Source organism: Bacteroidota bacterium (assembly GCA_018266835.1).
Classification (GTDB): Bacteria; Bacteroidota; Ignavibacteria; order Tepidaquicellales; family Tepidaquicellaceae; genus JAFDZO01.
Genome location: JAFDZP010000006.1, coordinates 57,672 through 173,014, shown reverse-complemented (window position 1 = coordinate 173,014; position 115,343 = coordinate 57,672). Strand labels below are relative to the sequence as shown.

The following is a 115,343-nucleotide window of genomic DNA, read 5'->3' as shown; positions in this document are numbered from 1 at the left end:
ATTAGATGAAATCCTTACCGAGCAGTTAAGGAAAATTAATAGAATTAGTCACAAAGGTAATGAATACCTTTTCAGCGAGAGTAATATTATAGGGGCTGTAGATGCTTTAAAAAACTTTCCATTAAAAGATGGGCTAATAAGAACTAACGAAAATATTTATGACCTTCTTACTTTGGGAAAAAGCTTTGAACAAATTATTGAAGGGGACAGAAAAAGTTTTGACATAAAGTATATTGACTGGGAAAATATTGAGAATAATGTTTTTCATGTAACGGATGAATTTGACGTTCAAAGAGAAGGCGGCGAGAAAACATATCGCCCGGATATAGTATTATTTATTAATGGTATTCCTTTAGTAGTAATGGAATGTAAAAGACCTGATATAAAAGATTCTTTAAATGAAGCAATATCACAGAACTTAAGGAATCAGCATGAAGACGGCATTCAAAAACTTTATGCGTATTCACAGATACTTTTTGCCTTCTCTACAAATGAAGGAAAGTATGCAACTACCGGCACATCAAAGGAATTCTGGGCAAAGTGGAAAGAGCATTTTAGAAATGAGGATGAGAAAGATAATTATGAAAATTTAGTTTCAGAGATTAAAAATAGAAAGCTTTCAGAAGAGAATAAAAATAAATTGTACTCATCTTCCTATAAATATTCTAAGGATTATTTTGATTCGTTTGAATCGGAAGAAGTAATGATTAATGAGCAGGACAGATTATTATATAGTCTTTGCCGTCCCGACAGACTACTGGATATAATTTTTAAGTTTATCATATTCGATAGCGGAGAAAAGAAAATTGCAAGATATCAGCAATTCTTTACAGTTGAGAATTTAATTCAAAGAATAAGATTTAAAGAGAATGGTAAAAGAAGAGGTGGAATTGTATGGCATACGCAGGGAAGCGGAAAGTCTATTACAATGGTTATGCTTGCTAAAGCGATAGCTCTTGAGAAAACAATTTTAGAACCAAGAATTATTCTGGTTACAGATAGAGTTGACTTAGATGACCAGATATATAAAACGTTCAAGAATTGCGGAAAAAAACTTATAAAAGCAAAATCCGGCAGACATTTAATGAATCTTATCAATGATGATACGAAGGATATTATTACGACTATAATTGATAAATTTGAAGCCGCCGGAAACATAAGAGAATTTTCAAATCCTTCATCTGAAATATTTGTACTTATAGATGAAGCTCATAGAAGTCAGTATGGATTTAGTAATACACAAATGATGAAAGTTCTTCCAAACGGATGTTTTATAGGATTCACGGGAACTCCAATAAAAAGGAATGAGAGAGATACCATTGGAAAGTTTGGAGGACTGATACAGCCAACATACACTATAGATAAAGCAGTAGAAGATAAAGCTGTTGTGCCATTGCTTTATGAAGGGAGACACATTGTTCAGGAGGTAGATCAAAAGCCAATTGATACATATTTTGATTTAGTTTGTAAATCTTTAACTGATGAACTAAAAGCAGATTTAAAAAAGAAATTTGCTTCTGCTGACCATATAAACGAAGCAGATCAAAAAATATATAGAATCGCGTGGGACATAAGTATTCATTTCAGAAATGAATGGCAAGGAACAGCATTTAAGGGGCAGCTAGCAACATCGTCAAAAAATGCTGCTATGAAATATAAAAAATATCTTGATGAAATTGGTATTGTCAGCAGTGAAGTTTTAATTTCGCCACCAGACGACAGAGAAGGATATGAAGATATTGATAATGAGCCTGATGATAAAGTTAAATCATTCTGGAAAAACATGATGAGTAGATTTGGCGATGAAAAAAAATATAACGAACAAATTATTAACGCTTTTAAGAAGGATGAGAAACCTGAAATTATCATAGTTGTAGATAAGCTTTTGACGGGATTTGATGCTCCAAGAAATGTTGTTTTATATATTGCTAAGAATTTAAAAGACCATAAGCTTCTCCAAGCTATTGCAAGAGTGAATAGATTGTACGAAGGAAAGGACTTCGGCTATATTATCGATTATTATGGAATCTTAGGAAATTTAGATTTAGCTCTTTCAGAGTATAAAGCACTTGCAGGATTTGAAGAGGATGATTTAGAAAATACTCTTATCAGTATAAATGTAGAGATTGAAAAATTACCGGAGCTGCATTCACAGGTCTGGGATATTTTTAAGACAATTAAGAATAAAAAAGATTTAGAAGAATACGAGCAGTATCTTGCCGATGATTTTATAAGAGAAAAATTTTATGGACGATTAACAAAATTTGCTAAAACTCTGAAGATAGCCCTTTCAAATCTTTCGTTCATTGAAAAGACATCAACTGAAAATATTAATTTGTATAGGAATGATGCCAAGATGTTTTTAAGCCTAAGAGCATCGGTTCAAAAAAGATATTCGGACAAAATTGATTACAAACAATATGAAGCTCAAATTCAAAGATTGATAGATACACATATAACATCTAATGAAGTAATTCAAATAACTGAGTCTGTGAATATTTTTGAAACTGATAGATTTCAAGAAGAAGTGGAAAAAGTTACAGGTACAGCATACAAGGCAGATATGATAGCTTCAAGGACACAAAAGGCAATAAGTGAAAAGATGGAAGAGGATCCTGCCTTTTATAAGAAATTTTCTCAATTACTTCAAGAAGTGATAGAGGAATTTAGACAAAAAAGAATAACTGATGCAGAATATTTATCCAGAGTCAAGGACTTGATGAATTCTGTGTTAAATAGAGTTGGTGATGAGTTGCCTGAAATACTTGATGGCAGGGATATTGCTAAGGCCTTCTATGGAATATGCGTTGAAGTGTTTGAAAAATTTGAATCAGACGGAATTGAAGTTAGTCAATTGTCTGCTGAATGTGCAATTCAAATTGACAAAATAATTAAGAATAATGTCGTTGTTGATTGGCATGACAATAATATTGTAAAGAATAAAATGCGCCAAGATATTGATGATTATTTATATGCGGTGAATGATAAGTATCAAATAGGTCTTTCAATAAATGAACAAGATGAGATAATAGAAAAATCTATCGAAATTGCAAAACATAGATACTGAGATGGCTTCCAATAATGATCTAAATTTTTCGTTGCAATTTGGAAGCAAGAAAATTGAGTACACGGTTGAATTTAAAAACCGCAAAACTCTTGGAATAATTGTCACCCCAGAGCAATGCGTGAAAGTTTATGCGCCCCCGAAATCTTCACTTGAAAAAATCCATAAGATTGTTCAGAAAAAAATATCATGGATAATTAAAAGTTTAGACTATTACGAATCACTGTTACCTAAATTTCCATCTCGGAAATTTATAAGTGGAGAATCTTATTATTATCTGGGAAGACATTGTAGACTCAAAGTAAACAAGTCTAATTTAGAAGATGTCCGCTTGAATGGAAACATTATCAATGTATTTACTAAATACAAAACAAACTCAAAGGTTGTAAATGTTCTAATTAAGAATTGGTATGAAACATCTTCTAAGAAAAAATTCAACGAACGGCTGGAAATTAATTTTCAAATGTTTAGTAAATTAGTTTTGTCTAAGCCCAGACTTTCTGTTAAGTTAATGCATACCAGATGGGGTAGCTGTAATACAAAGGATAAATTAATTCTCAATCAATTACTTATTAAAATGCCTACTCGGTGTATAGACTATGTGATAATTCATGAACTATGTCACTTACTTTACCGTAATCATGATCGCCGATTTTATAATCTATTAAATTCAATGTTGCCTGAATGGAGAGATAGAAAAAAAGAATTGGAGAAAAGTATTTATAAATTGTAGTTTCCTTTACTATCTTATCTAGATCCATTAAGGCACAGCTATCTGTAATTCATTTCTATCCTAAATTAGGATCCCTATTCATCACTTGATATAATTTTTTTATTAATGGTCAGTATCAATTTGACCAACAACAAAATACAACATTTATAAACTAGCCAGTCCCTCGCGCGAGCCAAGTAACTCCTCGGCCGGTTAATAACCTCGAACAAACTTCATATTTAAATTATTTTTGAATACCTCCCAAAAACCTCATTCCAAAATTTTTATTTACCTCACGGTGACTGATGGTCAGTAACAACGACATATTTTGAACGACAAGTGTCAAACGTTAATTTTGTTTAGCAAGTATTTACTGGGATTTAACAGTTTTTGACATTCACAGAGGGTCAGTATTTTTGGATCCATAAACTTGTTGGTTAAATTGTCAAATACTATTAAATGCTCATGAAGAGGTTTCCTCCGATAATTAAAATTATATTGACTAATGAAAACGAGAAAAAAATTAAAGTTCTTTAAAATGAGAATGGAAATTCTCAAAGACGAGTCTCTAGGACCAGTCTACTATGAAATCTCAAAAAAGGAATTTGATCAGCTGGAAAAAGAAATGATCAAAGCCCACCAGTTCGGTGACGACATTTCAAGAGATTTAAAAGAAAGAAATAAACTAAACAGGATGCTCAGCAGCGAGGAACCGTATGAAGTTGAGTACTACGATTTCTTTGACAAATACAAGGAGGTACTTTAATGAAGCTGACTAAGAATAGAGCAGATCGAATGGAAGAGTTCATGAAACTGTGCGATACGCAGTTCCACCCAAGCTTTGACACCATGAAGGTCAAAAGTTATTTTACTAAATGGCTGTATGGATATTTGAAGCAAAGATGCATGGAATATAAAAAGGATACGATTGTGTCTGATGCTTTTGAGATCAACCTGCTTGGTGTAAGCAAACTCGCCAATCTCAGCCGGAACACAACTAAAAAGTCATTCCGTGAACTGATAAAGCTCGGACTGATAATGATAGTAAAGGATGACGACAGATACCCGAATGAATGTTACAAAATTACAGTAGTCAATGATAAGTACATCAGCGAATGGAACAGATACGAAGAAACATTTAACTTCAAATTCAGCTGACAACTAACTAACAGGGTGGGCATACAAAAGTGCCCGCTCTTTTTTATTGAAAACAATTAATTTTGCATATGAGTGGATTTATAGGAAAAGACAAGTTTCATAATTTTAGATTATGGACAAAAGACTCAGAGATTATCCGAACTGCCGATTGGCTGCGAAGATCTTTAAACCTGGGAAATAGATTAACAAAAGAAAAAACTGAGTTCATTGTAAATCTGATGATAAATCTTAAAATATCTTCACGCAATAATAATCCCTTGCTGATTTCAAGAGCACAGACTTTTTACAATGGCGTGCCTGGAGAGAACATACCTGATTACCAAACCTATACAATTGTAACTAAAACTCTAGATGCTCTGAAGACAAATGGATATGTAACTGAAAGACCTGCCATATTAAACAGACTAAGAACGGGATATTTTGCTACTGAAAAGATGTTCAACCTAATTTCTCATTTGGAGTATAAAACTGTTGAGGTACAAAGACCCAAAACATTCATAATTTTGAGGAAAGAAAAAAACGGTGAGAAAGTAGACGTAAAATATAAACCATATTTGTTCAAAGAAAAGCTTCACAAAGATATGGAATTATATAACGATTTAAGAGAATCCACAAAAATATCTTTTGAGAAGCTACCAGCAAGCTTGTTCAATGCATACAAGAGTACCATTCAAGATTTTGCCATTGAGGATGTAAATAAACTTATACCTATAAATTCCGAGTATAAGATTAATTTAAAAACAACTTATATGGTAAGAATATATAATGATAAACCAACCATCGCGGGCCGGTTTTAATGGGGATTGGAAAGTACACTGAGAAATGAGCTTCGAGCAGAGTTGTATATCAATGGGAAACCAACTATCGAGCTTGACTATAAATCATTACATCCAAAAATGCTATATGATTTGAGACAAATTAAACTACCTTCAAATTTTGATCCATATGAAGTAAGAGCAAATCTTACAAAAGATCAAAGAAGCGCATATAAAAGATTATTTCTGGTTATGATTAATGCTAAGGATAAGAATGGCGCAATTAATGCTTTTGGAGATAAGATAAGGGATGATGAAGATTTATTTAATACTGTTGGTGATAACAAATTTAAAACCAGACTGCAAATGGTTGATGAATTAATTGCCCACAACAAGCAGATAGAAGAAGACTTATTTACCGAGAAATGCCATGAACTGACAAATCATGATTCTAATATGGCGCATGAAATATTAATGTCCTTTGCAAAACGCGGCATTCTAGTCTTATGCATACATGATTCATTTGTTATAGACGAACAATATGAAGATGAGCTAAGAATGAAAATGGAGGAAGTTTACAAAGGGAAATTTGGCAACTTACCGATAATTGAGAAGAAATGATTTTCTAGCGTCCACGGTTTTTGTCCAAGATCATGGACATTTTTTTATGGATGGGCGGGATACGTAAATATATTTACCAACTTAAATCCTTCTTAAATCCAACCTGGAAGTTTACTATTTAATTACGACTATAATTATTGCAAAAATTGGTGAAGTAAGAAATTACATCTCAGAACCTGTGTAGATTTAATATTAAATGGCTTTAGATTTACATATAAGACAAGATTTAAGAATAAGACTCTATATCCTACCTGCCTAAATCAGATCGAGGCTCAGAATGGCTTTAAACCTGTATTTTAAGTAGGCATTATTTATTAAGTACTAATTATTTACTAAAGAATGGAATTGGAAGATTTTGAAAATAAAAAATATCGCCTTTGTTTGTTCAGTCTTACTTCAATTGCGCTGTTACTTCTTATATCTAGGTAATAGGTATGTAAGATCTATATTGTTTATTACTATTATTCTCCTTTATTATATACCTTAGTTATCATTCTAAGCATATTTACTGGTATATTAGGTGATTATCTCTGAATTATTTTTAAAAACATCTTATACTAAACAGAATTAGCATTTTTGAGCTTTAAAAAATAAAAAAACCTGAAGGTGGAAAATAGAGTAAAATCGTTCTAATTAGCAAGATATTTTTTAGTTCAAGTGCTTGATAATTTTGTCCACAATCCTGGACAAAACTCCCGCAACAGTTGGTCATTATTAAATGGTTCCTAAATTTAGGGTAAAGCAAAATTACCTACAAAAATAATATTCAGATTGTTACATTGATTCAAATAATTTTAACTATCGAGTAAAAAAGAAATTCACATATAAAGTTTAACGTAACTTTAACTGAGTTCGCCCATCAAAACTGGTAATTTTAAACAAGCTGAACGAAGTATAAGGTCACGCCTCAATATGGGGTGTGCTTTATATTAGCTAGCTTGTGGGCATACCAGTGCCTGATGGGTAGCGACATATAAGGTCGCCCCTTTTTTGTTTTATAAACCTAATCTTACTCCTATGAAAAAAACATTTTCTGTTTTACTAATTGTTATTGTCTATTCATTTATCTTTTCATCTCTTCAAGCTCAAACTCAAACATTTAAAGAATTTGCTAATGATTTCATTGATAATGGAACTAGTAGCCTATCTGGATTTGAAGCATACTGCGAAAGTAAAGTTAGCACTACAAATGACCAAGGAAATCCCACTAAAGAAAAACCCACAACAGCATATAATTATTTGAAATACTTCTTCGAGTTCAAAAAATTTAAGATAAAAAAGAATAGAATAGAATTATCAGATGGGGAATATAAAATAAGTATATACTTTAGGGAGAATTCAGATGGAGAATGGAAGCTTTATAAGTATGATGCAATTCTTTAAATGTCAAAAATCCGGTATAATATTACTGAGAAAATATCTTCTCGATAAATTAAAATTGTTATGAAAAAAATATTTTTTACATCTATTGTTTTATTTTGTCTATTCTCTGCTTGTTCGGGTTCAATGGTAAATAAGGATTTTGAAAATTTTGCCAGTGAATTTGTTTCAAATGGAATACATAGTTATGAGGGATTTGGATTGTATTGTGAAAGTAGAATTGAAACTACAGTCACAATAAATAACCAAGTTAATAAAGCTTATGAAGATCCTTCTGTAGCTTTTCCATATTTGCAAAACAGTTTTTTTAGTTTCCATAATTACACAGTTAACCAGTATAGTAAAGAAATACAGTTTAAAGGTGTGGCTTACAAAAAATCTACTGCAATACTTTACTTTAGAAGAGATGATTCTGCTAAATGGAAATTATACAGATATGAATGTTATTGACGAGATATTTTCAAATTTAAAAAATATTTATGAAAGCTAATTATAAAAAGAAAATTCTAGTTTTATTTATGTTTGCCTTCGTTGTGTGTTATTCGAATTATACAACAGCCCAAACAGACCGATGGACTTTATTCTCAGTTACAACAGGCAACGATTTCTATTATTACGATTCTCAAACTATTACAAAAAACGAGGAAGAGAATTTTTATCATGTCTGGATAAAAGTTGAAAATGCAAGCACGCCTATGGAATTTAAAAGTAAAAAAGTGGAATCGAGACTAATGGAGATATATATAAGCTGTGTTGAAAAAGAATTTGTGAGGGTAAAATTGATTTACCTTTATAGAACAGGAGATCAGGAAACTATAAGTTCAGAACACATTACAGAATCTATAAAGCCTGAAACCGTTTATGAAGAACTTTTTAAAAAATTATGTAAATAAACTTTAACAATATGATTAAATCAAAATTAGTTTTACATTTATTAATTCTTTTAATACCGTTAATGATATTTGATGGGTGCATTACAATGAGGAATAAAAATAATACCTCGCCAGATGATGATAATTTTTTTATAATGGGAAATTCGTGGGTGGATATTACTTCAAACGACAGAATGGAGATAATAAAAGAATACCGAGAAGGTGATAAAATAAAAGAAATTGGATATGATACAAAATCTATTGCAAAATTTATTTATCAAGATAATACATTAGGAGCTTGGGTTCAGGAATACAATGAAAGCTCAAAGAGTGTTAATCTATCGTTTTATCTCTACAGAATAGACTGTGTTGAAAATAAATATGATATCCTTGAAACAATAGTATACAATGCAAAAGAATCAAAATGGAAGTCGGAATATTCGCACTCTTATGACAAATCAAAAATGGAGGATATTCAGCCTTTATCGATTGCAGAAACCTTAAAGGAAAAATTATGCAAATATTAAAGAAATGTCTTCTTTTTCTACCCCTTTTATTTGTTATATATTCTTCTGCTGCTGGGCAAAGTGATAGGTGGATATATGTGGGTACAGCTAATCATCATAATGTAACCATTTACTACGATTCAGAAGGAATTAACCGATATACTGAAAACTCAAGGAGCGGTACTACAGAAAATATAATTGAAGTTTGGATTAAATATGTTTATGCAAAACCTTGTATTGACTACACTAATCGAGAACAGAAGTTTCAGTCATTTTCATTTATAGAATTCAGAGAACTGGTTTCATTTAATGAAACTAACAAAAAAATATTCACACCTAAGGACTATGAATTCGTTGGTGATAAGGGAAATCATTTTACATGGGAGTCGCGCCCAACCTGGTTGTATTATGTTACAAATAGAATTTATCCTTTTACGATATATGAAAAAGTATTTGAATTCGTAAAAGAGCGCTAATCATATATAGAAATCGTAGGAAATTTAGATTATTTTAATGATAATTTATTTTCCTGCGATTTAATATTTGAGTACTAATTTTTTTAAAAAGCATTTAATTTTGAGAAAGTCCAATTTAAACATCGAACAATGAAATGCAATTATATAAAAATTGATGATGAAAAGGAGTTTCCACCTTTTATTAGCATTCCCGTTTGGCGACCGAGATCTAAACTTCCCAAAATAATTTGGACAAAAAGTGAAACCAAACTAGTAAAATTATTTGATTCTTTATGCCAAAAAGAAATTATTAATTTTGTAGATGAAAATTTTCCCATTAGTAATTTTTTTGTGATAGATAAAATTCCGACTAAAAATAAAACTTTGAATCAGGAGTTCAAAATCAGATGGCGGGCTAAAATAAGTCATTTAATTTATTTTTTTAAATATGCTTTAGGAAAAGGATATTTTAAATTTGATGAAACATTAATGTTTAATTACATTAGGATGATTTTTTTTAGAAATTCGGGTGGCAGTTATAGCATAAATGAATTAAAGAAAGCATATAATAATTTGATAGAAAATTATGGTGAAATTGATGTAACAAGGTCAATTATATCTTTTAAAAAAAATAAAAAAACAAAACGAAAAGATACAAATATTTATGTAATTTTAGAAACTCTTCTTGATACCGCATCTACAGATAGCTACCTAATTTTGGATTAATTCTCTTAACAAAACACACCTCACTGCATTTCCATTTCTCAACTTTATTAAAATCCATTTCGGCTTAATTCAATTTTTTTACAAATTTATTCTACCAACTTACTTATTTTCAATATATTAACTTTTCAAAAAAAGTAAGGATAGCTTTCTTTGAAATTCATAAATTTTCTAAGCATTTTTATTATAGAAATTTTCAAAAGATGTTTCGAAAATTTCTAACCTTGCCATTTGCAAGGAATTTTTTAATAAATCAAAAAAATAATTATGGAAAAAATAATTATGAACACAATTGATGAGGCTTTGTCAATAAAAACAAAGAAAGCCAAAGAAGAAATCGAAAACGATAAATCTTCAGATAAAGAGCTATTGCTAGAAATACAATCAGCTAAAGGTGATACTGAAATCGCTTTGAAAATAGCTCAAGATTTACATTGCTCCAACATTGCAATAAGAACTCATGCAGATGGGGAAATGGATACAGCAGGTACAATACTTGCTGCCATTGGAGAGCCGGGTCACAGAAAAGCAAAGCCAGGTGCAAAATTCAGATGCACTGATGGGGAGCCTTATGATAAGGATGCAAAACTAGATGACTTGGATTCAAAAGATCAAGCCGTTTATGATGCATTATCCGAATTAACAGGGAAACCCAAAAAAATCCTAGAGAAAATTTTGAGCGCAGAAGAAATCTCTTCAACCTCTGCTATCAGGTGCGGTATTATTGATGAAACAGACGGATTCAAATCTAAATACAAAAATAAAATTGAGCCTAAGAAAGGAAGCTCAAACACAAATACTGAAAATTTGAATGACACCAAAGATGAAAATCAGAATGTGGAAACTTCAAATTCAGATCAATCTCAACAACCTACTAAGCGTGGAAGAAGAATAAAAAACTAATCTCGCCATGCAAATCATCAGGAGGGATTATTACCCTCCTGATTTATTTTATAATGAATATATGAGTACTATAAACCAAAAAATAATATACTCTCCTACTTCAATATTACAGGAATCTTTAAATAATCCTGATCTAAATCGACCGATATTAGAATTTATCGATAATTCTCTCGATTCAGCGGAAGATTATTTCGATCATGCCTCAAATTCTTATTCAAAGCCGATCGAAATACGAATTAGTAAAACGAAGTTAAAGTCCAGAAGTGGAAATATTACAATTCAGGATAATTGCTCCGGGTTTAAAAAAGATTTTAATAAACCTTTTGTAATTTTCAAATCGGACAAGCGCAACGATCCCAAGACAAATGGGATGTATGGCAGCGGAATGTTCTCCTTTTTTTCTATTTGTAATAATCTGAAAGTTAAAACGAAAACTGAAAAGTCAAATTACTACTACAGTTTTGATATAAATAAGAAGATTTTTAAGGACTCTCAAAAAGGCGGTCCCTGAATTTTCAATCGATAAAATCCTGGCTACTGTAGATGATTGTTCCAGCGGCACAACAATTACTCTTTCGGGATTTTTACATAATTCATACGATGACATTGAATTAGAAATATTACAGTCCGCCATTGAAAAACATTTTGACGCATTACTTAACAGGAGTAACATAAAAATAACTTTATGTGAAGGGAATAAAACACTAGTATGCAAACCATTCAATTATTCCCTTTACTGTAAGGACCCATTTATAAGAGAGATAGCAACATTATATGAGACTCTCTCAAAGAAGCAAAAAACAAAAAGGTACTTCGATATTAGTAAAACACCTGTAAAAGTATTCCTGATAGCTTCTAAGGACACGGATTTTTACAGAGAACCTTTTTTCGTGTTTAAAGGAAGAAGAGTAATCGAGGTTTCAAAAGTAGATCAGTTCAGAACATTAAAAAAATCTGCAATATGGTCTAGAGTAACAGGTTATATTGATGTAACGGATGTACTTATACCAAATTCAACTCGAAAGGATTTTCAAACTGGTAAATACACTAAAGCACTTTTTAATAAATTAATTGATATTGAGAGTGATATCGAAGAGTATATTAAAAAAAAGACCAGTTTAAATCATTCGACTAAATTAAAAAATCTCGAAGATAAAGTGAATAATGTGTTGCAAAAATACTTCGAGAGTAAAGTAGCCGGAGTAAATCCGGATGGAGAGATAAGGGGTACAACTGTATATACCATCAATGGTTATAACGTTCTTTCAAGCAATAAGTCATCTGTTCAAAAACAGCAAAAGCGAATTACAATAAAAGGTAAGAACAAGCAACATAACCCCAGGTTACGAAATAAGAAAGTAACAGTTAAGTTTCCATCTTCGAATTCAGAAGAATCATTATTAAATGCTACCTTAAAGTTTTTCATTGATGATAAACAGGAACCGGTAAAAAATATACAAGGAGAACCACTCCGCTCGGTTATACGCGATTCGTCAATAATTCTTTATCGAAAGCATGATGAATTTCAAAAAAGATTACCTGAAAACTCAAAGGGAAGCTATACAATAAATATAAAACTACTTCATTATATATCAATGGAGATATCAACTCACTTAACGAAAATTTCTTTAACAGAAGAAGAAAAAAGTGGTGAAATAAATAATGTTTTAACCTCCTTCGCTTCGGACGTTTATGAACTTGAAGAAGCAATGAAATCACTTGAAGGTGAAAAAATTTAAGCGTTCAAGGAAATAACAACTGAAAGTAAATTTTTTTAAATATTTTAATTTTTCTAAACTATAAAAAAAGCATAGGGATTTATAAGTCATACATAGGCTATGGCGTAAAAGAAAACATTGTTTGTTTGTACAAAGATCTTGGACCTGTAATTTTATAAAAAAATTGATATACCCTAAACAATGGTATAATATTATAGAAGGAAATTGTCAATAACATACCCGCAAAATATTGTTCATAATTTTTCTCACTTAACTAATTCGACTGAGGATATGCGTTTATTATCGATCAATGAAGCTAGAAGACTTCTTGGAATCAGATACCAAGCAGTTGTCGAGCTTATTGAGAGAGGTGAAATAGAGTTTATACAAGTGAACAATAGAAGAAAGATACCTTTAATAAAGCTACGAAGTTTTATCAACCGTTCTAGTAAAACTTTGAGAGACAAACGCAGTATTGTAAAGTCTTATGAGACTTCTTCAATTAAAAGCAACCTTAAAAACATAATTAGAAAACACAAAAGGAGTTAAAATAATATGGCTTCTCTATACAAGAAGAGGGGATTTTACTTTATAGATTTTTGGGTAGGTAATAAAAGAAAAACTATAAACACCCAATTAAAGATAACTTCCAGAAATCTTAAAAAAGTAGAAAAAATAAAGGCTGATATCGAAAAAGAAGTCGAAATCAAAAAAACTGAAATCAAAGAACGTAGCTATGAGCAATCTGCAGGATATCTCGATGAAAATAAGGAACAACTAACAATATCTGAGCATATTGAAAAATATCGAATCAAGCTTTCAATTAGGTCGAAGTCTCACCAAGAAGTATTTGAGTATGCAATGGCAAGATTTCAAGATATTGTTCCAGGAGACTTTTCTCCTAAGGAAGTTACCCCTGAACACATTATCAGATATATTAAACTTCATATGAATATAGTTAGTAATGCTACTCTCATAACTTATTTGAATTATTTAAAAGCTTTCTTCAATTATCTAGTTGATGAAGACTATATTTTAAAAACACCGATAAGAACAAAAGATTTACCAAAGAGAGCAAGAAAAGCCATTACCACTTTTCCAAAGGAAATGTTGTATGCACTACTTGAAGAATCGCTTCGAAGAGATTATACTTTTTATTGTATTTTAAAGATGCTTGGCTTCACTGCTATTAGACCAATTGATTTGTTGAATTTGAAAGTAGGTGATTTAGATTTCGATAAGAATTCAATATTGGTTCGAATGTCAAAAGTCAGTAACGAAATAAAATTTCCATTATATGATGAATTAAAAGAATTTTTATTCATAGAAATGAAGGAGGTTGTTTCAAAAAGTAAGGAGGAATATTTATTCCCCGGTTATTCTGTTGCGAGAGTTGGAAGAAAATTCCGAAGAATAAAACTCAAGCTTGGTATTTTAGATAAACATAAGTATACTTTGAGAACTTTTAGAAAAACATTTGCTACTCTATATGCAAAAACATTACATATTCAGGATGTCGCAAACCTGTTAGGGCACGATGATATTGAGACTACAAAAGAGTTTTATACCGATGTAATTACTGAAGATTTGCGTAATAAATTGAATCAAAAAAAATGAAAGTGTTTGAAAAGTGTTCTCAACTGCTGACAAACTGCTGACAAACTGCTGACAAGTGAGCGTCTTTAAAAAGAAGAAGCCCGATAAGTATTTAATTTATCGGGCTTTTATATTCGTGGAGAATAGCGGGGTCGAACCGCTGACCTCTTGCATGCCATGCAAGCGCTCTACCAGCTGAGCTAATTCCCCTTCGCATTGCAAAATAAAAATTCAACGGCGGAAATACAATTCATTAAACTAAAATTTATAAAAAATTATTGTAAATTATTTAGAGCAATGAAAAGATTCGGGATATAATGAAAAAGATTTGATGGTTTCTTCTGACGTTCCTTTAAGAAAATCTACATTAGTAAAAGAGTATTTTACTAAATCATAATTAATTGAAGCTGAATAATCACTTAATGCTGTGTTAATATTTCCTTCAATATCAGAACTTAAATCAAAAATCTTCGCATTGCTCGTGCAGCTAAAATCTAAATCTTTAAATTCAATATTTTTAATTTTGGAAGATTCTTTGGTTCTGAAATATATTTTTGAATTTGATAAATCGTAAATAATACTCCATTGAGTCCATCCTTGCTGTGAGATTTTATCCAATACATCGAATGAAAAGTCCACAGGATTCTGATTTACTTTACTGTTGTAAGATTTTATCAGTTTACATGTTCTTGCAAATCTGTTTAGCGAAGATTGATTCGAAACCAATTCTTCATTACCGCCGAAATCTTTATACTTACCTATATAATCAAGGGATGAACTATAAAAATCATTTGCCAGTACTTTAAACTTTAAATCTGAGTTCATATGGTAAACCATTTTCCCCCCGATAAACTCTATTGTAGCTGAGTTTCCGTTTTTATCTGCTATCAAATAATGAATTGGGACACTGCTTTTGCTGATTCTTATTTTCGAATCAGAATCTATCACTTCTTGTACAGAAGAAAAATTATCCAGCTGATATTGAATCCATAAAAGTGTATTTACTGCGGGACGGGAATCCGGTTCGGGATATTCTGTTCCATCCATCCACATAAGTTCTATCACAAGTCCTGCCTCATTCATTCCTCCCATGGGATACTCTCTTCCGAATTGATTAAAAGTAACGCTGCCAAATTCGGAGTTCCACTTTATCGAGTTGCCATTTTTATCTTTCGGAGATTCTTTGGCCAGTCCGTTTTTATTTAGAATTAATAATCCTTTACCTATTTGAAAATCGTAATTCCTTCCGAATATCTTTGTATCTCCATCATTAATAAAAAAAGTTGTGCATGGGAAAATATAAGAGGGAAGTGATACACACAAAATAAAAACAAATAATTTCTTCATTTACAAAGATAACATTTTACTTTAATAAAATCATTTTAAGTGTCTGATTAAAATTTTCATTTTCCAATCTGCAAAAATATATTCCGGCGGGAAGATGTAATGCATTCCATGTAAATTCGTATTGCCCTCTTGTTATTATTTTATCATTTATTACTTCTACTTCTCTGCCATTTATATCAACTATGGTAATCTTTGTAATACCATTTGCTGCTATATTAAATTTTATTTTAGTTGTGGGATTAAATGGATTTGGATAATTCTGTAGCAAAGCAAATTTTTCAGGAACAGTTCCCGATACCTGCCTTATTCCAACGCCGCCTCTAATAGTTTTGAATATTGCGCCCTGCTGACCGACGGCCCACCCAGTAGTTTCATTAGCAAAACATACACTGTATAAATCGTTAACATAGTTTATCGGCTGACTCAGCCAAGTTAGTCCGCCGTCTGTAGTTCTTAGTACTTTTCCTGTTCCTACTGCAGTGCCTGTATTCTCATTTGAAAAAAATACGGAGTATAAATCATTTATAGCTCCCGATGAAATTGAAGTCCAGTTTAAACCTGAATTTGTTGTCCTTAAAATTTTTCCTCCTATACCTGTGACTATTCCCGTACTTTCATTTGTAAAATAAACTGCCCTTAAGTCATTTGTGACAGTAGAAACCTGTGAAGTCCAATTAACTCCATTGTTTGTAGTTCTTAAAATTGTGCCTCCAAAGCCTGAAGCATAAGCAGTTGCAGAATTAGTATAACATACTTCCGTTAATTCTACCGTAACGTTACTTGTCTGAACATTCCAGTTTGCTCCTCCGTTAGTTGTGCTCGCGACAAGTCCGTTTTGTCCGCATGCAGTTCCTGTAAGTTCATTGTAAAAATTTATATTCACAAATGCATTTGCCGTAGTGATTGTCTGGTCACTCCAGTTTGCTCCGCCGTTAGTTGTTTTCAGTATCAACCCCGATTCTCCTGCGGCATAACCTGTATTTGCGTTAACAAATTTTATTGAACGGATAAACTTTGTTGTTCCGGTGGGTACAGTAACCCAGTTAGTTCCTCCGTTGGTTGTTTTCAAAATCAGTCCGTTAACTCCGCAGACATAACCTGTATTTATATCCGTAATTGATACTCCCAAAAGAGTCTGAGTTCCTACGCCGCTTAATTGCTGAATCCATGCGGATTGAGAGTAACATTTATTAAAAACAAAAAGAGAAAGAACTAAAAATGAAAATATTTTTTGCATAAAAATTGGTTTTATTCTTATACAAAAGTATAAAATGGCAGAAATTAAAATTTACTCAAAATTGATTTTTTCGGAATGAATTTTTACGGTAAGCACTGGGAGAAATTTTATATCTCTGTGTGAAAAGCTGGCTGAAAGAGCTGTGATGCTCAAACCCGACTAACGTTGATATTTCTGAAATGCTTCTTTGATTTTGAGAGAGTAATTTTCTTGACTCCTCTAATCTTATTCGTGTGAGATATTGATGAGGAGTTATTTTAAAATACTTTCTGAATTCCCTCAACGTGTGATGCTCACACATACAGGCAGTTTTAGCAAGCTGTGATAACTTTATATTTTCATTGTAGCAGGATTCTATATAATCTTTGACTAGATATAATCTCCGGAATAATTCCAGTTTAGTGGATTTTTTTACAGGATGACTTTTACTTATTTCAGTATTTAATTTGTTTTGAGTTTTCAAAAGATAATCAAATAAAAAATGAATTTGCTCATCAATATAATCTTGATTCTGGGATAATTTTGCTGGAGCAGTTTGAATATTTTTTAACAGTTTCAAAATCCTGCTGTCTTTCTTGTATAATGTTTGAATAAACTCAAACGAATTTGAATCAGAACTTTCATGAATATTGTTCTCTAATAATTTTCCCTGTGAAATTTTGTTCGTTGCAAATGCTTCTCTTACAAATGCAGGATGAAAAAATATTGAAAATGAATGAGTAAAAGAATAAGCAGTTATATCGGATTCAATTTTACTTTCATATTCATTAAATGCATTCAGCAGTAAAAAATTGTTTTCCGTAACTCTGTATCTGCAGTTCTTCGTTCTGTAATGTTCCTCGCCTTTGAAAACCGTTTTAATAGTTAAAGTAGATTCGTGAGGAGGATAATGAATGCTGGAAGCTGCAGCATCAATTATTACGTTGGAAGTCCTGTATGTCTGTATATACTGCTCCATATTAAAATTCTGCGCGCTGTAATCAGGGAATGTGGAATAATATGCAAGCTTCATAAATGTTCCTACGTTCGGAATTGGAAAATGTTAATGTTACTACAAACAAAAAAGCCCGGGAATTTTCCGGGCTTCTTTAATATAAAATATGCTAAATATTTACGCTCTGTTCTCTACGCTCTCTGCAATCACAGTATCATAGGATACGTAAGGACAGGCAGCGTAATGACCTTCTTTTTTTAATTCAAGCGGCGGAACTGCCAGCGCGCAGTCAGCATGTGCAATTGGGCAGCGAGTTCTGAATGAACAGCCGCTCGGCTTATTGATAGGATTCGGAACATCACCCTTTAAAATTATTCTTTCTTTTTTCTTTCTATCGGGGTTTGGCAATGGAACAGCTGATAGCAATGCCTTGCTATAAGGATGAACGGGGTTATGATAAATATCTTTACCGTTTCCAATCTCAACAATGCTGCCAAGATACATAACTGCTATACGTGAGCTGATGTGTTCAACAACTGATAAATCGTGAGCAACAAATAATAAACTTAAGTCGAACTCTGACTGCAGCTCCTGCATAAGATTAATTACCTGCGCCTGAATAGAAACGTCAAGAGCAGATACAGGTTCATCAGCAACAATAATTCTGGGGTTGGTAGCGAGTGAGCGGGCAATACCAATTCTCTGTCTTTGTCCGCCTGAAAACTCGTGAGGGTAGCGTTTGGACTGCTCGGGCTGTAAGCCGACTTTCTCCATAAGCCATGCGACTTTCTCCATTCTCTCTGCTTTATTCATTTTTGTATGATAAAGCATCGGTTCTTCAATTATCTGGCCGACTGACATTCTTGCGTTGAGCGAAGAATACGGGTCTTGAAAAATCATCTGAATAAGTCCGCGGTATTCTCTCATTTCATTTCTGTTCAGCTTCAGTAAATCTATCTCACCATTATCTGTTCTTAGCCATACTTCTCCTTCAATTTCAACATCGGGTGAGGAGAATTTCAGGATGTTGATAACAGCTTTTCCGATTGTAGATTTTCCGCAGCCGGATTCTCCTACAAGTCCTAATGTCTCTCCGCGTTTAAGCTCAAGCGATACACCGTCAACAGCTTTTACTTCGGCAACTTTTTTAAGGAATAAGCCGCCGTGTATAGGGAATTTTACTTTTAAATTTTTTATCTCAAGAATATTTTCAGCTTTCATTAAATCATGTTAAATGAAAAATTATTTTTTGTATTTATTTTTGTATTAATACAAATGACATCTTACTTTTTGTCCGGGTCTTATTTCTTTAAGCTCGGGTTCTGTCTGCCAGCAGATATCCATTACCTCTGTGCATCTAGTGCAGAACTTACATCCCTTCGGAAGCTCAAGAATATGCGGGATGATTCCGGGAATTGCCTGCAAGTGCTCCTGAGGATTATCAGGGTCAGGCAGTGATGAAAGCAAACCTTTTGTATATGGGTGAGCAGGATTTTTAAACAGCTGATGAACTTCAGCTTCTTCCTGAACTTTACCTCCGTACATTACAATTACTCTGTTACATGTTTCAGCAACTACTCCAAGGTTGTGAGTGATTAATAAAATCGCTGCTTCTTTTCTTTCATTCTTCAGTCTTAACATAAGGTCAAGTATCTGTGCCTGGATTGTAACATCAAGCGCAGTGGTTGGTTCATCTGCAATCAGCAGGGAAGGGTTACAGGCAAGCGCCATTGCAATCATAACTCTCTGTCTCATACCGCCGCTGAACTGATGCGGGTAATCTTTCATTCTTTTTTCCGGAGCAGCAATTCCGACAAGTTCAAGCATCTGAGCGCCTTTATTAAATGCCTGCTCTTTTGTTACGTCTTCATGCTGTAAAATAATTTCCATTATCTGGTCGCCTATCTTCATAACAGGATTAAGAGATGTCATCGGCTCCTGAAATATCATAGCAATTTCTTTCCCGCGATATTTTTTCATTTCATCGTAGGTAAGCTTCAGTAAGTCCGTTCCTTTGAAATTAATTTCACCGGCGACAATTTTTCCGGGAGGGTCGGGTATCAGTCTGGAAATTGAATAAGCCGTTACGGATTTCCCCGAGCCTGACTCACCTACAATTCCCAATACTTCGCCTTCATATATATCAAATGAAACTCCGTCAACTGCTTTCGCAGCTACTTTGCCCTTCATCTTTTTATCTTTTCTGTAAAGCTCATTAAGATTTGCATCGTGGCTGAAGTCTCCGGCTTTAATAGCTTTATCCGTTGCTTCTACGAAGAAATATGTTTTGAGGTCTTTTACTTCTACAAGTTTATTTGCCATTTATTGACTAAAATTAAGCTAAACTTTTTTTGTTAAATTTTTTACGTTTCTTGCAGGTCTTGGACGGGGAATTTTTCTTCCCTGCATTTCTGCAGTTTCAATCCATTCCTCTGCAATTATTTCAATATTTTTTAAAGCTTCTTCGTAAGTTTTTCCATCCGACATGCATCCTGCCAGTTCAGGCATTTCTGCTATATAAGAGTTATCGTCCTCGCTCCAAAAAATATTTACTTTATATTTTAAATCCATTCTGATTGAAAAAAATTATTTCAATCTTGAATATACTTTCGGATCGAATGCTTCTCTTATTGCTTCTCCTATGAATGTGATGCATAAAAGAGTAAGGAACATAGCAAGTAACGGAGTCATGATAAGCCACCATTTTTCTATGCTTTCAAGTCCCTGACCCATAAGCTCACCCCAGCTTGGTGTGGGAGGCGGAAGTCCGAATCCTAAAAAGTCCAGCGATACCAATGAGAAAATATTTGCAACGATTGTAAACGGAGCGTATGATATCAATGGTGTTAATGAGTTAGGCAGAATGTGCCTGAACATAATCTTATTGTTATTTGCGCCCATCGATACTGCGGCAGATACGTAATCTCTTGCCTTTTCTCTTAAAAATTCTCCACGGATGTAGTAAGTCATACCAATCCATCCGAACAGAGTAAGAATAATTATAAGCAGGAAGAAGTTCGGCTGCAATATTGAGCTGACTATAATAATAACGTATAAGAATGGAAGTGTTGACCATATCTCAATGAATCTCTGAATCACAATATCAGTCTTGCCGCCAAAGTAACCGCTGACTGCGCCGACTACTATACCTATAAAGAAACTGAATGCCGTTACAATTAATGAGAATGATAAACCAATACGGAATCCGTATACAAGCCGCACAAAAACATCACGCCCTCTGTTATCCGTACCGGCCCAGTGTTTACCGTCAGGTTTGGTAGGAGGGTTTTCAGTCATTTCATCGAGGAGATTTTCATTTGGTCCGTAGGGATATATAGGCAGCCATACCCAGTTGCCTTTATCTTCAGCTTTGAATTGCTCTTTTAATAATCTGTAGTTTGCTTCGCCCTGAATATTCGTCTGACCAAGGTCAGAACCTAAATGAAATTTAAAAACAGGGAAGTAATAATCTCCGTTATATTTTACCATCAGTGCATCTCTTCCCGCAAAAATAGGAAGGATGAATGAGAGCGCGAACAGAAATGTTATTATTAAAAATGAATAATAACCGCGCTTAAGGGTTTTGAATTTTTTCCATCGCTTCTTGAAGATGGAAGTAGAAACCTTGTTTCCTTTTTGTTCTTCGGATTGGATTTCTTCTGCAGTGATTTCAGTCATATTATGAAACTCAAAAAAATTTTAGAATTAATTGAATCTGATTCTCGGGTCAACCATTGCATATATCATATCGGAAAGAATATTGCCGATAAGCAATAGCAATGTAGAAATAACAAGTATTCCCATCACAACGGGATAATCTCTTTGCACGATAGATGTGTAACCGAGAAGTCCCATTCCGTTAATGTTGAATACTTTTTCAATTAAAAAGCTGCCTGCAAGAACCAATGAAATAAAATGACCAAGTCCTGTTGCAATCGGAATCATGGAATTTCTAAGAGCATGTCCGAATATAACTCTTTTCTCGGAGATACCTTTTGAAAAAGCTGTTCTGATATAATCCTGCCCTAAATTATCTATTACCGTATTCTTTGTTAGAATTGTAAGAGTTGCAAAGCTGCCAATCATGTAAGCTAATACGGGGAGAAATGTATGCCGCAGCTGGTCCCATATCTTAGAACTAAAAGACAAATCATCCCATGAGTCTGAACGAAATCCGCCAAGCGGAAATACGCTCCAGAAGCTTCCACCGCCGAATAACACTAGCATCAATGCGCCGAATGCAAAACCGGGAATTGAGTAGCCGATGAATACCAGCGAAGACGATATAAAGTCGAAGACGGAGCCGTTCTTAACTGCCTTATAAACCCCGAGGGGAACGCAGACAAGGTAGGTGAGAATGAATCCTATCAGTCCGAAATATATCGAGACGGGAAATCTTGATTTTATTACATCCCAAACAGGCTCGGAGTAAACATAAGACCTGCCCAGATCGAATTTTAATAAGTGAGTAACCCAGATAATATACCTTTCGTGAATCGGTTTATCAAAACCATAGAATTTTTTTAATTCATCGATTGCAGACTGAGGAATATTCTGAGTCGAACCGGAATTTGAACCGGACTCACTTCCTTTCTGACCGCCCATACGAATTTTCATGATTTCCATTTCGAGGGGACCGCCGGGAACAATCTGAAGGATTAAAAAGGTAATTAATGTAATTCCAAAAAAGGTAGGAATGATAAGTAAAAATCTTCGGATAAAATAAAAGGTCATATAAGATTATATGATTTATAAAGCCTGCCGGAATTAACCGGCAGGCTTTGAGATAATAAATTTTATTTGGTGTAGAAGTCACTGAGTTTTAATACATCGCTCTTTCCTTCGGTAATCCAGAATTTGTTCTCTGTTTCTTCTGTAGGAATTTTCTTTGAGTTGTCTTTCTTTGCTTCATCATAAGCTGCTGCTTTTGCCGGGTCAAACCACCAGATCTGGAAGATAGGTGTATCTGTTCCGCCGTAGAAGTCATCGCCTTTTGCAAGTATCCATTTCGGCATTCCGAATTTATTCTGCCATGATAATCTTTGATACTGGGCTGTCCAGAAATATCCGTATGGGTACATATTATATAAAATTTTATCAATTTCCTGTACCATAGGAATTCTCTCTTTTTTGTTGAAGTTAACTGTGTATTGTTTTACAAGCTCGTCAACTCTCTCGCTTTTGTATCCCGGCCAGTTTGTGCTGTTCGGGTCATCGGCTGTTTTACTTACAACGTTGAAGTCAAGTGAAGGAGGATTTTGTCCGCCCCAGTTGGCAATAATCATTGTGAAGTTTCTTTCGTTACCAATCTTGAAGTTTGTTGTTCCGTCAACTTCTTTAAGGTCAAGCTTTATACCTGCTTTTTTGAAATCTTCCTGAAGGATTGTTAAATATCTTTCCTGTGATTTGTTTGAGAATGGAAGCTCAAGCGCAAGCACTTTACCGTTCTTTGTTCTGTAACCTTCGGAATTTTTATCTTTGAATCCTGCTTCTTCGATTAATTTTATTGCTCCGTCTAAATCATATTTGAATGTTTCATTTGTCGGGTTTGCATAAGGTGTTCCGCCGAAGAATGAATTAATTCTTTTGTATGCGTTGAAGAAAAGTCTTTCATTCCATTTATCAAAATCGATAAGCTTGTTAACAGCTTCTCTCATTTTAATATCATTGAACGGTTCTTTTCTCATATTGAGAGCAAGTCCTGACTGGCCTTCAGGTTTTTGATTGAAGATCTTTCTTTTTTGAACTAAGCCTCTTTTTACATCATCAAAGTCACTTTTTTCTGCCCACCATGAAGCTCTGTTATATGAGTAAACATCTATATCGCCTTTTTTGAACTTTTCAAATTCAAGGTTGTCATCCTGTATAACATCTGTTTTGAAAACGTCGAAGTTGTTCATACCAACTGCCCAGTTTTCTTTTTCTGCCCAGTAGTCTGAACGTCTTCTCATTATAATTGTTCTGCCTTTTTCAACGTCTTCTTTTTTGATGTAATAAGGTCCGCTTCCGGGAATCGGGTCGTAGTTATATTTTTCTAAGAATTCTTTACCCTTCATCATGTTACCTTTATCATCCTGTAAGTAATGAGCAGGAAGAACTTTTATACCTGCAGCTACGTCAAAATAAATCCAGCCGAGTTTCTTAGCTTTTACTGATACGATGTACATTGATTCCTTTACAGGCATTTCAAAGTTTTCTTTATAGAATTCATCGCCGCCTGTTAAGAGCTCCGGATCAAGCATCATTTTCCATGTTGCAAGGTAATCATCTGCTGTTACAGGTTTTCCGTCAGCCCATCTTGCATTCGGGTTGATACGGAATGTGAACTTCATTTTGTCATCAGAGATTTTCCAGTGAGTTGCAAGTAACGGAGCATAGTCCTCTGTTACAGGGTCCTGCTGTAAAAGTCTTTCATACATCATGTTCTGAGCCATACGTGTATAGTAAGAATTTTCATCTTTACCGATTGGTCTTAAGGTAGCAGGGAAGTCAGGGATTGACCATGAAATGCTGCCGCCTTTAGTTGCCTTCGGATCTCCGTACCCGATAAGTTTTGTGTAGGTCGTCCATCCTTCGCCCGTGAATCCGTTACCGCCCTGTTCAGCGGATACAGATGGGTCTGCCCCCGGAGGAGTATCAAATTTTTTGATTGAGATAGGTTTGGTGTCAACGGTTTTCGATTTTGGTTTATCATTTCCGCAAGAATATAAAATCATCGAGCATAATGCCAAAACAACAAATGTGGATAAAACGAGAGAGAATTTCGTTGTGTAACGCTTTCCTGCCATATTAAATTATATTTAAATTTTAGGGTTAGAATGATTGTAAATTAATATATTAAACCTTTTTTAAAATATATAGGAAATATGAAGGGTGAAGTTTTTTTGCCCTATACATGGTAATAGGAAACATTTGATTTATAGCTGTCGTTGGTCTCCTGACCAACGGCTATAGTGTTATGCGATTGATACCGCCCCCTCAGTCCCCCTCCTTATAAAGGAGGGGGAAGTATGTGTCAATTTTTAATAAATAATTTTTCCCTATACCTACTAATAGGGAACATTTGATTTCCTTCCTTTTATAAATACAGTATATTTGTTTGAAGTAAAAAGTAACCACCCCCCCCCCTTCCCCCCTCCTTAGAAAAAGGAGGGGGTTGTTGAGCTAAGTGAAGAGTAATTCCAAAATTTTTGTAAGTTATTTTGTGTAGAACTGAGCTTCTGAGTACAAGTGTTTCCCCATCCTTTACAAGGAGAGCTTGTCCCGACAAAGTTGGGAGGGATTAACGGGGTGGTTAAAATTTATTCTTATTGTAGCTGTTGCTCAAAAGACCAACAACGGCGGAAATTCAAGAATTGACCTGACAGTTCGCCAAGGCGAACTGTCAGGTCAGGCGAACAAAATCCGTCAAAAACCCGTCAAAATTTTGAAATAAAATATGCAATGCCGAAGGTTCGCCTCGGCGAATTGTTTTTACAATACGGGAGAATACAAAATGCGACTTTTTTGCGACTATTTACATAAGCTTCCCCCTCCTTTAGAAGGAGGGGGACTGAGGGGGCGGTATAAAAATGTGACAATAATGTTACAATGGTATTTTGAGCAGATATGAAATCAACGAAGAAAACAAAATGCGACTATTTTGCGACTATTTAGAGAAGTCTTATTAGAAATTTTTGGCCTTCCCAAACAGGGGTTTGGGAAGGAGGAGAGAAACCCGACTATTACACAAACTTCCCCCCTCCTTTAGAAGGAGGGGGACTGAGGGGGCGGTATCAAAACTACACCTCTCAGGATTAACGTTACAATAATATTACTTTCCGTTGCGATGCTCCCGTCAAAATCGGGACCAGTTCAGCATCGCAACTATGAGATGTTTGTTTCCCCCTCCTTTACAAGGAGGGGGATTAAGGGGGTGGTTTAAGTATTTAAAATTTATACTTACAACCGTTGTTGGTCAGGAGACCAACAATGGCGGAAGAAAATGCGACTTTTTTGCGACTATTTACAAATAATGAAATGGTCAACTGGTGAAATTGTGAAATGAAAACACGACTATTTCCCGAATTTTTACAAAAAGTGAAATAGACAAATGGAGATAGGGTGAAATACTCACAACTCACAACTGAGAAAGCTTTTCTATCATCCATCCCTTATGCGGGAAATAATCTTCCTTATCTATAAGGAACTGTATCTCATCTTTCTTTGAAGTATCGGCAGAGGTTTTAAGCTTTAGCAGCTTTGCATATAACCTCACAAAGATTGAAAATATAGCTCTGTCTGATGAAGTCAGCAGCGGTGACTTTACCGTATGCTTGTATGTATTTACCAATGCAAAGGCATTTTCAAAATAAGACAGCTCATAGTAAATAGTAAGCAGCATGCCTTTAATTGTGAGCTCATAAAAAATATCGACGGGCTTGGTCTTTATAATAATTTCCATTGCCTTAACGAAGTCCTTCTTAAGATAATAAAATCTAGCAAGCGCGTATTCGTAAAAGCTCTCTCTGTTTACAGGGGAGAGGTCGTTCTTATATTTATGGATAAGATTTTCCGCCATCTCGTAATCTTCCAGACGGCTTGCCATGCTTACTAGATTTGTATAAATGGTATACGAAAGATACTTGCTTCCGAAGACTTTGTTTTCAACCTGATGAAGCTGAACATTAAGACATTCTTTCAGATATTCAACGTTTTTTGTCTCGATATATTTTTTAAAGATGAAGTTAGTAAGGTAGATATACGTATTAAATTTTTCATTAGAATCCATGTCAGCACCTTCTTCAAGGAATAATTTTTTTGCTTTGTAGTATGCATTAAAATCCGAATTCAAAAACATCTTGAGAAGATTCATATAAATCATAATGGCAGGGAATTTTGAAAAGTCATACATCTGCGCAAACTCCATTACAATTTTAATAGAGCTCATATCGTACTCAACTTCAACTGCTGACTGTTCATTTAAAATGAGAACATAGTTTCTCAGAAGCTTTGAGAAATAAAAATATGTCAGGTTCTCATTGGCTATTTGAACTGAGTCGATATATTGATACTGGTCTTCAGATTTTCTCTGCTGAGTTTTAGTATTCTCCAATGAAAATTTATCATAGAAATAATTTTCATCCAGAAATTTTGCTTCTGCTAATTTTGCTTCACAGTTTTTTATGTGCCGCTCTTCAAACTTGGGAAGATTTCTTTTGTAAGAATCTTTAGCAAGCAGCAGTGAGCTTTCAAATTCGTTCTTCCTGAAATTTTTATAGGCAAGGTAAGACTCGGCAAGTTTCAGTATAGCTGATAGATTTACTCTTACATTTGTATCATTATATTTTTTGCCGGGATAAATTTTTTCGAAGAGATTTTCCTTATTGAATTCTGTCTGTTCAAAATCAGGGAAATATTTCTTCATAAACTCAAAACAAAGAACGACGGGCTTATGAGTATTGAAGAATTCCGATTTGATAAAACTTTCGAATTCAGAGAATTCTTCTTTAGAGAGTGTTTTAATTAAATCAATTGCAGAAGAGTTAATCATAAAATTGGGGTTTGGTCTAACAATTTTCAGAATAAAATATTGAAAATCAACACAAAATTAAAGTTTTCTTTAAAATCATAAAAATTTCATATAACAAACAAGCATATTTTTATTTGTTTGGAGAAGCTATTACTCATAATTTTGATTAAAATTAACTAATGACACAATTAACTGTAGTAACTCAAAATGAAGTTTCGATAATAGGTGAAAATCCTTTTTTTATGAATGACGTTCGGGAAAATCAATCCCTCAAAAAAGAGGTCATAAAGAAAGAGCTTCAAAAAAAAGAATTTCAGCACAAGACACTGGAAAGTAAAAACCGCTCTGTGAATATAATAAGTTCATCAGGGATTTGAAAAATCCTGCTGCCCCTCCGCAGCAGGATTAATTTAGAAATGAATAATATTTAAACATAAACTCCATGGCAAAATTTAATTATTCAGTTTCATTAGACGAACAAGGCAGGGTAATAAAGAAAGTCCGGCTGATAAAATATAACTCGAAGATATTAGCTTTTAATATAAACAAGCCCGAAGGTCAGACTTTCTTTAGCAGCAAGGATGAATTTCTGGAAAGTGTAAAAGACTGTGACCCTGCAATATTTGAAGACTTAACCGGTGAGAATATCTTATCGGTATATGAAACACAAAGTTTAGAACTTCCAAAAGTTGCCAATGCATTATCGCATCATATCATTCCGGAAAAGCGGAGCCAATTACGGTTTGAATGATTGCTCGATACTTTCTCCGCCCGCTAGTCCCCCTTACGGGCGGTGAAGTTCGGAAAAGATATTAAAATACAAGTGTTATTCCATGTTCCCGCTAAAAACACGGAATAATTTCCTCTGCAGTTCTTCTGCTACAAATCACATCATAACTGCCTGCAGTTGTGCGCAAACGCCAATGCGCAGCAGGCAGTTTCTTAATATGGAAGAGGAAGCAAGAGTTTTCTGCACATTGCAGTAAGAAACCTAATATACTCCTCATGAATAGAACATTTTTAATGTTATTCGTATTCATGGTGGGCTTATTCATTCCTGTCAAATTTTCTGAAGCCCAGCCAAACAAATCTAATCAAAATACAGGTCCGGTAAGTTGGCCGCCATGCGGTCAGGCGTCAGGACCAAACTGGAATGTACTTCCTAATGCAACCGGATTATATACTTCCGGAATAACTGATCAGGAATATGTAACTGTAAAGGGATTTTTAAATTATGGAAGCAAATTATTAGTTTATGGTAGATTTGAATATGCTATGAACAATGGAGTAATAGTCCCAAATACAAAGCACGTAGCCTTATGGGACGGCGTAAAATTTGAAGCGTTAATTAATGAAAGTCTTAACTGGCAATTAAGCGCCTGTGCTTTCTGTGCGTGTTTTTATAATGGGAGTTTATATATTGGCGGTTCTAATGAAAATTTAGCCAGGATAAATTCAGGACATTGGGATTATTTAAGCGGATGGAACGGAAACTACGGTATCAATATAAATTATGGATTACATGGTAGGTGCAGTGCAGGAAGTGAGACAGGTGAAATCATTGCTTTAGAAGTATTCCAGAATAAACTATTTGTGGGTGGAACATTTTTAAAATTTGGAGATAACAGACCTTCAGGTATTCTTACAGATGTTCATGGAATAATTTGTATTGATGCTTCAGGAGCTTTCCAGATTTTAACTACTTACGGTGCAGATGCTTATGTTTCAAGTGCCGGAGATTGCGCAGGTGTTTATGCAATGAAAACTTTTAACGGAGAATTATATATTGGCGGAAGATTTTTAAAATTTAACAATATTAACTCTAATTTATATATTAAGTATAACGGGAGTTCCTGGACACCTTCCAATTTTACAAGTGTTTCCGGTAAATCTCCGGTAATTTTAGATTTTATGATTAAGGCGGGAGTACTTTACATGGCGGGGGAATTCAGGACTCTATATTCTCCTACCAGTTATGTTAATCACATTGCTTATTTAGGGACAGGTGGAAATTGGATTTCTGTTCAAAGTAATAATTCAAGTTTAACTTACGGAGTAGATAAGTTAAGTATGATTAATAGAATACTTGATTACAATGGAGATATTATTGCAATTGGACCAATATATGATATTGGAACGATCCATGGATACAATGGAATTGCGAGGCTATCTGCTTGTGACTGCAGTTCTTTGCCTGTCTGGTATAAATTAAATACTTATGGAGTTTACAATACTTTAAAGCCAAATGCTTCGGTAAGCGATGCCTTGGCTTCATTTCAAGGTTTTTTATATGTAGGAGGTTCATTTACTCAGGATATTACCGGTACGCCGGGGGATCATATGATGTATTGGAGAAAATGTAACTAATATTATAATAATTGTCCGTTTCGATAAGAAACGGACAATCACGGTTTTCATGGGTAAAATTAGTTCTGCGAATTAATTATCACTATTGATTTTTATTCATATAATAATTAGGTTTTGTATAACTAATAGGTGCATTCACCAAATTATTTAAACCGGATTTCCAACTGTCCGGTTCAAAAAACTTAATTATTATTTATGAAAAAATTACTATTAATTCTGGCAGTAGTATCTTTTCTATTTTCGGATTTGGCATATTCACAAGGTTGGGTAGCACAAACGTCGGGAGTAGGAGCGGTATCACTAAGCAGTGTAAATTTTCTATCTGCAACTACCGGTCTTGCTGTAGGTTCAAACGGTACTATTATTAAGACAACTAACGGTGGTACAAACTGGGTTACTAAAACAAGTCTCACAGCAAATGCATTAACATGTGTTCGATTTGCTTCGGCAACTAATGCTGTTGCTGTAGGTCAGTTTGGTATTATCTTATTGTCAACCAATGCAGGTGAAACCTGGACCAGCCAAACAACCGGTACAAACTTAACTCATGTAAATTTTCCGAGCGCATTAATAGGTTACGCTGTAGGTGCAGCAGGTACTATTCTTAAAACAACTAATGGCGGTGCTAACTGGACTGCATTAACAAGCGGTACAACTGTAAATCTTACATCTGCATTTTTTACAACTGATTTGGAAGGTTATGTTACGGGAGCTACAGGAACAATAAGAAAAACAACTAACGGTGGAACTAACTGGACTGCTTTGACATCTGGTGTGACCGGTACATTGAATTCGGTTTCATTTGTATCAACTACTTTAGGATGGGTTTGCGGAGCAGCAGGAACTATGCTGAATACACTAAATGGCGGTACAAATTGGACTACACAATCACTTGGTACAGTAACTGCAAATATTACTTCGGTAAACTTTTTAAACCCAAGCACAGGCTGGGCAACAGGACAGCAGGGAAGAATAAATTATACTGCTACCAGCGGTAATACATGGTCAACACAAACTTCAGGTACAAACTCAAATCTGAATGGTGTTTCTATGGTAAATACTACTACCGGATGGGTAGTAGGAGATAACGGTGTAGTTTTAAAAACTACTACAGGCGGACTTTCAGCACCGACCGCCCCGGTATTAACTACTCCTGCTAATAATTCTTCTAATGTTTCCGTAACTCCTACATTGGGATGGAATGCAGTTAATGGCGCATCGTCATATAAAGTTCAGATATCTACAATTTCAAATTTTGGAGTGATAACAGATTCTGCTACAGTGTTTACAAATTCGTATAGCGTTCCTGTTGGAAAGTTACAAAATGCTTCTGCGTATTTCTGGAGAGTAAGTGCAAGCAATGCTGTAGGTACTAGTGCATTTTCAACAGTATTTAATTTCTCAACAACTGTTACTCCTCCTCCTACACCAACTTTGGTTTCACCGTCAAACGGAGCTAATGGACAATCACTTACGCCTACATTGACTTGGCAGGCAATTGCCGGAGCGACAGCTTTCCACATTCAGATTTCAACTATTTCAAATTTTGCAGTTATTACTGATTCGGGAAGTGTTTCCGGTGCCACTACTCAATACACAGTTCCGGCAGGAAAATTAGGAAACGGATTGACATATTTCTGGAGAGTAAGCGCAACTAATGCGAGCGGAACAGGTTCATTCTCATCACCTTGGAGCTTCTCCACATTGCTGGTTGGTGTAAATTTAATAAGTTCTGAGATTCCAAAAGAATTTAAGCTATTTAATAATTACCCGAATCCTTTCAATCCTACAACAAAAATAAGATTTAATATTCCAAAATCTGAATTTGTATCGTTGAAAGTATATAACAGCACAGGTATGCTTGTAAGCGAATTATTAAGCGGTAACTTTGCAGCAGGAAGCTACGAGACAGAATTCAAGGCTTCAGAATTTGCCAGCGGAGTCTACTTCTATAAAATAGAATCAGCCTCATTCTCAGATACCAGAAGAATGATATTAATGAAATAATAGAAATTTTTGAATACAACAGCCCCGTTTCAATCGGGGCTGTATTTTTTATCTCTCACAAATCGCAAAATTACTCCCCACGTAATCCATTTAAATTCGCCGAAAAATAAGGTATATTCCTTTTTGATTCACTAAACCTCAGTCGTTCATTCGATAGAATGCCCCTTAAACCATTCTCTCGACCGAATGAAAAAACTATTTATGAAAAACCCCAGGCTGTACTTAATTGTACCCGTTCTTTTAGCAATAGCTTGCCTTATCTACAAATTTACGACCCCGGATAATGAAGTATCGAAGAATGGCTTATCAATATCTTCCGATTCAGTAGCATCAAATACTGAGTATCTGAAAGATGTCAGAGTTTCCCACGACGGAGCAATGGCTTTTGAAGTTCCTCTCTCTGAAATAATGGCTAGAGAGCAAAAATACGGACTATTAAAATCCCAAAGAATCAATAAAAAGATTGAAGAAAGAGAAGGACCAGACAGAAGTAATTTACCGCAAAATCCTAATTCACCAAAAACTTCTCAATATCCTCCTAGTGATTCAAGAAATCAAAACGTTCAAACTAACCAGACGGATGCTCCCCAAACAGCAGGAATAACTTTTAACGGTTCAACCGGCGGCGGAAGTTCAGGTCCATTTCCTCCTGATGTAATGGGAGATGTAGGTCCTACACAATATATTGTAGGTGTAAACGGACAATTCATTTCTTATAACAAAACAACAGGCGTTGCTGACGGAGTTATTAATACTACTCCAGACAATTTCTTTGCCAGTGTTATGTCTTCCAACTCAGGTACATTTACATCTGATCCAAGAGTAAGATATGACAGACTTTCAAAAAAATGGTACTTTATAATTATTGATGTACCTGCAGGAACAGGCGCTATTGCAAACAGAGTATTAGTGGGCGTCAGTCCTGATAGTACAATCAAAGTTTCAACTATTTTTAAATTCTTTTTCTATCAGCATTCAGGCACATTTTTAGATTATCCTACATTAGGAATAGATGCTAATGCTCTATATATCGGCGGTAATTTATTTACATTTGCCGGAGCATTTTCAAATACAAATGCGCTTGTAATAAGAAAATCCTCTATTCAAGGTGCCGGCCCTATGGTTACAACCAATCTCGGCAATTTACTTCCAAGTGCCTCAGGTGCCGGTCCTTATACTCCTCAGGGTGTTGATAATCCTGATCCGAATGCAACTGAAGGATATTTCATTGGTGTAGATAATGCAACTTTTGGCACATTACAGATTAGAAGAGTTTCAACTCCGGGAGGAACTCCTACTATCTCAGGAAATTTAACATTGACAGTATCAACAACTGCATCTCCGTTAGTGGTAAACCATTCAGGAAATACAGGTGGAACGAACGGAAGACTGGATGCTCTTGACGACAGATTATTTATGGCGCAGATGAGAAACGGTACTTTATGGACGACTCACAACGTAGGCGTAAATAGTTCAGGTGTTTCTACATCAGCAACCAGAAACGGAGCAAGATGGTATCAGATTTCAAATTTAACAACAACTCCAACTCTTACACAGTCAGGCACTGTATTTGATAATACTGCCAGTGTAAATAATTACTGGATTCCTACTATAGCTTCATCAGGACAGAATCATGCGGCAATTTCTTTTTGCTTTGCAGGAGCAAGTTCAAGAATTAACATGGGAAGCGTTGGCAGACTTTCATCAGATGCAGCCGGAACTATGCAGACTCCGTTGATAATTTCAACTAATTCTTCATTTGCTTATAACCCAAGCGGCGATCCCGGTGGTTCAGGTGGAAGAAGATGGGGTGATTACTCATGCATTAGAGTTGACCCGAATGACGATATGACTTTTTGGGCAATTAACGAATCAAACCCGAGCAATAATAACTATGGTTGCTTCGTAGCTCAGCTAAAAGCTCCGCCGCCTGCAACTCCGTCTTCAATCAGTCCGTCAAGTGTTCCGATAGGTTCAAATATAGCAGTAACCTTAACGGGAACGTCTGCCAGCGGCTCGGGATTTTTTGATCCCGGTTCAACATTTGCAAATCACTTAAGTGTTGCAATCGATGGCGGAGTTGTGGTAAACTCTGCAACCTATGTAAATGCAACTACAATTAACTTAGTAGTTACCACTACGGGAGCTACACAAAATACAACAAGACTTGTAACTGTTACAAATCCTGATGGACAGACTTCATCTGCTACAATATTCGTTGTATTACCGGTCGAGTTATCATCTTTTACTTCCTCTGTGAATAAGAACGATGTTAACTTAAAATGGTCAACATCTAACGAACAAAACAACTCAGGATTTGATATTGAAAGAAAACTGTTATCAGATAATAACTGGAAGAAAATCGGTTTTGTTCAGGGAAGAGGTAATTCCAATTCACAGGTTGATTATTCATATAATGATACAAAATTAGAATCCGGAAAATATAACTACAGATTAAAGCAGATAGATTACAACGGTAACTTCAAATATTATGATTTAAACACTGAAGTACAGGTTGGTATCCCATCTAAATTTGTATTAGCTCAAAACTATCCAAATCCATTTAATCCTTCGACTAAGATAGATTTTGATTTACCGGAAAATGCAAAAGTCTCAATAAAGATTTATGACATTTCAGGTAAAGAAGTTGCTAATGTAATGAATGATTATAAAACAGCAGGATATTATTCAGCTTCATTTAATGCAAGCAGACTTTCAAGCGGATTGTATTTTTACTCAATCAGCGCTTTAACTGATAACGGTAAAACTTACAGCTCAGTAAAGAAAATGATGTTAGTAAAATAAATTTACACATAACTTAGTTTCATACAAAGCAGCTCTGAATTTTTCGGGGCTGCTTTTTTTATACCCATCCTGCATAACTTCCCCTATATTACATTTAGAATAACTCAATAATTAAGTATCTTTTGACCTGATAAAATCACAATGAAGCGATACGGGTTAACCTTAGCAATATTCATTTTTCTTTCTTTAACGTATTATTGTTACCTGGTAACCATTAACCGTAATGAAGTAACTAAGACAAAATTATATGCAGCCGGAGACTCAGTTGTTTATTCCAACACAGAATATTTAAAAGATGTCAGACGTTCAAATGACGGCAACATGGCATTTGAAGTTCCGCTCTCCGAAATAATGGAACGCGAAAAAAAATTTGGACCATTAAAATCGCTGCAAATTCCTAAACAAGAGAGAGAAAAAGAATATTCAGATAGAGACAACTTACCGCAGAATCCGGACTCAAAAGAAATCTCACAATATCCTGAACGCACTCCAAATTCTCACAATCATAAATCTACAAATAATGATTCACCTCAAACACTTGGTATAAATTTCAACGGAGTAAGTTTATCAGGAACAAATCCCTCAGGCTATTATCCCCCGGATGTTATGGGAGAAGTGGGACCTGCGCAATACATAATTCACGTTAACGGAAGAATAGTATCATTTTCAAAATCAACCGGTTTAGTTGACGGAGCAATAAATACAACTACTAATAATTTTTTTGCCGGAATAATGACCAATTCTCCCGGAACATATACAACCGACCCGAGAATAAGATATGACAGACTAACAAAGAAGTGGTACTTATTGATGATAGATGTTCCGCAACCGCTTGCAAACAGAGTTCTGCTTGCAGTTAGCCCTGACAGCATTATAACTTCAAGTACAGTTTTCAGATTTTTCTTTTATCAGCAGTCAAAAGCATTTTTAGATTATCCGACTTTGGGACTCGATGCAAACGCGCTTTATATCGGCGGAAATTTATATGATTTATCAACTGACGAGTTTGTAAATTCTAATGCTCTGGTAATAAAGAAGTCATCTATTCAGGGAACAGGTCCAATGGTAATAACAGACCTTGGAGGATTAATAATAAATAATTCAGGACCATTTACTCCGCAAGGAGTCGATAATCCTGATCCCAATGCTACTGAAGGCTATTTCATAGGAGTGGATAAAGGAAGTTTCGGAACGCTTATGATAAGAAGAGTTTTGAATCCGGGAGGAACTCCGTCCCTTTCTCCTAACATTCCGGTAACGGTACCAACGACTTCAAAGCCATTGAAGGTCCCTCACTTAGGAAATACAGGCGGAGAAAACGGAAGATTGGATGCTTTGGATGACAAATTATTTATGGCACAGATGAGGAATGGTTCTATATGGACGGTGCATAACATAGGAGTAAATAGTTCAGGTACCACTTCAAATCCAACAAGAAACGGAAGCAGATGGTACCAGGTTAGCAATCTAAACTCAACTCCTGCTTTGATACAATCAGGGACTGTATTTGATAATTCTACTAACGCAGCTAATTACTGGTTACCGACTATTGCAACATCAGGACAAGGACATTCAGCCATGGTTTATTGTATTGCCGGCGCAAACACCAGAATAAATATGGGAAGTGTCGGAAGACTTTCATCAGATGCTTTAGGCACAATGCAGACACCATTTACAATAACAAATAATACAAGCTTTGCATATAATCCACCTGCAGATCCCGGTACTGCCGGAAGCAGAAGATGGGGAGATTACTCATGCATAAGAGTTGACCCGAATGATGACATGACTTTCTGGGCAATTCACCAATGGTGCAACGGAGAAAACAATTACGGAGTTTATGTTGCCGAGCTTAAAGCTCCGCCTCCTGCAACGCCTTATGAAATTAGTCCACCAAATGTTTCAATCGGTTCAAATATTTCGGTAAATCTTATAGGTAAGTCAATTAACGGTTCGGGATTTTTTGACCCGGGTTCAGGATTTACTAATCATTTAAAAGTTGCAATCGACGGAGTAATTGTAAATTCTGTTTCATACATTAACGATACAACAATAAATTTAAATGTGAATACTGAAGGTGCTGTCAGAAATTCTACAAGACTTGTTACAGTTACAAATCCTGACGGACAAATTTCCTCGGCTTCTATTTTTAAAATTGTGCCATCAGGAACTCCTGATAAATTTGTGCTTTGGCAAAACTATCCTAATCCTTTTAATCCAACTACAAAGATAGATTTTGATTTGCCTGAGAATGCAAATGTATCTATAAAAATTTATGATATCTCCGGAAAGCAAGTTGCTGAAGTATTGAATGAAAACAAACAAGCAGGGTATTATTCGTATCCATTTATAGCCAACGGGCTTTCAAGTGGACTATATTTTTATTCAATCAAAGCAGTAACAGAAAACGGCACGATTTATATTTCAGTAAAGAAAATGATGCTGATAAAATAATATTGCCTTAACATTGTAATATAAATATTAATATAGTTTTGTTCTTTCGGGCGTTATTCGTGAAATGCGGATACAAATCTCGCAAAGAGATGGAGCTTTTGGAAAAAAAGCAGTAATGCCGGAATGGCGTTTGAGTCCCGGAATGGGGCAATATTCCGAAAGGGAAATGAGTTTACATTAAATTTACTATTCCTTGAATTGACAGATTGAGAATTTCTGTGTAATTTTACCCATACCAAACATTTTCAAGTCAATCCCCAGAACAATGTTAAAGGATAATCCCGGTGCCGTATTATCGGCATCAATTGCTGACATTTTATATGATGAAAAAGAAGAGCTACTGCTCGTATCATATACAAATGGTAAAGTAGAAGAGTTTTACGGAGTTATAAAAGAGATGTATGAAGAGTTCCGTAATTCATTTTTCCGCGAAAAGTATTTTAATGATTATATAAAGAACGTTTACGACTTTTACTTTGTTAGAGCCTAAGAGGCATTCATCGCACAGTTTAGTGCATTTTTCCCTCCCGATAAAATTTGTATCTTATTAACTATTACTTTTTAACATCATATCTATTTTATTTACGGTTTCTAATAATGTTTTTGCTGTTTAGAGATTTTGAATTAAAAAGATAGCAAAAACCTATTTAATGATATTTAATTTCGTTCCGGAATCTTTCTGGATTCCACTAGCGTTTGTACTGATAACAGGGCACTTTACCAGTATATCGTCATCACTTTATTTACACCGTTCTATTACACATAAAGGAGTTGTTTTCGCCGCTCCGATAAGTTTCTTAATGAGAACCTGGCTTTGGCTCGCAACGGGCATGAGCACCAAAGAATGGGTTGCCTGTCACAGAAAACATCATGCATTCCCTGATGAACCTGAAGATCCGCATTCACCTGTACAAAAAGGATTCTGGTCAGTATTATTTGGCGGAGTATTCCATTACAGAAAAGCCGTTGCTGATAAAGAAATGGTTGAAAAATTCGGAAAAGGTTGTCCCGATGACTGGCTCGAAAACAATGTTTATATGAAATACCGCTCATGGGGAATTTATATCTTAATGGGTATAAATATCTTATTGTTCGGATTTATCTGGGGACCGGCAGTTTGGCTCGGTCAGGTATTATGGATGATTTTTATTGGTCACGTTGTTAACGGAATCGGCCACTCGCTTGGATACAGAAACACTGAAGTTGACGATCATTCAACAAACATTATCCCGGTCGGGATTTTAATTGCAGGTGAGGAACTTCATAATAATCACCATGCAAATCCTGCATCACCTAAGTTTTCAAGAAAATGGTATGAGTTTGATATGGGCTGGGTTTATATTAAAACTCTTTCTATGGTCGGTCTTGCAAAAGTAAGATACTCAACCACAAAATAATTTTTAAATATTCAAGATTTTTAGAAAGCCCTGAAGGTGTAAACTTTCAGGGCTTTTTGTATTAAATTAATTAATGGACTTTAATCTCAAATCTAAATTACCTTAATTTAGTATAGTATCAATTCACTTCAGAAACATAATCACACAGATGGAAATAGTCTTAATAATACTGATAGCAATTGTAATAGTATTGCAGATTGTAAGTTTAATGAAATCTTCTAAGGGAGATTCAGGTAACGATGCAGAAATGAAAAATACACTGAGCTACATGAATGAAAATGTAAGCAGAATAGAAGGCTCGGTAAAAGAAGAAATCAGCAGGAACAGGGAAGAGTTTAACAGGTCATCGAAGGAAACAAGAGACGAACTAAACACATCATTCAAGAATTTTTCAGACACTACTATTTCCAGCATGAGAGAAATAACAAACTCTCAGGCAAACTCTTTTGATGTGTTCAGCAAAAATCTAAGAGAGAAATTTGAAGAATTAACATCACAGCAAAGAGCGGTAAGAGATGAGTTAAATGTATCGTTCAAGAATTTCTCAGATACGACAATATCAAGCATGAGGGAAATAACAAATTCGCAGTCAAACTCATTCGATGTCTTCAGTAAAAACATACGAGAGAAATTTGAAGAGCTGACTTTACAGCAAAAGCAATTATCGGAAACGACTGAGAAGCGACTTGAAAAAATGCGAGAGACAGTTGAAGGAAAACTGAAATCAATACAGGAAGATAACGCATCCCAGCTTGAAAGAATGAGAGTTACTGTCGATGAAAAATTACAATCCACATTGGAAAAACGTCTGGGTGAATCATTCAAAATTGTAAGTGAGAGACTTGAGCTTGTACATTCGGGACTCGGTGAAATGAGAAATCTTGCAACCGGAGTAGGGGACTTGAAAAAAGTTTTATCCAATGTAAAAACGCGTGGAGTCTTTGGTGAGTATCAGCTTGAAAATATCCTTGAACAGTTATTAACTCCTGACCAGTACGGAAAAAATGTTAAGACAAAAACCGGTAGCAATGACAGCGTTGAGTTTGCAATTAAAATGCCTGGCAAAGACAATAACTCAGGTGTGCTATGGCTGCCGATAGATGCAAAATTCCCAACAGAAGTTTATCAGGCACTTAATACAGCTTATGATTCAGGTGATATCACAGCTATTGAAGCAGCTCAGAAAGATCTGGCTTCCAATGTAAAGAAGAATGCAAAGTATATAAACGATAAATATATTGATCCGCCGAATACGACTGACTTCGGAATTATGTTCCTGCCATTTGAAAGTTTATACGCTGAGGTTTTGAGAATCCCGGGACTGTTTGAACAAATCCAGCGAGAGTGTAAAATCACTATTACGGGTCCTACTACGATTTCTGCTTTATTGAACAGTCTGCAAATGGGATTCAAGACACTTGCAATCGGTAAACGTTCAAGCGAAGTCTGGGACTTGCTCAGCTCAGTAAAAACCGAATTCGGTACCTATGCAACGTTAATTGAGAAGACAAAGAAGAAGCTTACTGAAGCAACAAATGAACTGGACAGAGTTGGAACCCGCTCGCGTTCGATTGAAAGAAAGCTCAGAGATGTGCATGAGCTGCCATCTGAAGATCCGTTAAAATTAATTAGTGGAAGCATTGATTTTGATGAAGAGCAAAAAGATGATGAAGATGTTGCGTAGTTATTAGTTGTCAGTTATTAGTTGTCAGAAACATAAGAGTTCAGTTGCTTTTTTACCGGCAACTATTAACTGAAAACCGGCAACTAATTATGAGCTAAATCATATTTCACCTGCGGTAATTTCATTATTTTTGAATATAAATAATTCGAAATAATGAAAACCATAATTGAACCATTCAAAATAAAATCCGTAGAAAAAATCCATTTTACTACAAAAGAAGAACGCGAAGTTATTTTAAAAGAAGCGTACTTCAATCCATTTCTAATAAAAGCCGATGATGTAATTATAGATTTGCTTACCGATAGCGGAACCTCAGCAATGAGCTCGCTTCAGTGGGCAGGAATAATGGACGGCGATGAATCATACGCAGGCTCAAAAAGTTATTACAGATTCAAAGATACTGTTAAGAAAATCTTCGGGTTCGACTACGTAATTCCTGTTCACCAGGGAAGAGCTGCGGAGAGAATTTTGTTTTCCATATTGCTCGATGACCACTCAAAGAAAAAATATATACTGAACAATAATCACTTCGATACGACAAGAGCAAACATTGAATTTAATCTCGGTGAAGCAATTGATTTAAATATTGAAGAGGGAAAACATCCTTCGTTGATTCATCCATTCAAAGGCAATATTGATTTAAAAAAGTTGGAAGAGAAGATTACTGAAGTCGGCGCTGAAAATATTCCGATGGTGATGATAACTATTACGGATAATACCAATGGCGGACAGCCCGTATCGATGGAAAATATCAGAGAGACGAAGAAAATTTGTGTGAAGCACAATATCCCATTCTTCTTGGATGCATGCAGATTTGCAGAGAATGCATATTTTATCCAGCAGAGAGAAGAAGGATATAAAGATAAATCAATTGAAGAAATAGTTGAAGAAACTTTCTCTTATGCTGACGGCTGTACGATGAGCGCTAAGAAAGATGCCTTTGCAAACATCGGCGGATTTCTTGCAATGAACGATAAATCACTCTATGAAAAATGCAAAAATCTTTTAATCATCACTGAAGGATTCGAAACATACGGCGGACTTGCCGGACGCGACCTTGAAGCAATTGCTCAGGGACTTAAAGAAATTATGGATGAAGATTACTTACATTACCGAATTCGTTCAGTCGAATACATAGGTGAAAAACTTGAAAAGAATGGTATCCCATTTATTAAACCAACCGGAGGACATGCAATTTATCTTGATGCAAAAGATTTCCTGCCTCATATTCCTTCCGATAAATATCCCGGACAGGCACTTGTTTGCGCTTTATACAGAGAAGGCGGAATCCGTGCTGTGGAAATAGGCAGCGTTATGTTCGGCAAATATGATAAAGGAAAATTAATTCCTGCTGATATGGAGCTTGTAAGACTTGCATTCCCGCGCAGAGTTTATACACAAAGTCATTTTGATTATGTTGCTGAAGTCCTTATTGAAATAAGCAAAACTAAAGATAAACTTAAAGGATTGAAGATAACTGAAGAGCCTGAATTCCTGCGGCACTTCACTGCAAAATTTGAAGAATGTTAGTTTAAGAAGGTCAAATTCCCAATGGAGTTTGACCTTTTTCATTACTTTATTTTGTATTATAAAATATCAGTTAATTTTATATATTGAAACCAATTTTCAACCCCACATTTATTCTTAAAATTTTTAAAAAATCTTTACAATATGAGAAGAGAAATTCACAAATGGTTCAGCCCGAACCTTAACAAAGAAATGGATTTAGTTGTTTACGGTGACTTCGGCGATGCGCTTTTGATGTTTCCTACTGCAGCTGCAGATTATTTAGAGTACGAAAGATTTCATCTGATTGAAGCTATTACTCCTCATATTGAAAGCGGAAAGATAAAAGTTTTTTCTATAAACAGCATCAACAACGAAAGCTGGTTGAATGATGAAATGGCTCCGCAGCATAAAGCAACGAGACATCAGCAGTTTAATGAATATGTTTATAACGAAGTTGTTCCTTTTATCATCAATGACAGCAACGGTGAAGTTCCTATCTATACAACAGGCGCATCACTCGGTGCCTTGCATTGCGCAAATATATTTTTCAAGAGACCTGACTTAATTGCAGGTACTATTGCTATGAGCGGCGCATACTCGCTTCGTTCGTACAGTAAGGGTTACTTCGATGATAACTGTTACTTCAATTCTCCCGTTGATTATCTTGCAAATCTTACTGACGAAAGTATTCTCGAACAGATGAGAGATAACAAGAAAATCATAATCGCAACAGGTCAGGGAAATTATGAAGACCCGGATGCTTCCAAAAAACTATCTTCTATACTTGATACAAAACAAATTCCACATACACTTGATTTATGGGGATATGATATGCCGCATGATTGGCCAACGTGGAGAAAGATGCTTCCGTATTTTATTGAAACAAAGCTGTAATACTTTAATTATTTAAAGGCATTTCAGAATTTAAATAGTTAATTCTCTCTAGTTACTCTATTAAAATTTTCTCTGAATGAATGTAGCATTTCTAACGACTGAGTGTTTTCCCTATGTAAAAACAGGGGGACTCGCTGACGTTTCAGGTTCACTTCCGAAAGCTTTGCAAAAGCTGGGCTGCGATATGAAAGTATTTCTGCCTCTTTATGATACTATAAAAACCATCGATAACGGTCTTTATCAGAATGAAGAATTTATAGATACTCCCGTAAAAATCGGTGACGCAACATATACATTCAATTTCTGGGAGGGCAAACTTCCTGATTCAGAAGTAAACGTTTATTTTATAGACTGTCCGCACTTCTTTCATAGGGGAAAACCTTATACAGAAGATAAAGATGAAGATGAGAGATTCATTTTTTTTCAGATAGCCTGTCTTGAATTAATTCAAAGATTAAAATGGTCTCCTGCTATTATCAATTGTAATGACTGGCAGACCGGACTTATACCTGCATACGTCAGATTCAATTATAACTGGGACGAACTTTTCAAGAATACAAAAACAGTTTTATCAATTCATAACATTGGTTATCAGGGAAGATTTGCTCCCTCTACTATTGAGAAAGCAGGTTTAACAAGGGACCACTTTTATCCCGAAGGTCCTTACGAACTTGATAAGGCTTTCAGTTTTTTAAAAGCAGGACTTTGGTTCGCCGATGTTCTTACAACTGTAAGTCCCAACTACGCAAAAGAAATTCAGACAAAGGAATACGGAGCAGGACTTGAAGGCGTTCTTCAATTCAGAAGCAAAGACCTGTACGGAATTCTTAACGGCATCGATACAGATATCTGGAATCCTGAAAAGGATATTTACATACCGCATAACTACTCATTCAATTCACTTGATGAAAAGCACGAGATAAAAAAGCATCTGATAAAAGAAGCGGGCTTTAAATACAAAGAGGACGTTCCTCTCATAGGGTTAATTACAAGACTTACAGGACAAAAAGGTTTAGACTTAATTATGCCTGTGTTTCATGAGCTTATGCAGCTTCCGATTTACATGATGGTGCTGGGAAGCGGTGAGAAAAAATATGAAGACTTCATTGAGCGCGCTGCCGATGCTTATACAGATAATTTTATTGAGTACGTCGGTTACAATAACGAGTTGTCTCATTTAATTACTGCTGCATCTGATATGTTTTTAATGCCTTCGCTTTATGAACCATGCGGCTTGAATCAGATGTATAGTCTGCGTTACGGCGCAGTTCCTATTGTAAGAAAAACAGGTGGACTTGCAGATACAGTTTTTGATTATCATGAGTTCAATCAATCCGGCAACGGATTTTCATTTGAAGATGCAACACCCGAAGCTTTATACTTAACAGTAAAACGAGCAATCGACGTTTACCAGGATAAGGAAGTCTGGGAGCAAATTGTTGTCCGCGGAATGAAATCCGATTTCTCATGGGATAAATCAGCGGAAGAGTATTATAATTTGTATGAACAATTAACAATTAACAATTAGCAATTAACATTTAGCAGTTAACAATTATAAACTATCTTCTTTACTGTTCAGTTTTAACTCATAACTTATAACTCATAACTTATAACTCATAACTCATAACTCATAACTCATAACTCATAACTCATAACTCATAACTCATAACTCATAACTAATAACGATATTTCTATCTCCGTTCCCTTCACAGGTATTTCTACATTCTTGATGTTCAATTCACCAAGCCCTTGCTTTAATGCCTGCTGCTGGTCGAGCTCTCCATGTACTAAATATACCTGCTGCAATTCATTTTTATCAAATTTGCTGAAGTAATCCAAAAGCTCTTTTCTGTCTGCATGAGCAGAGAAGGAATTAAGTACAACTATCTTAGCATTAGTTTTATATTCTTCTCCGAAAATATTTACAGGAACTCCCGGAGTATCTTTTGCTTCAACTAACTTTCTGCCGAGCGTATGCTCTGCCATAAATCCTACTATAAGAATCGTTGCATTTTTATCTTCAATATTATTTGCAAGATGATGCAGCACTCTTCCTGCTTCACACATTCCTGAAGCAGAAATTATCATTGCGCATTCATGCATTGAGTTTAATTTCTTTGAGTCTTCAACTTTAGTTACATACTTTACTGTAGGAAGCTCGAATACATTTGTTCCTTCTGATATTAATTGCTGTATTTCTTTATCGTAACACTCAGGATGGACTTTGAATACACCTGTAGCAGATGATGATAAAGGACTATCAACATAAATAGGGAAGGAAGGAATTTCTTTCCTGCTAATTAATCTTGACATTGAATATAAAATTTCCTGAGTTCTGCCGACGCTGAATGCAGGAACAATTATTTTTCCGCCGCGGCTGACTGCCTCATTTATTACTGCTGCAAGCTGCGATTCCATCTGTGTCGGGTTATCGTGATACTTGCCTCCGTAAGTTGATTCGGAAATTAAGAAATTAACATTTCCCATGAAATCAGGGTCGCGAAGTATTGGAAGATTCGGTCTTCCTAAATCACCCGTGAAAGCAAATTTATATTCTCTTCCTTTTTCTTTTATAGTGAGTACAACTTCAGCGGAACCAAGAATATGCCCTGCATCGATGAACTGAACCTTCATAGAGTCGCCAAGACCTTCGATATAAAAATCCTGATAGTAAGAAGTTGTTTTGAATTTGGAAAGAGTGTTCACAACATCACCTTCTCTGTATAACGGATTGAACGGAGAAAGATTTTTCTTCTTTCTTTTTTTGTTAACGAACTCTGTATCTTTTACCTGAATGTGAGCGCTATCCTGAAGCATAATTGCGCAGAGGTCGCGTGTAGCAGATGTTGCGTAAATGCTTCCGCTGAAACCCTGCCTTACAAGTGAAGGCAGATTTCCCGAGTGGTCAATGTGCGCATGAGATAAAATTACAGCGTGAATATCCTGTGCATCGAATAAAAAGTTTTTATTTACTTCGTAAGCTTCTTCTCTTTTACCCTGGTACAATCCGCAGTCAAGAAGAATTTTTTTGCCGTTTATCTGGAGTAGGTGCTGTGAGCCGGTAACGGTACGGGCTGCTCCGCAGAATCTTATTTTCATTTATTAAATTTATGCTTCGTTACAAATTTATTTCCTTTGATAAAAAATCTGTGTTCGATTTCTTCGCTGACGGATAATCCGATTCGCTTTGAAATACCTGTTTTAAAATCGGCAGGTGATTCGTCATAAGCAATGAATAAGTCTTCACCGTCAACTCGTGCTCCGTAAAAATCTTTATTGATGTTCAGAGCCATGCAGAGTTTTCCGGGACCGTTAGTTACATCATGTTCATTGGTAATGTTTTTTCTGTTCCTGAGCATTTCTTCTATTCCCTCTAAAGGCTCGACTGCGCGGATGAGAACTCCCTCGCCATGTCCTTTTACGTTTGTCACAACGTTAACGCAGAAATAATTTCCGTAAATAAAGTAAACATAAAAATGTCCGCCGGCTTCATACATAGCTTTATTGCGTTCGGTTATTCTCCCGAATGAATGTGAAGCGGGGTCATCATTTAGATATGCTTCAACTTCAACGATACGTGTGACTAAAAATTTATCATTGAGTTTACGTACTAGAAGTTTTCCCAATAGAAATGGAGCAACTTCAAGAGCGCTTCTCTGAAAATTTTTTATAGGAATTTTTTTGAACTGACTCATTAAACCACCCCTAACCCCTCTCCCGCTAAAGCGGGACGTTCCGCTTGCTAAGAAGAGGAACATATTGGAAAATTATTATACACCTAATAATTCTACTTCGAAAAGTATTGTAGCGTTCGGAGGAATGACTCCGCCTGCACCGCGGGAACCGTAAGCTAAGTCCGGTGGAATAACTAATTTTCTTTTGCCGCCGACTTTCATGCTCATTACGCCTTCATCCCAGCCTGCGATAACTTGTCCTGCTCCGATAACAAACTGGAACGGTTCGTTTCTATCAACTGAGCTGTCGAATTTTTTGCCGTCCTCAAAGGTCCCTGTGTAATGAACTGTAACGACTTTGCCTTTTGTTGGTGATGCGCCTGTGCCTTCTACAAGGTCAGTATATTTTAGTCCTGATGCTGTTGTTACTTCTTCTGCCATAATTTTATATTAAGATTTTATTTATAGTTTATTTTACTTCCAACAATTCTACATCGAAAATTGTTACTGCGTTAGGCGGGATAATATCTCCTGCCCCGTCTGAACCCCAGCCGAGATTTGGCGGGATAACAAGTTTTCTTCTGCCGCCGACTTTCATAGTTGAAATGCCTTCATCAAATCCTGCAATCATTTCACCTGAACCGATTGTAAAAGTTAAAGGCTGCTTTTTTTCGATTGAGCTGTCAAAAACTCTTCCGTCGGGAAACGTGCCTGTATAATGAACGGATACTGTTTTACCTTTTGAAGGTGCGGCTCCTGTACCTTCTTTAATATCAGTGTATTTAAGTCCTGAAGCAGTTGTGATTTCTTTACCGGTTTTGCTGCATCCGGCAATTAAAATAAGGGAAAATATTAGTATTATTAGTTTATTCATTCTTGGTTTTTGAAATCATTTTAATGTCACATTATTGTCACATTCTTTAATTTTGAACTAAAAATGGAGAAATTAAACTTTGTAAAATAGTCGTAAAAAAGTCGCATTATTGTTGCATTCTTTTAATAAAAGCAAATTTTGTTATTAAAGTCGGGAAATAGTCGGGTTTTGTTCTTTTGAAAATACTAAAGTCACATTATTGTTACATTTTTGGGGGCGCGCCTCCGTTCCGGCGGAGTCGGAACGGGCAATGCATCTTGTGAATTGAAGAATTCAATTCACAAAATGCACTTGAGTCCCGCTGGAAGCGGGACAGGCGCGCCCCCTGATTGCTAATTTAATCTTTGCAATTTTGATGAATTTTTGACGGATTCTTTAATTTTAATTAATTTTCTCACTTTTCATTATTTCACTGTCTCACAATATGAGATAGTAACATTTTTGACACATTTTATGTTAAAGAGTGCAGGAAGTTATCACACCACTTCAAAATAATCAAAATTTTTTTAAGTCCAAAAGTGTTTTAACCTATTAGTAGTAATAGGTTTATGCAATTTTGCAGATATTGAAATTAATTTTTAATTTCACTATATTTATTACTTACAAAGTTTAGATGATTATAATTTATTGAGTGGGTCACAAGAACCCACTTTTTTTTTATACAAATTTTTTATGATAAACGACATAATTGAGAACTTCTTTAAAGACTCCGACTTCAAAGTTATTGAACTGGTGAGAAAAGGTGATAAGGACAACAAGATTCTTGAAATATACATCGACAGAACAGAAAACTTTTCAATAGATGAGATTGCCGCGATTACGAGAGGAATAAACAAAGAGTTTGACGAGAATTACAAAGAAAACGATATTGCCAAAATATCAGTTTCCTCACCCGGAGCAGATAAGCCGTATAAATATTTCTGGCAGATGGTTAAGCACAAAGGGCGTCCGATGGAAGTTACTTTGAACGATAACACTCAGGTAACAGGAAAGCTTGTTGAGCTGAATCCCGAAAATGAAACGTTTGAGCTTGAAGTAAGAGATGAGAAGAAAAAAAATCTATTAAGAAATATACAATATTCATTCAAAGATATTTCAGAAATTAAAGCAAAATTACTTTTTAAATAATTAACAAAAATGAGAAGTCTGATAGTTGATGCCTTTACACAAATGGCAAAAGAAAAAAATATCGATAGAGATATTCTTGCTTCGGTAATAAAAGATTCCTTCGTAAAAATGATGGAAAAGAAGTACGGGCTGGAAGCGAACTTCGAAGTTATCGTGAACATGGAAAAAGGCGATATCGAAATTTTTCTTTACAAGACAGTAGTTGAAGAGGTTATGGATCCTGCAAAGGAAATTGATGTTGAATCCGCAAAAGCAAAATCAGGTGAAGATTTTGAAATTGATGACGACTTTGTTGAAGAAATCCCGATTGAGGATTTCGGAAGAAGAAACGTTATCAACTTAAAACAAAATCTTAACCAGAAGATAAGAGAAATAGAAAAAGAAATTACATTTAATTATTATAAAGATTTAGTCGGTGAAATAGTCGTTGGTGAAATTTATCAGTTAAAACCGAAATCAATTTTATTGATTCACAACGGCAACGAAGTGATTTTCCCAAAGAACGAACAGATTGCAAAAGAAAGATACAAAAAAGGCGATACTATAAGAGCTATAATTAAGAGCGTTGAAAAAAGACAATCAGGACCTCCTGTTGTAATTGCTTCAAGAGCAGATGAGCAGTTCCTTTACAAATTATTTGAGCTTGAAATCCCTGAAATTTACGACGGTATAATTGAAGTAAAAGGTATTGCAAGATTTGCAGGTGAAAGAGCAAAGATTGCAGTTACATCTAACGATGACAGAATTGATGCAGTTGGCGCTTGCGTTGGTATGAAAGGTATCAGAATTCACTCAATAGTAAGAGAGCTTAACAATGAAAACATCGACGTTATAAATTATTCGGAAGACCCTTCGACATTTATTTCAAGAGCATTAGCTCCGGCAAAGCTTCTCGATATCGATATCGATAACGAAAATAAAGTTGCAAAGATTTATTCTGAAGAAGATCAGATAAGATTAATCATTGGTAAAGAAGGTCAGAATATTAAGCTGGCTTCAAAATTAACAGGCTTCCAGATAGATGTTGACAGATTACAAAACGAAGAAAAAGATGAAGATGCAGAGGACAATGAAGATGAAGATATTGAGTCAGTAGAAACACCAGAGGAAGAAACAGAAGAAACAACAGAAACAGAAGAAGTAAAATCTGAAGAAGCAGTTACAGAAGAAGCTTCTGCAGATGAAGATAAAAAAGAAGAAGCCGTGAACGAATCAGAAGACAAGTAACGGATAAAAGTTGTACCAGCAAAGAAATACTAAACAGAATTTTATAATTATTTTATTTAATGCCCGAACCAAAAGCAAAAAAAGAAAAAGTAATTTCCTTAGTAAAGAAGATTAACATATCCAAAGAAGATCTCATTGGATTTCTCGGTACTATTGGAGTTGAAGCATCGATTAATACATCGCTTGAACCTGATACAGTGGCAAAGGTGTATGCAAAATTCAGAAAAGAAGTTGAGAAAGAAGAACAGCGCGTAAACAAGACAGTATCGTTCGAGGAAAAATTCCATGTAGGTATTTCCGAAGCAAAGGAAAAAATGGAAAAAGATGAAGAGGATAAACGACTTAAAGAAGAAGAAGAAAGGATACGAAAGAATATTGAGGAAGAGCTGAGACAAAAAGAAGCCGAGAGACAAAGACAGGAACTGAAGGCTCATCTTGAAAGAGAGAAGGCTATTGAAGAAGCTAAGGAAAGAAAGAAACGCGAGAAGGAAGAAAAGAAATCAAAAGCGGAAAGTACTGAGCCTGTTGAAAAGCAGCCGGTTGTAACCGAAGCCCCCGTAAAGGATAAAAATTTATTCAAAGAAAAAGAAGAGAAACCGGCAGAAGAAACTGCTATTCCGGTTTCATCTGTATTAAAAGACAAGTTTAAGCTTGATAAGCCGATAACGGAGATATTAAAAACAACAGAGAAGAAGCACGAAGAAAAGCCAAAGCCTCCGTTTGAAAAGAAGCCGTTTGATAAAAGCAAACCGCCGTTTGAAAGAAAGCCGTTCGATAAGAACAAACCTCCTTTCGAAAGAAAGCCGTTCGATAAGAACAAGCCGCCTTTTGAAAGAAAACCGTTTGATAAGAACAGACCACCGTTTGACAGGAACAGAACAGGCGCACCTGGTGCAGGTCCGAATAAAGATAACAAATTCCAGAAAGTTTCAATCAGTGATTTAAAGGATAAGAGAAAAAATTTCTCAAAGCCTGCTGACGGCGCTCCTGCAAAACCGGGAGATGCATCATTAACAAGAAAAGTATTTACACCGAGAACTGACGGCGGAATAAGCAAGCCTAAGTTTGAAGATGAAAAACGTAAGAGAGATAAAGAACGCGATAAGAAAAAATTTGAAGCTGAACAGGAAAGAAAAAGAAAGTTACGTTTAGAAAAAGGTCACAGAGCAAAAGATATAAGCCAGAAAGAAATTGATGAGGCAATCAGAGATACATTTGCCAAAATAGGTGAAGATGCAGGTCCTTCTTCCAGAAGTGTTGCAAGAAAGAGAAAGAAGAAAGAAAGAGAAATTGAAGAGAAGAAAATTCAGGAGCATGCAGAGGCAAATAAAAATGTAATCAAGGTTACGGAGTTTATATCCACTGCTGAGCTTGCGAACTTAATGAATCTTGAAGTTAATGAGTTAATAAAAGCTTCATTCAAGCTTGGTATGATGGTTTCCATCAATCAGCGTCTTGAAAAAGATTTGATACTTCTACTTGCAGAAGATTTTGGATATAAAATTGAATTCCAGTCAGAGTACGAAGAGGAAGTTCTTGAAGAAGTTCAGGATACACCTGAATCTCTCAAGCCGCGTTCACCTGTTGTTACAATCATGGGTCACGTTGACCATGGTAAAACATCATTGCTTGACTACATAAGAAAAGCAAACGTTGTAGCCGGTGAAGCAGGCGGAATTACGCAGCATATCGGTGCATACAAAGTTACACTTGAATCAGGAAAAGAAATTGCATTCTTAGATACTCCGGGTCACGAAGCGTTCACAGCGATGAGAGCCCGCGGCGGACAGGCAGCAGATATCGTAGTGCTTGTAGTTGCAGCAGATGACAGCGTTATGCCGCAGACTGTTGAAGCTATCAACCACGCATTGGCAGCTAACGTACCGATTGTTATTGCTATCAATAAAGTTGATAAGCCTGAATCAAATCCTGACAGAATAAAACAGCAGTTAGCAGATAAAAATATTTTAGTTGAAGACTGGGGCGGTAAGTATCAGTCAGTAGAAATTTCAGCTAAGCACGGACAGAATGTAGATAAGCTTCTTGAAAAAATTCTTTTAGAAGCAGAACTTCTTGACTTAAAAGCTAACCCTGATAGAAATGCAAGAGCAGTTGTGCTTGAAGCAAAACTTGATAAGGGTAAAGGTCCTGTTGCAACAGTACTTGTACAAAAAGGAACATTGAAAGTCGGTGATATATTTATTGCAGGTGTATTCAGCGGTAAAGTGAAGGCGATGTTTGATGAAAGAGAAAGAAAACTTGAGTTTGCAGGTCCATCAACTCCGGCACAGGTGCTTGGTTTTGACGGAGTGCCTCAGGCGGGCGATGTATTCGCAGTGCTTGATACTGAAAGAGAAGCAAAAGAAATCTCAACAAAGCGTCAGCAGTTGAAACGCGAACAGGATTTCAGACAGGTCAAGTTTATTACACTCGACGATATTTCGAAACAGATCTCAGAGGGTAAGCAGGTTGAGCTTAAGATCATTCTTAAAGCTGACTTTGACGGTTCTGCTGAAGCTATTGCAGACTCATTACAAAAGCTTACAACATCAGAAGCAAAAGTTACAGTTATTCATAAAGCAATCGGACAGATTTCAGAATCAGACGTATTGCTTGCAGAAGCATCAAGCGCAATTATAATCGGATTTAATGTAAGACCAAATCTCAATGCAAGAAAGCTTGCTGAGAAGAGCAGCGTTGATATCAGATTATACAACATCATTTATCAGGCTATCGAAGAAGTTAAGATGGCACTTGAAGGACTTCTTGAACCTGAGAAATCAGAAGAAGTTACTTGTACAGTTGAAGTTCGTGATGTATTCAAGGTGCCTAAAGTCGGAAACATCGCAGGATGTTTTGTACAGGACGGCAAAATCACAAGAAACACTAAGATTCGTTTATTAAGAGAAGGATTGGTTATTTTTGACGGTAACATTGCATCACTTAAGAGAATTAAAGATGACGTAAGAGAAGTAGATGCAGGTTATGAGTGCGGTATCGGACTTGAAAACTTCAACGATATAAAAGTCGGTGACGTTATAGAAGGATACAAAATTGTAGAAACAAAACGTAAGCTTACAACAGCTTAAGCATAAAGGTAACATTAAAAAGGTTATTTGAATTATGTCAATACGAACAGAAAAAGTTGCTGAAGAAATAAAGCATAAATTGAATGTTGCAATGTCACCCGATTTACAGGAATTAAATCTGGGGCTTGTAACAATATCAAAAGTAATTGTCTCTCCGGATTTGAAAATTGCCAAGACATACTTAAGTTTTCTTGGCAATAAACTCCCTATAAAGGAATGCCTGAAATTAATTACAGAGAGGAAACCTCACATAAGGTTTCTTCTCGGTAAGCAATTGACATTCAGATATACTCCTGACTTGTTATTCTTCCATGATGATACGATTGAATACGCAGACCACATAGAGAAAATACTTAAAAGCATAAAGAAACCTGATACAGAAACTCCTAATTCGGAAATTTCTGATACAGAAAATTCTGAAACTGAATAACACCCTTCATTTTTTAATTCCATATTATTTTAATGTCAGAACTTTTAGACCAGGATAATGTTTACCTTGCTGATAAGCCATTAGATAGAACGAGCTTTGATATCGTTGCGACATTCAAGAGGGCATTTAATCTGAAGAAGATAGGGCATTCAGGTACTTTAGACCCAAGAGCGACAGGATTATTGATACTTTGTTCCGGTAAAAAGACAAAGCTGATAAACGATTTTATTGATTACGATAAAGAGTATAACGGGATTATAAGAATAGGCGCAACGACTCCGACTTTTGATACAGAATCTGAAGAAGAAAATATAGTAAGCACACAAAGTGTTTCCGATGATATGATTGAGAAAGCGAAGGAGAAATTCTCAGGTGATATTGAGCAGATTCCTCCGATGCACTCAGCGGTTAAACATAAAGGAAAACCGTTGTATAAACTTGCGCGAAAAGGTGAAGTGATTGAGAGAAAAGTTCGTAATGTGAATATAAGCGAGCTGCATTTGAAAAGACTTTCAGACACCGAACTTTTTTTTAATGTCAGCTGCAGTAAAGGCACTTACATAAGAACACTTGCAGATGATATAGGAAGAGAGCTTGGAGTAGGTGGTTACTTAAAAACTTTGCAGAGAACACGAATAGGCAAGTATAAGCTTGAAGATTTTAAAGACGAAGTAAAAGGTGTGAAATATAAAAAGCTTTCTTAAAAAAGTGATTAAAAATTCCCCTGAATTTATATTCAGAATTTGTTAATTTGTACATTCTTAGAGAGATGGCTGAGTGGTTGAAAGCGGCGGTCTTGAAAACCGTTGATGCTTCGGTATCCGGGGGTTCGAATCCCTCTCTCTCTGCAAACAAAATCCCGTTGGAGCTTCCTTCGGGATTTTTTTATAACATGTAGTAAAATATTGTTATTGATAAATCTTATCTTTATTTTCGATATTGTCTGAATACCCATCCGAAAATTTTAATGACAGAATTTACACCCAATCAAAAAAATACAGCAATTGCGTGGTTATTTCTTTTATTGCCGCTTGGCTGGATTTTTGGTCTTCATCCAAATGATGCTGCAAGGACTATTTGCGGAATAATCCTGATTTTGTTACTCATTCCTAAAACAAGAGAGTTTTTTAAAAAACCTCTTGCACTCAGTAATTTCCAGAAAAACCTCTTGCTGATTTTTATTGTATTGTATCCATTGGTTATTTCTGTTCAGCATTTATTGAGGATGTATCTTGGAGGAGAGGGAATTAACGTTGCATATTTTACAAACGTACTGAATAATTTTCCGCAAAATAAATCCTTACTTCTAACTCTTAATAAGGATGTCCCATATAATCATTTGCTGCATCACTTCAGCCCAATTTTTTATCTGCCTGCAGCTCTAACTTTGCTTGGAATTCCCGGTTACATGTCATTTGTAATTTTTGAGCTGATTATTATTTCATCAGTAATAATTATTTTTCAAAAAATACTTTCACATCTTGGATACTCTTCGACTATAAAATATATTTTTATTGTTCTGCTGTTATGCAATTATTCAATAAGGCATTCTTTTAACTGGAGTATTGAAGATGAGTTCTTTGCGCTGCCGTTTATTATGGTGGCATATTATTATTTCCTTAAGAAAAAACCGTGGCTGATTTTGCTATCGCTTTTAATTTCTTGCACAGTAAAAGAAAGTATATTCCTTTTCTCTTCTGCCTTCTGCCTGATGATTGTGCTAATGAATTTCAGGGATAAGACGGAATTTAAAAAGTATAATACTCTTTTTATTTCACTGGGAATTATGTCGTTAGTTTGTTTTGCTCTGTATATCTTTGGGCAGCCATTTTTCCTGGGTAAAACATATGACCATTTATCAAAGGCAGGAAGTGTAAATAGTCTTTTCGATTTTAATACAATCAAAGAAAAATTTTTATATCTGGTTTTTCTTCTGCTTCCGTTTTTGTTTTTTCCTTTGTTTTATAAGAAAGGTTGGATTTTAAATATACCGGTACTTCCATTCTTGTTTTTATCTATGGTGTCCAGCATTCCGAACCTTTACAATACAATGGATTATTACTCGGTAATTCCTTCAACAATATTTGCAATAACCACTGTAATAAATTTAAAAGAATTTAATATAAAATTTACCAATGAAGTAAGCAGGGGATTAGCAATAATTTTAATTTGTATTGCTTTTTTCTTAAGCGGATGGAAGCCGGCTAAAATAATTTATTCTGCCTTTGATGAAAAATTTGTAACGGAAAAGAATTTTGAAAGGTTAAATCATTCTTATGTAGTTGCTTCAAGTGAATCACTTGTTCCTTTGTTGATAGGGTTTAAAGAGGTTAAAACATTTGAAAAAGAAAATCTGAAAAATATGACTTTTGATTATCTGGTTATAAGAGAAAAAGAGAAAGAGCAATTGCCTGATGATTATAATTCTTTTTTAAAAAAAGATGAAAATCTTTCAACTAATGAGTTAATAGTTTTTCATAAATAGTTTATTTCCTGTCATTCCCAAATCCGTATCCATGCCCGTCAATTGATTTTCCCTGAGCTTCAAATGACCAAAGCATGTACCCGCTTACGCCTTCATTAAAATATTTTATACGGTCATGCTTAATCAGGTTTTTTCTGAAGTTACCATTATAACTCTTATAGCCGATTTCTCCTATGTAAATCTGCTTGTTCAGGCTGTTTGCCGTCTCAATGTTTTTCTTTATGTAATGTCTCCAAAGCCACCTTACGCTCAAGGGACTGGAAATAATTTTGTTAAAATTTTCCAAACAAAAATAATCCCACAAGCTTCTTATCCATACATTAGGTTTATTTAGTGCATTAAAAATTTTGGCAATATGCGGTTTTCCTTTAAAGTAAAAATGAATTTCAATTCTATCTAATAACGTTGAATCGTAACTGTAATCATGTATCGAAATTATATCGAGTCCTTTTATTGAATAAAGCTTTTCAAATAAAGAAGAATTGAACCGTGAGAAATGGTTTCCTAATTTATCGCCTATACCGCCGATTGTTCCAATTGAAATTAAGTGATTTGTATTCACTGCCTTAATTTTCTGAGTTACATCCGATACAAAATTGTAAATGTAGTCAAATTTTTTCGCAGCAGGTTCGTTTATCAATTCCCAGATTAATATCTCTTCATTCTTTTTAAATTTTTCAATAAGATTCAATATATAGGGCAGATAAACTTTTTTATATCCGCCTGTAAACCAGTCAGAATTTATTTCAAACTTCTGATTGTAATTCCACCGGTCTGCAAGTACGGAGATGAGTTTTAATTCATATTTCTTCGCACAGTTTATTATAAACTGAAGTTTTTCATCAGTAGTGGGATAAAAGCACCAGAACCTTACGGTATCAAATCCGTATGCTTTAGCATCGCGCAGCATGAGCTCGGTTGTTGAGTCATCAACTCCTGCAAGCTCATACATATTGCATCCGAAAAACTTTAAAGATTTTGTGTTCAACTCTAATTTAATTTTAACTTAAGAATTTTCAAATCTCTCGCACTCTACTTCAAGTATTGATATTTCTTTGTTTTTAATGAAGTTTAATATTTCTTTGAAACATTTTTCTGAATAATCAGAGTCTTTAAAATGTAATTTAAATCGCCATTTATCGGTAATGAAAATTATTGTATAAATTTGATAATTTGATCTTGTATCTTTATAGAATCCTATGATATTTTCTAAATTAATACAATTGAAAATATCAATAGTTTTTTCAGAAATTTTTAGAATTTTCATTTTATCCCATTTTTTATTATCTAATAGATTTTAAAATACATATAATATTTTTTATTTATGATTTAAATTAATTCTTACAATTTGCATATCGCTATTCATAATTTTATAGAATGAAATATCTTCCAAGAGTAAAAATATGCTGCATAAAAAACATTGAAGAAGCGAAGAATGCAATTGCTTACGGAGCTTCTGCTATTGGATTAGTCGGCAGAATGCCCAGTGGTCCGGGACCAATAACCGATGAAGAAATAAAAACTATTGCAGCATCTACTCCGCCGCCGATAGCGACTTTTCTTTTAACTTGTGAAACATCTGTTGATAAAATTGTTGAACATCACAGCAGAGTTAATACAAACACTATCCAGATAGTTGATGCATTATCTGAGGGGAGCTATAAAGAACTTAAAGAAAAACTGCCTGCTATAAAAATTGTTCAGGTAATACATGTGATTGATGAAAGCTCGGTTGATGAAGCTGTGAGAATCTCTGAGCAGGTTGACGGTTTACTATTAGATAGCGGTAATCCAAACAAAACTGTGAAAGAACTCGGCGGAACGGGAAGGCAGCACGACTGGAAATTAAGCAGAAAGATTGTTGAGCAATCCAAAGTGCCATTGTTTCTTGCCGGAGGATTGAAACCTTCAAATGTTAGACAGGCAATTGAAGAAGTGCAGCCGTTCGGAGTTGACCTATGCAGCGGACTAAGACCTAACGGTCACCTTGATTTAAAATTACTGGAAGAATTTATGAATGAAGTAAATAAAGCGGGAAAATAAAAATAGAAGTTGAAACCTAATCGTATAATATCAATAGCTTTTGTTGTGGCTGCCGTGATTTTCCTTGGATATTTTGCCAAGAGGAAATTTTATGATTCATACGCAAAGGTAAGACAGGCAGATAAAGAGATTGCCGAGCTTGTAAAAAAAGATGATATAAAAAACGGAGATATAATTTTTCAGAGTTCAATTTCTGCGCAATGCGAAGCAATAAGACTGGCAACTCATTCCGAATACACTCATTGCGGAATAATTTTTAAAAACGGAAATGATATAAATGTTTATGAAGCAGTTCAGCCGGTTAAGGTAACTCCTTTGGATAAATGGATTGCACGAGGGCAGGAAGGGCATTTTGTGATTAAGAGGTTAACCGATAGAGATAAAATTCTGAATGAAAGTGTAGTAACAAATATGATTAGTGAAGCTGAATTAATGAAGGGAAAAGATTACGATATTTATTTCGGATGGTCGGATGAAAAAATTTACTGTTCAGAATTAATCTGGAAAATTTATAAAAGAGCGGCAAATATAGAGGTAGGCAAGCTTCAGATACTTCGTGATTTTGATCTAACAAGCAAGCCGGTAAAGAAAATTATGGATGAAAGATATGGATTAAATGTTCCTTACGAGGAAACAGTTATTTCTCCTGCAAGTATTTTTGATTGCACCCTGCTGACAACTGTATATTCAAACAAGAAAAAATAAATTTCAAAATGAAAATAAAAACATATTTAGTTGATTCATTTACAGACGAGGCATTCAAAGGAAATCCTGCCGGTGTTTGTTTATTGGATAAAAAAATTCCTGAGTCTTTAATGCAAAATATTGCTATGGAAATTAACGCTGCAGAAACTGCTTTTGTTGTAAAAGATGAATCAGGTGAAAATAAATATTTTATAAGATATTACTCGCCTCAGGTTGAAATTCCATTTTGCGGTCATGCTACTGTTGCCTCGGCGAAAGTTTTGTTTGAAAAAAGTAATTTAGATAAAGTCGAGTTTACAACTCATCACGGATTGAAGCTCTCAGCTGCTAAACATGAAGATAAACTTAGAATGGTATTTCCGTTGTTCAAAACTACAAATTTCATCTCTGATAAAATTTCTGAATCACTTGGAATAAAAACGTATGAGGATTCAAGATATTGCAAAGATAATCAGGACTTAGTAGTGCGGGTAAGGGATAAAGAAACTTTGCTGAGCATCAGTCCCGATTTTGGAAAATTAAAAGCAGCTTCGGCAGAATTCAGAGGTGTGTGTGTAACTGCTCCATCTAAAGATGATGGTTACGATTTTTATTCGCGCTTCTTTGCGCCTGCCGTTGGAATAAACGAAGATCCAGTTACCGGCTCAGCACACTCAGTGCTTGCAAAATACTGGAGTGAGATACTCGATAAGAAAGAGTTATCTGCATATCAGCTATCAAAACGCGGCGGATATTTAAAATTAAAAATCCTGAGTGATGATTCGCTTGAAGTAATCAGTAACGCTAAGATTACTATTGAGGGAGAGCTTAGCTGTTAATTTGCATCGACGATAATTACCTGCCAGAAACCCACGGCTTTCACATCTAAATAATATTTTCCTGAATTTTTTATCTCGGTAACTTTGTTGCCGGGATAAGATTCAAACAGGTCATTCACTGCAACTTCACATCGCTTGCCGGTATTATCTTTCAGGTCAAGCTCCATCTGACTTCCTTCGTAGCTTATACAGAATTTCTTATCACCTTTTTCAAGATCAACTTCGACTGTTTTATCTTTTACTCCATAAACGTTTTGCTTCTTTGGTTCAATTTTTCTGCTTAAGGGTTTGTATTGCAGAAAAAGAAATAGCAGGAGGGCGCTGCCAAGAAGGAAACAAACAAATATAATATTATTTTTTCTTGTAAGCATATTTAAATTTACCGAAATTCTTTTGAAAGTAAACGCGATTTTTTTGTATTAAACTTATTGTAAAAAAAAATGTCTTATGATTAAATTGGTGAAAATGACTCCAACACAGCAGAGAAAAATACAACATTTATATCACAGGGCAGGGTTCGGAATAAGTATTTCTGAATTAAATAAAATTCAGAACAATTCAATCAAGGTAATTGTAAACAATATTTTTTCTTCTTCAAAGAATTATACTGACCTATCTATAGATTACGGTGAATACGCAGGAAGTTACAAAATGAAGAAAGAAGCGAGGGAGAATCTTACACAGGAAGAGAAGAAAAAAATTCAGAAAGCATTCCGCGAAGATATTGTAAAGATTAATGTTAAATGGATAAATAAACTTGCAACTGATAATGCACAGCTCAGGGAGAAGATGACATTATTCTGGCACGGACATTTTGCATGTAAGAGTCCCGTCCCGATGTTTAATCAGAATCAGAATAATACGCTAAGAAAATTTGCATTGGGGAAGTTTGGTGATTTGTTAATGGCTGTATCAAAAGATCCTGCAATGCTGCAGTTTCTGAACAATCAGCAGAACAGGAAGAAGAGCCCGAATGAAAATTTTGCCAGGGAAGTAATGGAGCTGTTTACACTTGGGAGAGGAAATTATACAGAGGAAGATATAAAAAATTCAGCCAGGGCATTTACAGGCTGGGGATTTAATGAAGAAGGGGAGTTTGTATTCCGAGATAAGCAGCATGACGACGGCGAGAAAAATTTCATGGGAAAGACCGGAAATTTTTCGGGTGAAGATGTAATAAAAATAATTCTTGAGAATAAAAAAACGGCAGAGTTCATAACCAATAAGATTTATAGATTTTTTGTAAATGAGAACGACACAGATAAAGAAGTTGTGAAAAAGTTAGCAGGTGAATTTTATGATTCAGGCTATGACATAGAAAAACTTATGAAAAACATTTTCACATCTGACTGGTTTTACGATGAAAGAAATATAGGAGCGAAGATAAAATCCCCCACGGAATTGATTTCGGGTATGATGAGAGTTTTTAATGTAAAATTCGAAAACGATTTACCGATTGTGTTTATGGAAAAGTCTATGGGCCAGATGTTACTGAACCCGCCTAATGTGGCGGGCTGGCCCGGGGGGAAGAACTGGATTGATACATCGTCGCTGATGTTCAGAATGAAACTGCCGGAAGTGCTGTTCAAATCATCTGAGCTGGAGTTTTCGTACAAAGACACTCCCGACGAGGATAATATGAAAGAAGTTAACATGAAAGAAGATAACATGAAAGATGACGAGATGAACATGCAGAAACAAAAGAAAAATAAGAATGACAGTGCTAACAGAGAGAAGAAATTTTTTAAAAAGGTAAAGACGAACATAAATCTTAACGATTATTTTACGACATTTGGTAAATATGATAAGGAGGAACTGGTTGGTTATCTTTCAGAATTTGTTTTACAAAAAGATATAAACACGAATACAAAGAAGCTTGCTTTAACTTACTCCGATATTTCATCCAAAGAAAATTTTATTGAAAGTCTTATAATGAGGCTGATGTCATTGCCTGAATATCAACTTTGTTAAAAATAATTAACCCCACACAATATGGCTAAAGTAACAAGAAGAGATTTTTTCAAGTTTTCCGCGCTGGCATCGGCATCTATGATGATTCCAAGTTTCATCAAGCCGCTGCAGGCAAAGGAAATCACCGAGAAATTTTTAGCAAGCGGTGCGAAGAAGCTTGTGATAGTTCAGCTCTCCGGCGGGAATGACGGACTGAATACAGTTATTCCATTTAAGAATGATATATACTACAGCTCAAGAAATTCTATAGCTATACAGGAAAAAGATGTGTTGAAGATAACGGATGAGCTGGGATTTAATCCTGCAATGCCAAAGTTCAAGTCGTTATACGAGAGTGGATACTTATCGATAATAAATAATGTAGGCTATCCTAATCCGGACCGTTCGCATTTTAGGAGCATGGATATATGGCAGAGTGCATCAGATTCGGATAAATATACTACATCAGGATGGATAGGAAGATATTTGGATTCTGAATGCCCCGACTGCAAAAATCCTTACAACGCAATCGAAGTTAATGATACTCTCAGTCTCGCACTGAAAGGGGAGAAGTATAACGGAATAGCGGTTGAGAATCCTGAAAGATTTTTTATGAGCACCTCTGAAAAATATTTCGGAGACATTGCGAATGCAAATAAAAATAAACATGACGATGAGAACGTAGCTTATCTTTATAAAACTATTGTTGAGGCAACAAGCAGCGCAGAATATGTTTATAAGACTTCAAAGATTTATAAATCAAAATTAGAATATCCCAAAGGACAATTTTCATCTAACTTAAAAACTATTGCAGAGCTCATTGTATCGGGAATAGATACACAGGTATTTTATGTTTCACTCGGTGGATTTGATACTCACGTCGGACAAAACGGCAAGCAGGAAAATTTATTAAAGGAATTATCTGAAGGAATTTATTCTTTCACGGAAGATCTGAAAGGCAACGATAAACTCAACGACGTATTTATTATGACTTTCTCTGAGTTTGGCAGAAGAGTAAAGCAAAATGCCAGCGGAGGAACTGACCACGGAACGGCGAATAATATTTTTGTTATAAACGGAAATTTAAAGAAACCCGGATTTTATAATACAGCGCCTGACTTAACAAACTTAGATAATGGCGACCTGAAATACGAAATTGACTTCAGAAATATTTATGCTGAGGTATTGAACAAATGGCTTAATGTGAATGATAAGAAAATTCTGGGAGGAAACTTTAAACAGCTGAACTTAATATAATTTTAACAGACACTTTACATCAACAAAATCCTTTCTATATAAATTAAACCAATTTTAAACACACAATCTTTAGTTCCCCTTTCCTTATAAAACCGGTTGAGGAAAGGGGAAGATTACCAAAATCAATTTAAAGTTACGAGTTTCAAATTACGAATTACGAGTTTAAGAAGTGTTGTAGTACTTACTCTTCTTGTTCGACTCAAGAATATTTATATAAAGCTTTACCATTTCTGAAAATCTTTTCTTTTCAACTTCCTTAATAAACTCTTCATTATCTTTCGTGAAATTTTTTTCAGTTATACTTTCTATTGCATGCCGTGAGGTATTGCTTAACACTCTTGAGCTTTGAACTCCAAGATTAAGAGTAAATGCCAGCAGTAATATTAATATGAATTTTCTAATTATCATCAATAATAATATATAAAAAGCTTTTATATTAAAAAGTGATGATTTTAGTATTATAACGATGTACTATTGATACTGTTTTCATTGAATATCTACGTATCAATTGGTAACTTGAGACCTGTAAAATAAAATACATATTTTTTGATACTAAGCTTACTTGCCGGAATAGTTACGGGTTTTATAATATCGGTGCCGCCTTTGGGTCCTACTTACTTCGCAATACTTTCACGGGGACTTAAAAAAGATGTGAGAGGTGCAGTTGCAATTGGCGCCGGCGCAGGCTTTATGGATATGTTCTATATCTTAATCGCTTACGGCGGAGTTACAATCCTTCTAAATATTCTTCCTGCTTCAGTAGATAAATTTTTCATAGATAATCAGAAGATCTTTAGTGTAGCTCTTACACTTTTGGGATGCGCAGTTGTTATTATTTACGGAGTAAAAATAATGAAGACGAAGAGCGTAGATATTGCGGGAGCAATGGAAGGCGGCTCTTCAGAAGAAATCGAAGAAAGAAGAAAAATCGCTGAAGAAAGAATGCATAAGACTGAGCACGGTCTTAATAAAATCCTTCATTCGAAAAAACTCGAAGAGGAAAGACAAGGTCCTGTTGCTGATTTTTTTGCGGGAGTTTTATTATGTCTTTCATCAGTAACATTGCCTGCTTCATGGTTTGCAATCGTTGGTTATCTGAAAGGTTACGGAGTAATAAATGATTCATTCATCTCGGGATTTTTACTGGCAATTGGAGTATTGGCCGGAACGACGCTTTGGTTCTATCTGCTCGGAAAATTTGTTTCTACAAATTCACACAAAATAAAACCCTCAACACTAAATAAATTAAATCTGTTCACAGGGATTTTTTTAATATTTCTTGGTGTTCTATTACTTTACAAGGCAGTTGATTTTATGTTCTTCCATAAAATTAATATCTAACCTAAAATAACACTAAATTTAATTGGTAAAAGAAGTTTGCTCATATTGCCAGACACCTGTCAAGAATGCAGAAGAACTGTTTTTCTGCCCTTCCTGCAATTCGCCCTATCATAAAGATTGCTGGAAAGAAAATAACGGCTGCGCTGTTTACGGCTGTAATCATAAGGCGGTGAACTCATATGAAACGGGAATAAGGGAAACACTTGTAGAGGTAGAGTATTTAATAAATCAGAATAAATTTTCGGAGGCTTTAACAATTGCGAGACGATACTTAAGAACGGATGACTCAAGCACTGAGCTTAAGGTTTTATACAACAAAGCTGTATCGCTCATCAACAATAAGCATAAGCTGCTTGAGGGCGGAGATAATGCAATGTTCGATAAAGATTTTAAAACAGCAGAAGTCTTTTACAGGAACTCGCTGCAGTACTGTGATGAAAATGAAAAAAATGTTATAAACACTAAGCTAGAAATACTCAGCCAGAAAATCCCTGAGCAGAGAAGAGCAGCCGTTGTGCGAAGGTCATTGATTACATTTTTAGTTGTGATGATAATGGGAGTGTGCGGCTTTGCATTCTATTATTTTTATTTTCTGGAAGAAGACAGGGCATATGCAGATATAGAAAAAACGGAATCGTTCAATGATATCCGTTCTATGGAGCTTGGTATTGAGCGTTACGAAAAGTTTGTTCAGAAATACAGGGACGGGCATTTGTATGATAAGGCAGTAGAGAAAATAAATTTATTGTCATATGCGCTTGCTACAAAAATTTTAGATACGGACTGGCGTAATGCGTTAAAGTACTACGGCAAAATTACTTTGGTTAAGGATTCGAAATCAGTTGAGGACTTGTATAAAAATATCTATGATAACGCTGAGAGTGAACTGGATAGCAAGATAGCATTATCAAAAAAGCTGAATTCAGAAGGGAAGTTTTCAGATGCAAAGGAAGAACTTGATAATTCTTTGAAACTAATTGATTATTTTCCGGGAGATACTTTTATGAAGGAATTTAATCTGGTGAAGGATAACATAGGTATTTTAAATAAGAAGATTTCTTTTCTTGCCAAGTTAAAAAGCATTGATAAGGAAATTGATGAGACGATGGATAAACTGAAATACTCGGGCGGTACCGGCAGTAAGACTCAGACTGACTTATTCGGAATAATAAACGAAATGGTTAAGCCGGATTTGTATTCGATTAAGACCATAAATCCCGAAAAGATAATTGTTATAAAAATCAATGACGGAAAGAAATATAAAAACGGCGAACTTGTAAATTTTTATTGTGTTGACAAGGGATATATTAGCGTTGGAGAGGCAGGGGAGGAGTTTTCTGCGCCGTATTATGAGCAGGTCAGCAGCAGTTCAAACAGCGATTCGGGCTTTCCGTCTGACAAGGAAACTATGATGCAAAGACTGCGATATTTGAAATCTCAGAAAGAAAAAGCGGATAGTGTGCTGAATCTGAAGTTAAAATCCTGAAATTAGACTTGCATTTAAGAAGTAAGTAGAGTAAAATTAATAAAATACGCTTCCTTTCTCTTACTTAATAAAAACAGCATTAAATACAAAGATTTGTATTGATTAATTTTCAGATTCTTCCTATTTTAAAGTTTTGCCAAAAATACGTCCAAAAAGTTTGGGTAGGTAGCGAAGCGGTCAAACGCAACAGACTGTAAATCTGTCGACTTAGGTCTTCGGAGGTTCGAATCCTTCCCTACCCACAATTTTCATTGGTAAAAAAGGGAAAAAAGTTCTTTATATTTGTTCTAAAATTTTAAATTACTCAGAGCGAAAAACCTGATTGAATTGTTTTCTTCATTCTGTTCTACGAGTTTAACTTGAGCAATCCCTCAAGTAAAGTTTTAAGTTAACGCTGATGTAGCTCAGTTGGTAGAGCACTTCCTTGGTAAGGAAGAGGTCACCGGTTCAATCCCGGTCATCAGCTCAAGAGTTCTTTAAAAAAAAGAAGATTTACGGAAGTTTATGCGGGAGTAACTCAGTTGGTAGAGTCACAGCCTTCCAAGCTGTTGGTCGCGAGTTCGAGTCTCGTCTCCCGCTCTCATACAAGTTTTTAACATACTACTCCCTCCAATTACACTCAAGAGAGGTTTAGAAAAAAGATAACAATTAATTCATCATGGCAAAAGAAGGTGCAAGAATAAAAATTAAGTTGGTAAGCGCTGAAGGTCCTAATAAAGGCAAATCAGTTTACGTTACAACTAAAAACAGAAACAACACGAAAGAAAGACTTGAAATGAAGAAGTATTGCAAGTGGACTAAGCAGCACATCCTTCACAAAGAAACCAAGTAATTTATACGGGTGTAGCTCAATTGGTAGAGTAGCGGTCTCCAAAACCGTTGGTTGGGGGTTCGAGTCCCTCCTCCCGTGCCCGGTCTAACAAATTTAGACAATCAAACTAGATCAACACAATGAAAGAAAAAATTGTAGGTTTTTTCGAAGACATGGTAAAGGAAATGAAAAAAGTTTCCTGGCCAAAGAAAGCTGAGCTGAGAGGTTCAACAATCATCACACTGGTAACAATGATTATTTCTGCCGTATTCGTATGGGGGATTGATCAGGGTATCAGCAAAGCATTAGCTTTAATTTTTACATCATCACCTAAATAATGACAAAAGAAAACGTGATTGAAGAAAACGTAAATACCGAAGAGAATAAAGAAGTTGTAGAGGGCGCTGAAACTCCTGCGCTAATCGAAGACGATGCTAATAGCCCGTACAAATGGTATGCTGTAAGAATTGTATCCGGTCACGAGAATAAAGTTAAACTTTATCTCGAAAATGAAATCAGAGCAGAAGGTCTAGAAGAAAGAATAAAGCATGTAGTTATTCCTTACGAAAAAGTTTATGAAGTAAAAAACGGAAAGAAAAAAATTAAGTTAAAAAATTTCCTTCCGGGATATATTCTGATTAATGCAGACTTGAATGACAACATAAGAGATTTTATTGCAAAGACTCCGTCGATTATTAACATGGTAGGCGTTAAAAAAGGAAAGAAGCTGGAAGCAATTCCTTTAAGTGCTGCTGAAGTAAAAAGAATTCAGGCATTATTATCGGAAGAAAGCGCAACAGAAAAAATCGACATTAACTTTAATGTTGGTGATGCTGTGAAGGTAACAAGCGGACCGTTCAATAATTTCAACGGAAATATCTTAGAGATAAATCCTGAGAAAATGAAGGTTAAAGTTATGGTAAGTATTTTCGGAAGAAAGACTCCGATTGAGCTTGAGCTTACCCAAATTGAAAGAGAATAAAAAGAGATTAATAATATAATAACATGGCAAAAAAAATAACAGGTTTCGTTAAATTACAAATTCCGGCAGGCAGCGCAACAATGGCTCCTCCCGTAGGTCCCGCACTTGGTCAAAGAGGCGTAAACGGTATGGAATTTTGCAAACAGTTTAACGCAAGAACTCAGGATAAAAAAGGATTAATAATCCCTGTAGTAATTACAGTATTCTCAGATAAATCATTTACATTTATAACAAAAACTCCTCCGGCAGCAACATTGCTTTTAAAAGCTGCAGGTATTGAAAAAGGATCGGGAGTTCCGAATAAAACTAAAGTTGGCAAAGTTACATTGAAACAAGTAACTGAAATTGCTGAAACAAAAATGCCGGATTTCAACGCTACCACAATTGAGTCGGCTATAAACCTTGTAAAAGGTACTGCCCGTAGTATGGGTATAACTGTGGAAGGTTAATTTTAAAAAACCGAAAAACAAATGAAACTTACAAAAAGACAAAAAGAAAATTCAAAGATTGACGTATCCAAAGAATATAACATCGCGGATGCAGTTGAGATTTTGAAAAAAGCAAAATCTGCAAAATTCGACGAATCAGTTGATATTGCAGTAAGGTTAGGTGTTGACCCAAAGCATGCTGACCAGGTTGTTAGAGGCACAGTTTCTCTTCCTAATGGAACGGGAAAAAGTGTTAGAGTGTTAGTTATTGCAAAGAGTCCCGATAAACAGGAAGATGCAAAGAACGCAGGAGCAGATTTCTATGGTTTTGACGATTATTTAAAGAAAATCGCAGAAGGCTGGACAGATATTGATGTAATTATTGCTACACCTGACTCAATGATGGAACTTGGTAAAATTGCTAAAATTTTAGGACCAAGAGGTTTAATGCCGAATCCTAAGAGCGGAACTGTTACAATGGACGTTGCTACAGCTGTGAAAGAAGTAAAAGCGGGTAAGATTGATTTCAGAGTCGATAAAACAGGAATTGTTCACTCAATTATCGGAAAATTATCTTTCGATAATAACAAATTAAAGGAAAACATCGTAACTTTCTTAAATACAATCATCAAATTAAAGCCGTCAGCAGCAAAAGGAACCTATATTAAGAGCATCACTATCTCTTCAACAATGGGTCCCGGAGTTAAAGTTGACAGAGCTTTAAATGAAATGAAAGTTGCAGCTTAATTTTATAGTTTAAACATTTCTAATAAAGTTAATAATACCGAAAAATTTATGCACCCGATAAAAATCGTTTTTTTATCGGGCTGCTTTATTTGTACTAATAATAGAAAATAAAAAGTTTACGCACTCAGTTAATTTCTTTGTGAGGAAATTAACTTATTTACCTTTTTAAATGCTTCTACATTTAAAAAAATCTTAAAACACCAAAAGAGAGAATGAACAGAGATCAAAAAGCTGAATTACAAGGTGAAATTCTTGAAATGTTGGATAATTCTTCTGCGATATATTTAACTGACTTTGCCGGAATAACGGTAGAACAGGTTAACTTACTTCGCAAGGATTTCAAAAAATCCGGCATTATCTACAAAGTTGTAAAGAATACACTTGTAAACAGAGCTCTTACCGACTCGCAGAAGTATTCCTCTCATAAAGAATCAATTTCACCGTCTTTAAAAGGAACAACCGGTATTATATTTGCCGGAGCTGACCCCGTTGAACCGGCGAAGATTCTTAAAAAGCACTTTGATAAAAATGAAAGACCTAAACTCAAACTAGCAGTTATTGAGAATGAGATCTACGGTGATAAATCATTGAATCAAATTGCATCATTGCAAAGCAAACCTGAAATTATTGCCTCAATACTTGGCAGCTTAGATGCTCCTGTATCGGGAATAGTCGGTTCTATCAATGCAGTAATGAGAGATCTTGCAAGCGTTATTGAAGAAGCAGCTAAGAAAAAAGCAGCTTAATTTTTATCCTTGGCGTTAAACGCCAAAAACCAATTTTAAAAATTTAAAGAATAAAAAATACAATGTCTAAAGTAGCAGAATTAGTAGAAAAGATTGAAGCTTTAACACTTTTAGAAGCTTCAGAACTTAAAAAAGCATTAGAAGAAAAATTCGGCGTGACCGCAGCAGCTCCAATGATGATGGCAGGTCCTGCAGCAGGTGCTCCTGCAGCAGCAGCTGAAGAACAAACAGAATTCACAGTAATGCTTGTAGAAGCAGGTGCACAAAAAATCAACGTAATTAAAGCAGTTAAAAATGCTTCAGGCTTAGGCTTAACAGAAGCAAAAGCTTTAGTTGAAGGTGCTCCAAAACCTGTAAAAGAAAACATCTCTAAAGCAGATGCTGAAAAATTAAAAGCTGAATTAGAAGCAGCCGGCGCTAAAGTTGAAATAAAATAATTTTAGTTCCATTTAATTTTTTAGTTCATTCACATAAAAATTTAAACACAAGTAATCCCGGTAAATACCATGCCGGGATTATTTGCTAATTATATCCGGAGGAAAAAACCAGATGGATTATAAAGATCTCAAAGTCAGACCTTTAAATCATAAGAATAACAGATTAACATTTTCACAAATGGACCTTCAGAGCGATCCGCCGGATCTTCTGAATGTTCAGGTGCAGTCATACAAAGATTTTCTTCAGGAAGATGTTCCTGTTAGCCGAAGAAAATCAGTCGGGCTTCAGAAAGTATTCGAGGATAATTTTCCGGTTTCTGATTCACGTGAGACAGCATTATTGGAGTTTATCGAGTACAATATCGAGAAACCGCCATATAATATGATAGAGTGTCAGGAGCAGGGGTTAACCTATGCTGTTCCTGTTAAAGCAAAACTGCGTCTCTCGACAAAGCCGACCGCTTCCGCAAAAGATTATACTTATTTCATTGAGCAGGAAGTGTATCTCGGTAATTTGCCGTACATGACTCACAGAGGTTCGTTTATTATTAACGGAGCTGAACGCGTTATCGTCAGCCAGCTTCACAGATCACCGGGTGTTGTATTCAGCGAGTCGGTTCACGCGAACGGAACAAAATTATATTCTGCAAGGGTAATTCCTTACAAGGGTTCATGGGTTGAATTCACGACCGATATCAATGACTTATTATTCGCATATATCGATAGAAAAAAGAAATTCTATTTCTCGACTTTATTAAAAGCCCTCGGATTAAACGAGCATTCAAAGATGCTTGAACTTTTCAATTTAGTTGAATATGCAAATATCACCGATGCAAATTATGCAGATTACATGGATAGAATTGTATTGGAAAATGTAATTGATAAAAATACAGGTGACGATTTAGGAATTCCAGCGAACACTAAATTAAATGAAGACCATTTAAATTTAATTGTTCATTCAAAATTAAAAAATATTCCTCTCTTAAAGGCAGAGCCTACAGAGGGTGAAAAAATTATATATAATACCATAATCAGCGATGACGAGGAAAGCGACAGCTTAGTAGAAAAAGTAGTTGATGAAGATAAACCCGAAGGAAGAAGAAGAAAATCAGACGTATCTATGTCTGAAAGCGAAGCTGAAAGTGCAAAATCTTACATTGAAAAATTATTCTTCAACCCGAAGAAATACGATTTAGGAAATGTAGGACGTTACAAAATTAACTACAAACTCGGTTTAAATATTGATGAGCATATTACGATCCTTACAAAAGAAGACATCGTTTCAATTATTGAATACATAAGAGATTTAGTTGATAACAGAAAAGAAGTTGATGACATCGACCACCTTGGAAACAGAAGAGTAAGAACAGTTGCTGAGCAGTTAGCATCACAGTTCGCTCTTGGTCTTTCAAGAATGGGAAGAACTATCAGAGACAAAATGAGCATTCACGACGAAGAGAATTTAACTCCTTCGAAGCTGATCAGCTCACGACCTATTACAAGCGCGCTTGCATCGTTCTTCGGAACATCGCAGCTTTCTCAGTTTATGGATCAGACAAATCCGTTATCGGAAATGACCCATAAAAGAAGAATTAGTGCTCTTGGACCTGGCGGTCTTTCGAGAGAAAGAGCGGGCTTTGAAGTTCGTGACGTTCACTATACACACTATGGCAGACTTTGCCCGATTGAAACACCGGAAGGTCCGAACATCGGTCTTATCTCCTCATTGTGTATTCACTCAAGAGTGAATGAACTCGGATTCATCGAAACTCCTTACAGAAAAGTTACAAAATCAAAAGTTACTGACGAAATCGAATATCTATCTGCTGAAAAAGAAGATATGTATAAAATCGCTCAGGCTAATGAAGGTGTAAAAAGCAACGGAGACTTCGTAAACGCAAAAGTAAAATCAAGAAATAAAGGTGACTTCCCGGTATTAAAACCTGAAGAAGTTGACTATATGGATGTTGCAACAAATCAGATCGTATCTGCTGCAGCAGCATTGATTCCGTTCTTAGAACATGATGACGCTAACAGAGCGCTGATGGGTAGTAATATGCAGCGTCAGGCTGTGCCTTTGCTCAGACCTGAAGCACCATTAGTAGGAACAGGATTTGAAGAAATAGTTGCAAGAGATTCAAGAACAATGATAACTGCAGAAGCAGACGGAGTTGTTGAATCAGTAACAGGCGATAGAATTATTGTCCGTTACAACATAAGAGAAGACAGTGAAGAAAATTTATTGAGCTTTGATGATAAGAGAGTTGTTGAGCATCAGTTAGTTAAATTCTTAAGAACAAACCAGGATACATCTATTAACCAGAGACCAAGAGTATTTGAAGGTCAGAAAGTTAAGAAAGGCGATATCCTTGCTGACGGTTCATCAACACAAAACGGTGAGCTTGCACTTGGAAGAAACGTTCTTGTAGCATTTATGCCATGGAACGGTTACAACTTCGAAGATGCTATTGTTATCAGTGAAAAAGTTGTATCTGAAGATATCTACACTTCTATTCACATCGAAGAATTCTCATTAGAAGTAAGAGATACTAAGAGAGGTGAAGAAGAGCTTACAAAGGAAATTCCGAACGTAAGTGAAGAAGCAACAAAAGATTTAGATGAGAACGGTATAGTAAGAATCGGCGCTGAAGTAAAAGAAGGCGACATCCTTATCGGTAAAGTAACACCTAAAGGTGAAACCGAACCGACACCTGAAGAAAAACTTTTAAGAGCTATCTTCGGTGATAAAGCAGGTGACGTAAAAGATGCATCATTGAAAGCTACTCCGGGACTAAAAGGAATAGTTATCAATAAAAAATTATTCTCAAGAAAGACAAGAGATACAGAAAGCAAACGCGAAGAGAAGAAGAAAATTGATAAATACGAAGCTGACAGAAAGAAAGAAATAAAAGACCTGAATGTAAAGTATGCTGAAAAACTCGGAATCTTACTTGAAGATAAAGAAGCATCAACTGTAAGAGATAAAAAAGGAAACGTAATATTTAAAGCAGGCTATTCATTCAAGAGAGATACATTTGTTGACTTAGTTGATAACAAAGGATTTGATGTAAATAATTTTGATTACGATACTGAATGGACATCGAATAAAAAAGCCGCGGCTTTAATTCCTGATATCTACAAGAACTATACATACAAGTTCAACGAGATAGAAGAAAGATATAAGAGATTAAAAGTTAAAGTTACACTCGGTGATGAATTGCCAACCGGTGTAGTGAAACTTGCTAAAGTATATGTTGCCAAGAAAAGAAAATTATCAGTAGGTGATAAGATGGCAGGACGACACGGTAATAAGGGTGTTGTTTCTAAAATCGTACCGCCGGAAGATATGCCATTCTTACCAGACGGCACACCTGTGGATATCGTATTGAATCCGCTTGGTGTTCCATCGAGAATGAATCTTGGACAGCTTTATGAAACAGCTTTAGGATGGGCAGCTAAATTAATGGGCGTGAAATTCGCTACTCCTATTTTTGACGGCGCATCAGTAGAGCAGATTCAGGAAATATTAGTAAAGGCAGGACTTTCAGCCAACTCAAGAACATATTTATACGACGGAAGAACAGGCGAAAGATTTGACCAGGAAGTTACATGCGGTCAGATCTATATGCTGAAGCTTTCTCACTTAGTTGATGATAAGATCCACGCAAGGTCTATCGGGCCATACTCACTTATTACTCAGCAGCCACTTGGCGGTAAAGCACAGTTCGGCGGTCAGAGATTCGGAGAGATGGAGTGCTGGGCATTACAAGGATACGGCGCATCGCACGTATTACAGGAAATGCTCACATATAAATCCGATGATGTAAACGGAAGAAGCAGAGTATATGAAGCGATCATTAAAGGTGATAACCTGCCTGAAGCAGGGGTTCCGGAATCCTTCAATGTATTGATGAAAGAGTTACAGGGATTATGCTTAGATATCGTACCGGAATAGTAAAGTAAATTCGGCAGATGTTGAATCTGCTTCGTCAAACAAAATTTAAAAAGAGGTAACTATAAAATGGCTTTTAAACCGGAATTCAAAAGAAAAAGATTTACCAAAATCTCAATCAATTTATCCTCTACCGATGCTATAATATCTAAATCATTTGGTGAAGTATTAAAACCGGAAACAATTAACTACAGAACTTTCAAACCGGACAAAGACGGTTTGTTCTGTGAGAAAATCTTTGGTCCTGTAAGGGACTGGGAATGTCACTGCGGAAAATACAAAGGCATCAGATACAAAGGTATAGTTTGCGATAGATGCGGTGTAGAAGTAAATCTTAAGAGCGTAAGAAGAGAAAGAATGGGACACATTACATTGTGCGTTCCTGTTGTTCATATCTGGTTCTTCCGTTCACTTCCGTCAAAGATCGGTCACGTTCTCGGGCTTTCATCGAAAGACCTTGAAAGAATCATTTACTATGAAAGCTACGTTGTAATTAACGTCGGTAATACCGGCTTTAAAAAGCAGCAGCTCATCAGTGAAGAAGAACTTAACGATGCTTTGGATAAACTGACAGATGAAGAAAGAAATTTAGACGATGATAATCCTAAGAAATTTGTGTATGGCCAGGGCGGTGATGCAATAAAAGAATTGTTGAGAAGAGTAAATATCATTGAAGATATTTCACGCTTAAGACAGGAATTAAAAGAAGATCCTTCAGCATTAAAGAAAGCTGAAAATATAAAAAGATTAAGAGTGCTTGAAGCTTTCCGTACAAAAGAAGGCTCCAAACCTAACAGACCTGAATGGATGGTTCTTGACGTAATCCCGGTGATTCCGCCTGAGCTTCGTCCATTGGTTCCGTTAGAAGGCGGCAGATTTGCTACCTCTGACTTAAACGATTTATACAGAAGAGTTATAATCAGAAACAACAGATTAAAAAGACTTCTTGATATCAAAGCTCCGGAAGTAATTTTAAGAAACGAAAAGAGAATGCTTCAGGAAGCTGTTGACGCTTTACTTGATAACTCAAGAAGAGTGACTGCAGTAAAATCTGAGAACAGAGCATTAAAATCTTTATCGGATATATTAAAAGGAAAGCAAGGAAGATTCAGACAAAACTTACTAGGTAAACGTGTTGACTATTCCGGTCGTTCGGTTATCGTTGTAGGTCCTGAATTGAAACTTCATCAGTGCGGTCTTCCTAAAGATATGGCTTTGGAATTATTCAAGCCTTTCGTTATCAGAAGACTTATTGACAGAGATTATGTAAAGACAGTTAAAAGCGCAAAGAAATTAATCGATAAAAGAACACCGGAAGTATGGGACATCCTTGAAAATGTTATCGACGGACATCCTGTATTGCTGAACAGAGCTCCAACTCTTCACAGACTTAGTATTCAGGCTTTTCAGCCGGTACTTGTAGAGGGTAAAGCTATCAGACTTCATCCGTTTGTTTGTATCGCATTTAATGCTGACTTTGACGGTGATCAGATGGCAGTTCACGTACCGCTTTCATCAGAAGCACAATTAGAAGCATCTATCTTAATGCTTTCATCACACAATATTCTTTCACCTCAGCACGGTAACCCTACATGTATTCCTAACCAGGAATTAATTTTAGGCGCTTACTACCTGACAAAAGAATTAGCTGATGACGTTGGACACGGAAAAATGTTCTCTTCACCTATGGAAGTAAAGATGGCTTATGAATCGAAAAAATTAGGACTTCATGCTCAGATAAAAGTAAGAATTAAAGGAAAAATTATTGACACTACCACAGGCAGAGTTATTTTCAATGAAATCGTTCCTGAAGGAATGCCGTACATCAATGATTTGCTCAAGAAGAAAAAAATTATTGAAATCATCGGCAATATTTATAAGACCGTTGGTAATCTTGAAACAGCTATCTTCTTAGATAAATTAAAAGAAGTAGGATTCAAGTTTGCAACAATGGGCGGTCTTTCAGTAAATATCGATGACATCGAAGTACCTGAAACAAAGACAAAGATTATTGAAGATGCATATAAGAGAGTAGAGACAATTGAAAAATCGAAACAAAGAGGTATCATTTCTGAAAACGAAAGATATAACAAAGTTATCGATATCTGGACGCACGTTCGTGACCACATCAGAAACGAACTCATGTTCAACCTGAAACGCTCAAAGAACGGTTTCAACTCATTACATATGATGATTGACTCCGGTGCTAGAGGTTCGGTAGAGCAGGTGTCACAGCTTGCAGGTATGAGAGGTCTTATGCAGAAACCGCAGAAATCCTTAACAGGACAAGCGGGTGAAATCATCGAGAACCCGATTATCGCAAACTTCAAAGAAGGTCTTTCAATCCTTGAGTACTTTATTTCAACTCACGGAGCTAGAAAAGGTCTTGCTGATACAGCTTTAAAAACTGCTGATGCAGGATATTTAACAAGAAGACTTGTTGACGTTGCGCAGGATGTTATCATCAATGAAATTGATTGCGGAACACAAAGAGGTGTATATACAGAAGCATTAAAAGACGGTGAAGAAATTAAAGAGCCGTTGAAAGAAAGAATATTAGGTAGAGTAGTTGCGCACGATGTTATCAATCCGATAAACAATGAAGTATTAGTAAAAGCAGGACAGGAAATCACAGAAGAGATCGCAGACCTTATTGAAGAGTCTCCGATAACAGGCGTTGAAATCCGTTCAGTGTTAACATGCGAAACCAAGAGAGGTGTTTGCGTAAAATGTTACGGCAGAAATCTTGCAACCGGTAAAATGGTTGAAGTAGGTGAAGCTGTAGGTATTATTGCAGCGCAGTCAATCGGTGAGCCGGGAACACAGCTTACACTCAGAACATTCCACATCGGTGGTACTGCTTCTAAGATCATTACACAATCACAAACACCAACTAAGTTCGACGGTAAAGTTAAGTTTGAAAACTTAAAGCTTGTTGAATACAAAGGTGTTGCAGGAACTTCATTGGTATCATTAAGCAGAAACGGATTTATTGTAATTCTTGACAGTCATAATAATCAGCTATCCAGATACTCTGTACCTTACGGCGCAGTGCTTATGGTACGCAATAAAGATGAAGTGAAGAAGAACACTATCCTTTACGAAAGTGATCCATACAATACTGTTATCGTTGCAGAAGATGATGGTATAATATCATATGCAGATTTACAGGAAGGAAAACAATACGAACAGGTAAGAGACGATCAGACAGGTCACTATCAGAAAATTGTAATTGAGTCAAGAGATAAAACCAAATCTCCGACACTTCAAATCAAGAGTCTGAAGAGTGAAAAATTACTTTCAACATATTTAATTCCTGTAAAAGCTAACTTGCTTGTTAATGACGGCGAGGAAGTAAAAGCAGGTACAATTATAGTTAAGATTCCGAAAGATTCCGGTAAAACAAGGGATATTACAGGCGGTCTGCCAAGAGTAACTGAGTTATTCGAAGCAAGAAGCCCGAACGATCCTGCGAAGATTGCTGAAATCGACGGTAAAGTTGAAATCGGAAAAATCACAAGAGGTAGCAGAGAGCTTAAAATTGTTTCGCTCGACGGTTCTGAATCACGTGATTATAAAATTCCAATTGGAAAACATATTCTAGTAAGACACGGTGATATCGTGAAAGCAGGCGAGCAGCTTACAGGCGGCGCTTACGATCCGATTGACATTCTTAAGATCAAAGGTGTTGCTGAAGTTCAGGAATATCTTGTAAACGAAATTCAGGAAGTTTATAGAATTCAGGGTGTAAAAATTAACGATAAGCACATCGAAGTTATTGTTCGTCAGATGCTTCAAAAAGTTAAAGTTACAGACCCGGGTGATACAAGAATTCTTGAAGGCGATGTAATCCATAAGAATGTATTCTCTGATGAAAATGAAGGATTAAAAGGAATGGTTGTTGTAACTGAAAACGGCGACAGCAAAGAAGTTTACTTAGGACAGCTAATCGGTAAAAAAGAATTAAAAGAAATAAATGCTGCTCTTAAGAAAAAAGAAAAAGCTATAGTAAAAACAAGAGAGGCAATGCCTGCAACTGCAGAACCTGTATTGCTTGGTATTACACAGACCTCGCTTACTACGGACAGCTTTATCTCAGCTGCATCGTTCCAGGAAACAACTAAAGTTCTTACAGACGCTTCCATCAAAGGAAAAGTTGATAACTTATTAGGACTGAAAGAAAACGTTATTATCGGTCAGTTAATACCTGCCGGTACAGGATTAAGAAAATATAAAGACTTAGTTGTACAGAACAAACATACATTCTCTGAAAAAATTACTGCTGCAGAAGAAGCAGAAGTAGAAACAGAAGAGAAAATAAAAGCATAATACATAAACTGTAATTCATATAATAAGGCGGGACGTTTGTTCCGCCTTTTTTTTTGTTCAAAAATTCAGATACATTATTGAAGCAAAAGAAATAACTTTGGAAGATAATAATATAAGATTCACATGCGAATTATTTTTGAAGGGCGAGCATATACAAACTCAATTATTTACACAGACCTTTTCTGAAAGAATAGTCACTGTAAAAATGGAAAGTATTTTTAAGCGTACTGAAGAAAAGGATTTCAAACAGGAATGTACTTTCACAATTTCTCCCGAAGGTTATATTAGAACTCAAATTGTATTTAAAGCAAATGGAAAAGAGTCTTCAGTAAGATTAAGAAAAATTGATGTTAACAAGCTTGAGATTTATCATAATTCAGTTTTTAAAGAAATAATTGATACAGATAAAAATGAAATATATTTGCTTGACGGATTAAATCCGTTATTTGATTATTATAATTACGTGTATTTCATTAGTTCAGAAGAAGGAGTAAAGATAGAAAAGGATGTTTTTTATATAGATCACATAGAAGGCAAGCTGACCAAGAAAATTTATACTTTTAAAAAAACAGGTAATGAATTACTTATTAATAAAGGAGAGAGCAACGGCGAAGTATCAATTGAATTATGGGAAGAAAGTTATGGTTTGAAGAAAATTAAAACCAGGGACTCTGTAAGTTTCTTTAACAGATGAATATAGACCATAAATTTATCCAATATGAATAATGCCCTTTCTATTTATGGGCTTTTAATATAAGTTATAAAACGCTATAAATCCATACCTCACTCATCATAAAAAATCTGCGAATTAGAAATTGCAGACATATCAATAACTTAAAAAATAAAATTTTTTCTGCATAATAATTTTATTTGACTTTTCATTTATTTTGCCTATTTTTGTATACAGGTGGAGCAAAGTGGAGGAAAGTGGTGTATTTATCCACAAGCTAAAAACGCCTAAAATCAATCAAAATTAAACATTGTTTCAGGGATATTCTAAAATAAGTCTCGATGCAAAATCAAGGTTCATTCTTCCTGCTAAATTCAGGAAAAATATTCCTATTGAATGCAGCAATCAATTAATCTTAACAAGAGGAATTGATGACTGTATAAAACTATATCCGAAAAATACCTGGGACGAAAAAGTAATGAACGGCTTGCTGCAACTAAATACAATGCAGGCAAACGCAAGAAAATTTGTGCGTGAGATTTTATTTTATGTAAATGAAGTAGAGATAGATTCACAGGGAAGAATTTTAATTCCGCCGCAACTTATGCAGTTCGCAAATTTTGAAAAGGAAATTGAAATTATTGGTACGATAGAAAGTATTGAAATCTGGAATCCGAAAACAAAAGAAAAACTTGAGAGCACAGAGCCGATACAATACAATGAGCTTGCAGAAAAAATTTCTGAGTTCAATATAGACATACGCTTGTAATGTCAGAGAACACTGAAAATAAATTTTTTCATACACCTGTTCTTTTAAATGAAGTTTTAGAATATCTCTTCAACGATAAAATAGAAAAACAAATTATTGTTGACGGGACATTAGGCGGCGGGGGATACTCCGAAGCTATTCTTAATAAACTTGGCGATAATGATTTGCTGGTAAGTTTCGATAAGGATTTAGAGGCGCTTGAGTACTCAAAAAAAAGATTAGAGAAATTCGGCGATAAGGTAAAATTTGTAAACAACAATTTTGCCGATTTAAAAACAGTTCTTTTACAAAACGGAATAAAAAAAATCACAGGGCTTGTTCTTGACCTTGGTCTCTCTTCTCATCAGATAGAAAATGAAGAAGGATTCAGCTACATGAAAGACACTAAGCTGGATATGAGAGCTTTTAAGAAAGATAACATGACTGCAGCGGATATTCTGAACTCATCAACGAAAGAAGACCTGATAAGAATATTTGAAGAGTACGGCGAAGTCGGAAATGAAAGAAGGCTTGCAGATGCTATTATAGAGAGAAGAAAAGAGAAAAAGTTTAGAACGACTTTTGATGTAGTAACTCTGATTGAAGAAGGATACAAAATTGATAAAAAGAATACAATAAAATTTTTATCAAAAATATTTCAGGCTTTACGAATAGAAGTAAATAATGAAATGGATAATCTTAAAAAAGTTCTGAAAGATTCACTGGATATGCTAGACGAAGGCGGAAGATTAGTCGTTGTTTCTTATCATTCGCTTGAGGACAGGATAACAAAAAATTTCTTTCGTGAGATGTCTGCAAATTTCAGAAAGACTGATAATCCGTTTTTTGATGAAGCTGTAACCCCCAAACTGAAAATTTTAACAAAGAAATCTATAATGCCCGGCTTTCAGGAAATAAAATCCAACTCGCGGGCAAGAAGCGCAAAGTTAAGATGCGCAGAAAGAATTAATCTGAATGTAAATTGAGAAATAAAGCTGCAAAAAATAAAAAGAAACTTTCTTTATTCAATACGCTGATTGCATTTTCTGTTATCTGCGTATTGCTTGTGCTTTATATCAATAATATAATTTATGTAAATACCCTCGCTTCCCGAAACAACGCAATTAAAGAAGAGATTAAAAAAACTTCGCAGTCGAATGATATATTAAGAACTGAAATTGAACGATTAAGCAGCTTTGAAAGAATAAAATCTATTTCGAATGAAAAGCTGAAGATTGATGTTCGCGAAGGGGCATTTACCGACAAGAATAAAATTATAGTAAATAAATCGGAATTGTATTAAAAAATAATCTACTTTATTGGAGTCATTTAAAAAATTCCTGAGTTATTGTTCAAGCTTCCGTGCGAAAGTCGGTTTTATTTCGTTCGTATTCCTTCTTATTTTCACAATCATACTTTTTAAATTAATTAACGTTCAGATAATTAATTCTGCCAAGTATAAAATTGCGGCAAGGAAGCAGTACGAAGAGAAAATAAAAATCTCTCCTTCGCGCGGACTTATATATGACAGGAATATGAATGTGCTTGTCTCCAATTCGCTTCAGTATTCTTTCGCTGTAGATCCTACGATGGTTACAAAGCCTGATTCGATTGCCAATGTATTTGCAAGAGTTTTCAAAAAAGACAGGAACGAATATTTAGCAAAGCTTACAAATAAAAGTACTTCCTTTGTTTATTTAGAAAGAAAAGCTGATGTAGCAAATATTCAGGGTCTTGATAGCGCTGACTTTGACGGATTAATTGTTCTCAAGGAACCTAAGCGCGTTTATAACTATGGAAGACTTGCTGCACAGGTGCTTGGGTATACAAATCTCGAAGGCGCAGGACTCAGCGGTGTAGAGCAGTCAATGGAAAGCGAGCTTGCAGGTAAAGACGGCTTTGTGATTATGCAGAGAGACGGAAAGGGACAGTATAAACCGAACATGGATATCCCAAAGAGGGAACCTGTTAACGGTAATAATGTTGTGCTTACGCTTGATATAAATATTCAGAAGTTCGCAGAAGAAGAATTAGAAAGAGGTGTTAAAGAAACTGATTCAAAGGGCGGTAAAGTAATTATTACAAATGTAAAGACAGGTGAGATACTGGGTATGTCATCATATCCTTCGTATGATCCGAATAACATTCAGGTTTCCGATACTGCAGGATTTACAAACAAAGCTATCTGCGATGTTTATGAGCCGGGCTCGACTTTTAAAGTCGTAGCAGCGGCTGCTTCGCTTGAAGAAAAGCTGGTAGATAAAATGACATTGATAAACACTGAGAATGGTCATTATTCACTGGCAAACAATGTTACGATGGAAGATGAACACAAAGCAGCATCGATGACTTTTCAGCAGGTACTTGAGAATTCAAGTAACATTGGATTTATGAAAATCTCATATAAGATTGGTCCCGAAAGATTTTATAAATACGCCCGTGACTTTGGTTTTGGTATTTCAACCGGAGTAGAATTGCCGGGAGAGAACAGGGGAATGTTAAAACGCCCGATAGATTTTTCTCCGATATCATTGCCATATATGGCTATAGGATACGAAGTATTGATTAACGCTATGCAGCTTACAAGCGCATATTCTACCATTGCAAACAACGGAGTTCTATTAAAGCCATACATAATAAAAAAAGAGACGGCACTAGACGGTAAAACAATTTTTGAAAACAATCCTGTTGAAATCCGTCAGGTGATTTCTCAGAATACTGCTAAACTTCTTTCTACTTTAATGATTGGAGTTGTTGAAACAGGCACAGCTACCGATGCAAGAATTGACGGAGTAAAAATTGCGGGAAAGACAGGTACGGCACAAAGAGTTGTTGACGGAAAGCACTCATCGGGATCGCATACGGGTTCATTTGTTGGATTTTTTCCTGCAGATAATCCGCAGTTTTTGATTACGGTAATTCTTGATGACCCTAAAGGCGGACAGTTTTACGGTGGTAAAGTTGCCGCACCTGTTTTTAAAAGAATTGCAGAAAAAATAATAGGTTTCTCAGGAAATTTAAATCTGAATGAACCAAAGTTTGATAATAAAACTACCGATGTAAATGTCTCGAATGTGTCGAATAATTTTATTCTGATTCCTAATCTTATGAATTTAAGATTGGAAGATGCAAAAGATATTTTAAGAGATTTAAAGCTGACATGTGAAATTGTTTATCCTGAAAATTCCAAAGCGAATGATTTCTTAGTTGTTGAATCTCAACAACCGGGTGCAAATTCAAAAGTAGATATAAATACTAAAACAATAGTAAAGCTTGTTGTTAAAAATAAAGAAGTTGAATTGAAAAGTGTTTTACAAGTACCCGATGTAAAAGGGTTCAGTCTTCGTAAAGCAATCAATGTTCTTTCAGCAAGCGGATTTGATATAGATATTAACGGCAGTGGTGAAGTGATTGACCAGATGCCGAAGTCAGGAAGCTCGCAGCTTCCGAATTCAAAAATTACTTTATTCTGTAAGCAGATTAATTAACGATAAGTGAATTATTCGGAATTACTAACAATTACAAATGTACGCGGAACTCCTCATCATGATTTTCCTATAGAGGGGCTTGCATACGATTCCAGAAAAGTTAAAGAGAATTATATTTTCTTTGCACTGAAGGGCTTGAAAGATGACGGTACTAAGTATATAAAATCTGCGATTGAATCCGGAGCGAAAGCGATTGTAACAGATGTGGATTTAGATGTAAATGAACTTCCTGCGAATGTTCTTCATGTAAAAAATGCAAGGAAGACAATGGCCCTTTTTGCAAATGTTTATAATCAGTTACCATCGGAAAAATTAAAACTGATTGGTGTAACGGGAACAAATGGAAAGACGACTACAACATATTTAATAAAATCTTTTTTAGAAAACTCAGGATATAAAACAGGATTGCTGGGAACAATTGATTATCAGATAGGTGATTTTAAAGTTGAATCGAAATTAACTACTCCCGAATCAGTGGAGATATGCTCTATGTTAGGTGAAATGGTGAAGCAGGGTTATCAGTATTGCGTGATGGAAGTTTCTTCGATTGCATTGGTGATGAACAGAGTGTACAGCCTGAATTTTGATTCGGCAATATTTACGAATCTTACAAGTGAGCATTTAGATTTTCATCATAACATGGAAAATTATTTTCAGGCAAAGAAGATTTTGTTTGACGGATTATCGGAGAAGTCATATGCTATCACAAATTTAGATGATATTTACGGTGAAAAAATTCTTGCAAATACAAAAGCAAAAAAAATATCATACGCGTTAAATAATAATGCTGACTACAGAGCTGAAAATCCGAACTTTGATTTAAAAGGGTTGAGTTTCGATATTAAAGATGAAGGTGCTAAGATTAATTCTAATATCACTGGCAAGTTTAACATTTATAATATGCTGGCATCCATTGCCTGCGTAAGAAATTATGACATAAGTTATGATTCAATAAATAATTCATTGAAGAACTTTGAGGGAGTGAGCGGAAGATTTAATAAAATTGAATTACCTAATGGTGCATATGCAGTAGTAGATTATTCTCATACTTCAGATTCGTTGAAAAACGCAATTGAATCAGCAAGAGAAATAGTTAACAATGAAAATAAAAACGGCAGCCCAAAAGGTAGAGTGATTACGATATTCGGCTGCGGCGGAAATAAAGATACTACAAAAAGACCTGTAATGGGTAAGTTCGCAACAGAGCTTTCTGATTTTTCCATTATAACTTCCGATAATCCAAGATATGAAAGACCTTTGGATATTATTAAAGAGATTCGTAAAGGTGCTGTGAATAAAAATTATGAAATAGATGAGAACAGAGAGACGGCAATTGAAAGAGGAATAAGAATGAGTAAAGCAGGTGATATAATTTTAATCTGCGGTAAAGGACATGAAACGTATCAGGAAATTAACGGAGTAAGGTCGCACTTTGACGATAAAGAAATGGTTCAAAAATATTCTTACTTAGCAAAGTGATAAGAGCAGAAGATTTTTTTAAAATAGAAACGGAAGCATTTTACAATATTGAGAAAGTTGCAAAATACAATTTTGAATCAGCGGAAATAGATTCCAGAAGAATAAAAGAAAATCAAATTTTTTTTGCAATAAAAGGTGAAAATACAGACGGTCATAAATATTTAAAGGATGTTTTTAAAAAAGGTGTAAAGCTTGCAGTAGTTGAAAAGAAATGGTTCTTAAAAAATAAAAAAGATTTTGTAAATAGTTCTTTTATAGTTGTTGCAGATACAATTTTATCTCTTGGTGCTTTCGCGCAAAAACATAGGGAGAAGTTTGGAATTCCCGTTTTGTGCATCGGCGGCAGCAATGGTAAAACGACAACAAAGGATTTAGTAGCAAGTGTTCTTTCACAAAAATACAACGTCTTAAAAACTGAAGGTAATTTTAATAATCATATTGGTCTGCCTTTAACACTTTTGAGATTAAACGATAAACATAATTTTGCAGTTCTTGAAGTCGGATGCAATCATTTTGGAGAGATAAAATATTTATGTGAGATTGCTAAACCTCAATATGGAATGATTACAAATATAGGAAGAGAGCATTTAGAATTTTTCAAAACAACTAAAGGCGTGGCTAAAGCAGAATTTGAATTATATGACTATCTGAAAAAAAATAACGCAGTCTGCTTTTGTAATGTTGATGACGATTTTATTAATAAATATTCAGACAAGTTAAAGAAAGAAAATAAATTTACTTATTCAAATAAGAAGTCAGCAGATGTGAAAGGAAAGTTTGTAAAGTTTAATAAAGATTTTGAACCTGAGTTGAATATTACTTATAAAAAAAGTTCTTTTAATGTAACAGTGGCAACTTTTGGAAAACACTCAGTAGTGAATGGTTTAGCTGCAGCAAGCGCTGGATTATATTTCGATGTTTCTCCTATGAAAATCAGAAAATCTTTAAAGGAGTTTAAACCGACAAGTTCAAAAAGAATGGAAGTTATAATAAAGAACGGACTAACAATTATAAATGATGCTTATAACAGCAATCCTGACTCCGTAAAGATGGGATTAGAAACAATCAACGAGTTTAAAACAAAAGGAAATAAATACGCAGTACTTTCGGATATGCTTGAGCTGGGTAAAGCAAGCAAGAATGAACATTCATACATAGGAAGTTTAGCGGTAAAATTAAAACTGGAAAATTTATTTACAACAGGTCCTGAGTCATTGAATACATACAAATCTGCAAAAGGTGTAAAAAATAATTTATACTTTGAAAAGAAAACTGATTTAATCAGTCATCTTAAAAATAACATTAAGAAAAATGACGTAATATACGTCAAAGGTTCTCGCGGAATGAAAATGGAAGAAGTTGTGGAAAACTTAATACAAAATTCTAATGCTCTATAAATTAGCTGAATGGATAAACGCAAAATTCAGTCCTCCGGGATTTGATGTATTTCGTTTCCTCACATTTCGTTCTGCAATGGCTGCTATAACAGCGCTGCTTTTTTGTTTTGTAATAGGGCCGAAAATAATTGAGATCCTGAAGAAAAAGCAAATCGGCGAAGCGAAGAAAGAAGACGGACCAAAATTTCACTGGTCAAAAGCAGGTACTCCCACTATGGGCGGCTTTATTATTCTGCTTTCAGTTTTAATTCCCGTTTTGTTATGGGGAGATTTGAGCAATACATATGTTTTAATAATGTTGTTTGTGACGATTTCGCTGGGAGCTGTAGGATTTCTTGATGATTATTTAAAAGTTATTAAAAAATATAAAAAAGGTCTTGTTGAAAAATATAAATTGATGTTTCAGCTTTTAGTAGGATTGATAGTAGCAGTCTTGGTATATTTTCTGCCGGAGTTTCATAAGATTAATTCGATTACAACAATTCCTTTTCTGAAAAATTTTGAATTTGATTTTTCATATTTCTATATACCGATAGTTGTGTTCATCATAACAGCAATGTCGAATGCTGTAAACTTAACAGACGGCCTTGATGGTCTTGCTACAGGAACAGTTGGTATTGTTGCTTTAACTTTGGGTGTGATTGCATATGTATCAGGTAACGTTGAGGCAGCAAAATATCTGAATATAATTTATTTAAAAGGTAACGGTGAGCTTGCAATTTATTGCACTGCATTGGCAGGGGCTTCACTCGGGTTTTTATGGTACAATTCATATCCTGCACAGGTTTTTATGGGAGATACGGGTTCGTTAGCATTGGGAGGCGCAATTGGAACATTATGCATACTTGTTAAAAAAGAATTTTTATTACCGCTGCTCGGCGGAATATTTTTCGTAGAAACAGTATCCGTTATTTTGCAAAGATATTATTTCAAGTACACAAAAAAGAGATACGGTGAAGGACGAAGAATTTTTAAAATGGCGCCGCTTCATCATCACTTTGAAATGAAGGGAATTCCTGAACCTAAGATAGTGGTAAGATTTTACATAGTAGCAGTTATACTTGCAATTATGGCTTTAGCAACATTTAAAATCAGATAAGTTTTTTGAAACAGGAAGAGATTAAAAATACAAAGTTTGCAGTGCTTGGGGCAGGAAGAAGCGGAATTGCAATTACAAAATTGTTATTAAATAACGCAGCAAAAGAGGTTCTCTTAACGGACGAAAAAGAATTGAATGCAAACAGTTTAAATATTGAATCAGATAATTTCAAAATCGAATCTAATGGATTTACAGATTCTATTTTAGATTATGATGTGATTATTAAAAGTCCGGGCATTCCTCCTTCTAAAGAAATTTTAATGAAGGCAAGAGATTTAAAGAAAAAAATATATTCTGAAGTTGAAGCTGCAAGTTGGTTTTGTCCTGCTCCGATTATTGGAATTACCGGTACTAATGGCAAAACTACAACTACAGTTCTCATAGGAGAAATTTTTAAAAATGCAGGATACAAGACTTTCGTATGTGGTAATGTAGGTAAAGCTTTTTCTGAAATTGTAAATGATGTTACCAAAGATTCAATAGTTGTTCTTGAATTAAGCAGTTTTCAGTTAGAAGATATAGAGACATTGAGTCCTGAAGTTGCAATAATTTTAAATATTACACCTGACCATATTGATTGGCACGGTTCATTTGAAAATTATCTGAATGCAAAATTAAAGATTTCATCAAATCAATCGGGTGATAATTTACTTGTTTACAACTATGATGATGAAATATTGCGTGACAAATTGAAAGATTATAAAAAAAACATTGCTGCTATAAGTGTAATGGAAAATTTATATGAATCTGATTTCAATACAGGTGCTTATTTGATGAATGGTATGCTTTATTATTTCGATAAAAAGAAAAATCAATTGGACGATGTAGTATTACGAAAAGATGTTTACCTCAAAGGAAACCATAATGTCTATAATGTTCTTGCAGCAATAGTTGCAGCCAAAAAATTCGGAATTTCATGTGATGAAATAGAAGAAACTTTAATGAAATTCAAAGGTGTTGAGCACAGAATAGAATTTGTAAGAGAATTGAACGGAGTGCCATACTACAATGATTCAAAAGCAACAAACATTGATGCTCTTATCGTTGCGTTACAATCATTTGATAAAAATATTGTTTTGATTCTTGGGGGTAAAGATGTAAACAACGATTATAATGTCGTGAAAGATTTAGTGAATGACAGAGTGAAAGAGATTATTGCCGTCGGTTCAAGCAAAGATAAAATAAATAATTTTTTCAGCCCTTTTAAAAAAGTTTACGTTGCAGATTCTTACGAAGACGCAGTGAGTTATTCATATAAAACAAGTGAAGCGGGGGATACGGTACTTCTTTCACCTGCATGTAAGAGCTTCGATATGTTCAACAACTTCGAAGAGCGCGGTACAAAATTTAAAGAATTAGTAAATAATCTATAAAAGATTGAGCGATACATCAAAACATAAAATTGATATCTGGATTCTGATTCCTGTGCTGCTGATGCTATTCTTCAGCATTGGCGCAGTATACAGTGCAAGTTCATCTTTTGCTATGGATAAGTTTTCTGATCCCAATATGTTATTCCGCCAGCATACAATGAGAGTGTTATTTGGTATCGTTTTGATTTTTGCGTTCGCAAAACTTGATTACAGAATGATTCAAAAGTATTCAAAGTATCTGATATGGATTTCCATATTAATGCTTATCTATATTTTCTTCGGCGGAGTAGGAATGAAAGGCGCAAGCAGATGGATAAGTCTTGGTCCTTTAAGTTTTCAGCCTTCTGATTTTGCAAAGTACACTCTGATAATATACGTTGCAGCGTTGTTGGCAAGAAAAAAAGATTATTTACATTTGCTTTATAAAGGTTATATGGTAATTATTTTTTACGTGTTGTTTGTTTCGATGCTTGTTGCGTTTCAGCCGAATTTTTCGGTATCGATGATAATTCTTTCTACTTCATTTTTAATGTTATTTCTTTCCGAAGTGAAGCTGAAACATTTAATATTTACGGGATTGATTATTTTACCATTTGCAGTCTTATTCGTTCTTTCAAAAAATTATATACTCAATCGTCTTTCCTCTCACTCTGAATATGCATCAGGAGGAAATTCGAATTATCAGTTGATGCAGGCAATTATCGGATTTGGTAACGGCGGTATTACAGGAATCGGACCGGGGAATTCAATACAAAGAGATTTTTATTTACCTGAGGCATACGGTGATTTTATTTTTTCAATCGTCGGTGAAGAATATGGTTTCATTGGTACAGCTTTGATAATTACTTTGTTTGCTTTGTTCATGTTCAGAGGTTACAGAATTGTAAAAAATGTTCAGGATGATTTCGGAAGATATCTTGCATTCGGAATTACAACTGTACTTTCATTTTACGCAGTTATAAATATGTGTGTGGCTACTGGTGTTATTCCTACGACAGGCGTGCCGCTTCCTTTTATAAGTTACGGTGGAACAGCTTTGTTTTTTAATTCAATTGCAGTAGGGATTTTATTGAATATATCTTCTTTTGCAACGGAGAAGAAAGAAGTAGAAGAATTTAAATTTGCCAGTGCTTAAAGTAATATTTGCTGCAGGCGGAACGGGAGGACATATTTTCCCCGCAATCGCTATTGCAGATGAAATAAAAAAGAAATTTCCCGATGCAGAAATTCTGTTTATCGGAGCTAAAGGAAGAATAGAAGAAAAAATAGTGCCGCAAAATAATTACAATATTAAGTTAATCGAAATTGCAGGATTCAACAGAGAGAAATATCTGATGAACATTTCTCTTCCCATGAAAGTAGTCGGCTCTGTTTTAAAAAGCAGAAGAATTATAAAAGACTTTAAGCCTGATGTTGTTGTCGGTACCGGCGGATTTGTATGCGGTCCGGTAATTTATGCAGCGAACAGATTAAAAGTCCCAGTGCTTTTACAGGAAGGAAATTCATATCCCGGAAAGACAATACAGTATTTATCTAAAAAAGCAGATAAAGTTGTTCTGACATTTGAAGACAGTAATAAATATGTAAAGAGAAAAAATAATATTTTGAACATTGCACATCCGATAAGAACATCATTGAAACTGATAGATAAGAAGGAAGCGTTGAAATCTTTCAATCTTCCGGTTGAAAATAAAACGATTTTTATATTCGGTGCAAGCCAAGGAGCAAGAGGAATTAACATAGCGCTGGATAAAATTGCTCCGAAGTTGTATGAAAAAAATATAAATCTGATATGGCAGACAGGCGTTCCTGACTTCAAACATTACAAAGATAAGTATGAACCTTACTCCGATAAAATAAAAATTTTGGATTTTATTGAAAAGATTGCTTATGCTTTTTCCGCCGCTGACTTAGTTATATGCCGCTCGGGAATTACAAGTATCATGGAAATTGCGTACTTAGAGCTTCCTGCAATATTGATCCCGCTGCCGACTTCCGCTGAAAATCATCAGGAAATGAATGCAAGAAGTATGATGAACAGAAAAGCTGCAGTGATGCTTTTGCAAAAAGATCTTGATAACGAAATGTACAACACGATTGAAAAATATTTATACGATGAAAATTTACTGAATGAATTGAAAACTAATGTTTCAAAGTTCTCTGATATACATGCAGCTTCTAAAATTGCAGATGAAGTTATAAAGCTTGCAAAATTATGAATGAAAGAACATATAAATACAGATTAGATTTTTATTACACATCACTGCTGATTTATTTGTTCGTATTTATTGCTTATGTAATTTTAAAAGGGAGTTTTTCCGATGAAAAATTTCAGGTAGTAATTCAGGATCCGATTATTTATATCTTTACTGCATTCATTGTGTTCTTTTTGATAGTCCTTATTTCAAATTACATCAGAGCGAGATATTTAATTTTTGATGACAGAAAGATAACTCTGAAAAACAGATTCGGACAAAGAGAACTGCCTTACAACGAAATTGTCGGAATAAAATTTTCACGGGAGAAAAAAGAAGGAAGATTGGAAAAGAGCAATATAAGATTAGTGAAGTTAAAATTATCGAACAGAAAAAGATTGTTAAGAATAAGACTAAGTGATTTCCAGAATGAAACAAAACTGATATCGGAATTTCAACAAATAAGAAAAGGACTTCAAAATAAAATTTAATGAGCGAAGTATTCGGAAATATTAAAAAGGTACACTTCATAGGTATAGGGGGAATAGGAATGAGCGGGATAGCTGAATATCTCGCAAAGAATAATTATGTGGTCTCGGGAAGTGATTCGTACACTACTGAGATTTCCGAGCGTTTGAAAAATTTCGGAATAACGATACATGAAGGTCATAATACAGATTTTCTTCTGGATGACACTGAGCTTGTAATTTATTCGGCAGCTGTGAAAGAAGACAATCCGGAGTATATAAAATCAGTTTCATTAAATATTCCGACTATTAAAAGAGCGAAAGCTTTAGGTGAAATTGTAAACGATAAATTTTTAATTGCAGTAAGCGGGACACATGGTAAAACGACAACAACTTCGATGGTTGCAAAGATTTTAATTGAGAATGATCTTGACCCTACTGTTTTTGTCGGAGGTAATCTTTCATTTTTAGACGGCAGCTCATCAAGAATAGGGAACAGTAATATAGCGGTAGTGGAAGCTGATGAATATGACAGAAGCTTTCTTACACTGAAAGCAGATGTGATTATCGTAAATAATATTGAGTCAGACCATCTGGATATCTATGAAAATCTTGAAGACATACAAAACAATTTTATAAAGTTCTGCAATCTTGGAAAAGAGAATTGCAAAGTAATTTTAAATGGTGACGATGAAAATGTAAGAGCGATTGCAGGCAGAATTGGAAAACAAAAAATGTTTTTCGGGTTTGACGATGAAAATGATTTTGTTATTGATAACATCACTTATTCTGAAAAAACATGTTCATTTAAATTAAACGAATCACAAATAAATCTTTCGGTAATAGGAAGACACAATATGCTTAACTCTTCTGCTGCGTTTCTGGCAGCAAGAGAAACAGGATTAAATGATGAGCAGATTTCTAATGGATTACAGAACTTTGGTGGAGTGAAGAGAAGATTTGAGCTTAAGTTTACAAACGGAATAAGAGTTTACGATGACTATGCGCATCACCCAACAGAAGTAAAAGCAACGCTTGAAGCAGCACGTTCGATAAATCTCGGAAGAATTATCACAGTGTTTCAGCCGCATCTTTATTCGAGAACGAAAGATTTTTATAAAGCTTTCAGTGAGGCATTTGCTGGGACAGACATTCTTATTCTTGATAAAATTTATCCTGCAAGGGAACTGCCGATAGAAGGTGTAACAAGTGATTTGATATTTAAAGAGTTTAATAAAAATTATCCGAAGGAAGCATATTCCTTCAATGAGAAATCCGATATTTTCAAGAAGCTAAAAGAAATTGTAAAAGATAAAGACATTGTAATTTTTCAGGGAGCAGGAACGATAACTAACTACTGCGATGAGTATGTATCAATAGTAAAAAATAAATATTGATTTAAAAAGATAAATGGCAATATTCCGCAAATATAGATTTCTGAGTTTATTCTTTCTGATAGTGCTGATTGTAGTGTCATCGGTAGTATTGGCAAATAAATGGAAGGCGGACAGCAAGTATGATAAGATTACAATTAAAGGAAATGTATCAGTAACCCGTGATGAAATACTGGATATTGCAAGATTAAAAGATACTGTTGCATTCGATGATGAGCTTAACTTAAAAATTATTCAGGATAGAATTTTAAGACATCCTGAAATTAAAAAAGCATTTGTAAGCAAACAGCCGCCGGATGAACTTGTGATTGAAGTTATTGAAAAGAGACCTCTTGCAATTGTAAGTCTTGATAACGAAGTGAAGTTAATTGATGAAGAACTTGAATTATTTACTTATAAGAACATCAAAAAGATATTCGATTTACCTGTGATAAGCGGATTGAAACTAACTCCCTCTGAAGTTAAGTCAGCAAAACTGAAAAGTGAAGAGATAAGAATTGCAATGTTTATGATTATGAATACTTACAAGAAAAATAAAGTTTTGTACAACAATATTTCTGAAATTAATTTTGCGGACCCGAATGCGATAGTTGTTTACACGAATGATATTCCGTTCCCATGTTATTTACCGAGAGAAACTGAAAGTATTGCGAATAAAGATTATCAGAAAACAATTCTAAACAGGTTAACATATTTGAATAATTACCTTACTCAGATCTATCCTGACAACAGGAATAAAAAAATAAATTATCTGGATTTACGTTACTCGAATCAGATTGTAGTAAACTATCAATAAAATATTATGTCGAAAAATACAAAATCATACATGGATGAAGATATAGTTGTGGGACTTGATGTTGGCACAACGAAGGTATGCGTTATCGTTGCAAGGATAATGGGTGATAAAAAAATTGATATAATCGGAATCGGCAAAGCTCCTTCTGATGGTTTGCACAGAGGTATAGTTGTAAATCCTCATAAGACAATTGAATCGATTAAAGCTGCTCTTGAAGAAGCAAAATTAAATTCAGGTGTTGATATTTCTTCAGTGTCTGTCGGTATTGCCGGGCATCATATAAGATGCATACAGTCAAGCAGTATAATAGGTATTAATAATCCTGACAGAGTTATTTCAGAGGAAGATGTAAGAAGATTGTTGGACCAGTCACGAATTTTGAAATTACCAAGCGATACAAAAATAATTGAAGTTGTTCCACAGGAATATATTATAGACGGCAAGGATGGAATATATGAAACTCCTGTTGGTATGTTCGGAACAAAGCTTGAAGCTAAAGTAAATATTATAACAGGACTTGTATCATCTATCGATGATTTATCCAAATGCGTTACAAGTTGCGGCGTTGATATAGATGATATTGTGCTTGAGCCTATTGCATCATCTTATTCCGTGCTTGATGAAACAGAAAAGAAGGTCGGTGTTGCAATGATTGATATCGGCGGCGGAACAACTGACGTTGCAGTTTTCAAAAAAGGTGTTTTAAAATACACTGCAGGTATTGGTATTGCCGGAAATTTAGTCACGAACGATATAGTGGAAGCGCTCGGAATTTCAGATGCAGAAGCAGAGAGAATAAAACGTGATTACGGCTATGCAACACTTAGCGAAATACTTAATGATGATGAAATTACATTTGAATCAATTCATCGCAATCAGCCGAAGCGTACTAAGAAAAGCATTCTGTCAAGAATTATAATGGCGCGTATGCAGGATATTTTTGAACTCAGCGCAGTTGAATTAAAAAATTCAGGAATTCAAAAAGAATTACACGCAGGTGTTGTAGTTACAGGCGGTGGATCATTAGTAAGAGGCTCACGTGAGCTTGCTGAAGAAGTGCTTGGAATGGAAGTTAACTTGGGATTTCCAACCGGTCTTTCAGGCGGACTAACAAAAGAAGTTGAGAGTCCTATTTTTGCAACAGGCGTGGGACTTGTTCTTCACAGAGTAAAAACACTGAACGATGCGTATAAACTTTCACCAACCGATAAAAAGAAGAAGTCAAAGAAGCTTAATGCGAAGGGAATACTTGCAAAGATAAAAGAATGGTTCGATGAACTATAAAGCCTAAAAAATTTTCATCTTAAAATATAAAATATTATTTAACTAACCCAAATAAATTCCTTAACACGAAAGGAAAAATCAACATGATTAAACTCGTTCCAACCCAAATGAGCGGCGCAAAAATAAAAGTAATAGGTGTCGGCGGCGCAGGCGGAAACATTATTAACTCGATGGTGGATAAAGGCATCGACGGAGTACAGTTTATCGCCATCAATACAGATGCACAAGCTCTTGATATGAGCAAGGCAGATGTAAAAATTCAAATCGGCAAAAATGTCACTAAAGGACTTGGCGCCGGTATGAAAGAAGAAGTTGGTTTTAAAGCGGTTGAAGAAAGCCGTGATGAAATCGAAAAAATGTTAGAAGGCAGCGATATGGTTTTCATCACTGCAGGAATGGGGGGAGGAACAGGTACCGGTGCTGCACCTGCAATTGCCCATATTGCAAAGGCAATGAATTCACTTGTTGTTGCCATCGTTACTAAGCCGTTTGCATTCGAAGGAAAACCAAGAATGAAACTTGCTGAGTCAGGTGTGCAGAAACTGAGTGATGAAATCGATAGTCTCATTGTAATTCCTAATGAAAGAATTCTTGACCTTGTAGGTAAAGATACATCTGAAGAAGATGCATTTGACCTTGCTAACAGAGTTCTCTACAATGCGACAAACGGTATTTCACAAATCATTACCAAGCCAGGAAAAATCAACGTTGACTTTGCCGATGTAAGAACTATCATGAAAGAAAAAGGCGAAGCAATGATGGGTACAGGTATTGCAACAGGTGAAGGCAGAGCTGCAAAAGCTGCCGCCGCTGCATTATCAAATCCGCTTCTTGATTTAATTGATATAGCAGGTTCTGAATGTGTTCTTACGAATGTTAGTTATTCTAAGATCAGCATTCATGAATTGAACGAAATCAATTCTATCATTCAGGAAGCTGCAGGAGAAGATGCTGCATTTATAACAGGTATGGTTAAAGATGATTCAATGAAAGATGAAATTATGGTTACAGTTATTGCAACCGGTTTCAATAGAAAACAAGCAAAACTCAATGGTAACGGCGAAGCAAAGGTTGTAGAAATAAAACCTAACTACGCTCCGAAAATTACTACAATGATAACAGATAATGAACTTCAGAATCTGGATAAACCGGCATGGCAAAGAAGAGAGATAAAATTAAATGACGACCTGAGCGAAGAAAAACACGTTGAAGAAAAATATACAGATGAGAATATAGAAGAATTTAAAATCAGTGATGATTTTCAAAAGCCGGCGTTTTTGAGAAGACAAATGGATTAAAAAAATAATTCTTTCTAATAATTTATTAACCCCTAGTGAATTACGAAGAACTTTTCCCGTTCTGCAATTCCAACTGCAGAACGGGTGATCCCTTTTATGTTTTAAAATTTAACATCCATCCTGCCATAAAATACTATTGCATTATAAAGTTTTAAGTTTGTTATATTTATTTCTATGAAATTATTAGAAAATATAATAAATAAATTAATGGATTCTTCTTCTTCTGTAGAAGATGCCCTACTTAAAACTAAAGTCTTAGCAACTAGAATAAAAAACGAGAAACTCTTAGAGTGGACTACATTAGAATTAGACGGGTATAAAGAAGAACATTTATTACCGGAATACAGAAAAACTATTGCAATTGTAAAAGGTGATCTTGTGCAAGGTTCGCAATTAACAGGAATGATATCTCTTAATGGAATTTTAGTGCCGATAGAATTTTTTGAGAAAGATATTCAGTGGAGTCTTACAAACCATCACTTACTGCAAGGGATTAAATTTTTAGAAGATATTTCGAATGATGATAGTGAAAGTGATTCTGTCGTATTCACTTTACCTAACATTGTAGCAGCAAAGATAGAGCAATACTATCATGAAAATGGAAATCCCTTACTGAGTGTTTTAAGGGTATATAAAAGAGTATCAACTTCTAATATAAAACAAATTATTTCGACAATAAGATCTCAACTTTTAACATTTATGTTGAAACTAGAAGAACAATTTGGCATTGAAGTTGAAATTAAAACACTAATAGAAAATGAAAAACAAATTGTTAATATTATGAAACGAACAATAATTACAAAGGGTGATGGTAACGTAATTACAGTTGGAAATGATAATAAAATTAAAGTTAATACTTCAATTGCAAAAGGTAACAAAAAAAATCTTGAAGAGAAATTGAGAGAACAAAATATTGAAAAAGAAAATATCGCGAAACTACTTGAAATTATTGATGATGAGTCCCCAGACCCAATTAGGGGTACTTTGGGTGATAAAGTCAATAGTTGGATTTCAAATTTATATGCTAAATCCTTGCCAATTCTAGGAGTGCTAGCTACTAATACTTTAGCAAATATAATTTCTGCCTTAATATTACAATACTATGGGGTAGGAAATAAATAATAATTAGTAATCAAACTCAAGCTTGATCAAGCTTTTCGTGAAATTAATTCAGATTTGTAATTTATTTCTCTTGAGGTTTTCTTACTTTAAATTCTCAAGCACCCCTTTAAAAAATCCCACCAGGTCCTTAATATTTTCAGGATTGACTGCTATCAGTCCGTGGTAAAGCAGATCAAGCTCACGCAAAGTAAACATCATAAGAAGGTTAAGAGCTACAAACGTAAAAACATTCATCACGAAATGCGATTTCCTGTTTTCATTTGTATAACCCAGGAAGTATGTTACTACCATCGAAAATAAAAATATCAACAGTATTACAGGCATTGGAATCCTGTCTTTATCTGAATAATATTTATCCCAGTAAAGATGTGTTGTAACGTTTAATGCTTCCAGAATTTTATGAGAGTAATACGAATACTTTTCTTCTTTTTCCTTCAATACAATAAAGTCCCACATCTTTCCCTGCAGCACCATTGCTTTATCTTTGTTGGAGCTGAGTGTATGATCTGAACGGAATTCTGAATACTCTAAAAGCATCTCGACAAATTTTCGTGAGTCCTCTTTGTCGAGCTGCTTTCCCCATCTGTAAACTTCGGATATTGCATCTGCTTCCTGAGCCACAAGAGTTTTTGCATCTCTGAAATGGTTTGCAGCACCTGTTAAAGTGAAAGTGTAGAGGAGAGAAAGGAAAATTACAAATGCCTGGAGCAATCCCTGCGATTCATAATTTCTTTCTGTACCGTAAATTCTTTTCTCACGTTTTGAAAGGCGGTTGCCAAAGAAAGCACAAAAAATTAAAAGGATAACATAAACAGGAATGAAAAATATTGAATCAAAAAATCCGTAAGAAAGCATTGAGAGGAATTTAAAAAATTAGTAAAAGTAGTTTTAAAAGAAATTATGGTCTTACGGTGCCTTTAGTATAATTATTCGAGAATATCGTAAAGTCGTTTCCGTTTACAATACCGTCTCCGTTTAAGTCCGATGCTAAATATCCTGTGCTCCCGAATTGCGCCGAGTAAAATGTAAAATCATTTCCGTTGATAAATCCATCCTGATTTATATCTCCGCTGTAAATGCACCACTTACCGTTTTTTAAAATCATGTTGCTGCCATAGGCTTGAGTAACTGAAGATGTAAAATTATAATTTGTATTTACTGCTACGGTGTAGTTTACCTGACTGCTGCTCCATGTCTCCAATGAATTTCTGTGCTTCACTTCTATATAATAATTTCCCGTTAACGCTCTGTTAAAAATTACGGGAGCAGTGAATGTCAGCGAGTCTAAAATTCCTGATGCTGAATCAATTATACTGTATGGAGATGCATTATCTCTTAAATAAATTTTCACAGAGTCTTTTATATTCAGTCTGTTATTCACATCATCATATAATCCATCCGGTATTACACTTACATTTACATTTGTTGCAAGAGTACTTTTATTGAACAGGTAGATGTTTCCGTTCTGTGCAAGACAGTACATTTCATTGTTCTGATCCATTCCGAATGAAATAATTAAATTCGGAGTGTCAATTAGCATGGAGTCCTGAGATACAACTCCGTTCGTATATCTTAACATAGAAATTTTACCGGAGCAATAATCTCCATAGATGTATGCGCCTGTGAGCTCAGGTCTCCGCTGCCCTCTGTAAACTCCGGCACTAATTATAGAACAATTACCTCCTGTATGATTGTATTCTTTTATCGGCATCGTGATTCCCGAAGTATCGCAGCCCGAGGATGGATTATAACAATGAAATCCTTCAGTGATATGCCATCCATAATTTCTTCCATTCTGCAGAATATCGACTTCTTCATAATTGTTTTGGCCGACATCTCCAACATAAATTAATCCCGTAACAGGGTCCTGAGAAAATCTCCAGGGATTTCTAAATCCGTATGCATAAACTTCTTTTGCTCCGCCGCTGATTGCAAAGGGATTATCTGAAGGTATTGCATAATTGTTTCCTCCGGAAGTATTGTTTATATCTATACGTAAAATTTTTCCAAGGAGGGTATCTTTATTTTGAGCACGGTTGCCGGGGTCCCCCTGGTTTCCGCCGTCGCCCATTCCTATATACAAATATCCGTCAGCGCCGAACATCATCTGCCCACCTTTGTGATTATCATAAGGCTGATAAATTTCTAACAGCTTCAGTTCAGAGAGTGAATCTGCTTTATCAGGATCGCCAACGCTTCTTGAAAATCTTGAAATGGTTGTGCGCCCGTCATTTACATTATTATAGTTTACATAAAAGTAACCGTTCGATGTGTAGTTGGGATGAAAAGCGATTCCAAGCAGTCCCATCTCCCCGTCGTATCTTGCTAAGTTCACTATGTCGAGAAAAATTTTCTTTTGAGATACAGAAACATTTGAATCGTTCGGAAAAACATAAATCTTTCCGTATAAGCTGGCAAGGAAAATTCTGTTTGTGTTATCTCCTGCGTGGGTGAGCACTACGGGAAAATCAACATTAATATTCGGGAATGCATTCTGAATTTGTATGTCAGGATTCTGAGCGAAACAATTTAATGAAATACTGAGTATTAAAAAAAGAATTTTTCTCATGCTTAATTTATATTAGAAAATAGAAAAATAAAAATTAATTAGGCAGTGATAAAAAATGTTAAACTTTCACCGTAAGTTTTTGTCTTATCTAAGATTTATATGCTTGAATTTATATGTATTTGGGCTTAATTTTTACAACAAAATAATTTTAATGAAAATCTTCCTTTCTTTCCTGTTTTTATTTGTAATTTCTACCTCTCATGTATATTCTCAGACTTCAGATTCGCTTAACTATTGTGTGGTAGTTGTGAATGATTCCGGTGTGTATGTTCCGAATATGAATCTTCGTATTGTATCATTTAAAAAAACAGACGGGTTTTTAAAACAGAGCACAACTGATTTTTCCGGTACTGCATGTATCACTCTTGCCCATGGAAGAGATTATAATTTAATAATTGATGACAGTGCATACACCCGGATTAAAAAGAAAATTTCTCCTGATGTTTCTGCATCTATAATAAACGATACTATTTTTCTTTCTACTAAAATTACATCTACTGATGTGATAAATGTAGAGGCGCAGAAAGATTTTATGCATATAGAGGATGATAAAATGGTTTACGATATTTCTAAGATGAAAATAGATCCGGGACCAAACGGGCTTGAGCTGATGAAAAAAATTCCGATGGTTTCAGTTGACGGAGAAAACGTGTTGCTCAGGGGGAATTCGGTGAAAATTTTATTTGACGGAAGAGAACAGAATATATATGGAGACTTGCGCTCTATACCAACTGATATGATAGAAAAAGTTGAAGTGATGACAGTTGTTCCGGCTAAATATGAAGCTGAAGGGATAGACGGGGTAATAAATGTAGTATTAAAAAAAATAGAAGAAGCGAAATATAAAGTTTCAATAGGCGGTTGGGGAAATTCAAACAATTATGCAAATCTGAATCAGTCGGTTAATTTTAAAAAAGACAAGTCCAGCTTTTTTTTAAATACTTCTGAAAGGTTATTTAATCCTAAAAATTACAGTTATAGCACAAGAAAAAATATTTCAACGGGAGAAATGTTATTAATTTCAAATGATACGAATACAAATACAACAAATGCGTACAGAATAAATCCCGGAATTATATATGACATTAACAAAAATCTATACTTTGGACTTGAGGGGGTATTAAATGTTTCCAAGAATACTTCGGATAGCAAAAGCTACCGCCAATATTCTTATCAGCCTGATTTTATTCAGCAGCTTTTTAGAAATAACAACAACGATAATAAAGATTATTCTTTCGTCGGCTATATAAATCAGAAGGAAATAACTGGAAAAGATGAAGTGAATTTAGAATTCAATCTCAGCAACACTAAATACAATTCAGATTTTGATCAGGTACAGGTAATAGGTAACGTATCAACTCCATTTACAAGCGGAACTTCCGATATAAAAAATAACAATTATAATATTAAGTTGGATTACTCAAAAAAAATCAGCGACGATGTGAAATTCGAAACCGGTTTTAAAGACTCATATAAAAGAGAAAATAACAATTATTTTAATTTAGATACATCCGGTTCATTTTCGTCTGATTATGAATTTACTGAAAGCATTTACTCATATTATGGAACTCTGACTTACAACACAAATAGTATTCACTTTAAACCGGGGCTGCGAATTGAATATTCCGATATGCGGGGTTTGGTTAATACAGGTTCTCAGTTCACAAATTATCAGTTTGATATTTTCCCTTCAATGCTGGTTACAAAATATTTCAGTGATAATACTCAGATTCAATTATCATACGGTAAAAGAATTGAACGTCCGCGCTTTAACGTGTTGAATCCGTTTCCGATTAAAAGAGATATATATAATCTTACAACCGGAAATCCGGAGCTGCAGCCGGCTTATACACATTCCTTTGAATTTAAATTTACTAAGCCGTTAGGTAAAAATAATATCAACACAAATTTCTTTTTTAAGCATAATACAAATCTGATTCAGAATTTAAGATATATAGACTCCATCTATACACGTTCACAATATAGAAATAACGGTTACTCGAATGAATACGGAACAGATGGCAGTCTAAGTTTGACAATAGGTGAATTCTGGAACACGAATTTGTATGGCAGAATCGGAAAAAAAATATACGGGGATGATTCTCTTAATGCATCAACTGATGGAATTTCATATAATCTTAGTGTATGGGGAGGGTACTCTAATCCTGAAGTAATAGATGCAAGTCTTAGTCTGTACTATGCAAAATACAATTTTTCTGCGCTTACAGATGTAAAACCTTTTTCATCGCTGAGTTTTAGTTTGGGAAAGAACTTTTTCGATAGAAAATTATCTCTCTACTTAAGTTTAGACGATATATTTAATTCCTCCAGTTTTGAAAATACTTATATACGAAGCGGCTTTGAAGAATTCTCAAGGTCCACAGGCTCTATGGGAAGAAGCGTGAGCTTGAATGTCAGGTTTACATTCGGAAACTACGATGAAAAACGGCAAAAAGGAAAGGATATAAAAGGAGAGGATTATGGTGATTAAAAGAAGAATTTGTATCACTTGCAATTGGCTTGAAAACCTAAAGCCATAAGATTAATTTTACTGAATATGAAAAATTTTTTAGATTTAGTTAAAGAAAAGATAGTTGTTTTCGATGGAGCAACAGGTTCCAATTTTCAGACCTATGGACTAACTGCTGATGATTTTGGCGGAAAAGACCTTGAAGGCTGCAACGAATACCTGTGCATCTCAAAACCCGATGCGGTTAAACGGCTTCACACAACATTCCTTACAGCAGGAGCAGATGTTATTGAGACAAATACATTTGGTTCAGCCTCAATCGTGCTGACAGAATATAACATAGCAAATTTAGATTACGAGCTTTCTAAGAAAGCTGCAGAGCTTGCCAAAGAATGCGCTAATCAGTTTACCACAAATGCAAAACCAAGATATGTGGCAGGTTCAGTCGGACCGACAACAAAGCTTCCATCACTCGGACATATTACATTCGATGCTATGGAAGAATCTTTCTACAGACAGATGTCAGGATTATACGATGGCGGTGTTGATTTATTTTGTATAGAAACTTGTCAGGATTTATTACAAATGAAGTGCGCGCTATCAGCGGCAAGAAGATTGTTCAGAGAGAAGAAAAGAAAACTCCCTGTGATTGCATCCGTAACAGTTGAATCAATGGGAACAATGTTAATGGGCTCGGAAATTTCTTCTGCGCTTACAACTCTTGAGCCATATGATATTATAGACATAATAGGAATGAACTGCGCAACAGGTCCCAAAGAGATGGAAGAGAATATAAGATATTTGTGCCAGAACTCTCCGCTTCCTGTTTTCTGTATGCCTAATGCAGGAATTCCTGAAAACGTAGGCGGTCATGCTCACTATCATTTATCTCCCGATGAAATGAAGAAATGGATGTCACACTTTGTTGGTGATTTGGGTGTCGGAATTGTCGGCGGATGCTGCGGTACTCATGACGGTCATATAACAAAGCTTGCAGAAATTTCTGAACAATATATACCAAAGAGAACTGACTGGGAATACACTCCGGCAGTATCATCGATTTATACTTCCGTTCCAATGATAATGACTCCTGCCCCATTGATGGTGGGAGAAAGATGTAATGCAAACGGCTCAAAGAAATTTAAGCAGCTGCTTGAAAAAGATGATTATGATTCAATGGTTAATATGGCTAAGGAGCAAATCAAAGAAGGCGCTCACGTGCTTGATGTATGCGTTGCTTACGTAGGCAGAGATGAAATGAAAGATATGGAAGAAGTGATGAAGAGATTTAACACAGCGGTATCAATTCCATTGGTGATTGATTCGACTGAAGTAAACGTTATCGAAGTGGCTTTAAAAAATTATGCAGGTAAAGCTATTATCAATTCCATTAACTTTGAAGACGGAGTTGAGAAGGCTGATAAAATTCTTGAGCTTGCAAAAAATTACGGAGCAGCAGTAATAGTACTTTCAATTGATGAAGAAGGTCAGGCAACAACTTTAGAAAAGAAAATTTCCGTTGCAAAAAGAATAAGAGATCACGCTGTTGAAGTGCACAATTTCAGAGAAGAAGATTTAATATTTGATGCTCTTACCTTTCCACTAGGTTCGGGTACGGAAGATTTAAGAGACAGCGGTATAAATACAATCGGTGCAATAAGAGAAATAAAAAGAATTATGCCGAAGGCAAAAACAATTTTGGGATTGAGTAACTGTTCGTTCGGTTTAAGTCCGCATATAAGGCACGTATTGAATTCTGTCTTCCTTCATTATGCAGTTGAAGCGGGACTTGATATGGCAATTGTTCACGCAAGTAAAATTATGCCTTTGTATAAAATAGATGAAAAAGGAAAACAGCTTTGCAAAGAGCTTATCTTTGATGAAAGAAAATATGAAGAAGTAATGGCGTAATGGAATAAGGTTAAAAGTTTATAAGGTTCATAAAGTTTGTAAAGTATAAAGTATAAAGTTAAAAGTTTCATAAAGTTGTAAGTTAAAAAATATTGGGCGAAGTTTTTTACTTCGCCTTTTTTATTTAAGGAGAAAATATGCTGTACTTAAAATTAACACCTGAGGAAGTTAAGGCAAAATTTGAGAGGAAAGAAAAATTTCGATTGATAGATGTTCGTGAAAAAAGCGAGCTTGAGATATGCTCAATTGATTTTGCCGAGCATTATCCTATGGAAGATATAATAAACCGCATGCATGAATTTGATGAAGAGGAAGAAATTATATTTATGTGTCATCACGGAGTAAGGAGCGGCAACGTTGCATTTCATTTTGCAAGCAGAGGATTTACCAAGGTTTCAAATATGTCAGGCGGTATTAACAGATGGAGCGATACTGTTGATTCATCTCTTAAAAAATATTAATTCGTATTTATTCGTATCCATTAGTATAAGGAACTTTTAGTATGGTTTTTGCTATTAAGATATGTAACCAAACATTATTACCCCAAATGATTAATAAAGTACTTCTTTTCTTTTTCCTTTTCACAGGCACTTCTGTTTTTTCTCAAAATACATCAACTATAACAGGTAAAGTACTCGATATTTTAAATAAGCAGCCCGTAGCAGGTGCAGTAATCGAAATTCAGGAATTGAAAGTTAAAACAGGTACAGATGACGCAGGTTCATTCAAGCTCGATTCAGTACCTGTCGGAAGATATACCATCAAAGTAACTTCAATCGGTTATTTAACACGGTTAGCAGATAATGTTATCGTTAACTCAGGTTCGTTTACTGATTTAATATTCGAGTTAGAAAGTGTTTCCACAGAAGAAATTCTTGTTCAGGATGAAAGATTTGCCAAGCCAAATGATATTACCACTTCAATAAAAAATCTTCAGTACGAAGAGATAAGAAGAACGCCCGGCGGCTTTGAAGACATAGGCAGAGTTGTTCAGTCTCTTCCGGGAGTTTCGTTTGTAAATGACGGAAGAAACGATTTAATTGTTCGCGGCGGCGCGCCTTCTGAAAATCTATTTCTCGTTGATAACTCACCTATACCGAATATTAATCACTTCGGCTCACAAGGCGCAACAGGAGGACCGATAAGCCTTATCAGTTTAAATTTTATTCGCGAAGTAAATTTCCTGACAGGTGGATTTTCACCTAAGTACGGCGATAAACTTTCATCTGTTCTTGATATCAAATTAAGAGAGGGAAGCAGGGAGAAATTCTTTGGTGATATTAATTTATCTGCAACGGGATTTGCAGCAACATTTGAATCTCCCTTCGCAAATAAAAAAGGTTCCTGGCTGCTCTCTGCAAACAGAAGTTATCTTGATTTGATTTTCAGCGCTGCGGGTTTTGGATTTATTCCCGAGTACTCAACTGTGCAGGGAAAAATTACCTATGATTTAAGCAAAACACAATTTCTTACAGTAAACGCTGTGGCAAATTTTGATAAGGTAAGATTTAATAATGATAAGCTTGAAGACAGGCAGGATAACGAAGACATTTTGAAAACAAATCAGTGGGGATATACAAACGGATTTGAATTGAAGTCTTTATTAAATAAAAATTCTTATTCGCTTTTAAATCTTACAAGAAATTACACCAGCTTCGATAACTCCGCAAGAGATTCTAACTTTGCCGAGAGATTTTCTAATACTGCTAAAGAATCTGCGACGAGTTTAAAGTACGAATATTTCTGGTCGCCAACAAACACAACAAGCCTGGAAGCAGGAGTAAGCGGAAGCTTTATAAATTTTAACAATAAAGTTTATTTAAGGCAGGATACAACTCTGGTAATCAATCCTGAAACCAATGAGCCTTATGTAATTCCCGGGCTGGATTTCTCCAATGACGATAATACTTACAAAGTTTATTCATTCGTAAATTTAACAAAGAAAATTTTCGGCGGAATAAAAATTAATGCAGGGGTACGATATGATTACTTTGCATTTATAAATAATAAAAATTATTTCTCACCAAGATTTTCGGTTAATGTTCCTGTTACGGGAAAGCTAAGTCTCACCGCGGCATACGGAATTTTTTATCAGTCGCCTTCATACATCTGGCTGGTTTCAAACGACCAGAATAAAAATTTAAAAAATATAAAAGCCGAGCATTACGTTGGGGGAATAGAATATATATTAACCAATGATATGAAGTTTTCTATCGAAGGTTATTATAAAAAGTATTCCGATTATCCTGCAAGCACAGTTAGAAATTATCTTATACTTGCAAATCAAGGAGGGGATTTTCAGAATGTGGGTGACTTTGGTTTAGAGCCGCTTGTTTCTGCAGGGGGCGGATACTCAAAAGGTATAGAGTTTTTCTTCCAGAAATCACTGACTGATAAATATTACGGAACAATAAACTTTTCTTACTTCGATGCTAAGTTCATTGCGCTTGACGGAGTTGAAAGAGAGAGTGATTTTAATAACAGATTTTTATTCTCTGCGAATGCAGGGGCAATACTCGGTAAGGGATGGGAAACGGGAGTAAAGTTCAGATACAACGGCGGCCGACCTTACACTCCGATAAATCCAACGGACGGCACAGTTGATGTTGCAAATTATAATTCTGCGCGTCTGCCTGATTATAACAGGCTTGATGTGAGAGTTGATAAAAGATGGAATTTTAAGAAGTGGTCGCTTGTAACGTATATAGATATTCAGAATGTTTTGAACAAGAAAAATATTTCCGGATATAAGTGGAATAAGTTCAAACGGGAAATTGAGACGAATAACAGCATCGGCACATTGCCAACGATTGGTATTAATGCGCAGTTTTAAAAATGAGTTGTTATGTCAAGAAAAAAAATAAACCTATTACTACTATTAGGTAAGAATCATTTTTAAATTTTATAGAAATCAATTATCTTGTATAGGAGTAATTTTTGTAAAAGCAGATTTCAACTTTACATAATAATCAGACATATTCAATTACGAGTTTCAAGTTTCAAATTTCAAGTTCTTGTTTCGAGTTTAGAAAATCCGACTTTTCTCCGACTAAATTTGAAATTGAAAAATTTCAGAATTGTAAAAACAACAATGGGTTTAGAAAACCCGACTTCTTTCATTTTGTAAATTTGAAATTTAAAATCTGAAATTTGAAATTTAAAAATTCGACTTTTTTTCAACTAAATATGAATATGAAAATTTTCATAATTGAAAAAACAATAACGGACTTTTAAAAATCCGACAATAATCCGACTTTTTATATTTTTTAAACAGGGAAAAGATTAAACTGGGAAATCTTAAATCTGAATTCTTAAATCTTAAATAAAAAGAATCCGACTTTTTTCCGACTTTTTAAAAAATATTCGCCGCGGCGAACAACATTTCCGCAGCCTAAAATTTTAACTTTTATCCCTTTTACATTTTATCGATATTGTAATATGAAAAAAATACTTTTAACCATTCTTCTGATTATTTCAGCAAATGCATTTGCACAGCTTCCGGGTGGAGCTTTTTCAATCGGCGGCGGTCCTACAGTCGGTTACCAGGGTGTAAAATTCGATGACCTTAATACAATGTTAGTGAGTTCAGGACTTCCTGCTTTGAGCAACGGAGTCGTTTACTTTGGCGGCGGCGGATTTATTGATATTCCATTTAAAAATTTTAAATGGCTTCGCATCGGAGGATTCGGAAGAGGGTTTTCTACAACTACTTCAGGAAAAGTAACTTCAAACAATTTATCATATACAAAAACAGCAACTGTAGAATATGGCGAAGGCGGATTAACACTTGATTATGTTATGAGATTCGGTTCAGTACTTGATGTTACTCTCGGCTCTTCATTTGGTACAGGCGAATATAAACTGAAGCTATATCAAAGCAGCACAACCGCTCCAACATGGTCTAACATCTGGGGAAATTATAACGGCTCAACATCAGATTACTCGCGTGAGTTAAAGACGAGAGTTTTTACAGCGCAGCCGACATTAGGTTTCGGAGCAAAGCTTACAGGATTTATGTATGCTAAATTAAATGCAGGATATCTATTATCATCACACGGTGACTGGAAAGTTGAAGATAATGTTGTAACCACAGGCGTTCCTGACGGAGTGAAACCTGACGGCTTTAATGTAAATCTTACAATCAATGTAGGACTGTTCTTCAGATAATTTTAATTTAACTCAACTCAAGATGCAAAATATTTTAGTAACCGGCGGGGCAGGATTTATAGGTTCGAACTTTGTTCGATACATGTTAGAGAATTATAATTATAAAATTTTCAATTTTGATAAGCTAACTTATGCGGGCAATCTTGAAAATCTTACTGATATAGAAAATCATTCCAATTATAAATTTATAAAAGGTGATATTTGCGATAAGGATGTTGTTGAAAGTACGATTAAGGATAACAACATAGATACAATTATAAATTTCGCAGCAGAGTCTCATGTGGATAGAAGCATTCTGGGCTCAAGAGAGTTTGTCGTTACGAATGTACTTGGTACACAGGTATTACTTGATGCTGCAAAAAATTTAAAGCTTGAAAAATATCTGCAGGTTTCAACCGATGAAGTTTACGGTTCGCTTCCTGAAGATAAGAAAGAAATAAAATTTACGGAGCTTACTCCGCTTACAACAAATAGTCCTTACTCAGCCAGCAAGGCATCGGCAGATTTACTCTGTAATGCTTATTGTCATACACATAAACTTCCGATATTAATTACAAGGTGTTCAAATAATTACGGACCTTATCAGTTTCCTGAGAAGTTAATTCCTCTGATGATTGCAAAAGCATTGGACGGAGAAAAGCTTCCCGTATACGGTGACGGCAAGAATGTCCGCGACTGGCTGTATGTGGAAGACCACTGCTCGGGTATTGCAACTGTTCTTGAAAAAGGAAAGATAGGTGAAGTTTATAACATCGGCGGAAATAATGAATGGTACAACATAGATATTGTAAAGCTTATACTTGAAAAGCTCGGCAAAGGTGAAGAACAAATTACCTATGTAAAAGACAGACCGGGACATGACAGAAGATATGCAATAGACTCAAGCAAGATTATGAGTGAACTTGGATGGGCGCCGAAGTATCAGTTTCCTGAAGGAATAGAAAAAACAATTAAGTGGTACATAGATAATGAACCGTGGTGGCGCAAAGTCATGAGCGGTGAGTATCTGAAATATTTTGATAAAAACTACTCATCAAAAATAAAGTAGTTCAAAGTAATAAGTTAATTTATAAGACAAGGGGCTTGTTTAAATTAAGGTTTTATTTTTTTAACCGGTAGTTTACCTGTGATAAATTTAAACTTACTAAAATGAATCAGGCACTTTCCTCACTTCTTCGTGTAAAACTCAATAGAAGAATTATAATAGCATCAGGAATTTTATTCGTAATCCTAAGTGCTTTCACTTTAAGCGATCCTACTGCAGCTTTCTTTGGCGGAACTGTTTGGTTCGGATTGTTATTTTTAGGCGGTGGCATTTTTGAAATACTATTCGCCGTTGCAAACATCAATACTCTTTGGGAATGGAAATTCTATATAGGCTTCGGTCTTATAAATATAGTTATTGTCATCGTGCTCTTTACTGCTCCAATCGTCGCGGCAACAATTGTTCCTATGTTCACAGGATTATGGCTTCTGTTCAGATGTGTTGCAATTATTGGGAGAGTTGTTGAATTCAAATCTTTCGGATGGATGAGCCGCGGAGCGCTGACAGCTTTATGTATTGCGGGGATTATATTTTCATTTGTCATTTTATTAGTACCTCCATTTGGTGAAAAGCTCCTTACATTATGGTCAGCATTGCTTCTTCTAATGCTCGGTATGTTTTATCTTACAATCAGCATAAGGCACAAAGGTGCGCATGTACTTCAAAATAACTATGCTTAATTAAATTTGTACCTTTCATACGAAAGGATTTCAGATGCTTTCATATTAGTACCTTACTCTGCACAGAGAATTATCAACGGTCATTATTTAATAGGATAGCAGATTTATAAATTAATTTTGTAAAAAATGGATAAAACGGGATACAAAATTCTTCAGGACCCGCTGCGTAATAAAGGCACGGCATTTACATTAGAAGAACGAGAAAAGTATAAACTTACAGGACTGCTTCCTACTGCAGTCGAATCTCTCGATACACAGTTACTCCGCATAAACGAACAAATCGAATTCATATCAAAACCGATTAACAGATATGTTTTTCTTGCACAGCTTCTTGATAATAACGAGACATTATTTTTCAGGACTGTTATGGATAATCCCGTAAAGTACATGCCTATTATTTATACGCCGACAGTAGGCGAAGCTTGTCTTAAGTTCGGACATATTTTAAGAAGACCGAGAGGTATGTATATATCAATCGAGAATTATGATAAGAAAAAGATAAAGAACATTATGAAGAACTGGCCGCAGGAAGATGTGCGGTTTGCAGTTGTTACAGACGGAGAAAGAATTCTGGGACTTGGTGATTTAGGAATATCAGGAATGGGAATTCCTATAGGAAAGCTATCTTTATACACAGCATGTGCCGGTGTTCCGCCGCAATATACATTGCCTATTGTGCTTGATGTAGGGACAAATAATGAAGAGTTATTACATGATCCATTATATCCCGGATTAAAGAAGCACAGAGTGAGAGGGAAGGAATATGATGATTTTATAGAAACATTTGTAAAAGCTGCAAATGAGGTTTTTCCTGATATCTGTATTCAGTGGGAAGATTTTGCAGGAGTGAATGCAATAGATATTTTAGATAAATATAGAAATAAAGTCTGCACTTTTAATGATGATATTCAGGGAACAGCAAGCGTTATAGTTGCAGGTCTGCTTGCTGCAAGCAAAGCATCTAAGAAGAACATTACAGAGCAGAAGTTTTTATTCCTCGGTGCAGGTGCTGCTTCAATTGGCATAGCTGATTTACTGATAAAAATTATGATGCTTAATGGTATATCGAAAGAGGATGCACATAATAGAATCTGGCTGTTTGATAGTAAAGGATTGGTTACAAAATCCAGAACTGACCTTGCGGGGCATAAAGTTACATTTGCTGCCAATGATAAATTTACGAATAATTTTGCTGAAGCAATACTTTCTATAAAGCCGACTGCGATAATCGGTCTGAGTACAATGAAAGGAGCATTTACTAAAGAAGTAATTGAGTTGATGTCTGCAATAAATGAGAAGCCGATAATTTTTCCTTGTTCAAATCCGACTTCACGATCTGAATGCACAGCTGAAGAAGCGTACACATACAGCGGAGGAAGAGCAATATTTGCAGCCGGAAGTCCTTTTGACCCGGTTGTACTTAATGGTAAAACATATACTCCCGGGCAGGGGAACAATGTTTATATTTTTCCGGCAATGGGACTTGCAATATTTGCAACGAAGGCGAAAAGAGTTACAGATGGAATGTTCATAACTGCAGCTACTGCTTTGGCATCTCAATTAAGCGGTGAAGAACTGGAGAACGGACTGGTTTTTCCTCCTATCAAAAAAATATTGCAGGTGGAAGCAGATATGGCAGTAAAGATTGCCGAATATGTTTTTGATAATAAACTTGCACAGGTTTCAAGACCAAAGAATATTGAGGCGTTTGTTAAAGAAAAAATGTACAGACCGGAATACTAAGGGAAGTTTTTCACAAACGGATAAAAGTTTCTTTGAAAGATTATTTCATTTAAGCTAATTTTACTGAAATAATTAATAAGATTATGTCAGAAGATAAACAACAAATCAGTTTAAAACTTAACGAATATTATAATGCCTTCAATAGTAAGGACTGGGAAAAATTTTCGTTAATGCTCACTGATGACTTCATTTATTTCTCCGATAATGCTGCTGTAATGAATAAAGAACAATTTATTGATTTCCTGAAAAAAGATTCCTGGCAGGGAAAAAGTTTTAATATAGAAGATCTGATGGTAATTATTTCTGAAGATAAAAGCTTAGGCGTAGCTGTTTATAAAATATCGTTTGATGGAAAGATGAGCGACAAAGATATTACCATGAATGCAATTGAAAGCACTACTTTTTCAAAAATAAATAACGAATGGAAGGTGATACACTCGCATGTATCAAATAAGTATTAATTTAAAATACTTATGTTCTTATTAGTCATCATCATCGTCATTTTCTCTTTTTTTACTTTCATGTTTTGATTCTTTACCGTCACGCTCATTATTTTCATTTCCATCTTTCATATCATGCTTATTTCCACTTGTATGACAGGATACGCAATCATTAATATTACCGCTGACTTCATCATGTTCTTTTAAAATATTACTTTGGGTATGTTCATGGCATCCGTAACACGTGTATTCTTTGTAATTACTGGATGTATGACAAACGTTACATTTTGCATTGTGGTCTTTATCGAGCAAGAAATATGATGAGTGGTTGAAATTAGCCGGAGACCATTTATTAGTTGTATGGCATTTATTGCAATTATCGAGGAGACCCTGGTGAAACGAATCACCGGGTTTTTGGTGACAGGTTATACAATTATTTTTATCAGCACCAGATATCATATCATGATTAAATTTTACTGATTGTTTCCATCCTGTAGTTACGTGACAATTATTGCATGATGATGATAACGGAATATGCAGCTTATCGCTTGGTTTTGTATGGCAATCACTGCAGTTATTTTTTATATCAGTGGATAATAAATCATGTTTAAAATTACTAAGTTTAGTATCAGGTTTAATTCCCATATGATCTGTGTGACAAGATGCGCAGTTTTGGCTTGTAAGATTTTCATGAAATAATGATTTATCTTTTTTTGAATTACTATCGGTTGAATTCTTTAATTTTCCTATTTCAGATATTTTATGACATGTAATACACTTATCATTAGATATCCCCCAGAATGGTCTATGACAGGAATAACAATCATTACTTAATTTTTGATGTCCCGCAATTAAATCGCCCGGGTTTACCATTTGCTTAGGATACTCAATTACAGCCCATACTACCAAACCGGTTATCAGAATAAAAATTATCTTCTTCATTTTGCGAACATGATTATTGTGACTATGTGAATTAAAGACAAAATGCCTAACAGATAAGTTATGGGTAAATGAACTACCCTCCATTTCTTCATTGCATCAACGGTGATGGAATCAAAAAATAATTTCTTATCTGCTTCTTCATTACTTAAACCGGATTTTACAAGTTCCGCTTTTTTCATTTTGAAAGCTTCATTAGTATCTTTGAGTAGAAATTTACCGACTAAGCCGCTTCCCAAAGTAATAAGCAGCATCAGAATTGCAAGCCATGGCAGCAATGCGTTAAAGTGAATGCCCCCATGTACTATAATTAAAATTGTACCAATCCATGCAAGATACTCATGCATCTTTAATAGTGTTTTAGGTGAACCGGAGGAAATTACTTTTCTTTTTCGAAGTGAATAGAGAAATGAAATCAATACCAGAGCAGTTCCGAAGTAACCCAGATAATAGCTTAACGAAGCTATTTGCATTCGATGTAGTAAATAATCCAGACAAATGGAAATAACAATCATCAGTCCGTACCATTGTATAAATGGAATTACGTGACGTACAAAAAGAGAATTTTTCATAATCAGTTTTATAAAAATAAATATAATTTCGTTTTCAAAATATGATTTGTATCATAAATATATGATAAAATCAATATTTATATTTAGACTTAATATAGTTTTATTTTTATGCCACTTTTATCTTGAAACATTGAAACATTAATCGTATTTTTACGATATACGATAATAGAAAGGATTTTACATTAAATGGCAGCACCTAAAAAAGAAAGCTTTACAGAGCATGAGCAGGAGATAGCGGATTTTGCTAAGGCAATTTCTCATCCTGCAAGGATTTCAATTCTCAACAAGCTTGCAGAGAAAAACATGTGCATCTGCGGAGAGATAGTTGAAGTTATGCCTCTCTCACAATCAACTGTATCTCAGCACTTAAACGAGTTGAAGAAAGCGGGACTAGTTCAGGGAACGATAGACGGGCAAAAATCATGTTACTGCATCGACTGGAAAGTCCTTAACGAAAAACTGGAACTCTTAAATACTTACACTGAAAAACTAAAAACCCTCAACAAAAACTTTAATAAGAATTGCTGTTAACAGTAAAATGTCCTGACACATTTTAAAATTAATTCTAACAACAAACGAAAGGAAATTAAAATATGCAAACAGCAGAAGAAATAAAAGAAGTAGTAAAAAAACAATATGGAGCGATTGCAAAGCAATCAAAAACTCAAAACCAGTCATCATGCTGCGGAGCAACGGGATGCTGCGATACAGTTGACTATGCAGTATTTGCCGAAAATTATTCCAAGCTGAAAGGTTATACTCCCGATGCTGATTTAGGGTTAGGCTGCGGACTTCCAACAGAGTTTGCGCAGATTAAAGAAGGAGATACAGTGCTTGATTTAGGTTCAGGGGCAGGTAACGATGTATTTATTGCAAGAGCAATTGCAGGTGAAAAGGGAAAAGTTATCGGTCTGGATTTTACAGATGAAATGATAAAGAAGGCAAGAGAAAATAATGCAAAGCTTGGCTTCAACAATGTTGAGTTTATACAGGGAGAAATTGAAGATATGCCGCTTCCGAATAAATCAGTGGATGTGATTGTAAGCAACTGTGTTTTAAATCTTGTACCGGATAAAGAAAAAGCATTTGCAGAAATGTACAGAGTTATGAAGAACGGAGCGCATTTTTCTGTATCGGATATCGTTATAAACGGCGAGCTTCCTGAAGGAATTAAAAAAGCTGCAGAGATGTATGCGGGTTGTGTATCAGGTGCGATTCAAAAAAATGAATATCTTGATATTATTGCTAAGACAGGATTTAAGAAAATCGAACTACAAAAGGAAAAAGCCATTGATGTCCCCGATGAAATAATGCTGAAGTACATTTCTGAAGATGAACTGAAGAAGTTTAAAGATTCTGATGCTGCAATAATAAGTGTAAATGTTTATGCAGAGAAACCTTGCTGTGAACCGGGAGCAGGCTGCTGCTAAAATATTTAATTGTTAAAAATGGATTGCTGTAAAGATTGCGATAATGTAGTAACGGTTTATGTTAATTCTTCACCATATAACTCCGGCAGCGGAAAAATCTGCTGGAGTGATGGTAAGAACTCTGATTTACTTAATAGAATAAATTTTGAACGGAGCAAAATTTGGAAAACACTGAAAAAGTTAAAAGGTTATCTTTCTTAGACAGATATCTGACGATTTGGATTTTTTCTGCAATGACGCTTGGAGTAGCTATAGGATATTTTATACCGGGCACAGCAGATTTTATTAATAAGTTTCAGTCAGGCACAACAAATATTCCGATTGCGATAGGACTTATCTTAATGATGTATCCTCCTTTAGCAAAAGTAAAATTTGAAAAGCTCCATGAAGTATTCGCTAATAAGAAAATTCTCGGAATTTCTTTATTGCAGAACTGGATAATCGGTCCCGCCTTAATGTTTGCGCTTGCAATAATTTTTTTACCAGATAAACCTGAATACATGATTGGCCTGATAATGATTGGAATTGCCCGATGCATTGCAATGGTAATTGTTTGGAACGATCTGGCAAAAGGAGATAATGAATACGTTGCAGGGCTAGTTGCATTCAATAGTATCTTTCAGGTTTTGTTCTATAGTATATACGCGTATATATTTGTAACAATTCTACCTCCGTTGTTTGGATTACAGAATGCAATTGTAGATATAAGCATTTCACAAATAGCACAGAGTGTATTTATATATCTGGGAATTCCGTTTATAGCAGGGATAATCTCTCGATATACTCTTATAAAGATGAAAGGAAAAGACTGGTACGAGAAAGTATTCATCCCGAAAATAAGTCCAATAACTCTCACCGCATTATTATTTACAATTCTTGTGATGTTTTCATATAAAGGAAATTTAATAGTTCAAATTCCATTTGATGTGCTACGTATTGCAATCCCTTTAATTTTTTACTTTGTCATTATGTTCTTCAGCGCTTTTTTTATTGCGAAGAGAGCAGGTGCTGATTATGCC

100 protein-coding genes and 6 tRNA genes (2 of these 106 cut by a window edge) are annotated in these 115,343 nt (G+C 35.1%); 83 read left to right on the top strand and 23 right to left on the bottom strand.

Annotation, left to right across the window (positions count from 1 at the left end; translation table 11 throughout):
• The 16 genes from JST55_16375 to JST55_16300 all read left to right on the top strand — a co-directional run.
• Nucleotides 1-3,067, top strand: the 3' portion of a protein-coding gene (locus JST55_16375) for a type I restriction endonuclease subunit R (protein MBS1495083.1). It extends 137 nt beyond the left edge of the window; the window shows 3,067 of its 3,204 coding nt (coding positions 138-3,204); its start codon lies off the left edge, out of view; it ends in the stop codon at nucleotides 3,065-3,067.
• Nucleotides 3,048-3,797, top strand: coding sequence for a M48 family metallopeptidase (locus JST55_16370; protein MBS1495082.1), 750 nt, complete (start codon nucleotides 3,048-3,050; stop codon nucleotides 3,795-3,797). The genes JST55_16375 and JST55_16370 overlap by 20 nt, the downstream gene beginning before the upstream one ends.
• A 484-nt stretch (nucleotides 3,798-4,281) precedes the next feature.
• On the top strand, nucleotides 4,282-4,542 hold the full coding sequence (locus JST55_16365) for a hypothetical protein (protein ID MBS1495081.1): 261 nt from the start codon (nucleotides 4,282-4,284) through the stop codon (nucleotides 4,540-4,542).
• Nucleotides 4,542-4,934, top strand: a complete 393-nt coding sequence (locus tag JST55_16360; GenBank protein ID MBS1495080.1) for a hypothetical protein — start codon at nucleotides 4,542-4,544, stop codon at nucleotides 4,932-4,934. The genes JST55_16365 and JST55_16360 overlap by 1 nt, the downstream gene beginning before the upstream one ends.
• 68 nt (nucleotides 4,935-5,002) lie before the next feature.
• Nucleotides 5,003-5,731 carry a hypothetical protein gene (locus JST55_16355; protein MBS1495079.1) on the top strand — a complete coding sequence of 243 codons (729 nt, stop codon included), beginning with the start codon at nucleotides 5,003-5,005 and terminating at the stop codon, nucleotides 5,729-5,731.
• 6 nt (nucleotides 5,732-5,737) lie between these two features.
• Nucleotides 5,738-6,310, top strand: coding sequence for a hypothetical protein (locus tag JST55_16350; protein MBS1495078.1), 573 nt, complete (start codon nucleotides 5,738-5,740; stop codon nucleotides 6,308-6,310).
• Between the two features lie 1,017 nt (nucleotides 6,311-7,327).
• Nucleotides 7,328-7,693 carry a hypothetical protein gene (locus JST55_16345; GenBank protein ID MBS1495077.1) on the top strand — a complete coding sequence of 122 codons (366 nt, stop codon included), beginning with the start codon at nucleotides 7,328-7,330 and terminating at the stop codon, nucleotides 7,691-7,693.
• Between the two features lie 60 nt (nucleotides 7,694-7,753).
• Entirely contained in the window at nucleotides 7,754-8,140 is a 387-nt protein-coding gene (locus JST55_16340; GenBank protein ID MBS1495076.1) for a hypothetical protein, read from the top strand.
• 29 nt (nucleotides 8,141-8,169) lie between these two features.
• Nucleotides 8,170-8,583 (top strand): hypothetical protein, encoded by a 414-nt coding sequence (locus JST55_16335; protein ID MBS1495075.1) that lies wholly within the window; start codon nucleotides 8,170-8,172, stop codon nucleotides 8,581-8,583.
• Nucleotides 8,584-8,594: 11 nt separating this feature from the next.
• Nucleotides 8,595-9,089, top strand: coding sequence for a hypothetical protein (locus JST55_16330; protein ID MBS1495074.1), 495 nt, complete (start codon nucleotides 8,595-8,597; stop codon nucleotides 9,087-9,089).
• Nucleotides 9,077-9,544 carry a hypothetical protein gene (locus JST55_16325; GenBank protein ID MBS1495073.1) on the top strand — a complete coding sequence of 156 codons (468 nt, stop codon included), beginning with the start codon at nucleotides 9,077-9,079 and terminating at the stop codon, nucleotides 9,542-9,544. Before JST55_16330 ends, JST55_16325 begins: the two co-directional genes overlap by 13 nt.
• Before the next feature lie 129 nt (nucleotides 9,545-9,673).
• Nucleotides 9,674-10,249, top strand: coding sequence for a hypothetical protein (locus JST55_16320; protein MBS1495072.1), 576 nt, complete (start codon nucleotides 9,674-9,676; stop codon nucleotides 10,247-10,249).
• A gap of 264 nt (nucleotides 10,250-10,513) precedes the next feature.
• Nucleotides 10,514-11,149 carry an ATP-dependent Clp protease proteolytic subunit gene (locus tag JST55_16315; protein ID MBS1495071.1) on the top strand — a complete coding sequence of 212 codons (636 nt, stop codon included), beginning with the start codon at nucleotides 10,514-10,516 and terminating at the stop codon, nucleotides 11,147-11,149.
• A gap of 61 nt (nucleotides 11,150-11,210) precedes the next feature.
• A complete protein-coding gene (locus JST55_16310; protein ID MBS1495070.1) occupies nucleotides 11,211-11,660 on the top strand; it encodes an ATP-binding protein in 450 nt (149 codons plus the stop codon).
• 379 nt (nucleotides 11,661-12,039) lie between these two features.
• A complete protein-coding gene (locus JST55_16305; GenBank protein ID MBS1495069.1) occupies nucleotides 12,040-12,888 on the top strand; it encodes a hypothetical protein in 849 nt (282 codons plus the stop codon).
• A gap of 534 nt (nucleotides 12,889-13,422) precedes the next feature.
• Nucleotides 13,423-14,484: a tyrosine-type recombinase/integrase gene (locus JST55_16300; protein ID MBS1495068.1), complete on the top strand. Its 1,062-nt coding sequence runs from the start codon at nucleotides 13,423-13,425 to the stop codon at nucleotides 14,482-14,484.
• A 116-nt stretch (nucleotides 14,485-14,600) separates the two neighbouring features.
• Here JST55_16300 and JST55_16295 read toward each other — a convergent pair.
• From JST55_16295 to JST55_16245, 11 genes are all read right to left on the bottom strand, one after another.
• Nucleotides 14,601-14,673: transfer RNA gene (locus JST55_16295), tRNA-Ala, on the bottom strand.
• Nucleotides 14,674-14,748: 75 nt separating this feature from the next.
• Nucleotides 14,749-15,810, bottom strand: coding sequence for a linear amide C-N hydrolase (locus JST55_16290; protein ID MBS1495067.1), 1,062 nt, complete (start codon nucleotides 15,808-15,810; stop codon nucleotides 14,749-14,751).
• A gap of 16 nt (nucleotides 15,811-15,826) precedes the next feature.
• Nucleotides 15,827-17,047, bottom strand: coding sequence for a T9SS type A sorting domain-containing protein (locus tag JST55_16285; protein ID MBS1495066.1), 1,221 nt, complete (start codon nucleotides 17,045-17,047; stop codon nucleotides 15,827-15,829).
• A 55-nt stretch (nucleotides 17,048-17,102) separates the two neighbouring features.
• Entirely contained in the window at nucleotides 17,103-18,059 is a 957-nt protein-coding gene (locus tag JST55_16280) for a helix-turn-helix transcriptional regulator (protein MBS1495065.1), read from the bottom strand.
• Between the two features lie 99 nt (nucleotides 18,060-18,158).
• Nucleotides 18,159-19,202, bottom strand: coding sequence for an ATP-binding cassette domain-containing protein (locus JST55_16275; GenBank protein ID MBS1495064.1), 1,044 nt, complete (start codon nucleotides 19,200-19,202; stop codon nucleotides 18,159-18,161).
• Nucleotides 19,203-19,247: 45 nt separating this feature from the next.
• Complete coding sequence (locus tag JST55_16270; protein MBS1495063.1) at nucleotides 19,248-20,171, bottom strand: ABC transporter ATP-binding protein; 924 nt, start codon at nucleotides 20,169-20,171, stop codon at nucleotides 19,248-19,250.
• A 150-nt stretch (nucleotides 20,172-20,321) separates the two neighbouring features.
• On the bottom strand, nucleotides 20,322-20,552 hold the full coding sequence (locus JST55_16265) for a type II toxin-antitoxin system HicB family antitoxin (protein MBS1495062.1): 231 nt from the start codon (nucleotides 20,550-20,552) through the stop codon (nucleotides 20,322-20,324).
• A 15-nt stretch (nucleotides 20,553-20,567) separates the two neighbouring features.
• Nucleotides 20,568-21,659 carry an ABC transporter permease subunit gene (locus JST55_16260; protein MBS1495061.1) on the bottom strand — a complete coding sequence of 364 codons (1,092 nt, stop codon included), beginning with the start codon at nucleotides 21,657-21,659 and terminating at the stop codon, nucleotides 20,568-20,570.
• Nucleotides 21,660-21,686: 27 nt separating this feature from the next.
• On the bottom strand, nucleotides 21,687-22,715 hold the full coding sequence (locus tag JST55_16255) for an ABC transporter permease subunit (GenBank protein MBS1495060.1): 1,029 nt from the start codon (nucleotides 22,713-22,715) through the stop codon (nucleotides 21,687-21,689).
• A gap of 62 nt (nucleotides 22,716-22,777) precedes the next feature.
• Nucleotides 22,778-24,769 carry an ABC transporter substrate-binding protein gene (locus JST55_16250; protein ID MBS1495059.1) on the bottom strand — a complete coding sequence of 664 codons (1,992 nt, stop codon included), beginning with the start codon at nucleotides 24,767-24,769 and terminating at the stop codon, nucleotides 22,778-22,780.
• A 1,331-nt stretch (nucleotides 24,770-26,100) separates the two neighbouring features.
• Nucleotides 26,101-27,513: a hypothetical protein gene (locus JST55_16245; GenBank protein MBS1495058.1), complete on the bottom strand. Its 1,413-nt coding sequence runs from the start codon at nucleotides 27,511-27,513 to the stop codon at nucleotides 26,101-26,103.
• A 421-nt stretch (nucleotides 27,514-27,934) separates the two neighbouring features.
• On the opposite strand from JST55_16245, the gene JST55_16240 reads away from it, so the two are divergent.
• The 11 genes from JST55_16240 (at nucleotide 27,935) to glgA (ending at nucleotide 44,137) form a co-directional block, all read left to right on the top strand.
• Nucleotides 27,935-28,243, top strand: coding sequence for a hypothetical protein (locus JST55_16240; protein ID MBS1495057.1), 309 nt, complete (start codon nucleotides 27,935-27,937; stop codon nucleotides 28,241-28,243).
• A 254-nt stretch (nucleotides 28,244-28,497) separates the two neighbouring features.
• Nucleotides 28,498-29,859, top strand: a complete 1,362-nt coding sequence (locus tag JST55_16235) for a hypothetical protein (GenBank protein MBS1495056.1) — start codon at nucleotides 28,498-28,500, stop codon at nucleotides 29,857-29,859.
• Nucleotides 29,860-30,054: 195 nt separating this feature from the next.
• Nucleotides 30,055-31,866, top strand: a complete 1,812-nt coding sequence (locus JST55_16230; GenBank protein MBS1495055.1) for a T9SS type A sorting domain-containing protein — start codon at nucleotides 30,055-30,057, stop codon at nucleotides 31,864-31,866.
• A 186-nt stretch (nucleotides 31,867-32,052) separates the two neighbouring features.
• On the top strand, nucleotides 32,053-34,671 hold the full coding sequence (locus tag JST55_16225) for a T9SS type A sorting domain-containing protein (protein ID MBS1495054.1): 2,619 nt from the start codon (nucleotides 32,053-32,055) through the stop codon (nucleotides 34,669-34,671).
• A gap of 141 nt (nucleotides 34,672-34,812) precedes the next feature.
• Entirely contained in the window at nucleotides 34,813-37,125 is a 2,313-nt protein-coding gene (locus JST55_16220; protein MBS1495053.1) for a T9SS type A sorting domain-containing protein, read from the top strand.
• Between the two features lie 265 nt (nucleotides 37,126-37,390).
• Complete coding sequence (locus JST55_16215; GenBank protein ID MBS1495052.1) at nucleotides 37,391-37,615, top strand: KTSC domain-containing protein; 225 nt, start codon at nucleotides 37,391-37,393, stop codon at nucleotides 37,613-37,615.
• A 160-nt stretch (nucleotides 37,616-37,775) separates the two neighbouring features.
• Entirely contained in the window at nucleotides 37,776-38,522 is a 747-nt protein-coding gene (locus tag JST55_16210) for a fatty acid desaturase (GenBank protein ID MBS1495051.1), read from the top strand.
• Between the two features lie 247 nt (nucleotides 38,523-38,769).
• Nucleotides 38,770-40,206, top strand: a complete 1,437-nt coding sequence (gene rmuC / locus JST55_16205; protein MBS1495050.1) for a DNA recombination protein RmuC — start codon at nucleotides 38,770-38,772, stop codon at nucleotides 40,204-40,206.
• Nucleotides 40,207-40,359: 153 nt separating this feature from the next.
• Nucleotides 40,360-41,736 carry a tryptophanase gene (locus JST55_16200; GenBank protein MBS1495049.1) on the top strand — a complete coding sequence of 459 codons (1,377 nt, stop codon included), beginning with the start codon at nucleotides 40,360-40,362 and terminating at the stop codon, nucleotides 41,734-41,736.
• A gap of 141 nt (nucleotides 41,737-41,877) precedes the next feature.
• The gene (locus JST55_16195; GenBank protein MBS1495048.1) at nucleotides 41,878-42,609 is read left to right on the top strand and encodes an esterase family protein; all 732 of its coding nucleotides are present in this window, start codon (nucleotides 41,878-41,880) and stop codon (nucleotides 42,607-42,609) included.
• A 76-nt stretch (nucleotides 42,610-42,685) separates the two neighbouring features.
• The gene (gene glgA / locus JST55_16190) at nucleotides 42,686-44,137 is read left to right on the top strand and encodes a glycogen synthase GlgA (protein ID MBS1495047.1); all 1,452 of its coding nucleotides are present in this window, start codon (nucleotides 42,686-42,688) and stop codon (nucleotides 44,135-44,137) included.
• A gap of 128 nt (nucleotides 44,138-44,265) precedes the next feature.
• Here glgA and JST55_16185 read toward each other — a convergent pair whose 3' ends face one another.
• The 4 genes from JST55_16185 to JST55_16170 form a co-directional block, all read right to left on the bottom strand.
• Nucleotides 44,266-45,708, bottom strand: a complete 1,443-nt coding sequence (locus JST55_16185) for an MBL fold metallo-hydrolase (GenBank protein ID MBS1495046.1) — start codon at nucleotides 45,706-45,708, stop codon at nucleotides 44,266-44,268.
• Nucleotides 45,705-46,304 (bottom strand): DNA-3-methyladenine glycosylase, encoded by a 600-nt coding sequence (locus JST55_16180; protein ID MBS1495045.1) that lies wholly within the window; start codon nucleotides 46,302-46,304, stop codon nucleotides 45,705-45,707. Before JST55_16180 ends, JST55_16185 begins: the two co-directional genes overlap by 4 nt.
• 75 nt (nucleotides 46,305-46,379) lie before the next feature.
• Nucleotides 46,380-46,724, bottom strand: coding sequence for an FKBP-type peptidyl-prolyl cis-trans isomerase (locus tag JST55_16175; protein MBS1495044.1), 345 nt, complete (start codon nucleotides 46,722-46,724; stop codon nucleotides 46,380-46,382).
• Nucleotides 46,725-46,752: 28 nt separating this feature from the next.
• The gene (locus JST55_16170) at nucleotides 46,753-47,157 is read right to left on the bottom strand and encodes an FKBP-type peptidyl-prolyl cis-trans isomerase (protein ID MBS1495043.1); all 405 of its coding nucleotides are present in this window, start codon (nucleotides 47,155-47,157) and stop codon (nucleotides 46,753-46,755) included.
• A gap of 672 nt (nucleotides 47,158-47,829) precedes the next feature.
• Here JST55_16170 and JST55_16165 point away from each other — a divergent pair.
• From JST55_16165 to JST55_16135, 7 genes are all read left to right on the top strand, one after another.
• Nucleotides 47,830-48,285, top strand: a complete 456-nt coding sequence (locus JST55_16165) for a hypothetical protein (GenBank protein ID MBS1495042.1) — start codon at nucleotides 47,830-47,832, stop codon at nucleotides 48,283-48,285.
• 9 nt (nucleotides 48,286-48,294) lie between these two features.
• The gene (gene nusA / locus JST55_16160) at nucleotides 48,295-49,512 is read left to right on the top strand and encodes a transcription termination factor NusA (GenBank protein MBS1495041.1); all 1,218 of its coding nucleotides are present in this window, start codon (nucleotides 48,295-48,297) and stop codon (nucleotides 49,510-49,512) included.
• A gap of 59 nt (nucleotides 49,513-49,571) precedes the next feature.
• Nucleotides 49,572-52,601 (top strand): translation initiation factor IF-2, encoded by a 3,030-nt coding sequence (gene infB / locus JST55_16155; GenBank protein ID MBS1495040.1) that lies wholly within the window; start codon nucleotides 49,572-49,574, stop codon nucleotides 52,599-52,601.
• A 34-nt stretch (nucleotides 52,602-52,635) separates the two neighbouring features.
• The gene (gene rbfA / locus JST55_16150; protein MBS1495039.1) at nucleotides 52,636-53,031 is read left to right on the top strand and encodes a 30S ribosome-binding factor RbfA; all 396 of its coding nucleotides are present in this window, start codon (nucleotides 52,636-52,638) and stop codon (nucleotides 53,029-53,031) included.
• Between the two features lie 32 nt (nucleotides 53,032-53,063).
• The gene (truB, locus tag JST55_16145; GenBank protein ID MBS1495038.1) at nucleotides 53,064-53,735 is read left to right on the top strand and encodes a tRNA pseudouridine(55) synthase TruB; all 672 of its coding nucleotides are present in this window, start codon (nucleotides 53,064-53,066) and stop codon (nucleotides 53,733-53,735) included.
• A 59-nt stretch (nucleotides 53,736-53,794) separates the two neighbouring features.
• Nucleotides 53,795-53,879, top strand: a tRNA-Ser gene (locus JST55_16140).
• 119 nt (nucleotides 53,880-53,998) lie between these two features.
• Nucleotides 53,999-55,516, top strand: a complete 1,518-nt coding sequence (locus JST55_16135) for a DUF2079 domain-containing protein (GenBank protein MBS1495037.1) — start codon at nucleotides 53,999-54,001, stop codon at nucleotides 55,514-55,516.
• Between the two features lies 1 nt (nucleotide 55,517).
• Here JST55_16135 and JST55_16130 read toward each other — a convergent pair whose 3' ends face one another.
• Together JST55_16130 and JST55_16125 are read right to left on the bottom strand one after the other, a co-directional pair.
• Nucleotides 55,518-56,504, bottom strand: a complete 987-nt coding sequence (locus JST55_16130) for a cellulase family glycosylhydrolase (GenBank protein MBS1495036.1) — start codon at nucleotides 56,502-56,504, stop codon at nucleotides 55,518-55,520.
• Nucleotides 56,505-56,522: 18 nt separating this feature from the next.
• The gene (locus JST55_16125) at nucleotides 56,523-56,783 is read right to left on the bottom strand and encodes a hypothetical protein (protein MBS1495035.1); all 261 of its coding nucleotides are present in this window, start codon (nucleotides 56,781-56,783) and stop codon (nucleotides 56,523-56,525) included.
• A 110-nt stretch (nucleotides 56,784-56,893) separates the two neighbouring features.
• Here JST55_16125 and JST55_16120 point away from each other — a divergent pair, with 110 nt between their 5' ends.
• The 3 genes from JST55_16120 to JST55_16110 are packed head-to-tail and all read left to right on the top strand — an operon-like array spanning nucleotide 56,894 to nucleotide 59,082.
• Nucleotides 56,894-57,559: a phosphoribosylanthranilate isomerase gene (locus tag JST55_16120; protein MBS1495034.1), complete on the top strand. Its 666-nt coding sequence runs from the start codon at nucleotides 56,894-56,896 to the stop codon at nucleotides 57,557-57,559.
• Nucleotides 57,560-57,568: 9 nt separating this feature from the next.
• Nucleotides 57,569-58,264 carry a YiiX family permuted papain-like enzyme gene (locus JST55_16115; protein MBS1495033.1) on the top strand — a complete coding sequence of 232 codons (696 nt, stop codon included), beginning with the start codon at nucleotides 57,569-57,571 and terminating at the stop codon, nucleotides 58,262-58,264.
• A gap of 8 nt (nucleotides 58,265-58,272) precedes the next feature.
• On the top strand, nucleotides 58,273-59,082 hold the full coding sequence (locus JST55_16110; protein MBS1495032.1) for a PhzF family phenazine biosynthesis protein: 810 nt from the start codon (nucleotides 58,273-58,275) through the stop codon (nucleotides 59,080-59,082).
• Here JST55_16110 and JST55_16105 read toward each other — a convergent pair.
• Nucleotides 59,079-59,453 (bottom strand): hypothetical protein, encoded by a 375-nt coding sequence (locus tag JST55_16105; protein MBS1495031.1) that lies wholly within the window; start codon nucleotides 59,451-59,453, stop codon nucleotides 59,079-59,081. The two genes, JST55_16110 and JST55_16105, sit on opposite strands and share 4 nt — an antisense overlap.
• A 76-nt stretch (nucleotides 59,454-59,529) precedes the next feature.
• Here JST55_16105 and JST55_16100 point away from each other — a divergent pair, with 76 nt between their 5' ends.
• Both JST55_16100 and JST55_16095 read left to right on the top strand, forming a co-directional pair.
• Nucleotides 59,530-61,053: a DUF1800 domain-containing protein gene (locus tag JST55_16100; protein ID MBS1495030.1), complete on the top strand. Its 1,524-nt coding sequence runs from the start codon at nucleotides 59,530-59,532 to the stop codon at nucleotides 61,051-61,053.
• Nucleotides 61,054-61,074: 21 nt separating this feature from the next.
• Nucleotides 61,075-62,289: a DUF1501 domain-containing protein gene (locus JST55_16095; protein MBS1495029.1), complete on the top strand. Its 1,215-nt coding sequence runs from the start codon at nucleotides 61,075-61,077 to the stop codon at nucleotides 62,287-62,289.
• Nucleotides 62,290-62,451: 162 nt separating this feature from the next.
• Here JST55_16095 and JST55_16090 read toward each other — a convergent pair whose 3' ends face one another.
• Nucleotides 62,452-62,697, bottom strand: a complete 246-nt coding sequence (locus JST55_16090) for a hypothetical protein (GenBank protein ID MBS1495028.1) — start codon at nucleotides 62,695-62,697, stop codon at nucleotides 62,452-62,454.
• 138 nt (nucleotides 62,698-62,835) lie between these two features.
• Between JST55_16090 and JST55_16085 the strand changes: the two genes are divergently transcribed.
• From JST55_16085 to JST55_15930, 32 genes are all read left to right on the top strand, one after another.
• Nucleotides 62,836-63,630 (top strand): LysE family transporter, encoded by a 795-nt coding sequence (locus JST55_16085; GenBank protein ID MBS1495027.1) that lies wholly within the window; start codon nucleotides 62,836-62,838, stop codon nucleotides 63,628-63,630.
• Between the two features lie 22 nt (nucleotides 63,631-63,652).
• Nucleotides 63,653-65,116 (top strand): hypothetical protein, encoded by a 1,464-nt coding sequence (locus tag JST55_16080; GenBank protein MBS1495026.1) that lies wholly within the window; start codon nucleotides 63,653-63,655, stop codon nucleotides 65,114-65,116.
• A gap of 159 nt (nucleotides 65,117-65,275) precedes the next feature.
• Nucleotides 65,276-65,358, top strand: a tRNA-Tyr gene (locus JST55_16075).
• Between the two features lie 151 nt (nucleotides 65,359-65,509).
• Nucleotides 65,510-65,582, top strand: a tRNA-Thr gene (locus JST55_16070).
• A 40-nt stretch (nucleotides 65,583-65,622) separates the two neighbouring features.
• A tRNA-Gly gene (locus tag JST55_16065) sits at nucleotides 65,623-65,695 on the top strand.
• Nucleotides 65,696-65,774: 79 nt separating this feature from the next.
• Nucleotides 65,775-65,948: a 50S ribosomal protein L33 gene (gene rpmG / locus JST55_16060; GenBank protein ID MBS1495025.1), complete on the top strand. Its 174-nt coding sequence runs from the start codon at nucleotides 65,775-65,777 to the stop codon at nucleotides 65,946-65,948.
• Between the two features lie 5 nt (nucleotides 65,949-65,953).
• Nucleotides 65,954-66,026: transfer RNA gene (locus JST55_16055), tRNA-Trp, on the top strand.
• A 41-nt stretch (nucleotides 66,027-66,067) separates the two neighbouring features.
• Nucleotides 66,068-66,265 carry a preprotein translocase subunit SecE gene (secE, locus tag JST55_16050; protein ID MBS1495024.1) on the top strand — a complete coding sequence of 66 codons (198 nt, stop codon included), beginning with the start codon at nucleotides 66,068-66,070 and terminating at the stop codon, nucleotides 66,263-66,265.
• Complete coding sequence (gene nusG, locus JST55_16045; GenBank protein ID MBS1495023.1) at nucleotides 66,265-66,909, top strand: transcription termination/antitermination factor NusG; 645 nt, start codon at nucleotides 66,265-66,267, stop codon at nucleotides 66,907-66,909. The genes secE and nusG overlap by 1 nt, the downstream gene beginning before the upstream one ends.
• Nucleotides 66,910-66,932: 23 nt before the next feature.
• A complete protein-coding gene (rplK, locus tag JST55_16040; GenBank protein ID MBS1495022.1) occupies nucleotides 66,933-67,358 on the top strand; it encodes a 50S ribosomal protein L11 in 426 nt (141 codons plus the stop codon).
• A gap of 21 nt (nucleotides 67,359-67,379) precedes the next feature.
• Complete coding sequence (locus JST55_16035; GenBank protein ID MBS1495021.1) at nucleotides 67,380-68,084, top strand: 50S ribosomal protein L1; 705 nt, start codon at nucleotides 67,380-67,382, stop codon at nucleotides 68,082-68,084.
• Between the two features lie 212 nt (nucleotides 68,085-68,296).
• Nucleotides 68,297-68,830, top strand: a complete 534-nt coding sequence (locus JST55_16030) for a 50S ribosomal protein L10 (protein ID MBS1495020.1) — start codon at nucleotides 68,297-68,299, stop codon at nucleotides 68,828-68,830.
• Nucleotides 68,831-68,892: 62 nt separating this feature from the next.
• The gene (gene rplL / locus JST55_16025; protein ID MBS1495019.1) at nucleotides 68,893-69,267 is read left to right on the top strand and encodes a 50S ribosomal protein L7/L12; all 375 of its coding nucleotides are present in this window, start codon (nucleotides 68,893-68,895) and stop codon (nucleotides 69,265-69,267) included.
• Between the two features lie 112 nt (nucleotides 69,268-69,379).
• Entirely contained in the window at nucleotides 69,380-73,222 is a 3,843-nt protein-coding gene (rpoB, locus tag JST55_16020; protein MBS1495018.1) for a DNA-directed RNA polymerase subunit beta, read from the top strand.
• Nucleotides 73,223-73,288: 66 nt separating this feature from the next.
• Nucleotides 73,289-77,548 (top strand): DNA-directed RNA polymerase subunit beta', encoded by a 4,260-nt coding sequence (rpoC, locus tag JST55_16015; protein MBS1495017.1) that lies wholly within the window; start codon nucleotides 73,289-73,291, stop codon nucleotides 77,546-77,548.
• 97 nt (nucleotides 77,549-77,645) lie between these two features.
• Nucleotides 77,646-78,242 (top strand): hypothetical protein, encoded by a 597-nt coding sequence (locus JST55_16010; protein ID MBS1495016.1) that lies wholly within the window; start codon nucleotides 77,646-77,648, stop codon nucleotides 78,240-78,242.
• Nucleotides 78,243-78,528: 286 nt separating this feature from the next.
• Nucleotides 78,529-78,987 (top strand): division/cell wall cluster transcriptional repressor MraZ, encoded by a 459-nt coding sequence (gene mraZ / locus JST55_16005; GenBank protein MBS1495015.1) that lies wholly within the window; start codon nucleotides 78,529-78,531, stop codon nucleotides 78,985-78,987.
• A complete protein-coding gene (gene rsmH / locus JST55_16000) occupies nucleotides 78,987-79,952 on the top strand; it encodes a 16S rRNA (cytosine(1402)-N(4))-methyltransferase RsmH (protein MBS1495014.1) in 966 nt (321 codons plus the stop codon). The genes mraZ and rsmH overlap by 1 nt, the downstream gene beginning before the upstream one ends.
• Nucleotides 79,949-80,269: a hypothetical protein gene (locus tag JST55_15995; GenBank protein ID MBS1495013.1), complete on the top strand. Its 321-nt coding sequence runs from the start codon at nucleotides 79,949-79,951 to the stop codon at nucleotides 80,267-80,269. The genes rsmH and JST55_15995 overlap by 4 nt, the downstream gene beginning before the upstream one ends.
• A 16-nt stretch (nucleotides 80,270-80,285) precedes the next feature.
• Nucleotides 80,286-82,454, top strand: coding sequence for a PASTA domain-containing protein (locus tag JST55_15990; protein ID MBS1495012.1), 2,169 nt, complete (start codon nucleotides 80,286-80,288; stop codon nucleotides 82,452-82,454).
• 6 nt (nucleotides 82,455-82,460) lie between these two features.
• Complete coding sequence (locus JST55_15985) at nucleotides 82,461-83,933, top strand: UDP-N-acetylmuramoyl-L-alanyl-D-glutamate--2,6-diaminopimelate ligase (GenBank protein MBS1495011.1); 1,473 nt, start codon at nucleotides 82,461-82,463, stop codon at nucleotides 83,931-83,933.
• Nucleotides 83,930-85,330: a UDP-N-acetylmuramoyl-tripeptide--D-alanyl-D-alanine ligase gene (locus tag JST55_15980; protein MBS1495010.1), complete on the top strand. Its 1,401-nt coding sequence runs from the start codon at nucleotides 83,930-83,932 to the stop codon at nucleotides 85,328-85,330. Before JST55_15985 ends, JST55_15980 begins: the two co-directional genes overlap by 4 nt.
• Nucleotides 85,320-86,429, top strand: a complete 1,110-nt coding sequence (locus tag JST55_15975) for a phospho-N-acetylmuramoyl-pentapeptide-transferase (protein ID MBS1495009.1) — start codon at nucleotides 85,320-85,322, stop codon at nucleotides 86,427-86,429. The genes JST55_15980 and JST55_15975 overlap by 11 nt, the downstream gene beginning before the upstream one ends.
• Before the next feature lie 5 nt (nucleotides 86,430-86,434).
• Nucleotides 86,435-87,802 carry a UDP-N-acetylmuramoyl-L-alanine--D-glutamate ligase gene (gene murD, locus JST55_15970; protein ID MBS1495008.1) on the top strand — a complete coding sequence of 456 codons (1,368 nt, stop codon included), beginning with the start codon at nucleotides 86,435-86,437 and terminating at the stop codon, nucleotides 87,800-87,802.
• A 4-nt stretch (nucleotides 87,803-87,806) separates the two neighbouring features.
• On the top strand, nucleotides 87,807-88,937 hold the full coding sequence (locus JST55_15965) for a cell division protein FtsW (protein ID MBS1495007.1): 1,131 nt from the start codon (nucleotides 87,807-87,809) through the stop codon (nucleotides 88,935-88,937).
• Complete coding sequence (murG, locus tag JST55_15960; GenBank protein ID MBS1495006.1) at nucleotides 88,930-90,021, top strand: undecaprenyldiphospho-muramoylpentapeptide beta-N-acetylglucosaminyltransferase; 1,092 nt, start codon at nucleotides 88,930-88,932, stop codon at nucleotides 90,019-90,021. Before JST55_15965 ends, murG begins: the two co-directional genes overlap by 8 nt.
• Nucleotides 90,018-90,488: a hypothetical protein gene (locus tag JST55_15955; GenBank protein MBS1495005.1), complete on the top strand. Its 471-nt coding sequence runs from the start codon at nucleotides 90,018-90,020 to the stop codon at nucleotides 90,486-90,488. The genes murG and JST55_15955 overlap by 4 nt, the downstream gene beginning before the upstream one ends.
• Entirely contained in the window at nucleotides 90,488-91,861 is a 1,374-nt protein-coding gene (murC, locus tag JST55_15950; GenBank protein ID MBS1495004.1) for a UDP-N-acetylmuramate--L-alanine ligase, read from the top strand. The genes JST55_15955 and murC overlap by 1 nt, the downstream gene beginning before the upstream one ends.
• A 13-nt stretch (nucleotides 91,862-91,874) precedes the next feature.
• A complete protein-coding gene (locus JST55_15945; protein ID MBS1495003.1) occupies nucleotides 91,875-92,654 on the top strand; it encodes an FtsQ-type POTRA domain-containing protein in 780 nt (259 codons plus the stop codon).
• 30 nt (nucleotides 92,655-92,684) lie between these two features.
• Nucleotides 92,685-93,938 carry a cell division protein FtsA gene (gene ftsA / locus JST55_15940; GenBank protein MBS1495002.1) on the top strand — a complete coding sequence of 418 codons (1,254 nt, stop codon included), beginning with the start codon at nucleotides 92,685-92,687 and terminating at the stop codon, nucleotides 93,936-93,938.
• An 83-nt stretch (nucleotides 93,939-94,021) separates the two neighbouring features.
• Nucleotides 94,022-95,236: a cell division protein FtsZ gene (gene ftsZ, locus JST55_15935; protein ID MBS1495001.1), complete on the top strand. Its 1,215-nt coding sequence runs from the start codon at nucleotides 94,022-94,024 to the stop codon at nucleotides 95,234-95,236.
• A 174-nt stretch (nucleotides 95,237-95,410) separates the two neighbouring features.
• On the top strand, nucleotides 95,411-96,358 hold the full coding sequence (locus JST55_15930; GenBank protein ID MBS1495000.1) for a hypothetical protein: 948 nt from the start codon (nucleotides 95,411-95,413) through the stop codon (nucleotides 96,356-96,358).
• Between the two features lie 81 nt (nucleotides 96,359-96,439).
• Here JST55_15930 and JST55_15925 read toward each other — a convergent pair whose 3' ends face one another.
• Both JST55_15925 and JST55_15920 read right to left on the bottom strand, forming a co-directional pair.
• Nucleotides 96,440-97,213, bottom strand: coding sequence for a hypothetical protein (locus JST55_15925; GenBank protein MBS1494999.1), 774 nt, complete (start codon nucleotides 97,211-97,213; stop codon nucleotides 96,440-96,442).
• A 43-nt stretch (nucleotides 97,214-97,256) separates the two neighbouring features.
• Nucleotides 97,257-98,927, bottom strand: coding sequence for a PQQ-dependent sugar dehydrogenase (locus JST55_15920; GenBank protein ID MBS1494998.1), 1,671 nt, complete (start codon nucleotides 98,925-98,927; stop codon nucleotides 97,257-97,259).
• Between the two features lie 151 nt (nucleotides 98,928-99,078).
• On the opposite strand from JST55_15920, the gene JST55_15915 reads away from it, so the two are divergent.
• The 9 genes from JST55_15915 (at nucleotide 99,079) to JST55_15875 (ending at nucleotide 111,404) form a co-directional block, all read left to right on the top strand.
• A complete protein-coding gene (locus tag JST55_15915; protein ID MBS1494997.1) occupies nucleotides 99,079-101,418 on the top strand; it encodes a TonB-dependent receptor in 2,340 nt (779 codons plus the stop codon).
• A 66-nt stretch (nucleotides 101,419-101,484) separates the two neighbouring features.
• Entirely contained in the window at nucleotides 101,485-103,308 is a 1,824-nt protein-coding gene (locus tag JST55_15910) for a homocysteine S-methyltransferase family protein (GenBank protein MBS1494996.1), read from the top strand.
• Nucleotides 103,309-103,445: 137 nt separating this feature from the next.
• On the top strand, nucleotides 103,446-103,769 hold the full coding sequence (locus JST55_15905; protein MBS1494995.1) for a hypothetical protein: 324 nt from the start codon (nucleotides 103,446-103,448) through the stop codon (nucleotides 103,767-103,769).
• Nucleotides 103,770-103,855: 86 nt separating this feature from the next.
• The gene (locus JST55_15900; GenBank protein MBS1494994.1) at nucleotides 103,856-106,141 is read left to right on the top strand and encodes a TonB-dependent receptor; all 2,286 of its coding nucleotides are present in this window, start codon (nucleotides 103,856-103,858) and stop codon (nucleotides 106,139-106,141) included.
• 605 nt (nucleotides 106,142-106,746) lie between these two features.
• Complete coding sequence (locus JST55_15895; protein ID MBS1494993.1) at nucleotides 106,747-107,475, top strand: hypothetical protein; 729 nt, start codon at nucleotides 106,747-106,749, stop codon at nucleotides 107,473-107,475.
• Nucleotides 107,476-107,497: 22 nt separating this feature from the next.
• The gene (rfbB, locus tag JST55_15890) at nucleotides 107,498-108,523 is read left to right on the top strand and encodes a dTDP-glucose 4,6-dehydratase (protein ID MBS1494992.1); all 1,026 of its coding nucleotides are present in this window, start codon (nucleotides 107,498-107,500) and stop codon (nucleotides 108,521-108,523) included.
• 101 nt (nucleotides 108,524-108,624) lie between these two features.
• The gene (locus tag JST55_15885; GenBank protein MBS1494991.1) at nucleotides 108,625-109,200 is read left to right on the top strand and encodes a DUF308 domain-containing protein; all 576 of its coding nucleotides are present in this window, start codon (nucleotides 108,625-108,627) and stop codon (nucleotides 109,198-109,200) included.
• A 126-nt stretch (nucleotides 109,201-109,326) separates the two neighbouring features.
• On the top strand, nucleotides 109,327-110,943 hold the full coding sequence (locus tag JST55_15880) for an NAD-dependent malic enzyme (protein ID MBS1494990.1): 1,617 nt from the start codon (nucleotides 109,327-109,329) through the stop codon (nucleotides 110,941-110,943).
• A gap of 83 nt (nucleotides 110,944-111,026) precedes the next feature.
• Nucleotides 111,027-111,404 carry a nuclear transport factor 2 family protein gene (locus JST55_15875; GenBank protein MBS1494989.1) on the top strand — a complete coding sequence of 126 codons (378 nt, stop codon included), beginning with the start codon at nucleotides 111,027-111,029 and terminating at the stop codon, nucleotides 111,402-111,404.
• A gap of 21 nt (nucleotides 111,405-111,425) precedes the next feature.
• Here the strand turns inward: JST55_15875 and JST55_15870 are convergent, their stop codons facing one another.
• Together JST55_15870 and JST55_15865 are read right to left on the bottom strand one after the other, a co-directional pair.
• On the bottom strand, nucleotides 111,426-112,325 hold the full coding sequence (locus JST55_15870; GenBank protein MBS1494988.1) for a class III cytochrome C family protein: 900 nt from the start codon (nucleotides 112,323-112,325) through the stop codon (nucleotides 111,426-111,428).
• On the bottom strand, nucleotides 112,322-112,894 hold the full coding sequence (locus tag JST55_15865; GenBank protein ID MBS1494987.1) for a hypothetical protein: 573 nt from the start codon (nucleotides 112,892-112,894) through the stop codon (nucleotides 112,322-112,324). Before JST55_15865 ends, JST55_15870 begins: the two co-directional genes overlap by 4 nt.
• A 186-nt stretch (nucleotides 112,895-113,080) precedes the next feature.
• Here JST55_15865 and JST55_15860 point away from each other — a divergent pair, with 186 nt between their 5' ends.
• From JST55_15860 to arsB, 3 genes are all read left to right on the top strand, one after another.
• Nucleotides 113,081-113,425: a winged helix-turn-helix transcriptional regulator gene (locus tag JST55_15860; protein MBS1494986.1), complete on the top strand. Its 345-nt coding sequence runs from the start codon at nucleotides 113,081-113,083 to the stop codon at nucleotides 113,423-113,425.
• Nucleotides 113,426-113,487: 62 nt separating this feature from the next.
• Entirely contained in the window at nucleotides 113,488-114,324 is an 837-nt protein-coding gene (locus tag JST55_15855; GenBank protein MBS1494985.1) for an arsenite methyltransferase, read from the top strand.
• 233 nt (nucleotides 114,325-114,557) lie between these two features.
• Nucleotides 114,558-115,343: the 5' portion of an ACR3 family arsenite efflux transporter gene (arsB, locus tag JST55_15850; protein ID MBS1494984.1), read on the top strand. The gene runs 204 nt beyond the window's last position; 786 of the gene's 990 nt are visible here — the first part of the coding sequence; it begins with the start codon at nucleotides 114,558-114,560; its stop codon lies beyond the right edge, outside the window.

What these genes read in the sequence shown, in the direction of transcription:
- JST55_16195 (MBS1495048.1), top strand. Translation starts at nt 41,878, where the DNA reads ATGAGAAGAGAAATTCACAAATGGTTCAGCCCGAACCTTAACAAAGAA.
- JST55_16230 (MBS1495055.1), top strand. Translation starts at nt 30,055, where the DNA reads ATGAAAAAATTACTATTAATTCTGGCAGTAGTATCTTTTCTATTTTCG.
- JST55_16170 (MBS1495043.1), bottom strand. Translation starts at nt 47,157, where the DNA reads ATGAATAAACTAATAATACTAATATTTTCCCTTATTTTAATTGCCGGA.
- secE (MBS1495024.1), top strand. Translation starts at nt 66,068, where the DNA reads ATGAAAGAAAAAATTGTAGGTTTTTTCGAAGACATGGTAAAGGAAATG.
- JST55_16235 (MBS1495056.1), top strand. Translation starts at nt 28,498, where the DNA reads ATGAATAGAACATTTTTAATGTTATTCGTATTCATGGTGGGCTTATTC.
- JST55_16215 (MBS1495052.1), top strand. Translation starts at nt 37,391, where the DNA reads ATGTTAAAGGATAATCCCGGTGCCGTATTATCGGCATCAATTGCTGAC.
- nusA (MBS1495041.1), top strand. Translation starts at nt 48,295, where the DNA reads ATGAGAAGTCTGATAGTTGATGCCTTTACACAAATGGCAAAAGAAAAA.
- JST55_16165 (MBS1495042.1), top strand. Translation starts at nt 47,830, where the DNA reads ATGATAAACGACATAATTGAGAACTTCTTTAAAGACTCCGACTTCAAA.
- JST55_16225 (MBS1495054.1), top strand. Translation starts at nt 32,053, where the DNA reads ATGAAAAAACTATTTATGAAAAACCCCAGGCTGTACTTAATTGTACCC.
- JST55_16265 (MBS1495062.1), bottom strand. Translation starts at nt 20,552, where the DNA reads ATGGATTTAAAATATAAAGTAAATATTTTTTGGAGCGAGGACGATAAC.
- JST55_15925 (MBS1494999.1), bottom strand. Translation starts at nt 97,213, where the DNA reads ATGCTTTCTTACGGATTTTTTGATTCAATATTTTTCATTCCTGTTTAT.
- glgA (MBS1495047.1), top strand. Translation starts at nt 42,686, where the DNA reads ATGAATGTAGCATTTCTAACGACTGAGTGTTTTCCCTATGTAAAAACA.
- JST55_16325 (MBS1495073.1), top strand. Translation starts at nt 9,077, where the DNA reads ATGCAAATATTAAAGAAATGTCTTCTTTTTCTACCCCTTTTATTTGTT.
- JST55_16100 (MBS1495030.1), top strand. Translation starts at nt 59,530, where the DNA reads ATGATTAAATTGGTGAAAATGACTCCAACACAGCAGAGAAAAATACAA.
- JST55_16300 (MBS1495068.1), top strand. Translation starts at nt 13,423, where the DNA reads ATGGCTTCTCTATACAAGAAGAGGGGATTTTACTTTATAGATTTTTGG.
- truB (MBS1495038.1), top strand. Translation starts at nt 53,064, where the DNA reads ATGTCAGAACTTTTAGACCAGGATAATGTTTACCTTGCTGATAAGCCA.
- JST55_16330 (MBS1495074.1), top strand. Translation starts at nt 8,595, where the DNA reads ATGATTAAATCAAAATTAGTTTTACATTTATTAATTCTTTTAATACCG.
- JST55_15945 (MBS1495003.1), top strand. Translation starts at nt 91,875, where the DNA reads ATGGCAATATTCCGCAAATATAGATTTCTGAGTTTATTCTTTCTGATA.
- JST55_16260 (MBS1495061.1), bottom strand. Translation starts at nt 21,659, where the DNA reads ATGACTGAAATCACTGCAGAAGAAATCCAATCCGAAGAACAAAAAGGA.
- JST55_16250 (MBS1495059.1), bottom strand. Translation starts at nt 24,769, where the DNA reads ATGGCAGGAAAGCGTTACACAACGAAATTCTCTCTCGTTTTATCCACA.
- JST55_15885 (MBS1494991.1), top strand. Translation starts at nt 108,625, where the DNA reads ATGAATCAGGCACTTTCCTCACTTCTTCGTGTAAAACTCAATAGAAGA.
- JST55_16120 (MBS1495034.1), top strand. Translation starts at nt 56,894, where the DNA reads ATGAAATATCTTCCAAGAGTAAAAATATGCTGCATAAAAAACATTGAA.
- JST55_16285 (MBS1495066.1), bottom strand. Translation starts at nt 17,047, where the DNA reads ATGCAAAAAATATTTTCATTTTTAGTTCTTTCTCTTTTTGTTTTTAAT.
- murC (MBS1495004.1), top strand. Translation starts at nt 90,488, where the DNA reads ATGAGCGAAGTATTCGGAAATATTAAAAAGGTACACTTCATAGGTATA.
- JST55_16180 (MBS1495045.1), bottom strand. Translation starts at nt 46,304, where the DNA reads ATGAGTCAGTTCAAAAAAATTCCTATAAAAAATTTTCAGAGAAGCGCT.
- JST55_15910 (MBS1494996.1), top strand. Translation starts at nt 101,485, where the DNA reads ATGAAAAATTTTTTAGATTTAGTTAAAGAAAAGATAGTTGTTTTCGAT.
- rfbB (MBS1494992.1), top strand. Translation starts at nt 107,498, where the DNA reads ATGCAAAATATTTTAGTAACCGGCGGGGCAGGATTTATAGGTTCGAAC.
- JST55_15955 (MBS1495005.1), top strand. Translation starts at nt 90,018, where the DNA reads ATGAATGAAAGAACATATAAATACAGATTAGATTTTTATTACACATCA.
- JST55_16320 (MBS1495072.1), top strand. Translation starts at nt 9,674, where the DNA reads ATGAAATGCAATTATATAAAAATTGATGATGAAAAGGAGTTTCCACCT.
- JST55_16135 (MBS1495037.1), top strand. Translation starts at nt 53,999, where the DNA reads ATGACAGAATTTACACCCAATCAAAAAAATACAGCAATTGCGTGGTTA.
- JST55_16290 (MBS1495067.1), bottom strand. Translation starts at nt 15,810, where the DNA reads ATGAAGAAATTATTTGTTTTTATTTTGTGTGTATCACTTCCCTCTTAT.
- rsmH (MBS1495014.1), top strand. Translation starts at nt 78,987, where the DNA reads ATGTCAGAGAACACTGAAAATAAATTTTTTCATACACCTGTTCTTTTA.
- JST55_16175 (MBS1495044.1), bottom strand. Translation starts at nt 46,724, where the DNA reads ATGGCAGAAGAAGTAACAACAGCATCAGGACTAAAATATACTGACCTT.
- JST55_15870 (MBS1494988.1), bottom strand. Translation starts at nt 112,325, where the DNA reads ATGAAGAAGATAATTTTTATTCTGATAACCGGTTTGGTAGTATGGGCT.
- rpoC (MBS1495017.1), top strand. Translation starts at nt 73,289, where the DNA reads ATGGCTTTTAAACCGGAATTCAAAAGAAAAAGATTTACCAAAATCTCA.
- rplL (MBS1495019.1), top strand. Translation starts at nt 68,893, where the DNA reads ATGTCTAAAGTAGCAGAATTAGTAGAAAAGATTGAAGCTTTAACACTT.
- JST55_16095 (MBS1495029.1), top strand. Translation starts at nt 61,075, where the DNA reads ATGGCTAAAGTAACAAGAAGAGATTTTTTCAAGTTTTCCGCGCTGGCA.
- JST55_15900 (MBS1494994.1), top strand. Translation starts at nt 103,856, where the DNA reads ATGATTAATAAAGTACTTCTTTTCTTTTTCCTTTTCACAGGCACTTCT.
- rpoB (MBS1495018.1), top strand. Translation starts at nt 69,380, where the DNA reads ATGGATTATAAAGATCTCAAAGTCAGACCTTTAAATCATAAGAATAAC.
- JST55_16360 (MBS1495080.1), top strand. Translation starts at nt 4,542, where the DNA reads ATGAAGCTGACTAAGAATAGAGCAGATCGAATGGAAGAGTTCATGAAA.
- JST55_16340 (MBS1495076.1), top strand. Translation starts at nt 7,754, where the DNA reads ATGAAAAAAATATTTTTTACATCTATTGTTTTATTTTGTCTATTCTCT.
- JST55_16255 (MBS1495060.1), bottom strand. Translation starts at nt 22,715, where the DNA reads ATGACCTTTTATTTTATCCGAAGATTTTTACTTATCATTCCTACCTTT.
- JST55_16315 (MBS1495071.1), top strand. Translation starts at nt 10,514, where the DNA reads ATGGAAAAAATAATTATGAACACAATTGATGAGGCTTTGTCAATAAAA.
- rplK (MBS1495022.1), top strand. Translation starts at nt 66,933, where the DNA reads ATGGCAAAAAAAATAACAGGTTTCGTTAAATTACAAATTCCGGCAGGC.
- JST55_16345 (MBS1495077.1), top strand. Translation starts at nt 7,328, where the DNA reads ATGAAAAAAACATTTTCTGTTTTACTAATTGTTATTGTCTATTCATTT.
- nusG (MBS1495023.1), top strand. Translation starts at nt 66,265, where the DNA reads ATGACAAAAGAAAACGTGATTGAAGAAAACGTAAATACCGAAGAGAAT.
- JST55_15865 (MBS1494987.1), bottom strand. Translation starts at nt 112,894, where the DNA reads ATGAAAAATTCTCTTTTTGTACGTCACGTAATTCCATTTATACAATGG.
- JST55_16200 (MBS1495049.1), top strand. Translation starts at nt 40,360, where the DNA reads ATGAAAACCATAATTGAACCATTCAAAATAAAATCCGTAGAAAAAATC.
- JST55_15905 (MBS1494995.1), top strand. Translation starts at nt 103,446, where the DNA reads ATGCTGTACTTAAAATTAACACCTGAGGAAGTTAAGGCAAAATTTGAG.
- JST55_16275 (MBS1495064.1), bottom strand. Translation starts at nt 19,202, where the DNA reads ATGAAAGCTGAAAATATTCTTGAGATAAAAAATTTAAAAGTAAAATTC.
- JST55_16210 (MBS1495051.1), top strand. Translation starts at nt 37,776, where the DNA reads ATGATATTTAATTTCGTTCCGGAATCTTTCTGGATTCCACTAGCGTTT.
- JST55_16125 (MBS1495035.1), bottom strand. Translation starts at nt 56,783, where the DNA reads ATGAAAATTCTAAAAATTTCTGAAAAAACTATTGATATTTTCAATTGT.
- ftsA (MBS1495002.1), top strand. Translation starts at nt 92,685, where the DNA reads ATGGATGAAGATATAGTTGTGGGACTTGATGTTGGCACAACGAAGGTA.
- JST55_16030 (MBS1495020.1), top strand. Translation starts at nt 68,297, where the DNA reads ATGAACAGAGATCAAAAAGCTGAATTACAAGGTGAAATTCTTGAAATG.
- JST55_16220 (MBS1495053.1), top strand. Translation starts at nt 34,813, where the DNA reads ATGAAGCGATACGGGTTAACCTTAGCAATATTCATTTTTCTTTCTTTA.
- JST55_15855 (MBS1494985.1), top strand. Translation starts at nt 113,488, where the DNA reads ATGCAAACAGCAGAAGAAATAAAAGAAGTAGTAAAAAAACAATATGGA.
- JST55_16110 (MBS1495032.1), top strand. Translation starts at nt 58,273, where the DNA reads ATGAAAATAAAAACATATTTAGTTGATTCATTTACAGACGAGGCATTC.
- JST55_16090 (MBS1495028.1), bottom strand. Translation starts at nt 62,697, where the DNA reads ATGATAATTAGAAAATTCATATTAATATTACTGCTGGCATTTACTCTT.
- JST55_16335 (MBS1495075.1), top strand. Translation starts at nt 8,170, where the DNA reads ATGAAAGCTAATTATAAAAAGAAAATTCTAGTTTTATTTATGTTTGCC.
- infB (MBS1495040.1), top strand. Translation starts at nt 49,572, where the DNA reads ATGCCCGAACCAAAAGCAAAAAAAGAAAAAGTAATTTCCTTAGTAAAG.
- JST55_16240 (MBS1495057.1), top strand. Translation starts at nt 27,935, where the DNA reads ATGGCAAAATTTAATTATTCAGTTTCATTAGACGAACAAGGCAGGGTA.
- JST55_16105 (MBS1495031.1), bottom strand. Translation starts at nt 59,453, where the DNA reads ATGCTTACAAGAAAAAATAATATTATATTTGTTTGTTTCCTTCTTGGC.
- rpmG (MBS1495025.1), top strand. Translation starts at nt 65,775, where the DNA reads ATGGCAAAAGAAGGTGCAAGAATAAAAATTAAGTTGGTAAGCGCTGAA.
- JST55_15915 (MBS1494997.1), top strand. Translation starts at nt 99,079, where the DNA reads ATGAAAATCTTCCTTTCTTTCCTGTTTTTATTTGTAATTTCTACCTCT.
- JST55_15880 (MBS1494990.1), top strand. Translation starts at nt 109,327, where the DNA reads ATGGATAAAACGGGATACAAAATTCTTCAGGACCCGCTGCGTAATAAA.
- JST55_16365 (MBS1495081.1), top strand. Translation starts at nt 4,282, where the DNA reads ATGAAAACGAGAAAAAAATTAAAGTTCTTTAAAATGAGAATGGAAATT.
- rbfA (MBS1495039.1), top strand. Translation starts at nt 52,636, where the DNA reads ATGTCAATACGAACAGAAAAAGTTGCTGAAGAAATAAAGCATAAATTG.
- JST55_16310 (MBS1495070.1), top strand. Translation starts at nt 11,211, where the DNA reads ATGAGTACTATAAACCAAAAAATAATATACTCTCCTACTTCAATATTA.
- JST55_16270 (MBS1495063.1), bottom strand. Translation starts at nt 20,171, where the DNA reads ATGAAGGGCAAAGTAGCTGCGAAAGCAGTTGACGGAGTTTCATTTGAT.
- JST55_16245 (MBS1495058.1), bottom strand. Translation starts at nt 27,513, where the DNA reads ATGATTAACTCTTCTGCAATTGATTTAATTAAAACACTCTCTAAAGAA.
- JST55_15920 (MBS1494998.1), bottom strand. Translation starts at nt 98,927, where the DNA reads ATGAGAAAAATTCTTTTTTTAATACTCAGTATTTCATTAAATTGTTTC.
- JST55_16035 (MBS1495021.1), top strand. Translation starts at nt 67,380, where the DNA reads ATGAAACTTACAAAAAGACAAAAAGAAAATTCAAAGATTGACGTATCC.
- JST55_15930 (MBS1495000.1), top strand. Translation starts at nt 95,411, where the DNA reads ATGAAATTATTAGAAAATATAATAAATAAATTAATGGATTCTTCTTCT.
- ftsZ (MBS1495001.1), top strand. Translation starts at nt 94,022, where the DNA reads ATGATTAAACTCGTTCCAACCCAAATGAGCGGCGCAAAAATAAAAGTA.
- JST55_15875 (MBS1494989.1), top strand. Translation starts at nt 111,027, where the DNA reads ATGTCAGAAGATAAACAACAAATCAGTTTAAAACTTAACGAATATTAT.
- rmuC (MBS1495050.1), top strand. Translation starts at nt 38,770, where the DNA reads ATGAAAAATACACTGAGCTACATGAATGAAAATGTAAGCAGAATAGAA.
- JST55_16355 (MBS1495079.1), top strand. Translation starts at nt 5,003, where the DNA reads ATGAGTGGATTTATAGGAAAAGACAAGTTTCATAATTTTAGATTATGG.
- JST55_15895 (MBS1494993.1), top strand. Translation starts at nt 106,747, where the DNA reads ATGAAAAAAATACTTTTAACCATTCTTCTGATTATTTCAGCAAATGCA.
- JST55_15860 (MBS1494986.1), top strand. Translation starts at nt 113,081, where the DNA reads ATGGCAGCACCTAAAAAAGAAAGCTTTACAGAGCATGAGCAGGAGATA.
- JST55_15975 (MBS1495009.1), top strand. Translation starts at nt 85,320, where the DNA reads ATGCTCTATAAATTAGCTGAATGGATAAACGCAAAATTCAGTCCTCCG.
- JST55_16280 (MBS1495065.1), bottom strand. Translation starts at nt 18,059, where the DNA reads ATGAAGCTTGCATATTATTCCACATTCCCTGATTACAGCGCGCAGAAT.
- JST55_16185 (MBS1495046.1), bottom strand. Translation starts at nt 45,708, where the DNA reads ATGAAAATAAGATTCTGCGGAGCAGCCCGTACCGTTACCGGCTCACAG.